Genomic DNA, 111023 nt, shown 5'->3' with positions numbered 1-111023 from the left:
GTCGACAAGATGCAGGTCTGCCGCACGGCGCGCCGGCTCAACCCGCGGCTCGAGATCATCGGCGCGGCGCTCACCGATGCCGAGGCGGCCTGGCTGCGCGACTTCGGCGCCGAGTTCGTGTGCGATGCGCTGGACGAGCAGACCGAGCAGATCACGCGCGCCATCCGCGCGCGGCTGTGAGCCGCCGTCGCCCGCGATAATCGGCGCCCATGGAATTCGTCACCTACCTGATCGGCTTCATCCTGCACGTCGACGTGCACCTCGCGGCCTTCGTGCAGGACTATGGTGCCTGGGTCTATGCGCTGCTGTTCCTCATCATCTTCGTCGAGACGGGGGTGGTGGTGATGCCCTTCCTGCCGGGCGACTCGCTGCTGTTCGTGGTGGGGGCGCTGTGCGGCGTGGGCCTGATGAGCCTGCCGCTGGCGCTGGCGCTGCTGGTCACCGCGGCCATCCTCGGCAACCAGAGCAACTACACGATCGGCCGCTACTTCGGGCCCAAGGTGTTCCAGTGGGAGGACTCGCGCTACTTCAACAAGCGCGCCTTCGAGCAGGCGCACGCCTTCTACGAGAAATACGGCGGCGTGACCCTCATTGCGGCGCGCTTCATGCCCTTTGTACGGACCTTCGCGCCCTTCGTCGCCGGGGTGGCGCTGATGACCCGCAGCAAGTTCACGCTCTACGACGTGAGCGGCGCGCTGCTGTGGGTCGGCAGCGTCACGCTGGCGGGCTACTGGTTCGGCAACATCCCCTGGGTGCAGCGGCATCTGAGCCACATCATCTGGGCGATGATCCTGATCCCCGGCGTGCTGGCCTTGTTCGGCGCCTGGCGGGCCCGCCAGGGCCAGAAGCTGCCGGCGACCTGACCCTCGCCGGCACGGCCGCCGGGGCCGCATCGCCGGGCTACATCGAGCGGTTGCGCGCCAGCGGCGGGTTCTTCGCGAAGTAGCGGTTGATGCCGTTGAGCAGCGCCTCCACCAGCTGCGTCTGGTAGCCGGGGTCGCGCAGCCGGGTCTCTTCCTCCGGGTTGGAGATGAAGGCGGTTTCCACCAGGATCGAGGGCACGTCGGGCGCCTTCAGCACCGCGAAGCCGGCCTGTTCGACGCGCGCCGTGTGCAGCCGGCCGACCTGTCCGATGCGGCCCAGCACCTCGGAGCCGAGCTTCAGGCTGTCGCGGATCTGCGCGCTGGTGCTCATGTCGAGCAGGGCGCGCGTGACTGCGGCGTCCTTGCTCTTGATGTTGGTGCCGCCCACCAGGTCGGCGGCGTTCTCCTTCTGCGCCATCCAGCGCGCCTCGACGCTGGTGGCGCCCGACTCGCTGAGCGCGAACACCGAGGCGCCGCGCGCGTGCGGCTTGACGAAGGCGTCGGCGTGGATCGAGATGAACAGGTCCGCCTGCACCCGCCGCGCCTTGCGCACGCGCTCGTGCAGCGGCACGAAGAAATCGGCGTCGCGGGTCATCATCGCTCGCATGTTCGGCTGGGCGTTGATGCGCTCGCGCAGGCGCTGCGCGACCTGCAGCACCACGTCCTTCTCGCGCAGGCCGGTCGGGCCGACCGCGCCCGGGTCTTCGCCGCCGTGGCCGGGGTCGAGCGCCACGATCACCAGGCGCTCGGCGATGCGCTTGGCGGCCACGGCCCCCGGCGACGCCGGCTCGCTGCCCGCGACCGGCGGCACGGCCAGCGGCTCGGCCGGGCCCGCCGCGGGCTTGTGGCCCATCTGGCCGATGAAGTCGCCGAGCGCGTCGTTCACCGCCGACGCGGCCCGGTCCGAGGGTTCGGCCGCGCGGTCGGCATAGACCTTTTCCTGCACCAGCGCGAGCAGCGGGTCGCGCTCCGCGGTCGGGTAGAGGTCGAACACCAGGCGGTGCCGGTAGGCGGCGACCGGCGCGAGCGTGAACACCTGCGGTGCGGTCGGCTGCTTCAGATCGATCACCAGCCGCACCACGCGCGGCTGGTTCTGCCCGACGCGCACGCCGGCGATGAAAGGGTCGCCGGCCTTCACCTGGCCGACCAGTTCGCGCAGCTCGGGGCTGAGCTCGAGGCCCTCGACGTCGATCACCACGCGCTGCGGGTTCGCGGCCAGGAAGTGCCGCGCGGCGAGCGCCATGTCGGACTCGATGGTCACGCGGGTGTAGTCGGCCGCTGGCCAGACGCGCACCGCGACGATGCTGGCGCCGAAGGCCAGTTCGTGCGCGCCCAGCAACAGGACGAGCGAGCCGCCGCGCTGCAGCAGCTTGCGTCGACCGGCCTTCATGACCCGCCTCCCGCCGGGCCGCCCCAAGGGTCACGAAGGGGCCCATGCGGGGCCCGGGGGGCAGCGAGCGCGGGGAGCGTGGGGGCCAGTGGCTCCACCGCGCTTTGCGTGTGTGTGTGTGAGTGTGCCGGCATCGCGCGGGCAAGGCGGTGGGCGGGGCCGGCGGCGCTTGACTGCGGTGGTCGGCCCGTGGGGCCGACTTCCCTGCGCTGCTCGCTGCGCAGGGGCGGCTGCGATCGCTCCGCATCAACGCTGAACGCGTTGCTGCATAGAGCGTTCTCGCCGGTCCGCCGCCCGCGGCGGACTGCCCCCTGCTGCGCTGCGCTGCTCGGCACCGCAGACGCGCGCCGCCGGCCCCGCCCACCGCCTTGCCACGATCCACCGGGTTGTCGGACGACCGTCGAACACCCAAACCATCTCGCCGCCCTCGGGCCCGCCACGATGCCTGCCTGCCAAGAGCGCAAGGCGTCGAGTTCGCGCCAAGCGCCGCGCGGAGGCAGTGGCCCCGACCTCGCGTCATCGCAGGGCGCAGGGCGGTGGTTCATTTCAGCAGCTCCAGGCCGCGTTCGGTGTAGGCGATGAGTTTCACGGCCCGTTGGTCGCATTCGAGCGGCGTGAGTTCCACGCGCAGGTCCGGCGCGGGCAGGGTCTCGCCGGCGTTCTGCGCCCATTCGACCAGCTTCAGGCCCGGGCCGGCGAAGATGTCGCGAAAGCCCGCGTCCTCCCATTCGCGCTCGTCGCCGAAGCGGTAGAAGTCGAAGTGCCAGGCCGGCCCACTGTCGAGTTCATAGGGCTCGACCACCGCGTAGCTCGGGCTCTTGATGCGGCCGGTGACGCCGAGTGCGCGCAGCAGGTGGCGGGTGAAGGTCGTCTTGCCGGCGCCGAGCGGGCCCTGCAGCTCGATGAAGGCGTCGCGCAGTGCCGGGCGCGCCGCCAGTGCCGCCGCCCGTGCAGCGCACGCGGCTTCATCGGTCCAGTGTTCTTGTCGCGTTTCTAGAATCGGTGGATGCATCGAACGCCGGGCGCCCCAGACGAGCAAGCCGTGATGGCCGGGTTGCGCCGTGAAGCGCAGGAGCTCGGATTTTCACAGATCGGGGTGGCCGACGTGGACCTCGGCAGCGCCGAGCCCGGCCTGCTCGCGTGGCTGGCGCAGGGCTTCCACGGCAGCATGCACTACATGGCGGCGCACGGTCTGAAGCGGGCGCGGCCGAGCGAGCTGGTGCCCGGCACGGTGCGTGTGATCACCGCGCGCATGGACTATCTGCCGCGCTCGCTGCCGGAGGGCTGGCAGGCGATCGAGTTCGAGCGCCTGCGCCAGCCGGCCGCGGCCACCGTGTCGCTGTATGCCCGTGGCCGCGACTATCACAAGGTGCTGCGCGCGCGCTTGCAGACGCTGGCCGAGCGGCTCGCCGAGCAGTTGGGGCCGTTCGGGCACCGCGTGTTCACCGACTCGGCGCCGGTGCTGGAGGTCGAGCTGGCCTCGCGCAGCGGCATCGGCTGGCGCGGCAAGCACACGCTGGCGCTGTCGCGCGAGGCCGGGTCGATGTTCTTTCTCGGCGAGATCTATGTCGACCTCGCGCTGCCGCTCACCGCGCCGGTCGAGGCGCACTGCGGCAGCTGCCGCGCCTGCATCGACGTGTGCCCCACGCAGGCCATCGTCGGCGAGCGCCGGGTCGATGCGCGGCGCTGCATCTCCTACCTGACGATCGAGCATGACGGGCCGATCCCGGTCGAGCTGCGCGCGCCGATGGGCAACCGCATCTACGGCTGCGACGACTGCCAGCTGGTGTGCCCGTGGAACAAGTACGCCAGCCGCGCCGCGCTGCCCGACTTCGACACCCGCGAGCCGCTCGACGCGCCCACCCTGCTGGGCCTGTGGGCGTGGTCGGAGGCCGAGTTCCTGAAGCGCACCGAGGGCAGTGCGATCCGCCGCATCGGCCATGCGCGCTGGCGGCGCAATCTCGCGGTGGCGCTGGGCAATGCCTGGCGCGAGAGCGGCGAGGCGGCGTTCGCGCGGGCGCTGCAGTCGCAGCGGGCCGGCGCGAGCGAGTTGCTGCGCGAGCACATCGACTGGGCGCTGGCGCAGCGGCCCGCGCACGGCGCGCCGGAGCCTGCCGGTCCGATTGACCCCCTTCCCTAGGTCTAGGCTTGTACGCGCAGGCGCGGCCTGCCACATTGGCGTGGTTCGGCGACCATGAGGCCGCCACACGAGCGGCGAGGTGGCGATGGGTGCGATCTTCGGCAGTGTGGGTGTGGGCCTGTTGTGCGGCCTGCTGGTCTACGCCGCCGTGCGTTGGGCCTGGCCCGAGATCGACGCGCGCGAGTTCACCAACCTCATCGGCCTGGCCGCGGTGCTGGGTGCGGCAGCGGCCGGTCTGATCGCACGCCGCCGTGCGGCGCGCGGGCGCCAGGAGGGCAAGAACAATGGCAAGCGGTGAGGGGGCGCTGCGACGGCTCTCGTTCGCGTTGCTGCTGGCGGCGGCGTGCTTGCAGGGCTGCGGCACACCGCCGGGCGACAGCGCCGAGTTGCCTTCCACGGCGCCGCCGCCCACGGGGGGCGAACGCGCCGAAGTCCTGGTCCATGCCTGGCGCGCGCTCGACCGCGCGCCCGACGAAGCCTGGACCGGCCCGCGCACCGCGCTCTACACCTATGTGCTGGTGGGCGACGTGGGTGGCGCCGACGCGGCCAGCGGCAGCGCCGCGGTCGCCAACGCGCGGCGTGCGCTGGAGCTGCTGCTGCGGGAGGTGCAGGCCGGCCAAGCCGCCGCGACGATCGCGGACGCGGCCGTGCTGCGCCAGGCCAACCAGTTCTGCCTGCCGGCGCGCGACTACACCGGGGGGCTGTTCACGCTGAAACACTACGACTTCACGCTGGCCACCACCTACGTGAACCAGCTGCGCCTGGCGCTGCAGCCGGTGCCCGAACTCGCCGGGCGGCTGGCGGGCGTGGGGCCGTTCCTGGTCGGCACGCGCAGGCCGCTGGGCGAGATCGTCGCGCGTTCGCCGCAGGGCGCGCCGGTCATCGACACCGCCTCGCCGGTGCTGCTGGTCGACCTGAGCGGCCAGCACCCCAAGGCCATGCCGGCCTACGTCACCGCCTACAAGGAGGCGGTGCGCGACATCGATGCGCAGCGCACCGCCGTGCTCCAGCCGCTGCGGCCGGCATTCGCGTCGGCCGTGCTGAAGGTCAACGAGGCGCTGCCCTTCGTGGCCGAAGCCTATGCCGGTACGCGCAAGATGTTCGAAACGGCGGGTGGCACGCCCTGAGCCGCCCCGCGCCACGGCGGCGCCGCGGCGGCCGGGCCGCTGGCGTGCGTGGGCAGCGGTACTGTCGTGCGTGGTGGCGGGCACCGCCGCGGCGGGCGGCGCGGGAGCGCCCGACCCGCGCTCGCCGGCGCATTGCGAGATCGCACCCGACCCACGGGCGAGCGACCTGGGCGCGGCCCGCGGCCTGTACGAGGCCGGCGACTTCCGCGCGGCGGCGGCGCAACTGGCATGGCTGTCGCGGGCCGCCGACGGTGCCGCGCAGCGGCTGCAGGCCGGCTCGCTGCAGGCGCGCGCGCTCAAGGTGCTGGGCTGCAACCGCGAGGCGCTGGCAACCCAGCGCGCGCTCGTCGTCGAGCCCGCGGCCGGCCTGGCGCGCTGCCACGCCAGCAGCCGGCTGGCGCGCCTGAGCGTGCCCTTCGACCTGCGGGAGGCGCAGGGCCTGGCGGCGGAGGCACTGGGCTGCCTGGAGCCCTGGGCAGCGCCTGCCCCGGCTGCCTCCGGGTCGGGCGCCCGGCGGGACGACCCGAGTGTTTCGCTGCCCCGCGCGGGGCCTCGGCAGGCCGAAGCCGAAGGGTCCGGCCCCGGCGCTGCGCCGCAGGCCGGCGACATCGCCAGCGAGGCGCACACCACGCTGGCCATCGTCGCGGCCTCGCGCGCCGAGTTCACCGCAGCGCGCGAGCAGCTGCGCCTGGCCCTGCAGAGCGCCGCCTCGCCGCTGATGCGCGCCGAGGCCGAGCGCACGCTGGGCGACCTGGCGCTGTCGACGCGCGACGCACCGGCCGCGCGGCAGGCCTTCGAGCGCAGCCTGGCGGCCGCGCAGGACGCCCGTGACCGCGAGGCGCAGGCGCTAGCGGCCATCTACCTCGCCGATGCCGCTTTGTCGATCGCGGCGCCCGACGCTGCCGCCGCCGACGCGGCCCTGCAACGCGGCCTGGGCCTCGCGCGCAGCGGCGGCATGCGCCGCGTGCTCGCGTTCGCACGCTACCGCGAGGGGCTGCGGCTGGTGCGCGGCGAAAGCGGCGCGGCCCTGCAGGCGGCGGTCGCCGCCTTCGACGAAGCCGCCGGCCTCTATGCCGCGGCGGCCGACCCCACGCAGGAGCGCGCGGTCCGGCTCGACCTGGGCAGTGCCTTGTTCCGGCTCGGTGACTACGCTCGCGCCACCCAGGAAGTCGAGGTCGCCCGCGTGCTGGCGCTGCAGACGGGGCTGCCGCGCGAGGCGGCGAAGACCGAACACCTGCTGGGACTGATCGCGCGCTCCAGCGACCCGCCGGACTACCCGCGCGCACGCCGCCACCTGGAAGCCGCCCTCGCCGGCTTGCGCGGGCAGGGCGAGTCGGCGCTCGACGAAGCCCGGGTGCTCAACGACCTGGCCGGCACCGACCTCGCGATGGAACAACCGCTCACCGCCAGCGAGCGCCTGCTCGATGCCGCGCGCCGCAGCGCCGGCGACCCGGCGCTGCGCGGCTCGGTGCAGGCCTCGCTCGGCTGGGCCTACTGGATGCAGGGGCGTGCCGAGGAAGCGCACGCCGCGTGGCTGGCCGCCTTGCGCGACACCACGCCCGACACGGCCGCCATCGCCTGGTGGGGCCTGGCCCGGCTGATCGAGGCCCGCGCGCCGCAGACCGCACTGGCGCGCTATGCGCGTGCCGTGGGCGAGGTCGAACGCCTGCTCCCGCCGCAGCGCGGCCTGGACGAGGAGGCGCGCTCGGCCTTCGCGCGCCGCTACTCCGAGCTGTACCGCGAGTACGCCGGCTTGCTGGTGCGTCTGAAGCGCTTCGAGAGCGCACACCGCGTGGCGTTGCTCACGCAAAGCCGGGAACTGCTCGAACAGCAATGGCGCGGCACGCGGGGCGCCGAAGAGCCGGGGGCCACCGGCCTGCCCGGCAGCAGCATTCCGGCGCGCTGCGACCCTGCGATGGCGCCTCGCGAGGCCGAGTTCTGGCCGCTGCGGGAGCGCTGGCAGGCCGAGCGCACCAGCGCACGCGAAGCCTGCTGCCGCGATGACGGCGATGCACCGCTCGACAACGCGGCCTGCCGTGCCGACACCGGGCTGCCGGCCTACTGCGCCCTGCGCCGCGAGCTGCGGCGGCAGCAGACGGCGCTGCTGCGCCTGCAGGACGACTGCGTCGCGCAGATCGAGGCCGGGGCCGGCCGCGATCCGGCAGCCGACACGGCTTTCGCGCTGCCCGAAACCTTCCGCGACCAGTGGAGCAAGGCCACCGACACCGAGCCTGGTGTCTACCTGCTCGTCACCATCGTCGAAGAGCGGGAACTGCACCTGCTGCTGCGCGCACCGGGCCAGGACGGCTACCTCGCGCGCAGCCTGCCGGTGGGCCGCGCGCAACTGCAGGCACTGGCCGATGGCCTGCGCAGCGCGCTGGCGCAGGCCGCGCCGCTGAAGAACACCGCGCCCGCCGCCCAGCGTGATGCGCTGCTGGCCGAGCGCGCACGGCAGCTGCAGGCCGGCCCGCTGCGGGAGCTGCACCGCCTGCTGCTCGAAGGCTTCGGTCCGTCGGCGCTGCCGGTGCAGCCTGCGCCCGGCACGGTGCTCGCGTTCGTGCTCGACCGCGTGCTGCGCGAGCTGCCGATGGCGGCGCTCTTCGACGGCCAGCGCTACCTCGGCGAGCGCTACGCGACGGTGATCGTCACGCCGACCACCGTGGCCGCCACGGCCGCGGCGGCCGGTGCCGCCGCGGCCCTGGTGATGGGCGTGTCCAAGCCCGACCTGCCGCATGTCGAAGCCGAAGTGCGCCAGGTCGCGCAGGTCCTCGGCCAGCCGCCCTACCTGAACGAGGACAGCACCGAGCAGCGCTTGCGCGCCTGGCTGGGGCAGCTCGATGCGCAGCATCCCGCGCTCGTGCTGCACCTCGCCTCGCACGCCGTGATGAGCGCCAGCCGCGCCGGCAGCTTCGTGCGCCTGTGGGGCGGCGACGACCTGAGCGGCGACGACCTCGACGACCTGCGGCGCAGCCTGCGCCGCGTGCAGCTGGTCGCCTTCAGCGCCTGCGAAAGCGCACGCCAGGGCGACGGTGAGCTGGTGCTCGGCCTGGCTGGGCTGGCCGAGAAGGGCGCGCGCAGCGTGCTCGGCAGCCTGTGGAAGGTGGACGACGCGAGCACCGAGCGGCTGATGGTCGATTTCTACGCGGCCTGGCGTCGCGACCCACGTGCCGGGGTCGCGCAGGCCCTGGCGCTGGCGCAGCGGGCCATGCTGCGCGAACAGGCACATCCGTACTTTTGGGCGGCTTTCGAGCTGATAGGGAGGTGGGACTGATGAACACGCTGACATCCTCGCTTGCACGGGCTTTCGTGCGCACATTCGCACGGGCCGGCCTCGTCGCCACGGGCGGCGTCGGTCTGCTGCTGATGGTGGCTTGCGGCGCGCCCGCGGGCTCGCGGTCGGCGGGCGGTGGCTTGCCCGGCGGCAGCAGCGGCAGTGGCGGCACGGCGCCGTCGACCGTCACGCCGCCGTCGGCAACGCAGACCGCGCAACCTCAGATCCGCGGCCCCGAGAGACAGCCGCCGGTCCTGCAGATCGATCCGCCCTCGCGCAGCGTGGAGACGGTGGCCACGCCGCCGGCACCCTCCCGCCCGGCGAGCGCGCCCGGTACGATGACGCCGCCTCGGGCCCAGGGAACTCCGATGCCGATCCCCAGCCCCGACTCCTTCCTCCCGGTGCGGCCCGCGACCGCCGGGGTGGCGCCTGCGGCCCGGCTCGCCGTGCCCGCTGCGGCGGCAGCACCGGCCGCCGCCGTCAAGCCGGCTGCCGATCCGGCCAAGGCGAAAACCGTCAGGCAGCTGGACCTCAGGAAGCTGAAGACGCCGTCGGCCCAGTGAAGCCGGGCCGCTGCGCGGGCACGCTGCAGCTCACCCCGAGACCAGGGCGAACCGCAAGGCGATCCAGGCCGGCAGCAGGAACATGCCCAGCACCGTCGAGACCGTGACGAGCCCGGCGACGAAGGGCCCGTTGCCGCCCATGCGCACCGCGAGCACATAGGCGCTCGACGCCGTGGGCATCGCCGCAAAGGCGACCAGCACGGTCAGCTGGAGTTGGGGCAGGCCCAGCCAGACGCCGAACGCCATCGCGAAGGCCGGCAGCAGCGCGTGGCGGATCGTCAGCAGCGCGGCGGCCAGCTTCGGCGCGGCCGCCAGGCCGCCCAGCTGCAGGCCGGCGCCGACGGCCATCAGCCCCAGCGGCAGCGCCGCCTGGCCGATGCGCTGCAGCGTGGTGCCGACCGCGTCGGGGAACTGCAGGCCCAGCAGGTTGGCCGCCAGGCCGCCCAGCGTGCTGAGGATCAGCGGGTTGCGCATCAGCTCGCGGCCGAGGTGGTGGCCGCCGTGACGCGCCAGCGGCAGCACGGCCCCGGCATTGCACAGCGGCACGCACACGGCCACCAGCACGGCCATCTGGGCCACACCGGCCGCGCCGCCGAGCCGCTCGGCCATCGCCAGCGCGACGTAGGAGTTGAAGCGGAAGGCCGTCTGCGCACCTGATGCATGCAGCATCGGGTCGACCCCGGGCCAGCGCTTGAGCGCGAAGGCCAGCCCCATGCCGAGTGTGACGGTGACCACGCCGCCGAGCGCGAGCGAGGCCGCTTCGCCGGGGCTCAGCGGATTGCGCACGATCGAGGTGAACAGCAGCACGGGAAAGAGCAGGTGGTAGACCAGCTTCTCCATCGACTCCCAGACCGGGCGGTTCAGCGCCGTGTGGCGGCAGACCAGGAAGCCGACGACGATCAGCAGGAAGTCGGGCAGCAGGAGCAGGATGTCGCGCATGGCACGAGGGTAAGGGCTGCCGCTGTGAGGGGTTTCCACAATCCGCGGCGGCGATCCACCGGGGCACAGTCGTCGGCATCCCCATCACACGGTCCAGGAGCTCTCAATGGTTTCGAGTTCGCGTCGCATCGTGCTGGCCGCTTGCGGGCTGTTGGCAGCGCTCGCCCCGGCGTCGGCGGTGTTCGCCCAGGCCTACCCGGCCAAGCCGGTGCGGCTGATCGTGCCGTTCGCGCCCGGCGGCACCACCGACATCGTGGCCCGCGTGGTGGCCGAGAAGATGAACGGCCCGCTGGGCCAGACCGTGGTGGTCGAGAACAAGGCCGGCGGCGGCGGCATCATCGGCGCCAACGAGATCACCAAGGCCGCGCCGGACGGCTACACGATCGGCATGGCGACCGTCTCCACCACGGCGTCCAACCCGGCGATCAACCCCAAGACGCCGTACAACCCGCTGACCGACTTCACGTCGATCATCAACATCGCGGCCACGCCGAACGTCATCGCCGTGCACCCCAGCTTCCCGGCCAGGGACTACAAGGGCTTCCTGGCCGAGCTGAAGAAGAACCCGGGCAAGTACAGCTTCTCGAGCTCGGGCACCGGCGGCATCGGCCACCTGCAGATGGAGCTGTACAAGAGCCTGTCGGGCACCTTCGTCACCCACATCCCCTATCGCGGCGCCGGCCCGGCGCTCAACGACACGGTGGCCGGCCAGGTGCCGATGATCTTCGACAACCTGCCCTCGGCGCTGCCCTTCATCAAGGACGGCCGCCTGATCGCGATCGTGGTGGCCGCGCCCGAGCGGCTGGCGGTGCTGCCGAACGTGCCGACCTTCAAGGAAGTCGGCCTGGAGCCGGTCAACCGCATGGCCTACTACGGCATCCACGGGCCCAAGGGCATGCCCAGGGACGTGGTCGACAAGATCAGCAGCGCCGTCAGGAAGGCGCTCGACGACGCCTCGGTGCGCAAGCGCATCGAGGACACCGGCTCGCTGATCGTGGCCAACACGCCGGAGCAGTTCGCGGCGCAGACGCGGGCCGAGTTCGAGGTCTACAAGAAGGTCGTCGAACAGCAAAAGCTCAAGTTGGATTGAGGTTGTCCACCCCCGTTGCGGCTGCGCCGCTCCCCCTCCAGGGGGCGACGCTGGTGGCCCGGCGGAGCCGGAGCCACGGCGTCTACTCGGTTCGACCGAGTTTGCGCGTCCTGGGCGGCCTGGGGTTTTTGGGCACACTGCCCGTCTGATGCGACTCGATGAGCTGCCGCCCCTGCCCGCCGACAGTGCCGTCGCGATCGACGCCTTTCTCGAGGCGCTGTGGGTCGAGGACGGGCTGTCGGCCAACACGCTGTCGGCCTACCGGCGCGACCTGACGCTGTATGCGCGCTGGCTGGGGCAGGCGAGCGGCAAACCGCTGGACGCCAGCAGCGAGGCCGACCTGCGGGCCTACGCGATCTTGCGCCACGCCGGCACGCGCGCGACCAGCGCGAACCGGCGGCTCACCGTCTTCAAGCGCTACTTCCGCTGGGCGCTGCGCGAGCACCGGCTGCACGTCGACCCGACCCTGAAGCTGCTGGCGGCGAAGCAGCCGCTGCGGGTGCCCAAGACGCTCAGCGAGGCGCAGGTCGAAGCGCTGCTGGGCGCCCCCGACGTCGACACGCCGCTCGGCCTGCGCGACCGCGCGATGCTGGAGATCCTGTACGCCAGCGGCCTGCGGGTGAGCGAACTGGTCACGCTCAGGAGCGTCAACGTGGGCTACTCGGAATCGGCGCTGCGCGTCACCGGCAAGGGCAGCAAGGAGCGGCTGGTGCCGTTCGGTGAAGAGGCGCACGGCTGGCTGATGCGCTACCTCGCCGAGGCGCGCGCGGCCATCCTCGGCAGGCAGTCCAGCGACGCGCTGTTCGTCACCGCCCGCGGCGGCCCGATGACGCGCCAGGCCTTCTGGCAGCTGATCAAGCGGCACGCAAGTGCCGCCGGCATCGCCGTGCCGCTGTCGCCGCACACGCTGCGCCATGCCTTCGCGACCCACCTGCTCAACCACGGCGCCGACCTGCGCGCGGTGCAGATGCTGCTGGGGCACGCCGACATCTCGACCACGACCATCTACACGCACGTGGCGCGCGAGCGCCTGAAGCAGTTGCACGCGAAACACCACCCCCGGGGCTGAACGGGACGAGGGGTGGCCGAGGCCCTCGCACGAGCGGTCTACCATCGCAGACTTGAAGAACGCAGTCCTTCCCCACGCCGGCTGGCTGCGCGAGCTGCGCCAGCGCGCCTGCGTGCTGCGCGTGCAGAAGATGACCGGCACCACGCTGGGCATTTCCGCCTTCTTCTTCGCCTACTTCTGGGTGATGCGCCACCCGCAGGCACCGATCACGACCATGCCGCTGATCGCGCTCGACGGCTGGGTGGGCTTTCGGCCGGCCGCGCTGCCGCTCTACGCATCGCTCTGGGTCTATGTGTCGCTCGCGCCGGCGCTGCTGAAGAACGGCCGGGAACTGCTGTCCTACGGCCTGTCGGCGCTCTTGCTCAGCGTGGTCGGGCTCGCGATCTTCTGGCTCTGGCCGACCAGGGTGCCCGCGTTCGACATCGACTGGACGCGGCATGCCTCGGTGGCCTTCCTGAAGACGGCCGACGTCGCCGGCAATGCCTGCCCGTCGCTGCATGCCGCGTTCGCGGTGTTCACGGCGGTCGGGTTCGCTCGCCTGCTGAAGGAGACCGGGGCGGGCGTGCTGCTGCGCGGCCTGAACCTGCTGTGGTGCGCGGGCATCCTCTACGCCACGCTGGCGATCCGGCAGCACGTGGTGCTCGACATCCTGGCCGGCAGCGCCCTCGGCGGCCTGGTCGCAGGCCTGGGCCTGCTGGTGCAGCGGCAGGCGCCTTCGGATCAGAACGAACGGCACGCCAGCCCGGTCATGACAACGGCGCCCGCGCGCCCGGCCGACTGAGGGCGCCGAAGCCGCCTGAGACAATTCGGTCGATGGATCACAGCTTCGTCTCCGCCTTCGTGCTGCTGCTGCTCGTGCTCGACCCCTTCGGCAGCCTGCCGGTCTTCATCTCGGTGCTGAAGGGCGTGCCGCCGCAGCGGCGCACGCGGGTGGCGATTCGCGAGGTGGTGATCGCCTTCGGCGTGCTGCTGGCCTTCATGTTCGCGGGCCAGGGCTTTCTGAACCTGATGCACTTGTCGGAGCGTTCGCTCGAAGTGGCCGGTGGCGTGATCTTGCTGATCATCGCGATCCGCATGATCTTCACGTCGGGCTCGCAGATCTACGCGTCGGACGGCGGTGCCAGGGAGCCGTTCATCTTCCCGCTCGCGGTGCCGCTGCTGGCCGGGCCCTCGGCGATGGCCACGGTGCTGCTGCTGGCCTCGCGCCAGCCCCAGCAGCTGATGCAGTGGGTGGGGGCGGTGAGCGCGGCGATGCTGGTGTGCGGCGTGGTGCTGCTGGCGGCCGACCGCATCCGCAAGCTGCTGGGCCATTCGATGGTGTCGGCGATCGAGAAGCTGATGGGCCTGGTGCTGACGGCGGTGGCGGTCGAGATGATCCTGGCCGGCCTGAAGCGCTACTTCTTCGGCCTGTAAGCCCGTCGCTCCCGCTGGAGGCGGAGGCGGTATTCGGAATCTTTGTCAGGAAAGCCGACGGCCCAAGCACTCCACACAATCAGCCGTCGTTCAGATAGGCGAGCTCTTCCGCGGTGAAGCCGGCGGCTTCGCGGGCGGACAGGTTGAAGGGCGGCCGCGGCCGCGGCGCGTCGTGGCGTGCGGCCAGTTCGGGATAGAGCCGCACCGGGTCCAGACCGTCGCGTGCGCACAGCCAGCGGTACCAGCGGTTGCCGATGGCCACATGCCCGATCTCGTCGCGCAGGATCACGTCGAGGATCTCGACCGCGCGTGCGTCGCCGACCTTGGCAAACTTGCGTTGCAGCGGCGGCGTGGCATCGAGGCCGCGCGCCTCCAGCGTGCGCGGCACCAGGGCCATGCGGGCCACCGGATCGTGCGCGGTCCGCTCGGTCATGCTCCACAGGCCGTCATGGGCCGGGAAGTCGCCGTAGTCGCGACCGAGGCCGAGCAGGTGCTCGCGCAGCAGCGTGAAATGCAGGGCCTCTTCGCCGGCCACCTGCAGCCAGTCGCGGTAGTAGGCCGCGGGCAGGCCCGCGAAGCGCCAGATCGCGTCGAGTGCCAGGTTGATGGCGTTGAACTCGATGTGGGCGATGGCATGCAGCAGTGCGGCGCGGCCTTCGGGGCTCGCGATCGAGCGCTGCGGGACCCGCAGGGCCGGCATCAGCAGGGGCCGCTCGGGCCGGCCGGGCAGGGGGCCGGCGGGGTCGAGCACGGCGTCGGTGTCGAGGGTGAGTGCATCGCGACGCGCCAGCAGTTCGCGTGCCCCCCGGGCCTTGGCGAGCGGCTCGCATTCCTGCAGCAATGCCAGTGCACGGCGGCGCAGTTCAAGGTCTTGCTCGACAGCGCAGGGCGGGGCAGGGCACATCCGTAAAATTATCGCTTTGCCGGAGTTCCGCATGGCCCTGTACCAGCTCGATGACCGCGTGCCCCGGGTGCACGAGACGGCCTACGTGGCCGAGAGCGCGGAGCTGATCGGCACGGTGGTCATCGGCGAGGGGGCCAGCGTGTGGTCGCAGGTCACCATCCGCGGCGACAACGAGCCGATCGTGATCGGTCGGCATTCCAACGTGCAGGAGGGCAGCGTGCTGCACACCGACCCGGGCTGCCCGCTGGTGGTGGGCGAGGGTGTCACGGTCGGCCACCAAGCCATGCTGCACGGCTGCACCATCGGCGACGGTGCGCTGATCGGCATCCAGGCGGTGGTGCTCAACCGCGCGAAGATCGGCCGCAATTGCCTGGTCGGTGCCGGTGCGCTGGTGACCGAGGGCAAGGAGTTCGAGGACGGCATGCTGATCCTGGGCAGCCCGGCCAAGGCGGTGCGCCCGCTGAGCGAAGAGGACATTGCCCGCATGGGGCGTGGCACCCAGACCTACGTGGAGCGCGCGCAGCGCTTCAAGGCCACGTTGAAGCGTGTCGGCTGAGCCCCACCTGATATCAATGAGCGAACTCCACAAATTCATCTTCGAAGGCCTGCCGGTGCGGGGCATGCTGGTGCGGCTGACCGACGCCTGGACCGAGTTGCTGGCGCGGCGCGAGCCGGCGCAGGCCCATCCGGAGCCGGTGCGCGTGCTGCTCGGCGAGATGGCCGCGGCCGGCGTGCTGATGCAGGCCAACATCAAGTTCAACGGCGCCCTGGTGCTGCAGATCTCGGGCGATGGGCCGGTGAAGCTGGCCGTGGCCGAAGTGCAGCCCGACCTGGCGCTGCGGGCCACCGCCACCGTCATCGGCGAGGTGCCTGCCGGTGCCCGGCTGGAGGCGATGGTCAATGTCGGCGGGCAGGGGCGTTGCGCCATCACGCTCGATCCGAAAGACCGCTTTCCCGGCCAGCAGCCCTACCAGGGCGTCGTGCCGCTGCACGGCGACCGGCGCGAGCCGCTGCAGCAGCTCTCACAGGTGCTCGAACACTACATGCTGCAGTCGGAGCAGCTCGACACCAAGCTCATCCTGGCGGCGAACGACCGCATCGCCGCCGGCTTGCTGATCCAGCGCCTGCCGGTCGAGGGCGAGGGCAACCTCGGAGCGCGCAACGAGGACGAGATCGGGCTGAACGAGGCCTACAACCGCATCGCCCACCTGAGTGCGACGCTCACGCGCGAGGAGCTGCTGACGCTGGATGCCGACACCCTCCTGCGCCGGCTGTTCTGGGAGGAGACGGTGCGCCGCTTCGAGCCGCTGACCGGGGAGCGCGCACCGCGATTCGCCTGCAGTTGCTCGCGCGAGCGCGTGATCCGCATGCTGCAGGGCCTGGGGCGCGAGGAATTCGACGGCCTGATCGCCGAGCGGGGTCTGGCCGAGGTGGGCTGCGAGTTCTGCGGTATCCAGTACCGCTTCGATGCGGTCGACGGTGGCGAGGTCTTCACGGCGCCGCGCGACCAGCCGCCGGCGTCGCGCGCGGTGCAGTAGGGCCTCGGGGCCGCCAGCGCAGCGCGAGGAAACCCCGAGGAAGGCTTGGGAATCCGGGCCTGTTTGCGTACCCATCGGCGGGACAGTGCCGCTTCGCGGTGCTACAGTCCGGTGCGAAATTTGGTCCTTCCCGTCCCCTTTCCTGGTTCTGTTGAACAAGCAAAGGCGGGTCGCAATCCGCCAACCGGTGCAGCCGTGTCGCGGAAGGTTTTTCAACCAGCCAACGCCCTGGATACCAGGGTGAAAGGTGAGCGAAAATGATGCAGCAGTACCAGTCGAACTCGTACCTGTTCGGGGGCAACGCGCCCTATGTCGAAGAACTGTACGAGGCCTATCTCGACAACCCGGGCTCGGTGCCCGACAAGTGGCGCGCCTACTTCGACGCCCTCCAGCACGTACCGGCCACCGACGGCTCCGAATCGCGTGACGTCGCTCACGCGCCGATCGTCGAGTCCTTTGCGCAGCGGGCCAAGGCCAATGCCTTCGCGGTGAAGGCCAGCGCCGCCGAACTGGCGGTCGCGCGCAAGCAGGTCCATGTGCAGTCGCTGATCGCGGCCTACCGCTCGCTGGGCGCCCGCTGGGCCGATCTCGATCCGCTCAAGCGCACCGAGCGCCCCAAGATCCCCGAGCTGGAGTCGGCGTTCTACGACCTGAGCGAGTCCGACATGGACATCACGTTCAGCGCCACGAACACCTACTTCACGACCGCCGAACAGCAGACGCTGCGCGAAATCCTGCAGGCGCTGCGCGAGACCTACTGCGGCAGCATCGGCGCCGAGTTCATGCACATCACCGAGCCGGCTGAAAAGCGCTGGTGGCAGCAGCGGCTCGAGAGCGTGCGCGCCAAGCCCAGCTTCAGTGCGGCCCAGAAGACCCACCTTCTCGATCGCCTGACCGCGGCCGAAGGCCTGGAGCGCTATCTGCACACCAAGTACGTCGGCCAGAAGCGCTTCTCGCTGGAAGGCGGCGAGAGCTTCATCGCCTCGATGGACGAAGTGGTGCAGCGCGGCGGCGAACGCGGCGTGCAGGAGATCGTGATCGGCATGGCCCACCGCGGACGCCTCAACGTGCTGGTCAACACGCTGGGCAAGATGCCGGCGGACCTGTTCGCCGAGTTCGACCACACCGCCAAGGAAGAGCTGCCGGCCGGCGACGTGAAGTACCACCAGGGCTTCTCGAGCGACGTCACCACGGCCGGCGGACCGGTGCACCTGAGCCTGTCGTTCAACCCCTCGCACCTGGAGATCGTGAACCCGGTGGTCGAGGGCTCGGTCAAGGCGCGGCTCGACCGCCGTGGCGACGCCGAGGGCGACACGGTGCTGCCGGTGCTGGTGCACGGCGACGCGGCCTTTGCCGGCCAGGGCGTCGTGATGGAGACGCTGGCGCTGGCGCAGACACGCGGCTACTACACCGGCGGCACGGTGCACCTCGTCATCAACAACCAGATCGGCTTCACCACCAGCGACCCGCGCGACTCGCGCTCCACGCTGTACTGCACCGACGTGGTGAAGATGATCGAGGCGCCGGTCCTGCACGTGAACGGCGACGACCCCGAGGCGGTGGTGCTGTGCACCCAGCTCGCGCTCGACTACCGCCAGGAGTTCAACAAGGATGTCGTCGTCGACATCATCTGCTTCCGCAAGCTGGGCCACAACGAGCAGGACACGCCCTCGCTCACCCAGCCGCTGATGTACAAGAAGATCGCCGCCCACCCCGGTACCCGCAAGCTCTACGCCGACAAGCTGGTGGCCCAGGGCACGCTGAAGCCGGGCGAGCCCGACGCGATGGCCAAGGCCTTCCGCGCCGCGATGGATGCCGGCAAGCACACCGTCGACCCGGTGCTGACCAACTACAAGAGCAAGTACGCGGTCGACTGGAGCCCCTTCCTCGGCAAGAAATGGACCGACGCGGCCGACACCGCGCTGCCGCTGGCCGAGGTCAAGCGCCTGGCCGAGCGCATCACGACGCTGCCGAAGGGCTTCAAGGCCCACCCGCTGGTCGAGAAGGTGCTGGCCGATCGTGCGGCGATGGGCCGCGGCGAGATCAACGTCGACTGGGGCATGGGCGAGCACCTCGCCTACGCCTCGCTGGTGGCGAGCGGCTACCCGGTGCGGCTGTCCGGCGAGGACTGCGGGCGCGGCACCTTCACCCACCGCCATGCCGTGCTGCACGACCAGAACCGCGAGAAGTGGGACGAGGGCACCTGGACGCCGCTGCAGCACGTGGCCGACGGCCAGGCGCCGTTCGTGGTGATCGACTCCATCCTGTCGGAAGAGGCGGTGCTCGGCTTCGAGTACGGCTATGCCTCCGCCGATCCGAACACGCTGACGATCTGGGAGGCCCAGTTCGGCGACTTCGTGAACGGCGCGCAGGTCGTGATCGACCAGTTCATCGCCTCGGGCGAAGTGAAGTGGGGCCGCGCGAACGGCCTGACGATGCTGCTGCCGCACGGCTACGAGGGGCAGGGCCCGGAGCACAGCTCGGCGCGGCTGGAGCGCTTCATGCAACTGGGCGCCGACAACAACATGCAGGTCTGCCAGCCGACTTCGGCCAGCCAGATCTTCCACCTGCTGCGTCGCCAGCAGGTGCGCATGTTCCGCAAGCCGCTGGTCGTGATGACGCCGAAGTCGCTGCTGCGCAACAAGGATGCGGCCTCGCCGCTGTCGGAGTTCACCCGCGGCGAGTTTCGCACCGTGATCCCCGAGCAGAACGCCGAGATCGACGCGGCCAAGGTCAAGCGCGTGATCGCCTGTTCCGGCAAGATCTACTACGACCTCGTGAAGCGCCGCGCGGAGAAGAAGACGACCGACGCGGTGATCCTGCGCGTCGAGCAGCTCTATCCCTTCCCGCACAAGGCCTTCGCGGCCGAGCTGAAGAAGTACCCGAACGCGACGGAGATCGTGTGGTGTCAGGACGAGCCGCAGAACCAGGGCGCCTGGTTCTTCGTGCAGCACTATGTTCACGAGAACATGGGCGAGGGTCAGAAGCTGGGCTACGCCGGCCGTCCCGCCTCGGCCTCGCCGGCCGTGGGCTATGCGCACCTGCACCAGGAGCAGCTCAAGGCGCTGATGGACCAGGCCTACGGCAAGCTCAAGGGTTTCGTCCTGTCCAAGTGACGTCATTGCGACGCCTTGCGCCGCAACAGTCCGCGGCGTTCGACCGGCTTTTTGCCGGTCGGCGCCATGAGACGTGCGCGATGCGTCATCCGAACATCGAAGAAAGCATTCCATGCCCATCATTGAAGTCAAAGTTCCCCAGCTGAGCGAGTCCGTTGCCGAGGCGACGCTGCTGCAGTGGAAGAAGAAGCCTGGCGAAGCCGTCGCCATCGACGAGATCCTGGTCGAGATCGAAACCGACAAGGTCGTGCTCGAAGTTCCGGCGCCGGCGGCCGGCGTGCTCGTGCAGCTGGTCAAGAACGACGGCGAGAGCTGCCTCAGCGACGAGGTGATCGCCAAGATCGACACCGACGGCACGCAAGCCGTCAGTCCGCTCGAAGTCAAGCCGGTGCCCGAAGGCCAGCCGGCGCCCGGTGCGACGCCCGGGGTGTCGGCCACCCCGGCTCCTGCCGGCGCCAGGAGCGATGTGGCGATGCCGGCGGCCGCGAAGCTGCTGGCCGACAACCAGCTGGGGGCCGGCCAGGTGGCCGGGACCGGCAAGGACGGGCGCATCACCAAGGGCGATGTGCAGGCGGCACTGGACAGCGGTGCCAGGCCGCCGGTGCAAGCCGCAGCAACCCCGGTGCCCGCGCCGGCGGCGGCGAAAGCCGCCCCGGCCGCCGCCCGGGTGCTGCCTGCGGTCTCCGTGCCGGCGGCCCTGAACCTGGGTGATCGCCCCGAGCAGCGCGTGCCGATGAGCCGCCTGCGCGCGCGCGTGGCCGAGCGGCTGCTGCAGTCGCAGGCCACCAACGCCATCCTGACCACCTTCAACGAGGTCAACATGGCCCCGGTGATGGAGATGCGCAAGCGCTTCCAGGAGAAGTTCGAGAAGGAGCACGGCGTGAAGATCGGCTTCATGAGCTTCTTCGTGAAGGCCGCGGTCGCTGCGCTCAAGCGCTACCCGGTCATCAACGCCAGCGTCGATGGCAACGACATCGTCTACCACGGCTACTTCGACATCGGCATCGCGGTCGGCTCGCCGCGCGGCCTGGTGGTGCCCATCCTGCGCAACGCCGACCAGATGAGCTTTGCCGACATCGAGAAGAAGATCGCCGAGTTCGGCCAGAAGGCGCGCGACGGCAAGCTCTCACTCGACGACCTGACCGGCGGCACGTTCTCCATCTCCAACGGCGGCACTTTCGGCTCGATGCTGAGCACCCCCATCATCAACCCGCCGCAGAGCGCCATCCTGGGCGTGCATGCGACCAAGGACCGCGCGGTGGTCGAGAACGGCCAGATCGTGATCCGGCCGATGAACTACCTCGCGATGTCCTACGACCACCGCATCATCGATGGCCGCGAGGCAGTACTGGGCCTGGTGGCGATGAAGGAAGCACTGGAAGATCCGGCGCGCCTGCTGTTCGACATCTGAGTCTTCGCCGGGCCGCCGCATCGGCGTGGCGCTGATCGGCGGCGGCCCCAACATCCTCAAGCTCGCGCACTGGGTCGCGGGCACTTCGGAGCATTTCCATGAGCAAGACATTCGACGTCGTCGTCATCGGTGGGGGCCCGGGCGGCTACATCGCCGCGATCCGCGCGGCGCAACTGGGTTTCAACACCGCCTGCATCGACGAGTGGCAGAACGACAAGGGCGGGCCGGCACCGGGCGGCACCTGCACCAACGTCGGCTGCATCCCGTCGAAGGCGCTGCTGCAGTCGAGCGAGCACTTCGAGCACGCCGGGCACGCCTTCGCCGACCACGGCATCGGGCTCAAGGATCTGAGCATCGACGTCGCGAAGATGCTGGGGCGCAAGGACACGGTCGTGAAGCAGAACAACGACGGCATCCTCTACCTGTTCAAGAAGAACAAGATCACCTTCTTCCACGGTCGTGGCTCGTTCGTGAAGGCCGGTGACGCCGGCTACGAGGTCAAGGTCAGCGGCGCCACCGAGGACACGCTGGTCGGCAAGGACATCATCATCGCGACCGGCTCGAATGCGCGCGCCCTGCCGGGCGCGCCGTTCGACGAGGAGAGCATCCTCAGCAACGACGGCGCGCTGCGCATTCCGTCGGTGCCGGCGAAGCTGGGTGTCATCGGCTCGGGCGTGATCGGTCTCGAGATGGGCTCGGTGTGGCGCCGCCTGGGCGCCGAAGTGACGGTGCTCGAGGCGCTGCCGACCTTCCTGGGCGCGGTCGACGAGCAGATCGCCAAGGAGGCCCAGAAGGCCTTCATGAGGCAGCGCCTGAAGATCGAGCTCGGCGTGAAGATCAGCGAGGTCAAGAAGGACAAGAAGGGCGTCAGCGTCAGCTACACCAGCGCGAAGGGTGACGCGAAGACGCTGGAGGTCGACAAGTTGATCGTGTCGATCGGCCGGGTGCCCAACACCACCGGCCTGAACGCCGAAGCGGTGGGGCTGAAGCTCGACGAGCGCGGCGCGATCGTGGTCGACGACGACTGCCGCACCAACCTGCCGAAGGTGTGGGCCGTCGGCGACGTGGTGCGCGGCCCGATGCTCGCGCACAAGGCGGAAGAGGAGGGCGTGGCGGTCGCCGAGCGCATCGCCGGCCAGCACGGCCACGTCAACTTCAACACCATCCCCTGGGTGATCTACACCAGCCCGGAGATCGCCTGGGTCGGCCAGACCGAGCAGCAGCTCAAGGCGGCCGGCCGTGCCTACAAGGCTGGCACGTTCCCGTTCCTGGCCAACGGCCGTGCACGCGCGCTCGGCGACACGACCGGCATGGTGAAGTTCCTGGCGGATGCGGTGACCGACGAGATTCTCGGCGTGCACATCGTCGGGCCGATGGCCAGCGAACTGATCGCCGAGGCGGTGGTGGCGATGGAGTTCAAGGCCAGCGCCGAGGACATCGCCCGCATCTGCCACGCGCATCCGTCGCTGTCGGAAGCGACCAAGGAAGCGGCGCTGGCCGTCGACAAGCGCACGCTGAACTTCTAGTCATGTCAGCCCCCACGTCGCTTTGCTCCTGCTCCCCGAGGGGGCGCTCAGCCGCAAGGGCCACGAGGGGGCCCGTCCCTGGCCGCTGGCGGCCCGGCGCCGACCGAGACGCGACGCGTGGCGGTTCGTGAGCTGTATGCCGTCACGCTCGCCGAGCGTGGCTATGCGAGCGACGCGGCGCAGCTGCGCGCGCTCGATGCGCTGGAGCGCTGCGAGAACGAGTGGGCCGACTACAAGGCACGCCGCAGCAATGCGGTGAGCAAGCTGCTGCGCCGCCCGCCGATCCCGCGCGGCGTCTACATGTACGGCGGCGTCGGGCGTGGCAAGAGCTTCCTGATGGACTGCTTCTTCCAGTCGGTGCCGCTCGTGCGCAAGACACGGCTGCACTTCCACGAGTTCATGCGCGAGGTGCATCGCGAACTGCAGGAGCTCAAGGGCACGGCCGACCCGCTGGACGAACTGGGCCGCCGCATCGCGCGGCGCTTCCGGTTGATCTGCTTCGACGAGTTCCATGTCGCCGACGTGACCGACGCGTTGATCCTGCACCGCCTGCTGGCGGCGCTGTTCGCCAATCGCGTCAGCATCGTCACGACATCCAACTTCCATCCCGACGGGCTCTATCCCAACGGCCTGCACCGCGACCGCATCCTGCCGGCGATCGAGCTGCTCAAGGACAGGTTGGAGGTGATCAACGTCGACGCCGGCGTCGACTACCGGCAGCGCACGCTGGAAGGGGTGGCCCTCTATCACACGCCGCTCGGACTGGCGGCCGAAGCGGCCCTGACCGAGACCTTCGAGCGCCTCGCCGAGGCCAAGGACGAGGACCCGGTGCTGAACATCGAGCAGCGGACGATCCGTGCGCGGCGCCGCGCCGGCGGCGTGGTGTGGTTCGACTTCAAGACGCTGTGCGGCGGCCCGCGCTCGCAGAACGACTACCTCGAGCTCGCTGCGCAGTTCCACACGGTGCTGCTGTCGGAGGTGCCCGAGATGTCGCCGCGGCTGGCCTCCGAGGCGCGGCGTTTCACCTGGCTCGTCGACGTGCTCTACGATCGGCGCGTGAAACTCGTGATGTCCGCCGCCGTGCCGCCCGAACAGCTCTACACCGACGGGCCGCTGGCTCACGAGTTCCCGCGCACGGTGTCGCGACTGACCGAGATGCAGTCGGCCGAATTCCTGGCGCTGGCGCGGCGCGAGGTCGACACCAGTCTCACATGACGCGCATCGCCATGTTCCACAAGAAAGGCGCCGCCGTGTGGCTGATGGCCTGTGCCGCATCGACCGCCTGGGGCCAGGGCGCCTCGTCGGAGAAACTGCTGCGCGAGCGTCTGGCGGCAGAGCGTGGTCAGATCGAGTCTGCGTACGTGGTGCGCGAGCATGAATGTGCCCAGCGCTTTCTCGTGACGGCCTGTCTTGAGACGGCGCGGACCCAGCGTCGCGAGGCACTGGTCCGATTGAACGCCAGCGAGGCGGCACTCGACGATGCAGAGCGCACCCGCCGCGCCGTGGCGCGCCAGCAGAGCATCGATGCAAAGCAGGCGCAGCAGGCGCGCGATCTTCGAGAACGGGCTTCGGCCCCCGTGATGCCCTTCGCGCCAGCCAGCGCCGCGCTTCGCGTTCCGCGCGCTCCGGCACCGGTGGCGCCGCCCCCGGTCGACGCAGCACAGCGTCGCCTCGACGAGCAGCAGGCGCGCAGCGAGCACGAGGCCAGGCAGCAGCAGATCGAGACCCGACAACAGGCCGCGGCCAAGCGTCAGGCGCAGCGTGTGAGTTCAGGCAAGCGCCCGGCGGCGCCACTGCCGCCCGTCCAGGGCGCCTCGGCGCCCTGAGCGGAGCGCGTCGGGCAGTTTCGAGCCGGCCGGGCCCCTTTGGAGGCCGCGGTGCGCCGCCGGCCGGACAGCCTCGCTCAGGTCAAGGCTTCGACGCGCACCATCGCGAGCGACAGGTTGTCGCCGCCGCCGCGGGCCCGGTGCCGTGCCTTGCCCACCAGCATCTCGCTGGCCTCGCGCGGCGACAGCGTGTGCACGATCGCACCAATTTCCCGTGGCGTGAAGTAATGCCACAAGCCGTCGCTGCAGGCCAACAGCGTGTCGTCGATTTCGAGCGCGTCGATGTGGCTCAGGGTCAAGGGCGGGTCCTGCTGCGTGCCCAGGCAGCCGGTCAGCAGGTTCGACTGGGGATGCGTGTTCGCCTCGTCCTCGGTGATCTGACCTTCGTCGACCAGCCGCTGCACGAAGGAATGGTCCACGGTGCGGCTGACCATCTCGGCACCGCGGAAGTGATAGACGCGCGAGTCGCCGGCATGGATCACGTCGCAGGCGCGCGAGGGGCTGATCAGGAAGGCCGCCAGCGTGCTGTGCGGTTCTTCCTCGGCCGTGATCGCGGTCAGCTTGATCATGAGGTGCGACTCCAGCACCAGCTGCTTCAGCGTTTCGGAGGCGGTGTCACGGCTTGGGGTGTAGCGCTCGAACAGCTGCTGCGCGGTGAGCAGCACCTGATCGGCTGCCTTGCGCCCGCCGCTCTTGCCGCCCATACCGTCGGCGACGATGGCGAGCACGCAACCCGGCACCCGCGGGTGCGGTATTACGCCGACCTGGTCTTGCTGGTAGGCGCGGTCTCCGCGATGCAGGCCGGTGGCGGCGGCGAGTCGATAGCCTGGAGGCGCGGTGCTCATATCCGAAAACTATAATCGGATTGCCATGCGAACCAATGGCAGGCTTGCATCGGCATCAAGGCCTGTTGACATCCAGGCTTGCGCCTGTGCAACCCCCGATGGACGACAACCTGCATTCGCCGCAACGCCGACTCATCGAACTGCGCATCGAGCACGGCGACCTCGACAGCCTGATCGACCAGGCGTCCATCGAGCGGCCGCTCGACGAACTGACGCTGCGGCGCTTGAAGAAGCGCCGCCTCGCGCTGCGAGACCAGATCGCGACGCTGGAAATGCGCCTCAGTCCGCCCGAGCCGGCATGAGCACGCCGGGCCGCCCCCAAGTGCGAAGGCTCCCGCTCGGCGGGACAGCACGAAGTGCGCAGGGTGCACCCATGAGCACGCCGATGAGCACCGGCAGTGCGCTGCCCGGCTCCTTGCAGGAAGCGGTGATTTCGGCTTTTGCGTTCGGCGGACCGTTGCAGCGCGCCGATGCGCAATACCGCGAGCGCAGCGCCCAACTCGAGTTGGCGAGCGCCGTGGCCGACGCCATCGAGGCGCGCGAAGTGCTGGTGGCCGAGGCCGGCACCGGCGTCGGCAAGACCTTCGCCTATCTCGTTCCCGCATTGCTGGCCGGGCGACGCACGCTGATCAGCACGGCCACCAAGAGCCTGCAGGACCAGCTCTTCCTGCGCGACCTGCCGAGACTGCGCGAGCTGCTGCGACTGCCGGTCAGCGTGGCCTTGCTGAAGGGCCGCAGCAGCTACCTGTGTCTGCAGCGCTTGGCCCAGGCACGCCAGACGACCACGCTGCCCGACCGCTCTGCGGCGCGCACGCTGGCCAAGCTCGAACAGTGGGCGCAGCGCACGGTGAGCGGCGATCTGGCCGAACTCGAAGGTCTCGACGAGCGCTCGTCCCTGATCCCGCTCGTGACCTCGACGCGCGAGAACTGCCTGGGAAGCGAATGCCCCGAGTACCGCAGCTGCCACGTGATGAAGGCGCGCCGTGAAGCGATGGCAGCCGATCTGGTGGTCGTCAACCACCACTTGTTCTTTGCCGACCTGTCGCTGCGCGACACCGGCATGGCAGAGCTGCTGCCGTCGGTCGACGTGGCGGTGTTCGACGAGGCCCATCAGCTGGCGGAGGCCGGCGTGGCCTTTCTCGGCAGCACGCTGGGCAGTGCGCAGGTGATCGACTTCTCGCGCGACATGCTGGCGGTCGGGCTCGGCCAGGCGCGCGGCCTGCAGCCCTGGCAGGAGCTCGCGGGCGCCTGCGATCGCGGTGCCCGTGAGCTGCGCCTGACGGCGGCCGGGCCGCTGCGCGAGGTGCGCGGCAGCCTGAAACTGCGCTGGAGCGATCGCGCAGGCCGCGGCGACTTCATCGAAGCGCTGGCCGCCCTCGGACAAGCCTGCCGCCAGGCGGCCGATGCGCTCGAGGTGGTGCGCGAGATGGCGCCCGACTTCGCCAAGCTCGCGGAGCGGGCTGCCGCATTGGCCGCTCGGGCGGCCGCATTCGCCCTCGATGCCGAACCGGGGCGGGTGCGCTGGATCGACCTCACGCCGCAGGGGCTGCGGCTCGTCGAGTCGCCGCTCGACGTGCGCGACGCGATGCGCGAGCAGATCGCCGCCGCGCCCAAGGCATGGATCTTCACCTCGGCGACCCTCGGTGCCGACGAGCGGCTTGCGTGGTTCACCGAGCAGGCCGGTCTGGAGGAGGCGCGCACGCTGCGCGTCGACAGCCCGTTCGACTATGCGGCGCACGCGCGGCTCTATGTGCCGGCGCGCTTTCCGAAGCCGAACGAGCCCGGACACACGGCGGCGGTTGCGCGCCTCGCCGCGGCCTGCGCGCGCGCGGCCGGCGGGCGGACCTTCGTGCTGACCACGACCCTGCGCGCTCTCGCCGGCGTGGGAGACGCGCTGCAGACGGATTTCGAGCACGACGCGGAGCCCATCGCGGTGCTGATGCAGGGCAGCGTGCCCAAGCGCCAGCTGTTGCAGCGCTTTCTCGACGTGCCCCGTGCGGTGCTGGTCGGCTCGCAGAGTTTCTGGGAGGGTATCGACGTGCCCGGCGACGCGCTGCAATGCGTGATCATCGACAAGCTGCCGTTTCCCCCACCGAACGATCCGCTGGTCGAGGCGCGCGTGAAGCGGCTCGAGAGCGAGGGCCGCAACCCCTTCAACGACTACTTCGTGGCGGAGGCCGCCGTGTCGCTGAAGCAGGGCGCCGGCCGGCTGATCCGCAGCGAGAGCGATCGCGGGTTGCTGGTCGTGTGCGACCCGCGCATGGGCACGATGGGCTATGGCCGGCGCCTGCGTGCGGCCCTGCCACCGATGCAAGCGCTGCCCGATGAAGCGCAGGCGCTGGCCTGGCTGGACGAGATCTCGACGGTGCCGGCCTGGGGCTGAGGCCGGACGGAGAACGGGGCCCGCGAGCCCCGTTTCTGGTCGTGTTGCCGTGGTGGGCGGACTACCAGATCTGCCACCACGGCTTGCTGGTCACCGCGAAGCCGTCCGTCACGTAGCGCGAGTCCGGGAAGTTTTTCTGCAGGACGCGCTGCGCGTCGTCGCGCAGTTCGGTCAGGCCCAGCTTGTCGTAGCTGATGCCCAGGATGTAGAGCGCCTCTTCGGTGGCCGGCGAGTGCTGGAACTCCTGCACCGCCTGCTGCGCGCGGTTTGCGGCCGCGACATAGGCGCCGCGACGGAAGTAGTAGCGCGCCACGTGAACCTCGTAGGCTGCCAAGGTGTTGACGATGTAGTTCATGCGCAGCTGCGCATCCGGGGCGTACTTGGAATTCGGGAACTGCAGGGTCAGCTGGCGGAAGCTCTGGTAGGCATCTCGCGCAGCCTGCTGGTCGCGCTCGGAGAGATCCTGGCGGGCGAAGCCGCCCAGGAGCCCCAGGTTCTCGTTGAAATTGATCAGGCCTTGCAGGTAGTAGGCATAGTCGATCGCCGGGCTGCTGGGGTGCAGCTTGATGAACCGCTCGATCGTCGACAGCGCCTGGGCCTTTTCGCCGGTCTTGTAGTAGGCGTAGGCGAGATCGATCTGCGTTTGCTGCGCCTGCTGGGTGCCGGCGGTGCGCGCCTCGAGCTTCTCGTACAGCTTGGCGGCGCGCTCCCAGTTGCCGTTGGCGGCTTCGTCGCGCGCCTCTTCGTACAATTTGTCGGTTGTCATGCCGGCAAACTCGTCCTTCGGGCTGCTGCCGCATCCGAGCAGTCCGAAGGTCGATGCCATCAGCGTCACCGCCAGGGCCGCGCGCCAACCGGTGGCAGATCTCATACGCATCGCAGTCATCACCAGCAGGCGGCGCCAAAGCAGCCGCAGTTGAAGGAACTTCAAAATTATATGGGCGCTCCCTCGATCCAGGCCCCGCACGCAGAGCCTGTCGAGGCTGACGAGCTCGACGAGCCTGTGGCCGTCGAAGTGGAACGGCGCGAAGGACGTGTCGAGTCCGGGGCACACGGCGAGCGCCTCGACCGCTGGTTGAGTTCGCTGGCCGGCGAATTTTCGCGCAACCACCTGCAGACGCTGATCGAAGGGGGGCAGGTGCGCGTCGACGGGCAAGCGATCACCAGCTGTTCGCGCCGCGTCAGTGCCGGCCAGCGCATCGAGATGACGCTGCTTCCCACTCCCGAGAGCCAGGCCTTTCGTGCCGAGCCGGTGGCCTTGCCGGTGGTGTTCGAGGACGAGCACCTGCTGGTGATCGACAAGCCCGCCGGCTTGGTGGTGCACCCGGCGCCCGGCAACTGGTCGGGCACGGTGCTCAACGGCCTGCTTGCGTACCATGCGGGCGCGGCAGCGTTGCCGCGGGCGGGCATCGTGCACCGGCTCGACAAGGACACCAGCGGCCTGATGGTGGTGGCCAAGACCCTGTCTGCGATGACCGCTCTGACGCGTGCCATTGCCGCGCGCGAGGTCCACCGCGAGTACCTGGCGCTGGTGCATGGGGTGCTTCGCCGTGCGGCCTTCAGCATCGACGCTCCGATCGGGCGCGATCCGGTGTCGCGCATCAAGATGGCGGTGGTCCCCGGGGGGCGGGCCGCGCGCACCGACGTCGCCCTGCTGGCCGCGCGCGATGCGGTCAGCGCGGTGCGCTGCACGCTGCACACCGGGCGCACCCACCAGATCCGCGTCCACATGGCCTCGTGTGGCCATGCCCTGCTGGCCGACAGCCTCTACGGGGGCCGCGAGCTGCTCGGGCTGACCCGGCAGGCCCTCCATGCCCACCGGCTGGGCTTCGCTCACCCGGTGAGCCGGCAGGCGCTCGATTTCAATGCAATTTTGCCGGCCGATCTGCTGGCGGCCTGGCAACAGATCGTGGGCGCACAGCCGGGGGCCGGGTCCGATACAATGCGGTCGCAGGGCTGATGCAGCCCTCGCCGGTTGCCGATGACGGCCAGGCCGGCTCCGACCACCGCAGGTCCTCCCCGAGTTCAGCCACGCACCCGGCCCCGGTCGGCCTCCGTGGCCGAGACACTCGCCGCACCTGCAGTGCAGAAGGCACACAGTAGGCTCACAGTAGGCACAGCCCGGTTCCCTTGCATGCCGGCCCCAAGCCGGCCAAGACGACAGACGGATTCGATGAATACACAGGATGCGAAGCGCGTCCTCGAGACGGCGCTCATCTGCGCGCAGCAACCGCTGCCGCTGCGCGAGTTGCGCACGCTGTTCGACGACCAACTCGGCCCCGACACCCTTCGCGTTTTGCTCGATGAGCTGGCGCGCGACTGGGAGGATCGTGGCGTCGAACTCGTGGCGGTGGCGAACGGCTGGCGCTTTCAGAGCCGCCCCGAGCTGCGCGAGTACCTCGATCGGCTGCACCCCGAGAAGCCGCCGCGCTACACGCGGGCGACGCTCGAGACGCTGGCGATCATTGCCTACCGCCAGCCGGTGACGCGCGGCGACATCGAGGACATTCGCGGCGTGACGGTCAACAGCCAGTTGCTCAAGCAGCTCGAAGACCGCGGCTGGATCGAGGCCATCGGCCATCGGGAAACTCCGGGACGCCCGGCCCTGTTCGCGACCACGCGCCAGTTCCTCGATGACCTCGGGCTCGCCACGCTCGAGCAGCTGCCGGCCCTCGACGGCGTGCCCGCGGCGGCGATGCTGGCTGAAGCGATGCCCGGGCAGGTTTCCTTGCTCGACCCTGGTGCGACGCTGGAAGGCACCGGTAGCGACGAGTCCGCCGCAGCCGCCGACGAGCCAGACATTGCGATCCCGGACAGCCAGATCCACGCGGCCGACGCGACCAAGGACACGCTGACAGCCATCGACACGGCGGATGCAAGCGCACCGCCCGCAGACCTTGCCACGCCGCCGGCCGATGCCGGCACGGAACCCCAGACATGAATTCAAACGACACCCCGTCCAGCGAACCGCAGCCGGGCGTCGCACCGGTTTCCGTCGACGACAAGCCGTCGGCCGAGGCGACGGCGCCGGTCAAGCGGCGCACGCGCAAACCAGCTGCACCGGCGGCCGAAAGCGGTGTTGCGGCCGAGACGACGAGCGCTGAGGCCGAACCGGAGCCGCCCAAGGCGCCGCGGCGGCGCAAGCCCAAGGCCGACACTGCCGTTGCAGTCTCGGCAGACGGGGACATGCCCTTGCCCACGGCCGACAAGCCGCCAGCGCCGCACCCGGTCGACGTGACGCCCGCCGCCGCCGCCGGCCCGGCCCCGGATGCGACGGAGGGCGGCACGGCAAGCGAGGGCCCGGAAAGCGCAGAGGGCACCGGTGCTGCTGCCGAAGACTCCGGTGAACGCAGCCGTCGCAGCCGCAACCGGCGCCGCGGACGCAAGGACCGCGCAGGCCGCGATGGCGTCGAAGCGGTCGACGGCGAAGGCGGGGCCGAAGAGGGCGCCGAGCGTGCGCCGCGACCGGCGGTCGACCCGGCGTTGGCCGTCGAACGTTTCGCCGAAGTGCTGTCCGGCGCCTACGATGCGGAAGCTCCCGAACCGGACGACGAAGCCAGCGTCGAGCAGTCGACCAAGCGGGTGCTGCGACCCGAGCCCGAAGCGCCCAAGCTGCACAAGGTGCTGGCGCAGTCGGGCATCGGCTCGCGGCGCGACATGGAGCAGTTCATCCTCGACGGCAAGGTCACGGTCAACGACCACGTGGCGCATGTCGGCATGCGTATCTCCTTCGGCGATCGCATCGCGGTCGATGGCAAGCCGGTCAGGCTGCGCATCCAGCCGGGCCCGGCGCGCCTGCTGGCGTATCACAAGCCCACCGGCGAGGTGGTCACACTCAACGACCCCGAAGGGCGGCCGACGGTGTTCCGGCGCCTGCCGCGCTTGCAGCAAGGCAAGTGGCAATCGGTGGGGCGCCTCGACATCAACACCGAAGGCCTGCTGCTGTTCACGAACTCCGGTGAGCTGGCCAATCAGCTGATGCACCCGCGCTTCGGTGTCGAGCGCGAGTACGCGGTGCGTGTGCTGGGCAGCCTGGACGAGGAGCAGCGCGCGAAGCTGCTCGAGGGCGTCGAGATCGACGGCCAGACCGCCGGTTTCAAGAGCATCGAAGAGGGCGGCGGCGAAGGCGCGAACCGCTGGTACCGCGTGGTCATCACCGAAGGGCGCAACCGCGAGGTGCGCAAGCTGTTCGACAAGGTCGGCCTCGCCGTGAGCCGGCTGATCCGCATCCGCTACGGCACCGTGGTGCTGCCGCGCGGCCTCAAGCGCGGCGTGTGGGTCGAGCTCGATGACCAGGACCTGCGCGCGATCCGTCAGCTGGCCAGCGGGGGGCGTGCACCGGCGAGCGGCGAGGTTCGCGAGAACCAGGGCAACCGCGAACAGCGACGCAATGGCCGCAACGGCAAGCCCGATCGCGGTGGGCGCCCGCCGCAGCAGTCCGGCCCTTCGCGTCAGGGGCAGGGGGAGCGTGGACCTCGTCGGGAGCCGCGTGAGCCCCGTGAACCGCGCGCATTCGAGCCCGCACTCGATGCGGAGGGCCAGCCGGGCGAGGACTTCGCCCGCATCCCCAACCCGCTGGAGCAGACCTTCGACCGCCGCTTCGCCAAGGGGCCGCGGCGCGGAGGGGCCCAGGGGTTCGGCCAGGGCGGCTCGCAGCCGGACCCGGACATCGGCGGTCCGCCGGGAACCATTCCGAATCCTCTGGAGCAGACCTTCGACAAACGCTTCGTCAAGGGATCGCAGCGCATCAACGCCGGTTTCGGGCGTCACGATGCCCACCAGCCCGACCAGGGCGGCTCCAAAAAGGGCGGACCGAAGCAACCCGATCCGATGCAGACCTCGGTGGGATACATCGGCGCGGATGCCTATTTCAACAAGGCCGGCGGCAAGCGCGGCGGCGGGCGCGGAGGGCCCGGCGGGCGAGGCGGCAGTTCTGGTGGCGGCGGGGGCGGCGCAGGCCGGGGGCCGCGTCGTTGAGGCGGTTCGGGCCAGCGAGCTGTCGACCTCGAGCGCTACAATCCAAGGTTCTGCTAAATCATTGATTCCGGAGAATAAATATGGCGATCGAACGCACCTTGTCCATCATCAAGCCGGATGCCGTTGCCAAGAATGTGATCGGCCAGATCTATGCCCGTTTCGAGGCTGCCGGCCTGAAGATCGTGGCGGCCAAGCTGGTCCATCTGTCGCGCGGCGAGGCCGAGCAGTTCTACGGCGTGCACAAGGCCCGGCCCTTCTTCAAGGACCTGGTCGAGTTCATGATTTCCGGCCCGGTGATGATCCAGGTGCTCGAGGGCGAAGGTGCCATTGCCAAGAACCGCGAACTGATGGGCGCCACCGACCCGAAGAAGGCCGAGAAGGGCAGCATCCGTGCCGATTTCGCCGACAGCATCGACGCCAATGCGGTGCACGGATCGGACGCGCCGGAGACCGCCGCCGCTGAAGTGGCGTTCTTTTTCCCGGGCATGAACGTCTACGGGCGTTGAGCCGCAGCGAGGCGCCGACGCCTCGCCTTTCCTACCGGTGCAAGAGATGACAGCGGCCAATCTGCTCGAATTCGATCTCGACGCGCTGGCCGCTTTTTGCGAGCAGCTCGGCGAGAAGCGTTTTCGCGCCACGCAGTTGTTCCGCTGGATCCACCAGAAAGGCGCGCGCGAGTTCGCGCAGATGTCGGACCTCGCCAAGTCGCTGCGCGAGAAGCTCGCGAGCCGCGCCGCGATCGAGCCGCTGGTGGTGCTCGGCGAGCACGTGTCGGCCGACGGCACGGTCAAGTGGCTGTTCGACGTCGGCGGCGGCAATGCCGTCGAGACGGTGTTCATCCCGGAAGACGACCGCGGCACCTTGTGCATCTCGTCGCAGGCCGGCTGTGCGGTCGGCTGTCGTTTCTGTTCGACCGGGCATCAGGGCTTCAGCCGCAACCTGTCGACCGGCGAGATCGTCGCGCAACTCTGGCATGCGGAGCATCAGCTGCGCGCACGGCTCGGCACGACGGAGCGCGTCATCAGCAACGTGGTGATGATGGGCATGGGCGAGCCGCTGCAAAACTACGCCGCCCTGGTTCCCGCGCTGCGGGTCATGCTCGACGACCACGGCTACGGCCTGTCGCGCCGCCGCGTGACCGTGTCGACCTCCGGCGTGGTGCCGATGATCGACCGCCTGCGCGAGGACTGCCCGGTGGCATTGGCCGTGTCGCTGCATGCGCCGACCGATGCACTGCGCGACGACCTGGTCCCGCTCAACCGCAAGTATCCGGTCCAGGAACTGCTCCAGGCCTGCCAGCGCTACCTCGAGGCGGCGCCGCGTGACTTCATCACCTTCGAGTACTGCATGCTCGACGGCGTCAACGACAGCGAGACACAAGCGCGTGAGCTGTTGCGACTCGTCGGTGAGCGCGGCCCGGTCGGGCGCGTGCCCTGCAAGATCAACCTGATCCCCTTCAATCCGTTTCCCGCCTCGGGCCTGACGCGCTCGCCATCGGCGCGCGTGCAGGCCTTCGCGAAGCTGTTGATCGACGGGGGCCTGGTCACCACGGTGCGCAAGACGCGGGGTGAGGACATCGACGCGGCTTGTGGCCAGCTGGCCGGCGAAGTCCAGGATCGCACCAATGCGCAGTTGCGCATGCGGCGTGCGCCGATCGCCATCCAGCCGCTCGGCGCCAGCGGTCAGAATCTGCCGGTGACCCCGGTCCCGGGTTCAGCCACGGAGACGACACGATGAATCTGGACAGACGGGCAAGTGTGCTGCTGAGGTGGACCTTGGCCGCCGCGCTGCTGTGCGTCGGCGCCTGGGGCTCCGTCCATGCGCAGGGTCGCGCCGTCGATGGTGGCCGCGCCGCCAACTCGGATCAGGAACCGGAAGCCCAGAAGCGCGCGCGCATCCGCCTCGATCTCGCGGGCGCCTATTTCTCCGAAGGCCGCCTGGACAATGCGCTGGCGGAGGTGAAGCTCGCGCTCGCTGCCGACCCCGATCTGCCACAGGCCCTGAACCTGCGCGGCTTGATCCTCGCGGCGCTGGGTGAAGAGCGGCCGGCCGAGGAAAGCTTCAAGAGGGCGCTGCAGCTGGCCTCGATCGATGGCGACGTGATGCACAACTATGGCTGGTTCCTGTGCCAGCGCGGGCGCTATCCGGAGGCCGAGAAGCTGTTCGAGCGCGCCATCGCCACACCTCAGTACCGCACCCCCAACCGGACCTTGCTGGTGCAGGGCATTTGCGAGGCCCGTGCGGGGCAACTGGAGCAGGCGGAGCTGACCCTCAAGCGGGCCTACGAACTGGACGCCGCCAATCCCGCGACGGCCATGAACCTGGCCGACGTGCTGTACCGGCGCGGCGAGTACGAGCGTGCACGCTTTTACGTGCGCCGCGTGAACAACAACGTCGACCTGCGCAACGCCGAGTCGCTGTGGCTGGCGGCGCGCATCGAGAACCGCCTGATCAACCCCCAGGGGGTGCGCGACCTCGGCAATCAGCTGCGCGCGAGCTATCCGAACTCACGCGAGGCCGCCGCATTCGAGCGGGGAGTCTTCGATGAGTGAGACGTCCGGCGCCGCGGGCCCGTCGGCTCCGACGGCGGGTGGATTGCTGCGCGCGGCACGCGAGGCGCAGGGATTGCACCTCGCGGTGCTGGCGGCTTCGCTGAAGGTCACGCATCAGAAGCTCGAGGCGATCGAGAGCGACCGCTACGATGAGCTGCACGACGCGACTTTCGTGCGCGCTCTCGCGCTGAGCATGTGTCGTGCGCTCAAGATCGACGCGGAGCCGGTGCTGTCGCGCCTGCCGCAGGCACAGGCCATCGGCCGTGGCCTCGATCACGTGTCGATGGGTCTGAACCAACCTTTTCGTGATCACGGCGGGCAGCGGGACGCCATCGAGTGGCAGAGCTTTCTCAGCCCGCCGCTGATCGGCGCTGCGGTGCTGCTGTTGGCGGCCGTGGTGGTCTACCTGCTGCCGGCGGGATGGGTCGGACGCCTGCTGCCGGCGAGCGATGGTGCTTCGGCGCCTGCGGTCGCGGCGAGCGACCCGGGCCCGGGTCACACCGTGTCGTACGAGCAGCCTACGCCGACCGTGATGGCGCCGCCGGTCGAGCCCGGTGCGTCGGCTGCGGAACAGGCGGCCACGGCGCCCTCCGCACCCGCCTCCGCGGTGGTCGACACCGAGTCGCCGACGCCGGCCGGCACGGCCGCATCGGCGACTGCGGCAGGTGGTCTGCTGACGATGCGGGCGGCGGGGGAATCGTGGGTCGAGGTGCGTGACGCGAAAGGTCAGGTGCTGCTCTCGCGCACGCTGGCGCCGGGCGAGGCTGCCGGCCTGGACGGCGAGTTGCCGCTGCGCGTGACGGTCGGCAATGCCGAAGCCACCCAGCTCGTCTTTCGCGGGCAACCGGTCACGTTGGGTGCATCGACGCGCGACAACGTTGCGCGCCTGGAGTTGAAATGAACACGCGAGCGACCGAAGCATCCGGCATGGATTTGGCGGCGATCGAAGTGGCCCGGCCGGCGGCCCGCCGTTCGCTGCAGGCGCGCGTTGTTTGGGCAGACAACGTCGTCACGGTCGGCGGCGATGCGCCGGTGCGCGTGCAGTCGATGACGAACACCGACACGGTCGACGTGATCGGAACCGCGATCCAGGTCAAGGAGCTGGCGCTGGCCGGCTCGGAGCTGGTGCGCATCACGGTCAACACGCCCGAGGCGGCGCAGGCCGTGCCGCATGTGCGCGAGCAACTCGACCGCATGGGCATCGCGGTGCCGCTGATCGGCGACTTCCACTACAACGGCCACCGCCTGCTGACCGAATTCCCCGACTGCGCCGCGGCACTGTCGAAGTACCGCATCAACCCGGGCAACGTCGGCAAGGGCGACAAGCGCGATCGCCAGTTCGCGATGATGATCGAGGCGGCCTTGCGCCACGACAAGCCGGTGCGCATCGGCGTCAACTGGGGCAGTCTCGATCAGGAACTGCTGGCCTCGTTGATGGACGAGAACGCGGCCCGGGCGCAGCCCTGGGAGGCCCAGCAGGTGATGTACCACGCACTGATCAGTTCGGCGCTGCAGTCTGCGGCGTACGCGCGCGAGCTGGGCATGGACCCGGCGCAGATCCTCATCAGCTGCAAGGTCAGCGGTGTGCAGGATCTGGTCAGTGTCTACCGCGCGCTGGCGAAGCGCTGCGACTATCCGCTGCACCTCGGCCTCACCGAGGCCGGCATGGGCACGAAGGGCACGGTGGCCTCGACCGCGGCGCTGGCGATGCTGCTGCAGGACGGCATCGGCGACACCATCCGCGTCAGCCTCACGCCGCAGCCTGGTGAGGCGCGCACCCAGGAGGTGGTGGTGGCGCTCGAGATCCTGCAGTCGCTCGGCCTGCGCGCCTTCAACCCCAGCGTGACCGCCTGCCCGGGTTGTGGCCGCACCACCAGCACCACCTTCCAGGAGCTGGCCAAACAGATCGACGACTTCCTGCGCACGCAGATGCCGGTGTGGAAGGCGCGCTATCCGGGCGTCGAGAACATGAAGGTGGCGGTGATGGGCTGCATCGTCAACGGTCCCGGCGAGAGCAAGCATGCCGACATCGGCATCAGCCTGCCCGGCACCGGCGAGGCCCCGGCGGCGCCGGTGTTCATCGACGGCGAGAAGGCGATGACGCTGCGCGGCTCGGCGATAGCCCGCGAGTTCCAGGTCATCGTCGAGAACTACATCGAGCGCCGCTACGGCAGCGCGACCGCCGCGCATTGACGCGGTGGGCGGGCGCACGCGGCGCGTGCGCCCCGCGATCCGGCTGCGGCCGGCCTGAATCCTTGTGGGCGTGAAGCATGGCAGAACAACACAAAGCCGCCGGGGCGGACACTTCGCCGCTGCGAGCGGTCAAGGGCATGAACGACCTCCTGCCGCCGGAGTCGGCGCGCTGGGAGTGGTTCGAGGACGCGGTGCGCCGCGTGATGCAGCGCTACGGCTATGCCGCGATCCGCACGCCGATCGTCGAGCCGACGGCCCTGTTCGTGCGCGGCCTCGGCGAGGTGACGGACATCGTCGAGAAGGAGATGTATTCCTTCACCGACAGCATGAACGGCGACCAGCTCACACTGCGCCCGGAGGGCACCGCCGGTGTCGTGCGCGCCGTGACCGAGCATTCGATGCTCTACGAGGGCGGCAAGCGCCTGTACTACCTCGGGCCGATGTTCCGCCACGAGCGGCCGCAGAAGGGCCGCTACCGCCAGTTCCACCAGGCCGGCGCCGAGGCGCTGGGCTTCCACGGCCCCGATGTCGATGCCGAGCTGATCCTGATGTGCCGCGCGCTGTGGCGCGAACTCGGCCTGGTCGAAGGGCGCGACCTGTGGCTGGAGATCAACAGCCTGGGTGAGCCTGCGGAGCGGCGCGCCCACCGCGCAGCGTTGATCGCTCACCTGCAAGCGCACGCCGATGTGCTCGACGAGGACGCGAAGCGCCGGCTGCACAGCAACCCGCTGCGCATCCTCGACACCAAGAGTCCGGCGATGCAGGCGGTGGTCGAAGCCGCGCCGAAGCTGATCGACTTCCTCGGCGAGGCCTCGCTCGCGCATTTCAATGCCGTGCGGACCGTGCTGGATGCGGTGGGCCTGGCCTACCGCATCAACCCGCGCTTGGTGCGCGGCATGGACTACTACAACCTCACGGTGTTCGAGTGGGTCACCGACCGGCTCGGCGCGCCGCTCACCGTGGGCGGCGGCGGCCGCTACGACAGCCTGGTCGAGCAGCTCGGCGGCAAGCCGGCGCCGGGGGTCGGCTGGGGCCTGGGCATCGAGCGGCTGCTGCTGCTGCTCGAGGCGGTCGGGGCGGCGCCGCCGGCGCAGCTGCCGGACGCCTACGCGGTGCTGCCGAGCGCCGAGGCCCTGCCGGTGGCGATGGCGCTCATCGAAGCACTGCGTGCCGCCGGTGCCAGCGTGGTGCTGCACCCGGCCGGCAAGGACGGTCCGGCCAGCATGAAGTCGCAGTTCAAGAAGGCCGATGCGAGCGGGGCCCGCTACGCGCTGGTGTTCGGCGCCGACGAGCTGGCGCAGGGCATGGTGGCGGTCAAGCCGCTGCGCGCCGGTGAAGGCGTGGCAGCACAGGTGCTGCGGCCGCTGGCCGAGCCGGCCGGCTGGGCCGGTGAACTGCTCCGTTCATAATCCACGCTTCGCGCCCCGCACGCTGCGCAGCCCCTTACAAAGCATACGCATGGCCACCCATCTCGACCTCGAAGAACAAGAACAGCTCGACTCGATCAAGCACTTCTGGAAGCAGTACGGCAACCTCATCACCTGGGTCCTGATCATCGCGCTCGGTGGCTTTGCCGCCTTCAATGGCTGGCAATGGATGCAGCGTGATCGCGCGGCCAAGGCCAGCGTGCTGTTCGACGAACTCGAGAAAGCGGCGCAGGCCGGGGACGTCGACAAGGCGGCGCGCGCGTTCTCCGACATGAAGGAGCGTTACGCCTCGACCGCGTTCGCCGGGCAGGCCGGCCTGCTTGCAGCCAGGGCGCAGTTCGAGAAGGGGCAGAACGACGCAGCGCGCGCCAGTCTCGAGTGGGTGATCGGCAATGCCAGCGAGCAGGAATACCCGGTGATCGCGAAGCTGCGGCTCGCCGGCATCCTGCTCGACGAGAAGAAGTACGACGAAGCGCTGAAGGCCCTGCCGGTCGATTCGCCCCCGTCCTTTGCAGGCCTGGTGGCAGATCGCCGCGGCGATATCCTGTTGGCGCAAGGCAAGGCCGACGAGGCGCGTGTGGCGTACCGGGCGGCGTTCGACGCGATGGCGCCGACGCTGGACTACCGGCGTCTGGTCGACGCCAAGCTGACGGCGTTGGGCGCCGCGCCCGAGACACCGGCCGCCGTGGGCACTGCCCCGGCTGCGGTAGGAGCGTCGAAGTGACGCGCCGCCGCCTGAGCCACCTCGCCGGCCTGGTGCTGGCGGCCGGCCTGGCCGGCCTGAGCGCCTGTTCCAGCGGGCCCGAGAAGCCGAAGCCGACGCCGCTCGAGGCGCTCAAGCCGCAGATCGCCGGTCGGCAGGTCTGGACGCAGAGCCTGGGCAGCGTGGACTTTCCGCTGCGCATCGCCGCCAGCGCCAGCGCCGTCATCGTGGCGAGCTCCGATGGCCGTGTGGTCGCGCTGTCGGCCGACAACGGTCGCGAACTCTGGCGTGGCGACGCCAACGGCAAGCTCAGCGCCGGCGTCGGCAGCGACGGGCGCTACGCCAGCGTGGTGACGACCGGCAACGAGCTGGTCGTGCTCGACACCGGCAAACCGCTGTGGCGCGCACGCCTGACCACGCGCGTGGTGACGCCCCCGCTGGTGGCCGGTGAGCGCGTGTTCGTGCTCGGCGTCGACCGCAGCGTGCAGGCCTTCGACGTGCTCGACGGGCGCAAGCTCTGGATCCAGCAGCGCCCAGGCGATCCCTTGACCCTGTTGCAGCCGGGCGTGCTACTGCCCTGGAAGGACACGCTGGTCGTCGGCCAAGGTCCCCGCCTGGCCGGCCTTGATCCCTTGCGGGGCGCCGTGCGTTGGGAAACCACGGTCGCGTCGCCACGTGGCGCCAATGAAGTCGAACGCCTGGCCGACCTGGTCGGGCCGGCGGCGCGCGTCGGCGACGCCGTCTGCGTGCGTGGTTTCCAGGCGGCGGTCGGTTGTGTCAATGCCGAGCGCGGTGCGCTGGGCTGGGCCAAGAACACCGGCGGCACCAATGGCGTGGCGGCTGACGAACAGTTGGTGTTTGCCGCCGACGCCAGCGATCGCATCACGGCGTGGAAGCGCGAGGGCGGCGAGGTGGCCTGGACGTCCGAGCGCATGCTTCACCGCGGCCTGAGTTCACCGCTCGTGGTGGGCCCGACGCTGGTGTTCGGCGACTACGAGGGGCAGCTGCATTTCCTGGATCGCAGCAACGGCCAGCCGCTGCTGCGCCTGCCGACGGACGGCAAGCCCATCGTCGGGGCACCGGTGAAGGTCGGCACGACCGTCGTCGCGGTGACGCAGCGCGGCACGGTGTTCGCCTTCCGGCCCGAATGAGCGCGATCGGCAACTGAAATGAAACCCGTCCTGGCGCTCGTGGGGCGCCCCAACGTCGGCAAGTCGACACTGTTCAACCGATTGACGAAGGGCCGCGACGCGATCGTGGCCGACTTCGCCGGACTGACGCGCGACCGCCACTACGGCGACGGGCGCCTCGGCGAGCACGAGTTCATCGTCGTCGACACCGGCGGCTTCGAGCCGACGGCGGAGAGCGGCATCTACAAGGAGATGGCCAAGCAGACACGCCAGGCCGTGGCCGAAGCCGATGCGGTGCTCTTCATCGTCGACGTGCGTGCCGGCATCACGGGGCAGGACCACGACATCGCGCGCTACCTGCGCACGGTCGGCAAGAAGGTGCTGGTGGTCGCCAACAAGGCCGAGGGCATGCTCGAGGGCATCCAGCTCGCCGAGTTCTACGAGCTCGGCATGGGCGAGCCGATGGCGGTGTCGGCCGCGCACGGGCAGGGCATCCGCGGCCTGCTGACTGTGGCGCTCGAGGGCTTCGTGTTCGACGAGCCCGATCAGGCAGCGCTCGACGACCCCGATCGACCGATCCGTCTGGCGGTGGCCGGACGCCCCAATGTCGGCAAGTCGACGCTGATCAACACCTGGCTCGGCGAGGAGCGCCTGGTGGCCTTCGACCTGCCCGGCACGACGCGCGATGCGATCAGCGTTCCGTTCGAGCGCAACGGCCAGAAATTCGAGCTGATCGACACCGCCGGCTTGCGTCGCAAGGGCAAGGTGTTCGAGGCGATCGAGAAGTTCTCGGTCGTCAAGACGCTGCAGGCGATCGCCGATGCCAACGTCGTGCTGCTGTTGCTCGACGCGACCCAGGGCGTGACCGACCAGGACGCCCACATTGCCGGCTACATCCTCGATTCAGGCCGTGCCGTGGTGCTGGCGGTGAACAAGTGGGATGCGGTCGACAGCTACCAGCGCGAGATGCTGCAGCGCTCGATCGAGCAGCGGCTGGCTTTCCTGAAATTCGCGCCGGTGCTGCACATCTCCGCGATCAAGCGCCAGGGCCTGGGCCCGGTGTGGAAGGAGATCGCCGATGCCTGGGCCTCGGCGACCAAGAAGCTGCCGACGCCGGTGCTCACGCGCGTGCTGCTCGAGGCCGTGCAGTTCCAGCAGCCCAAGCGGGCCGGCGCATTCAGACCCAAGCTGCGCTACGCTCATCAGGGCGGTCAGAATCCGCCGGTCATCGTGATCCACGGCAACTCGCTGGACCACGTGACCGACGCCTACAAGCGCTTCCTCGAGGGGCGTTTTCGCAGCCACTTCAAGCTCAGCGGGACGCCGATGCGCATCGAGATGAGGTCGTCACGGAACCCCTTCGCAGAGAAGGACTCGTAGCTTGGGGGCGCTCGCGGGCCGGAGCCTGTGATACCTTCCATTCCTCCATAGCTTCAGAACACGGACCATATCGTGAGCAACAAAGGGCAACTCCTACAAGACCCGTTCCTGAACCTGCTGCGCAAGGAGCATGTTCCGGTCTCGATCTACCTCGTCAACGGCATCAAGCTGCAGGGGCACATCGAGTCCTTCGACCAGTATGTGGTCTTGTTGCGCAACACCGTGACCCAGATGGTCTACAAGCACGCGATCTCCACCGTCGTGCCGGGCCGGGCGGTGAATTTCCAGGCCAACGACGCGCCGGAATCGGCGGGCTGAACGGCTCGATGCACTCCCAGCTTCCGGTCCGCCGTCCGACCGTCTGCCGCCAGCACTTGGTGGTTCCGGTTTGAGCACGCCTTCCGTCGTCAACGAGGCCCGGGCGGTGCTGGTCGGGGTCGATCTGGGGGGCGGAGCGTCCTTCGATGCGACGCTCGATGAGCTGGCGCTGCTGGCCGAGTCGGCCGGCGACACACCGGTCGCGCGCCTGATCGCGCGCCGCAAGGCGCCCGATGCGGCCCTGTTCCTCGGGTCCGGCAAGGCTGACGAGCTCAAGGCGCTGGTCACTGAGAGCGGTGGTCATTGCGTGATCTTCGATCAGACGCTGTCGCCGACGCAGCAGCGCAATCTGGAGCGTCATCTCGGTGTCGAGGTGCTCGACCGCACCGGGTTGATCCTCGAGATCTTCGCCGCCCGCGCGCAGAGCTTCGAGGGCAAGCTGCAGGTCGAACTGGCGCAGCTTCAGTACCTCAGCAACCGCCTGGTGCGGCGCTGGACCCACCTGGAGCGCCAGCGCGGCGGCGTCGGCCATCGCGGCGGCCCGGGCGAGCGCCAGATCGAACTCGATCGGCGCATGATCGGCGAGCGCATCAAGGCCCTCAAGCTGCGGCTCGACAAGGTGAAGCGCCAGCGCGGCACGCAACGCCGTTCGCGCGAGCGTGCCGGCACCTTCCGGGTCTCGCTGATCGGCTACACCAATGCGGGCAAGTCGACCCTGTTCAATGCCCTGGTCAAGGCGCGCAGTTATGCTGCCGATCAGTTGTTCGCCACGCTCGACACGACCACGCGGCAGCTCTACCTCGAGGATGCTCGGCGCTCGGTCACCTTGTCCGATACCGTGGGCTTCATCCGGGATCTGCCCCATACCCTGGTGAAGGCCTTCGCGGCCACCCTGCAAGAGGCGGCCGAGGCCGACCTGCTGCTGCACGTGGTCGACGCCGCCAGCCCGGTGCTGGCCGAGCAGATGGTCGAGGTCGAGCGCGTGCTTGCCGAGATCGATGCTGCCGACATTGCGCAGATCCTTGTCTACAACAAGTTCGATCAGCTCGCAGAGTCACAGCGGCCGCGCGCGCTGGTCGATGTGCTGGAGCTCGACGGCGGGCGTCGCATCCCGCGCGTTTTTGTCAGCGCGCTGCATGGCAACGGTCTGGCCGAGCTGCGCGGCTTGTTGAGCGCGGCACTGCTCGGCGGCGGCGATTCGCGCATACCGGACACGGCGGCGCCGGACGCTTCCGTCGTTCCCTCCGATCACGATCTTTCCCCTGCATCCGCCTTGCTCCAACGACACGCATGAATACCTATAACGATGCTGCCGCAGCAGCGCGCCCGCGGACCGGTTCCGTGCTACTGGCCGGGGCCGCGGCCTCGCTGCTCCGCGGTCTCGCGCGGCGGGCGGCCTGGTGCGTGCGCAGCGGGGTGCTGCTGGCCACCGGCGGGCGCAACGATGGCCCCCCGGACCTCGACGAGCTCTGGCGCGACTTCAACCGCCGGCTCAGCGGGCTGTTCGGTGGCAAGGGAGGTGGCCAACGGCCCGAAGGCGCGGGCCCGGACGCACCGCCACCCGACATGCGCAGTGCCGGCATCGGGGCCGGCCTGATCGCCGGTGTGGTGGTGCTGATCTGGCTCGGCAGCGGCTTCTTCATCGTGCAGGAAGGACAGCAAGGCGTCGTGATGTCCTTCGGCCGCTACAGCCATACGGTCGAGGCGGGCTTCCAATGGCGTTTCCCCTACCCGTTCCAGTCGGCCGAAGTGGTCAACGTGACGCAGCTGCGCTCGGTCGAAGTGGGTCGCAATTCGGTGGTGCAGGCCACCGGACTGCGTGATTCGTCAATGCTGACCCAGGACGAGAACATCGTCGACATCCGCTTCACGGTGCAGTACCGCCTGAAGGATTCGAAGGACTACCTGTTCGAGAACCGCAACGCGGACGAGGCGGTGGTGCTGGCCTCCGAATCGGCGGTGCGCGAGATCGTCGGACGCAGCAACATGGACTCGGTGCTCTACGAGCAGCGCGATGCCATCGCGACCGACCTGGTCAAGTCGATCCAGGCGCAGCTCGACCGCCTGAAGACCGGCATCCTGATCTCGAACGTCAACGTGCAGAGCGTCGCGCCGCCGGAGCAGGTGCAGGCGGCGTTCGACGACGCGGTGAAGGCCGGCGCCGACCGCTCGCGCTTCAAGAACGAGGGCCAGGCCTACGCCAACGACGTGATCCCGAAGGCGCAGGGCACGGCCTCGCGGCTGCGCGAGGAGGCCGAGGGTTACAAGGCCCGCGTGATCGCGCAAGCCGACGGCGATGCTTCGCGCTTTCGCCAGGTGCTGACCGAGTACCAGAAGGCGCCGGGCGTCACGCGCGACCGGCTCTACGTCGACACGATGCGCGAGGTGTACTCGAACGTCAGCAAGATCATGATCGAGTCGCGCACCGGCTCCAACCTGCTCTATCTGCCGCTCGACAAGCTGATGCAGTCGGCCGGCGCAACCGCGGCCACTGCGGCACCGACGCCGGTGCTGCCGACCACCGAAAGCACTGGCACGTCGCAGAACGACGTGCGTTCGCGCGACAACCAGCGCTCGCGCGAGCGCGAAGGCCGCTGAGGAGAACAAGAAAAATGAATCGCATCGGCCTGATCGTGGCGAGCGCGCTGCTCGCCTTGATGATCGCTTCCAGCACGCTGTTCGTCGTCGACCAGCGTCAGTTCGCGGTGCTGTACGCCCTGGGCGAGATCAAGGAAGTCATCGCCCAGCCGGGGCTCAAGTTCAAGTTGCCCCCGCCGTTCCAGAACGTCGTCTTCCTCGACCGCCGCATCCAGAGTCTCGACAGTCCCGAGACGCGGCCGGTGTTCACGGCCGAGAAGACCAGCCTCGTGATCGATTGGCTGGTGAAATGGCGCATCAAGGACCCGCGCCAGTTCATCCGCAACAGCGGCGTGGATGCGCGCAACGTCGAAGCGCGCCTGGCGCCGATCGTGCAAGCCGCGCTGAACGAGGAAGTCACCAAGGTCAGCGTGCGCCAGGTGCTGTCGACCGAACGCGACAAGGTCATGCAGGGCGTTCTGCGTCGCTTGTCGGACGACGCCACCAGCTTCGGCATCGAGGTGGTCGACGTGCGGATCAAGCGGGTCGACTTCGTCGCCAACATCACCGAGGCGGTCTATCGCCGCATGGAGTCGGAGCGCAAGCGGGTGGCCAACGAGACCCGCTCGACCGGTCAGGCCGAAGGTGAGCAGGTGCGCGCCGATGCCGATCGACAGCGCGAGGTCATCGTCGCCGAGGCCTATCGCGCGGCGCAGAAGGTCAAGGGCGACGGCGACGCCAAGGCTTCGGCGCTGTATGCCGAGGCGTTTGGCCGCGACCCGCAGTTCGCCCAGTTCTACCGCAGTCTCGAAGCCTACCGCGCGACCTTCCGCAGCAAGTCCGACGTGATGGTGGTCGATCCCGAGAGCGAGTTCTTCCGTGCCATGCGGGGCGAGGCGCCACCGTCTCACCGCGCCAAGTGAGCGGCAGGCAGGACTCAGACTCGAAATCGGGAAGCATGCATGTGGGATACGCTGTTCAGCGCGCTGGCGCTGATGCTGGTGTTCGAGGGCTTGCTCCCGTTCCTGAGCCCGCAGCGGTGGCGCAAGGTGTTCGAACAGGCCACGCGGCTCAGTGACGGCCAGCTGCGCTTCCTGGGTCTGAGCAGCATGCTGGGCGGGCTCATCGTGCTGGCGATGCTGGCCGGCTGAGTGGCGTCTCGCGGCAGAGGCGTCACGGCGCCCGGTCCGGCCCTGCGCAGCGGGTCGTCCCGCAGAGGGGCGCCGGTACAATGCGGTTTTAACCCCGCAGGCTTTTCATGATCTCTGCTTGGCTGCTGCCCGAGCACATTGCCGACGTGCTGCCCTCCGAGGCGCGGCGCATCGAGGAGCTGCGGCGTACCGCGCTCGACACGGCTCGCAGCTACGGCTACGAACTGGTGATGCCGCCGCTGCTCGAACACCTCGAGTCGCTGTTGTCGGGCACCGGGCACGAACTGGACTTGCGAACTTTCAAGCTGGTCGATCAACTGAGCGGCCGCACGTTGGGTTTGCGGGCTGACACCACGCCGCAAGTGGCGCGCATCGATGCGCACTTGCTCAACCGCGACAGCATCACCCGCCTGTGCTACTGCGGCCCGGTGGCCCACACGCGGCCAGCCGGACTGCACGGCAGCCGTGAGCCGCTGCAGTTCGGCGCGGAGCTCTACGGGCACGCCGGGCTCGAAGCCGACCTCGAGGTGCAGGATCTGGCGCTCGACAGCCTGCGCGCGGCCGGCGTGTCGGGTCTGGTGCTCGACCTCGCCGACGCCCGCATCGTGCGGGGATTGCTGGCCGGTGTCGCCTGCGATCCGGCCCGGCTGAGCGAGGTGTATGCCGCGCTTGCCGCGAAAGACGGCACGGCGCTCCAGAAGCTGAGCGGCGGCTTTGCCGCAGAGGTGCGGCAGGGGTTGCTGGCCTTGACGTCCCTGTACGGCGATGTCGAGGTGCTCGGCGCCGCGGCCGCCAGGTTGCCGCAGCGTCCGCTGATCGTTGCGGCGCTGGCCGATTTGCAACGTCTTGCCGCACACGCGGCGATCGCGCATCCGGACGTCAGTGTCGGCTTCGACCTGGCCGACCTGAGTGGGTATGCCTACTACAGTGGCGCGCGCTTCGCCGTCTACGGCGCCGGCTCCAGCGACTCGCTGGTCCGGGGCGGCCGCTACGACGAGGTCGGTGCGGTGTTCGGCCGCAACCGGCCGGCGGTGGGCTTCAGCGCCGATCTCAAGGAGGTCGTGCAGCGTGCCCGCCTCGACGGGCGACGCGCGGCGGTGCGGGCGCCGTGGGGCGAAGACAACGGGCTGCGTGCGGCCGTGCGGGCGCTGCGTGCCCAGGGCGAGACAGTGGTGTGCGTTCTGCCAGGGCACGAGCATGAAGTGCAGGAATTCGACTGCGACCGAGAGATCGTGAGCGAGGGCGGTCGGTGGGTCGTGCGGGTGCTGTGAGTGTGGCGCCCGGGAGCTTTCAGATACAGGACAGGACAATGCGAGCAGTGAGCAAGGCAGGCCACAACGTCGTGGTGGTCGGCACCCAGTGGGGCGACGAGGGCAAGGGCAAGGTGGTCGACTGGTTGACCGACCATGCTGCCGCAGTGGTGCGTTTCCAGGGCGGCCACAATGCCGGCCACACGCTGGTGATCAAGGGCAAGAAGACCGCGTTGCAGCTGATCCCCTCGGGGGTGATGCGCGACGGCGTGGCCTGCTACATCGGCAACGGCGTGGTGGTCGACCCGACCCACCTGCTCGCGGAGATCGAGCGGCTGGAAGCCGCCGGCGTCGAAGTGCGTTCGCGGCTCTTCATCAGCGAGTCCTGCCCGCTGATCCTGCCGTTCCACGTCGAGCTCGACAAGGCCCGCGAGGCGCTGCGCGAGAGCTCGGGTGCCGGCAAGATCGGCACCACCGGCAAGGGCATCGGCCCGGCCTACGAGGACAAGGTCGCGCGCCGCGCGCTGCGGGTGCAGGACTTGAAGCACCCCGCGCGCTTTGCGAAGAAGCTGCGCGACCTGCTCGAGCTGCACAACTTCGTGCTGCAGGGTTTCCTGGGGGCCGAACCGCTGGAGTTCCAGCCGATCTTCGATCATGCGATGAAAGTGGCCGAGCAGCTCAGGCCGATGCTCGCCGATGTCGGCGTGCGCATCCACGAGACCAACCTGGCCGGCGGCAGCGTGCTGTTCGAAGGGGCGCAGGGAACGCTGCTCGACATCGACCACGGCACCTATCCGTACGTCACGTCGAGCAACTGCGTGGCCGGCAATGCGGCGGCAGGGTCCGGTGTGGGGCCGGACAAGCTGCACTACATCCTCGGCATCACCAAGGCGTACACCACGCGTGTCGGCTCGGGCCCGTTCCCCACCGAGCTCCCGATGGACGAGCCCGGCACGGTGGGCCACCACCTGTCGACCGTCGGTCAGGAGCGCGGCACCGTCACGGGCCGCCCGCGGCGCTGCGGTTGGCTGGATGCGGCAGCGATGAAACGCTCGATCCTGATCAACGGCCTGACGGGCCTGTGCATCACCAAGCTCGACGTGCTCGACGGCCTGGCCGAAATCAAGATGGGTGTGGGGTACGAACTCGACGGCCGGCGCATCGACATCCTGCCGCTCGATGCCGACGAGATCGTCGCCTGTCGGCCCGTGTACGAGACTTTCCAGGGCTGGACCGAGAGCACGGTCGGCACGACCCGCTGGGACGACTTGCCGCTCAACGCGCGCCGCTACCTCGAGCGCGTGCAGGAGATCATCGGCACGCCGATCGACATGGTCTCGACCGGTCCCGATCGCGAGCACACGATCCTCCTGCGCCATCCCTATCAAGGCTGAAGGGCCGGACCCGACACCACGGAACCACGCGACATGCTCACCGACGATGGCAAGCACCTCTACGTCTCCTGGGACGAGTACCACCTGCTGATCGAGCGCCTGGCGCTCAAGGTGCACAACTCGGGTTGGGAGTTCGACCAGATCCTGTGCCTTGCACGTGGCGGCCTGCGGCCCGGCGACATGCTGTCGCGCGTGTTCGACAAGCCGCTGGCCATCATGTCGACGAGTTCCTACCGTGCCGAGTCGGGCACGATCCAGGGTCGGCTGGACATGGCGACCTATGTCACCTTGCCCAAAGGCGAACTGGCCGGGCGCCTGCTGCTGGTCGACGATCTCGCCGATACCGGCGTGACGCTGAAGGCGGTGGTCGATCGGTTGCGAGGCATGCCCGCGATCAGCGAACTGCGCTCGTCGGTGATCTGGGTCAAGGGAATATCGACCTACACGCCGGACTACTACGTGGAGTCTTTGCCGACCAGCCCGTGGATCCATCAACCTTTCGAGGACTACGACAGCTTGCGGCCGGAAGGCCTTGCGAGAAAGCTGGCGGTCTGAGTGAGACGCAGCCGGTCGCGGGAAACAAAAAGGCCAGCGCATTGCGCTGGCCTTCTATGATTTGGTGCCCAGGAGAGGACTCGAACCTCCACGATGTTACTCGCTAGTACCTGAAACTAGTGCGTCTACCAATTCCGCCACCTGGGCTAGGTACCGAAGCCGGAGATTTTAGCATCAAGAACGAAGACAAGACAAGCAGCGCGCCGCTCGGCGCCGCACTGATGAGCGAGGTCGATGGCGTTGTCCAGGGCCACCGCGATGGCCACGGTTTCGTGCAACGCGACGACGGTGAATCCGACATCTACCTTTCGCCCCAGGAGATGCGCGCGGTGCTGCACCGCGACCGCATCCGGGTGAGGGTGGTCCGCTACGATCGCAAGGGCCGACCCGAAGGGCGCGTGCTCGAGATCCTCGAGCGCCGCAAGGCGCCGATCATCGGCCGGCTGCTGCACGAAAGCGGCATCTGGCTGGTCGCACCCGAGGACAAGCGCTACGGCCAGGACATCATGATCCCGAAGAACGGCATCGCGAATGCGATGGCGGGACAGGTGGTCGCCGTCGAGCTGACCGAGCCGCCGTCCATGCATTCACAGCCACTCGGGCGCGTGACCGAGGTGCTCGGCGAGATCGAAGATCCCGGCATGGAGATCGAGATCGCCGTGCGCAAGTACGAGGTGCCCCATCGCTTCTCGGCCGAGACCCTGGCGCAGACGGCCAAGCTGCCGGACAAGGTGCGCCCGGCCGACAAGAAGCAGCGCATCGATCTGACGGACGTGTCGCTGGTCACGATCGACGGCGAGGACGCTCGCGACTTCGACGACGCGGTCTATTGCGAGCCGGCGAAGATCGGCCGTGTCAAGCAGCCGAACGGCTGGCGGCTGGTCGTGGCGATCGCCGATGTGAGCCACTACGTGAAGCCCGGCGAATCGCTCGATGACGATGCCTACGAGCGCGCGACGTCGGTGTATTTTCCGCGCCGTGTGATCCCGATGCTGCCGGAGAAGCTCAGCAACGGCCTGTGCTCGCTGAACCCCAACGAGGACCGCCTCGCGATGGTGTGCGACATGGTGATCGATGAGGTGGGCGAGATCCATGCCTACCAGTTCTTCCCGGCGGTGATCAACTCGCACGCGCGCTTCACCTACACCGAGGTCGCCGCCATCCTGGCCAACACGCGGGGGCCGGAAGCGCAGAAACAACAGGCGCTGGTGCCGCACCTGCTGCACCTGCACGAGGTCTACCGCGCGCTGCTGAAGGCGCGTGCCGGCCGGGGTGCCGTCGACTTCGAAACCACCGAAACGCAGATCGTGTGCGACGACAACGGCCGCATCGAGAAGATCGTGCCACGCACGCGCAACGATGCGCACCGCCTGATCGAGGAGGCGATGCTCGCCGCGAATGTGTGCTCGGCCGACTTCATTGCGTCGCACAAGCACGCCTCGCTGTACCGGGTGCACGAGGGTCCGACGCCGGAGAAGCGGACCATCCTGCAGACCTATCTGCGCGCGCTCGGCCTGGGTTTGTCGATCGGCGACGACCCGCGGCCCAGTGAGTTCCAGGCCATTGCCCAGGCCACGAAGGACCGTCCCGACGCGACGCAGATCCACTCGATGCTGCTGCGTTCCATGCAGCAGGCCATCTACACGCCCACCAACAGCGGTCACTTCGGCCTGGCCTACCCGGCCTACACGCATTTCACCAGCCCGATCCGCCGCTACCCGGACTTGCTGGTGCACCGCGTGATCAAGGCCTTGCTCGGCAGCAAGAAGTACCACCTGCAGGTCACGGAGCTCGCGAGTTCGGCGGTGCACACGCGCAAGCTGCGTCCGACGGCGGCGTCCAAGGCGCAAGCCAAGCAGGTCGTCAAGCAGACCGCCGAGGCACTGGCCTGGGAGGCGGCCGGTGCGCACTGCAGCGCGAACGAGCGGCGTGCGGACGAAGCCTCGCGCGACGTCGAGGCCTGGCTCAAGTGCAAGTTCATGCGCGACCACCTCGGCGAGGAGTTCGGCGGTGCGGTCACGGCGGTCACGACCTTCGGTCTGTTCGTGACGCTCGACGAGCTCTACGTCGAAGGTCTGGTGCACATCACCGAACTGGGCGGGGAGTACTTCCGCTTCGACGAAGCACGACAGGAACTGCGCGGCGAGCGCACGGGCGTGCGCTATGTGGTCGGCAGCCGGGTGCGGGTGCAGGTCAGCCGTGTCGACCTCGATGGTCGCAAGATCGATTTCCGGCTCGTGCACGAGTCGGGCCTGAGCCCACGTGCCCCACGCGACAAGACGGCTTCCGCCGTCGAGGAGTTGCAGGCCGTGAAAGGCGCGGACCGCGAGCACAAGCGGGCAGCCAAGAAGGCCGTCAGCAAGCAGCCCCGCGCGCCGGCGCGCAACGCGGGTGCGGAGGCTGCGCCGCGCAAGGCCAAGCGGCCCCGGCGCTAGCGGTCCGCGGCCGCTGGCTCTAGCCTCCTGCCCGCAGCTGACTCAGCCGGGTGATCAGTGCGCTCGCTTCGAGCGGCGCTGCGCGTGACCGGCGGGCCTGCCATGCGTCGGCCGCCAGGCCGTGGCCGTGCGTCCCCAGCGTGGCAGCCTCCCAGGCTGTCAGGCCCTGCGCCCACAGGCCGCCGGTCCAGCCCGCCAACACGTCGCCGGTGCCGGCCGTGGCCAGCGATGCATTGCCGCTGGCGTTGATCAGCGGCAGCGTGCCGGGCGCCGCGATCACGCTGCCCGAGCCCTTGAGCACGACGGTTGCATGCTGCCGGTCCGCGAGCCGGCATGCCGCGGCCAGCCGGTCGGCCTGGACCGTGGCGGTGTCGATGCCGAGCAGGCGTGCCGCCTCGAGCGGATGCGGCGTCAGCAGCGTGGGCCGCCCACGGCCGGCGCGCAGCGCCAGCAGGCGCGTGAGCGCCGCGTCGGCGGCCACGGCGTTCAGCGCGTCGGCGTCGAGCAGCAGGCGGCCCGCGCGGGCGATCAGGCCCGGCAGGTGTTCGCGCACCGCGTCGGCGCCGCCGCAGCCGCACACCACCGTGGCGTCCTCGAGTGGCGTGCGGGTGTCGCGCAATGCGGCGAGCGGGCGGTACATCAGTTCGGGGTGAACCAGGTCCACCGTTGGCTGCTGCATGTCGAGCGGCACCACGTGAACCCGACCCGCCCCGGCGGCCAGTGCCGCGCGCGCTGCCAGCAATGCCGCACCGGCCATGCCGGGTGCGCCGCCCACCACCCACAGGTCGCCGAAGCTGCCCTTGTGCTGCTCATGCCGGCGTGCGGGCCACAGCGCTTGCGTGTCGACCAGCAAGCCGGCTACCGCTTTGGCAGCATCGGCCGGCGCGCCGAGCTCATCGAGCCAGACGTCCCCGGCGTGATCGCGTCCCGCCGCGGTGAACAGCCCCGGCTTCAAGGTCAGCAGGCTGAGTGTCCAGCGCGCCCGCACGGCGGCGCCCGCGCCGAGCACCGTGCCGCGCTCGGCATCCAGGCCGCTGGGCAGGTCGATCGCCAGCACCGGTGCAGCACCGCCGTTGAGCTGCGCCACCGCCTCGAGCGGCCAGCCGGTCGGTGCGCGCTTCAGGCCGATGCCGAACAGCGCATCGATGGCCAGGTCATCGGGGCCGAGCGGATCCGGCGGCGCGGCGCTGCCGACGATGGACACACCGGCGGCGCGCGCCCGGGCGAGGGCTGCGGATGCATCGGCCGGCAGACCCTCGGCCGAAGCAAGTCCCACCGTCACCGCCTTGCCTGCATCCCGCAGCCAGGCCGCGGCTTCGAGTCCGTCGCCGCCGTTGTTGCCGGGGCCGGCGGCGACCCAGATGCGATGCGCATGCGGTGCCAGCGCGAGCGCGAGGCGCGCCACCGACGCGCCCGCGCGCTGCATCAATGTGTGGGCCGGCAGTCCGCCGGCCGCAGCGCCTTCGTGGTCGCGCGTCGCGGCCACGCCGTGCAAGGGGCGACTTGAAATGCGGCCTGAGGCCGCGTCTCCCAGGACGCGGCGTGGCGGTGCAGCGAGTTTCGTGTCCACGTTCCTGTCAGGCCGGTACCGCGCCCGCGACGTAGCGGGTCGCGTCGAAGGCCTTCGGGTCGAAGGCGGGCACGCGGCCTGCGATCTGGTCGGCCAGCAAGCGGGCGCTGCCGCAAGCCAGCGTCCAGCCGCTGCCGCCATGGCCGAGATTCAGCCACACACCGGGCCGCGGACTCGGGCCCACGAGTGGCAGCTCGTCGGGCAGGGTCGGGCGCGCGCCTTTCCAGAGTTGCGGCCGGGCGATGTGGGCAGCGCCGGGAAACCAGTCGTTGAGCAGGCGGTACAGCGTTTCGATCGCAGCGCGGCGCTGGTGCTGCGCCGAGCCGCCGAGCTCGGCGCAGCCCGCCAGCCGCACGCGCTGGCCCAGGCGACTGATCGCGACGCGGTAGCGGTCGTCGATCAGCGCCGCCTTTGGCCCCCGCTCGGGCGAACGCAAGGGCGCGGTCAGCGAATAGCCGTAGACCGGCATCAGCGGCAGCTTCAAGCCCAGCGCCGGCAGCAGCGCGGCAGAGTCGACGCCGGCCGCGACGACCACGGCATCGAAGGCCTCTTCCGACACCGGGTCGAGGTAGCGTGCGGCCGCGCGCGCGCGGTGCGCCATCGCGGCGCTGGCCGCCGCGCCGTTGCCGCCGCCTGGCACCGCCGCGCGGCTCGAGGCAAAACCGGTTGTCAGTGCGAGATGCTCGAGCTGCAGCTGGGCGCCGTCGGAGCGGGGGCCTGTTTCCAGTGCTCGCACCACCGTGCCGAAGCGGAACTCGACACCGAGCCGCTCGGCCGCATCGCGCAGCAGGTGGGCAAACTGGCGGCAGTTTCCGACCTCGTCCTGCGGGAGCTGGATTCCACCCGCCAGCGGCTGCTCGCGGTTGAGACCCGGCTCGGTCGCGTGGCACGCCGCCGCATCCAGTTCGCGAACGCTCAGGCCCAGCTCGCGCAACAGCGTCAGGTCGGGCTGGGCCGCGGCGACATCACGTTCGTCCCGCAGCAGCAGCAGCAGGCCCTGCGAGCGCTCGAAGTCGAGCTGCAGCCGGGCGTCGAGCAGCGCGAGGCGCTCACGGCTGTACTGCGCCAGCCGCAGCAGCTCGATGCGATGCTGCCGGTAGGTGGCCGCATTGCAGGCGCGCCACCAGCGCCACAGCCAGCGCCATTGCGTCGCGTCGAACGAGGGGCGCACGCGCATCATCGGGTGGCGGCTGAACAGTTCGCGCAGCAGCCGGCCCGGCATGCCCGGCGCTGCCCACGGCGCGACGCAGCCCGAGGCCAGCACACTCGCATGCGCGAAGCTCGCCTCGGAGGCCACGCTGCTGTGGCGCTCGAAGACCGTGACGTCATGGCCGTCCTCGGCCAGTTCGTAGGCGGTGGTCACGCCGATGATGCCGGCCCCGATCACGCCGACTCTCATGCGAACTCCTGCGGGCCCGGGCCCGGGCGCAGCGCTGACTCGACCGCGGCAGCTGTCGCGCGCGCAACGCCGGCATTGATCTTCAGGAACGCCGGGGCCACCGTCGCGCAGGTGGCGTGGCGCAACGACTGCTCGATTTCCGCGCTGGCGCTGCCCGTCCCGGCGAGCACCCCGGCACGCCGGGTGGGCAAGTCGTCGGTCATCGGCGTGCTAAACTCTCAGGGTTTTTCTGGAACACGTCGCTGCCTGCAGTTGTCTGATCTTCGATCGCATTGATTGTCGGGTCGTGGGCGTGAACCGGTGAAGCATTTGCAAATCCGCAAACCCGGTCGCCAAAAGGTGTTGCAAGTTTCCGAAGGGGCCCGAAAGGGCTACTGAAGAAAGCCGGTTGCATGTCGCCACAAAGCGCTGCAATCGCTTGCAATTCTGGCCGGATTTTAGACCCAACCTTTGGAGCTCCCATGTCCTTCACCATGCGTGAAATGCTGGAAGCGGGCGTCCATTTCGGACACCAGACCCGCTTCTGGAACCCGAAAATGGCCCCGTTCATCTTCGGCCATCGCAACAAGATCCACATCATCAACCTCGAGAAGACGCTGCCGCTCTTCAACGAGGCCATGAAGTTCAGCCGTTCGCTGGCTGCCAAGCGCGGCACCATCCTGATGGTCGGCACCAAGCGCCAGGCGCGCGAAGTGGTGGCTCAGGAGGCCCAGCGCGCCGGCATGCCCTACGTCGACCAGCGCTGGCTCGGCGGCATGCTGACCAATTTCAAGACCGTCAAGGGGTCGCTCAAGAAGCTCAAGGAAATGCAGGCCCAGCAGGAAGCCGGCCTGGAAGCCATGAGCAAGAAGGAGGGACTGCTGTTCGCCCGCGAGCTGAACAAGCTCGAGAAGGACATCGGCGGCATCCAGGACATGAACGCCTTGCCCGACGCGATGTTCGTCATCGACGTCGGCTACCACAAGATCGCGATCGCCGAGGCCAAGAAGCTGGGCATCCCGGTGATCGGCGTGGTGGACTCGAACCACTCGCCCGAGGGCATCGACTACGTGATCCCGGGCAACGACGACTCCGCCAAGGCCGTGGCGCTCTATGCCCGTGCCGTGGCCGATGCCGTCATCGAAGGCAAGGCCAATGCGGTCAACGAAGTGGTGACGGCGGCCCAGAGTTCCGACGAGTTTGTGGAAGTCAGCGACGCGGCCTGAGTTTGCCGCTAGGCGCCCCGCGCACTCAATCAAGGGGCTGGTTCAGCCCCTTTTTTTCAAAGCTTTCGAAGCGGTCGGTCGCCCAGGGCGGCCACCGCTTCACCGAACGGAGAACGCAATGCCCGCAATCACCGCCAGCATGGTCGCCGAACTGCGCGCCAAGACCGACGCCCCGATGATGGAGTGCAAGAGGGCACTCACCGAAGCCAATGGCGACATGAACAAGGCCGACGAGCTGCTGCGCGTCAAGCTCGGCAGCAAGGCCAGCAAGGCCGCTTCGCGCGTCACCGCCGAAGGCATCGTCGTGGCGTCCATCGACGGCACGACCGGCGCGCTGATGGAGCTGAACTGCGAGACCGACTTCGTCTCGAAGAACGACGACTTCCTCGCATTCGGCAAGGCGCTGGCCGAACTCGTGGCGCAGAAGGCCCCGGCCGATGTGGCGGCGCTGTCGGCGCTCGAGGTCAACGGCGCGACGGTGGACGCCACGCGGACCGCGCTGATCGGCAAGATCGGCGAGAACATCGCGATCCGCCGTTTCAAGCGCTTCAGCGGCGACAGCAAGCTGGTCAGCTACCTGCACGGCACGCGCATCGGCGTGATGATCGAGTACACCGGTGACGATGTGGCGGCGAAGGACGTCGCGATGCACGTTGCCGCGATGAAGCCCGTGGCGCTGTCGTCGGCCGATGTGCCGGCCGAACTGATCGAGAAGGAGCGCAGTGTCGCGGCCGGCAAGGCCGCCGAGGACGCGAAAACCGCCGAGGCCGCAGGCAAGGCGCCGCAATCGGCCGAGATCGTCGCGAAGCGTATCGAAGGCTCGGTGCAGAAGTACCTGAAGGAGGTCTCGCTGTTCAATCAGACCTTCGTCAAGAACGACAAGCAGACCGTCGAGCAGATGCTCAAGGCCGCCAACACGACGATCAAGGGCTTCACGATGTACATCGTGGGCGAAGGCATCGAGAAGAAGACCGACGATTTCGCCGCGGAAGTCGCGGCCCAGGTCGCTGCCGCGAAGGGGCAGTAAGGTCCTGCTCCGGCCCGGCGCGCCCATCCGGTGTGCCGGGCCTTCCCCTAAACTGCATTCCCCCGACCGCTCACGAAGCGCTCACCCAAGGAGACCCACGCATGCCGGCGTTCAAGCGCATCCTGCTCAAGCTTTCCGGCGAGGCCTTGATGGGCGACGACGCCTACGGCATCAACCGCGCGACCATCGTGCGCATGGTGCAGGAGGTGCGCGAGATCACCGAGATGGGTTGCGAGGTCGCCGTGGTCATCGGTGGCGGCAACATCTTTCGCGGTGTGGCCGGCGGCTCCGTCGGCATGGACCGTGCGACGGCCGACTACATGGGCATGCTCGCCACCGTGATGAACGCCCTGGCGCTGGCCGACACCATGCGCCAGGAGGGCATGACCGCGCGCGTGATGTCGGCCATCGGCATCGAGCAGGTCGTCGAGCCTTACGTACGGCCGAAGGCGCTCCAGTACCTCGAAGAGGGCAAGGTGGTGATCTTCGCGGCCGGCACCGGCAACCCCTTCTTCACCACCGATACGGCAGCCGCGCTGCGGGGTGCCGAGATGGGCGCGCAGATCGTGCTGAAGGCCACCAAGGTCGACGGCGTGTACACGGCCGACCCGAAGAAGGACCCGAACGCCACGCGCTACGCCAAGATCACCTTCGACGAGGCGATCAGCAAGAACCTGCAGGTGATGGACGCGACCGCGTTCGCACTCTGCCGCGACCAGAAGCTGCCGATCAAGGTGTTCTCGATCTTCAAGCCCGGTGCGCTCAGGCGCGTGGTGATGGGTGAGGACGAGGGCACCCTGGTCCACGTGTGAATCCGTCCGAGGACGACAACATGAGCATCGCAGACATCAAGAAAACCCTGGAGCAGAAGGCCGCCCGGTCGATCGAGGCCTTCAAGAGCGATCTGCAGAAGATCCGCACGGGTCGCGCGCATCCCGGCCTTCTCGACCAGGTGCAGGTCGAGTACTACGGCGCCATGGTGCCGATCAGCCAGGTGGCCAACGTGTCGCTGCTCGACGCACGCACCATCAGCGTACAACCCTGGGAAAAGGGCCTCGGGCCGAAGATCGAGAAGGCGATCCGCGACTCCGGTCTCGGCTTGAACCCCGCGGCCCAGGGCGATCTGCTGCGCGTGCCGATGCCCGCGCTGACCGAAGAGCGCCGCAAAGACCTGACCAAGATCGTGCGCAGCACCGGCGAGGACGCCAAAGTGGCCGTGCGCAACCTGCGCCGCGACGCCAATGAGCAGGCGAAGAAGCTGCTGAAGGACAAGGAAATCACCGAGGACGACGAGCGCCGCTCGCTGGACGAGGTGCAGAAGCTCACCGACCGCACGATCGCCGAGATCGACCATCTGGTGCAGGGCAAGGAAGCCGAGATCCTCGCGGTTTGAGAACCTCCGGTGTGCGAACCGCGTCCGCTGTGAGCCAGGTCCCCGCTGCGATCCCGCGCCACGTTGCCATCGTGATGGATGGCAACGGCCGTTGGGCCAGCAAGCGCTTCATGCCGCGCTTCGTGGGCCACAAGCAGGGCGTCGATGCGCTGGTGCGCACGGTCAAGGCCTGCGCCGATCGCGGCATCGAGTTCCTGACGGTGTTCGCGTTTTCCAGCGAGAACTGGAAACGACCCGAAGAAGAAGTCTCGGGCCTGATGGGCCTGGTGCTGGTGGCGGTGTCGAAGTACCTTGCCAAGCTGGCCAAGGAAGGCGTGCGCATCCGCATCGTCGGCGACCGTGACGCGGTTTCCGAGAAGGTGCGTGAAGCCTGGGCCGAGGCTGAACGCAGCACGGCGCACAACACGCGCATCACGCTGTCGGTGGCCTTCAACTACGGCGGGCGCTGGGACGTGCTGCAGGCCTGCCGCCAGGCGATCGCCGACGGCGTGCCGGCCGATCAGCTGACCGAGGCGCGGCTGGGGCAGTACATGGCGCTCAGCCATGCGCCCGATCCCGATCTCTTCATCCGCACCGGCGGTGAAGTGCGGATCTCCAACTTCCTGCTGTGGCAAGCCGCCTATTCGGAGTTGTATTTCACCGACTGCCTGTGGCCCGACTTCAACGAGGTCGAGCTCGACGCGGCCCTCGCGACCTACGCCGCGCGCGACCGTCGTTTCGGTGGTGTCAGGCCGGCGGCGCTCGCGCCGGCCGAACCGCAGGCCGCGGTCTGAGGACCGCCACGACGATGCTCAGGCAACGCATCATCACCGCGCTGCTGCTGCTCGTGGTGCTCCTGCCGGCGCTGTTCGCGCCGGCCCTGTGGCCCTTCGCGCTGCTGGTGCTGCTGATGATCGCTGCCGGAGGCTGGGAATGGGGCCGGCTGAACGGTCTCGGCTCCGGCACCGCGCTGGCGCTGGGGGGGCTGGTGGCGGCCGGCGCGCTGGCGGCCTGGGCGCTGGGGTGGATCGACGCCGCGCCGGCCGCGGCGTGGTGGTTCGCGACGACGGTCTGGGTGCTTGGCGGCGCCTGGGTCCTCGGGCGCGGCGTCGCAGGGTGGTCCTTGCTGGGTGCGCCGCTGCGCTGGGGGATCGGCGCGGCCTTGCTGTGGCTGGTGTGGCTGGCGATGGTTGCCGCCAAGGCGCGGGGCGTGAACTTCCTGCTGTCGGTGTTCGCACTGGTCTGGGCCGCCGACATCGCGGCCTACTTCGGTGGGCGCGCCTTTGGCCGACGCAAGCTGGCCCCGGCCATCAGCCCCGGCAAGAGCTGGGAGGGTGTGTGGAGCGGCATGCTGGGCGTGCTGCTGCTGGCGGCCTCGTGGATCGCCTTCGACCGTGCCAGCGGCCAGGGCGTGCCCAGCGTGTACAGCCAGCTGCACGGGCGGCTCGGGCCGGTCGGGCTGGTGGTGGCGCTGGTCTTCCTCACCGCGATGAGCGTGACGGGTGATCTGTTCGAATCGCTGGTCAAGCGCAGCGCCGGGGCCAAGGACAGCAGTGCGCTGCTGCCGGGACATGGCGGCGTGCTGGACCGTATCGATGCCTTGCTGCCGGTGTTCCCGCTGGCGCTGGCGCTGTGTTCGCTGGGATGACGACGTGACGATGCAACGCGTGTGCCTGCTCGGTGCCACCGGCTCGATCGGTGTCAGCACGCTCGACGTGATCGCGCGCCATCCGGGGCGCTATGAGCTGTTCGCGCTCAGCGCGCACAGCCGCATCGACGAGCTGACGAGCCAGTGCCTGCGCTGGCGGCCGCGCTATGCGGTGATGCCGGATGCCGCGGCGGCGCAGTCGCTGCGCGAGCGTCTCGCAGGCACGGGCGTCGAGGTGCTGTCCGGCGAGGCGGCGCTGGTCGAGATCGCTTCGCACCCCGACGTGGACACGGTGATGGCCGCGATCGTCGGGGCGGCCGGGCTGGCGCCCTGCCTGGCCGCGGCGCGTGCCGGTAAACGGCTGCTGCTGGCGAACAAGGAAGCGCTGGTGGTCGGCGGCGCGCTGTTCATGCAGGCAGTGAAGGAGGGCGGTGCGACGCTGCTGCCCGTCGACAGTGAGCACTCGGCGATCTTCCAGTGCCTGCCGGAAGACCGCAGCACCTGGGCACGGCGCATCGAACACATCGTGCTGACGGCCTCGGGCGGGCCGTTCCGCGCCCGCGATCCGGCCACGCTGCGCGACGTGACGCCCGACCAGGCCTGCGCCCATCCGAACTGGGTCATGGGACGCAAGATCTCGGTCGACTCGGCCACGATGATGAACAAGGCCCTCGAGGTGATCGAGGCCCGCTGGCTGTTCGACCTGCGGCCCGAGCAGATCGAGGTCGTGCTGCATCCGCAGAGCATCATCCACTCGATGGTGGTGTGCCGCGACCACTCCGTGCTCGCGCAGCTCGGCACGCCCGACATGCGCGTGCCGATCGCCTACGGGCTGGCCTGGCCGGAGCGCATCGAATCGGGCGCCGAACAGCTCGACTTCACGCGCCTGGCGTCTCTGAGCTTCGAGCCGGCGGACGAGCGGCGCTATCCCGGCCTGCCGCTCGCGTGGGCGGCGCTGCGCGGGCCCGACGGCAGCACGGCGGTCCTGAACGCCGCCAACGAGGTCGCGGTGGCGGCCTTCCTGGCGGGAACGATCCGCTTCGACCAGATTCACAGCATCAATGTCCACACCATCGAACGCACGCCACTGGGCGCCGGCGCGGCCGCCTCGCTCGAGGGCCTGCTCTCGCTCGACGCCGAAGCGCGGGCGGTGGCCCGCCAGCAACTGAGGACGCTCGCATGACCACCTTGCTGGCCTTCTTGCTGACCCTCGCGGTGCTGATCGTGGTGCACGAATATGGCCACTACCGCGTGGCGGTTGCCTGCGGCGTGAAGGTGCTGCGCTTCTCGGTCGGTTTCGGCCGTGTGATCTGGCGCCGCCAGCAGGGCGAAACCGAGTTCGTGGTGTCGATGCTGCCGCTGGGGGGCTACGTGAAGATGCTCGATGAGCGCGAGGGTTCGGTCCCCGCCGCCGAGCGCGAGCGCGCCTTCAACAACCGCCCGCTGTGGCAGCGCTCCGCGGTCGTCGTCGCAGGGCCGGCGGCGAACCTGCTGCTTGCGGTGCTGCTGTACGCGGCAGCGAACTGGATCGGGCTCGAGGAGCCCAAGGCCGTGCTCGGCGCTCCGGTGGCGGGCAGCATTGCCGAGCGGGCCGGGCTGGCCGCCGGCGACTGGGTGCAGGCCGTCGTCGCGGACGATGGCGGCGCGGAGCCGGTGCGCTCGATGACCGATCTGCGCTGGCAGCTCACCGATGCCGCCTTGCGCGGCGAGCGCATCGCGCTGAGCGTCAGCGACGCGCAAGGGCATGGCGCACGCACCGTCCGGCTGGCGCTCGACGGCGTCGACGCCCGCGAGGTGGACGCCGAGTTGATGCACCGCATCGGCATCGGCGGCCCGTTCAGCGAGCCGGTCCTCGGCAAGCTGGTCAGCGGCGGCCCCGCCGATCGCGCCGGACTGCGCGAGGGCGACCGCGTGCTCGGCGTCGACGGCGCGCGCATCGATGACGCCGGCCGCTTGCGCGACACGATCCGCAGTGCCGTGCACGATGGCGCGCCGCGCATCATGGAGTGGGACGTGCGGCGCGGCAGCGAACGCCTGTCGCTGACCGTGACGCCGGCGCTGCTCGCCGAGGGGGACAAGACCATCGGCCGGATCGAGGCCTACGTGGGGCAGGCACCCGAGATGGTCACGGTGCGCTATGGCCTGGTCGACGGGCTGGTGCGCGGCGCGCAGCGCACCTGGGAGGTGGCGGCGCTGAGCCTGCGGATGCTGGGCAAGATGCTGATCGGCGAAGCGTCGCTGAAGAATCTGAGCGGGCCGCTGACCATCGCCGACTACGCGGGCCAGTCGGCCCAGCTCGGCCTGGCGTACTACCTCGGCTTCCTGGCGCTGGTCAGTGTCAGCCTCGGCGTGCTCAATCTGCTGCCGCTGCCGATGCTCGACGGCGGGCACCTCATGTATCATCTTTTCGAAGGAGTGACGGGGCGGCCGGTCTCTGAGGTGTGGCTGGATCGGCTGCAGCGCGGGGGGCTGGCGATCATGCTCGTGATGATGTCACTCGCCCTCTACAACGACGTGGCCCGCCTGCTGGGCCTGCATTGACCGCATGGCCTTCTCCCGCGCGCTTCCTCCTTTGACGGCTCGTCCGTTCCTGTCCTTGTCCACTCCTTCCGCTCTGCGCCCCTCGATCCTTGCCGTTGCCCTCGCCGCCGCGCTTCATGCGGCGCCGGTGTGGGCCGTCGAACCCTTCGTGCTCAAGGACATCCGGGTCGAGGGACTGCAGCGCGCCGACGCCGGCACCATCTTCGGTGCACTGCCGTTTCGCATCGGCGACACCTACAGCGACGAGAAGGGCGCCGCGGCGCTGCGAGCCCTGTTCGCCACCGGACTGTTCAAGGACGTGCGGCTCGACGTCGACAACGACGTCGTGGTCGTCATCGTCGAGGAGCGGCCGATCATCTCCTCGGTGACCTTCGTGGGGCTCAAGGAGTTCGACAAGGATGCGCTGACCAAGTCCCTCAAGGACGTCGGCATCGGCGAGGGACAGCCCTTCGACCGCGCGCAGGCCGACCGCGCCGAGCAGGAGCTCAAGCGCCAATACCTGACCCGCAGTCTCTACGGCGCGGAAGTCGTCACGACCATCACGCCGGCCGAGCGCAACCGCGTCAACGTCACCTTCACGGTCAGCGAAGGCGATGTCGCGAAGATCAGCGAGATCCACATCACGGGCAACAAGGTGTTCTCCGAGGGCACGCTGGTCGGCCAGTTCGAGCTGACCACCGGCGGTTGGCTGACCTGGTACACGAAGACCGACCGTTACTCGCGCACCAAGCTCAATGCCGACCTCGAGACGCTGCGCGCGTACTACCTGAACCGCGGCTATCTCGAGTTCAACGTCGACTCCACCCAGGTGGCGATCTCGCCCGACAAGCAGAACATCTCGATCACGATCAACGTGACCGAAGGCCAGCCCTACACCGTGACGGGGGTGCGCCTCGAAGGCGAGTACCTGGGCAAGGAAGACGATTTCAAGGCACTGGTGGCGATCAAGCCCGGCGAGGCCTACCGGGCGGAAACCGTTGCCGAGACGACGCGCCGCTTCACCGAGTTGTTCGGTGCCTTCGGCTACGCCTTTGCGCGGGTCGAGCCGCGCACCGAGATCGACCGGGCGACCGGGCGTGTCGAGGTGGTGCTGGTCGGTGAGCCGAGTCGCCGCGTCTACGTCCGTCGCGTGAACGTCGCCGGCAACACCCGCACGCGCGACGAGGTGGTGCGCCGCGAGTTCCGCCAGTTCGAGTCGTCCTGGTACGACGGTCGGCGCATCAAGCTGTCGCGCGATCGCGTGGACCGCCTCGGCTACTTCAGCGAAGTCACCGTCGACACCGCCGAAGTACCCGGCGCGCAGGACCAGGTGGACATCACCGCCGAGGTCAAGGAAAAGCCGACCGGCAACCTGCAACTCGGCGCCGGCTTCTCCAGCGCGGAAAAGGTGTCGCTGACCTTCGGCATCCGGCAGGACAACATCTTCGGCAGCGGCAACTACCTCGGCCTCGAGGTGAACACCAGCAAGTACAACCGCAACCTGGTGGTCAGCACGGTCGATCCCTACTTCACGGTCGACGGCATCTCGCGCGCGATCGATGTGTACTACCGCACTTCCAAGCCGATCAACAGCCAGGGCGAGCAATACAAGCTGGTGACCGAAGGCACATCGATCCGCTTCGGTGTTCCCTTCAGCGAGTTCGACACCGTGTTCTTCGGTGTCGGCTGGGAACGCACCGAGATCAAGGCGGGCGCTTCGATCCCGAACAACTACTTTCTCTACCGCGAGGCCTTCGGCGATACCACCGACAGCATTCCGCTGACGCTCGGCTGGCAGCGCGACGGCCGTGACAGCGCGCTCGTGCCCAATTCGGGTCTGTACCAGCGCCTGAACGCCGAATGGAGCGTCGCGCTCGACACCCGCTACCTGCGCACGAACTACCAGATCCAGCAGTGGATTCCGCTGTCCAAGCGTTTCACGCTGGGCCTGAATGCCGAGGCCGGCTATGGCAAGGGTTTCGGCGGGCGTCCTTATCCGATCTTCAAGAACTTCTACGGCGGTGGTCTCGGTTCGGTGCGGGGCTTCGACCAGAGTTCGCTGGGCCCGATCGACGTGACCGGCGCGTACATCGGCGGCAATCGCAAGCTCAACCTGAATGCCGAGTTCTACGTGCCGGTGCCGGGCTCGGGCAACGACCGCACGCTGCGCTTGTTCGGCTATCTCGACGCCGGCAACGTGTGGGGCGAAAACGAGAAGCTCAGCCTCGACGATCTGCGCGCGGCCGCGGGCATCGGCCTGAGCTGGGTCTCCCCGGTGGGGCCGCTCAAGATCAGCTACGGCCAGCCTATCCGCAAGTTTGCGCAGGATAGAATTCAAAAGTTGCAATTCCAGATCGGGACCGCGTTCTGATGAAGACCTTGTCATTGATGCCGATGCTCGCCGCGGCGGTGTTCGCCGCGGGGGTGACTGCGGCGCAGGCCCAGGAACTGAAGATCGGCTACGTGAACAGCGAGCGCGTGCTGCGCGAAGCGAGTCCCGCGAAGGCGGCCCAGGCGAAGCTGGAGTCGGAGTTCTCCAAGCGCGAGAAGGAGTTGGCCGACACCGCGGCCAAGCTCAAGGCAGCTTCGGAGAAGCTGGAGAAGGACGCGCCGACGCTGGCCGAAGGCGACCGCAGCCGCCGCCAGCGCGACCTGGTCGAGCAGGACCGCGAGTTCCAGCGCAAGCGCCGCGAGTTCCAGGAAGACCTGAACCAGCGCAAGAACGAAGAACTGTCGGGCGTGGTCGAACGCGCCAACAAGGTGATCAAGCAGATCTTCGAGACCGAGAAGTACGACGTCATCCTCCAGGAAGCCGTGTTCGCCGGTCCGCGCGTCGACATCACCGAAAAGGTGATCAAGGCGCTGAACAGCGCCAAGTGAGGCGCGTGGCCGCGCGGTGATCGACTCGGCGGAAGAGGTCACGCTCGGCGACATCGCCGCGGCACTCGGCGGCGAACTGATCGGCCCGGCCGATCTCGGCATCGCCCGCATCGGCCCGCTCGAGGGCGCCACGCCGTCGACCATCGCCTTTCTTGCCAACCCACGTTACCGTGCGCAGCTTGCCGGCAGCGCCGCGGGCTGCGTGATCGTGGCGCCCGCCCTGCGCGACGAAGCGGTGGCGCGTGGCGCCGCGATCGTCTCGCCCGACCCCTATCTTTACTTTGCGCGGCTGACGCAGTGGTGGGCGCGCCGGGTGCGCCCACCGGCGGCGGCGGGCGTGCACCCGAGTGCCGTGGTCGACGCGAGCGCGCGGCTCGGTGCCGGGGCGAGCATCGGTGCGCTCGCAGTGATCGAGGCCGGGGCGCAGATCGGCGACGGCGCCGTGATCGGTGCGCAGTGCTTCATCGGGCGTGATGCCCGCGTCGGTGCCGGGACCTTGCTGCATCCGCGGGTGACGCTGGCTTTCGAGTGCGTGATCGGTGCACGCTGCATCGTCCACAGCGGCGCCGTCATCGGTGCCGATGGCTTCGGTTTTGCGCCGACCAAGGACCAGGGCTACGTGAAGATCGAGCAGCTGGGCGCCGTGCGCATCGGCGACGACGTCGAGATCGGTGCCAACACCTGCATCGACCGTGGCGCGCTCAGCGACACCGTGATCGAAGACGGCGTCAAGCTCGACAACCTGATCCAGATTGCCCACAACGTGCATGTCGGTTGCGGCACGGCGATGGCGGCCTTCACCGGCATCGCCGGCAGCACGCGCATCGGCGCGCGCTGCACCTTCGGCGGGGGGGCGGGTGTCGTCGGCCATGTGGACATTGCCGACGACGTGCATGTCTCGGCGCACACCGCGGTGCTGCGCTCGATCGACAAGCCGGGCGTGTACACCGGCATCTTCCCGCTCGCCGAGAATCGCATCTGGGAGAAGAACGCGGTCACGCTGCGCCAGCTGCACAAGCTGCGTGACCGGCTGAGGGCGCTGGAACGCGCCGCCCGCGACGACGCCGGCCTCCCGACGAACGACGAACAAGATTGAGCCGGCGCCTCCCGCCGGCGCCGAGAGCCGCCATGATGGACATTCACCAGATCCTCGCCAAACTGCCGCACCGCTACCCCTTCCTGCTGGTGGACCGGGTGCTGGAGGTCGAATTCGGCAAGCGCATCAAGGCACTGAAGAACGTGTCGATCAACGAGCCGTTCTTCGTCGGGCATTTCCCGCACCGCCCGGTGATGCCGGGGGTGCTGGTGCTGGAGGCCCTGGCCCAGGCCGCCGCGCTGCTGAGCTTTGCCGACGACAACCTGCAGTCGGACAAGAACTCGGTGATCTATTTCGTCGGCATCGACGGTGCCCGCTTCAAGCGGCCGGTCGAGCCGGGCGACCAGCTGATCCTCGAGGTCGAGGCCGACCGCGTGCGCGGCGGCATCCACAAGTTCAAGGCGCGCGCCAGTGTCGCAGGGGAGCTGGCTTGCGGGGCCGAGCTGATGTGCACGATGCGCACCGTCGCTTGAAAGCCTCCGGCATGAGTGCGATCCACCCCACCGCGGTCGTCGATCCGCAGGCGCAGCTCGCCGCCGATGTGCAGGTCGGCCCCTACACGGTCATCGGCCCGCATGTGCGCATCGGTGCCGGCACCAGCCTCGGCGCGCACTGCGTGATCGAGGGCCACACCACGATCGGCGCCGACAACCGCATCTGGCAGTTCTGCTCCATCGGTGCGGCGCCGCAGGACAAGAAGTACGCCGGCGAGCCCACCCGGCTCGAGATCGGCGACCGCAACACCATCCGCGAGTTCTGCACCTTCAATTGCGGCACGGCCCAGGACAGCGGCGTCACCCGGGTCGGCAACGACAACTGGGTGATGGCCTACGTGCACCTCGCGCACGACGTGCAGCTCGGCAGCCAGTGCATCCTGGCCAACAACGCCACGCTGGCCGGGCATGTGCACCTGGGGGACTGGGCCATCGTCGGCGGGCTCACCGGCGTGCACCAGTTCGTGAAGATCGGCGCGCACGCGATGGTGGGCTTCCAGACCGCGCTGTCGCAGGATGTGCCGCCGTTCATGATGGTCGACGGCAACCCGGCGGAAGTCCGCGGCTTCAACATCGAAGGTCTGCGGCGGCGCGGTTTCGGGCCCGAGCGCATTGCGCAGGTCAAGCAGATGCACCGGCTGCTGTACCGCAACGGACTGACCCTCGAGGAATCGAAGGCGGCCATCGCGGCCCTCAAGGGCAGCGTCGGCGGCGGCGACACGGATGTCGAGCTGATGCTCGGCTTCCTCGGCGCCTCCAAGCGCGGCATCGTCAGATAACGCGTCCCATGCAGTTCGGCATGGTCGCTGGCGAAGCTTCTGGCGACTTGCTCGCCGGGCTGCTGCTGGGGGGGCTGAAGTCGCACTGGCCGTCGCTGCGCGCGGCGGGCATCGGCGGGCCGGACATGGCTGCGCAGGGTTTCGAGGCCTGGTGGCCGAGCGAGCGGCTCGCGGTGCATGGCTACGCCGAGGCGCTGAAGGTCTACCGCTCGCTCGTCGCGCTGCGCACCGAACTCGGCGACCGTCTGCTCGCGCAGCACCCGGCGGCCTTCATCGGCATCGATGCACCGGATTTCAACCTCGGCCTGGAGGCGCGCCTCAAGACTGCAGGCCTGAAGACCGTCCACTTCGTCTGCCCGTCGATCTGGGCCTGGCGCGGCGGTCGCGTGCACCAGCTGGCGGCATCGGCCGACCATGTGCTGTGCCTGTTTCCGTTCGAGCCTGCGTTGCTGGCCCGGGCCGGCGTGCCGGCCAGCTACGTCGGCCATCCGCTGGCCGATGCCATTCCACTCGATGTGCCGCGGGCCGCGGCCCGCGCCGCGCTCGGATTGAACGAGCGCGACAGCGTGGTCGCGGTGATGCCCGGCAGCCGCCGCGGCGAGATCCGGCACATCGCTCCCGACTTCGTGCGCGCCGCGCAGCGCCTGCATGCGGCGCGTCCGGAGCTGCGCTGTCTGCTGCCGATCGCCCCCGGCCTGCGTCCGATGGTCGAGGCCGCGGTGGCCGAGGCCGGCGCACAAGACGCGATCGAGCTGGTCGACGGCCGATCGCACGAGGTGATGGCCGCCAGCGATGTGGTCATGGTCGCCAGCGGTACCGCCACGCTGGAGGCCGCGCTGTTCAAGCGGCCGATGGTGATCGGCTACCGGGTGCACTGGCTCAACTGGCAGGTGATGCGCCACATGCGCTACCAGCCCTGGGTCGGCCTGCCCAATGTGCTGAGCGAGGACTTCGTCGTGCCCGAACTGCTGCAGCATGCGATGACGCCGCAGGCGCTGGCCGCCGCGGTGCTGGGCTGGCTCGACGATCCGCAGGCCTGCGAGCGCGTCGCGCAGCGTTTCACCGAACTCCACCACCTTCTGAGGCGCGACACCGCGCGCGCCGCCACCGATGCGATCGCGCAAATCATCGAAGCTTGAGGCGCCGGGCCTGCCGACCGACCGGCAGCTCGGCCTGTCGTGGGACACGCCCGGGCTGCTGGCCGGTGTCGACGAGGCGGGCCGCGGCCCGCTCGCCGGGCCGGTGGTGGCCGCGGCGGTGATCCTCGACGATGTGCAGACCATCCGCGGTCTCGGCGACTCCAAGGTCCTGAGCGCGCGGGTGCGCGAGCGGCTGTTCGACGAAATCCGTGCCAAGGCCCTGTGCTGCTGCATCGCCGAAGCCAGCGTCGAGGAGATCGACACGCTCAACATCCTGCAGGCCACACTGCTGGCGATGCGGCGCGCCGTCGAGGGACTGCGGCTGAAACCGCACAAGGTGCTGGTCGACGGCAACCGCCTGCCGGTGCTGATGGTGCCGGCCGAGGCGATCGTCAGGGGCGATGCCACCGTGGCTGCGATCTCGGCGGCGTCGATCCTCGCCAAGGTGCACCGCGACCGGCTGTGTCTGGCGCTGCACGAGGCCCACCCGCAGTACGGCTTTGCCGGCCACAAGGGCTACCCGACGCCCGATCATCTGGCGGCGCTGCGCGCGCATGGCGCCTGCGGCGCGCACCGGCGCAGCTTCGCACCGGTGCGCGAGGTGCTGGGGCTGCACCCGTGACCAGCGGTCCGACGCTCATCAGCTCGCGCGACAACGCGCTGCTCGTGCGGCTGCGCAAGCTGGCGCACGACCCGGGCGCCTACCGCAAGCTCGGGGCGGTGTGGCTCGAGGGCGATCACCTGTGCGAGGCCTGCGTTTCACGTGGCCACATGCCGGCCCAGGCCGTGGTCAGCGAAGCCGGCTGGGCCGATTCGCGGCTGCAGCAGCTGGCGCGCGCCGCACCGCGCATCGCGATCGTCGCCGACGCGCTGTTCGCGCAGCTCAGCAGCCTCGAGTCGCCGGCACGGCTGGGCTTCGTGCTCGACCATGCGGTCGATGCGGTGGCGGTGCAGGCGGGCGTTGCCACCGTCGTGCTCGATCGGTTGCAGGACGCCGGCAACGTCGGCAGCGTCTTGCGCAGCGCGGCGGCACTCGGCGTGGCGCAGGTCGTCGCGCTCACGGGGACCGCGGCGCTGTGGTCGCCGAAGGTGCTGCGCGCCGGGATGGGGGCGCATTTCGCGCTGCGGCTGGTCGAATCGGCCGCGGTCGAGGACCTGGATGCGTTGGCCGTGCCGCTGCTGGCCACCAGTTCACATGCCGGCTTCTCGCTCGCTGAGGGTCGTCTCCCCAGTCCTTGCGGCTGGGTATTCGGACACGAAGGCCAGGGCGTCGGCGAGGAGCTGTTGGCGCGCTGCGCCGAGACACGGCGCATCCCGCAACCGGGCGGGGAGGAGTCGTTGAACGTGGCCGCCGCCGCCGCGATCTGCCTCTACGAGTCGCTGCGCCAGCGCCGCAGCGTGTAGCGCGCGGGATCGAGCGCGTCGCGCAGGTCGGCTTCGAGCGGGCAGGGCGTGCCGCTGATCCACGAAGCCAGCAGCTGCCCGCCGAGCGCCGCCCAGGTGATGCCGCGCGAGCCGAGGCCGGTGAAGACGTAAAGCCCGCCCTGCGCATCGCGCTGGCGCGGCACGAAGCGCGGCTGGTCGGCCCGCGAGGCCTGTGCCAGCGCGTCGGCGTCGGGCACGGCGCCGATCAGCGGCAGCCGGTCGTTCGTCACGGCACGCCAGCCGACACGGCCCTGCCAGGGCAGCGCGGCCCAGGCGTCGGCATCGCCACCCGACAGACCGGCGAGCTGGGTCAGGTTGAGTCGGTGATCGGCTTCACGCAGCGCAGGCTCGTCGTCCGCGGGCTGGCTCGTCGCGCCGAAGATCAGCTGCCCGTCGATCGGCGGCAGCACATAGCCACCCCCGGCGACCGGCAGGCGCGGACGGGGCAGGCCCGGCGTGTTCGCGCACAGGCTGCTGATCTGGCCACGCACGGCCGACAGCGAGGCGAGCGCGTCGCCGCCCGCGGGCCCCAGCAGGCGCTTCGTCCCGAGACCGTTCGCCAGCACCAGCACCGGCGCCGCGGCGATCACGCGGTCGTGCGCATCGAGGGCCCGCCACACGCCTAGGATGCGCTCGATCCGGGCGACGTCGACGCCGCCGGTGAAAAGCGCGCCGCTGCGCGCCAGCAGCTCGTTCGCATAGCGGCGCGGCGCAAGCCAGCCGCCGCCCGGGTAGTGCCAGGCGCCGCTCGGCAGCGCCAGGCCGGCGCAGGCGCTGGCCGCCTCACGGTCCAGCCAGTCCACGTAGCCGCGCGCCATCTGCTGGCGCGCGAGCGCCGCACGCGCGGCCGCGTCGGCCAGCCGCGATTCGAGACGCAGGCAGCCGGCGAGTTGACCCGTGACCCGGCCGAGTTCGATCCACTCGCCCGCCACGCGCTGAGTCAGCAGGGCTGCGGCGCGGTGCGCGCGCGCATGCGGACCATCATCGCGGTGGAAGCTGCCATGGAACAGGCCGGCGGGGTTGCCCGAGGTGGCCGCAGCCGGATGGGCCTCGCGATCGAGCACCCGGCAGTGCCAACCCTGCAGCGACAAGGCCCAGGCGGCGGCGCAACCGGCCAGCCCGGCGCCGATGACGAGCGCCTCGCGGGGCCCGCCGTGCGCATGCCAGCCGCCGGGCGGCGCGGTGGCCGTGTGTCGGGGCGTGAAGCGCGCCACCGTGATGTCGCGCTTGCCGCCGGTGCCGGCGGCGGCTTCGACCGTGAAGCCCGCCGCCGAGAGCCCGTCACGCACCGTGCGTGCCGCACTCCAGGTCGCCGCGGTCGCGCCCGGCGCGGCGAGGCGGCCGAGGCGCTGCAGCCGCCGCGGCTCCCACATGTCGGGGTTGCGCGCCGGGGCGAAGCCATCGAGGAAGAAGGCGTCGACAGCGCCCACCAGCTGCGGCAGCAGCCGTGCCACGTCGCCGAAGCCGAGCAGCAACTGCACGCGCCCTGCTTCGAAGGCGAGCGGGTGCAGGTTCGGCGTCGCCAGCGGCCAGGCGGCGAGCAGCGCGGCCGCCAGGGCCGGCAGTGGCGAAGCGGCATGTGCGCGAGACAGGTCCTCGTGCGTCAACGGGTGTTTCTCGATCGCGACGAACACCAGCCGTTCACAGCGCTGGGGATCCTCGCGCCAGGCGTTCCAGGTGGCGAGGAAGTTGTTGCCGAGGCCGAAGCCGGTCTCGAGGATGACGAAGCGCTCGCGGCCGGCCCACCGGCCGGGCAGCCGGTTGCCGCCCAGGAAGACGTGGCGCGCCTGCACCAGCGCGCCGGCGGCCGGGTGGTAGACATCGCCGAAATCCGGCGCCAGCGGCACCCCATCGGGCGTGAAGGCCAGCCGGCCCGGTGTGATCGGTTCGGTCCTCATGCGCTCGAGCGTGCCGCCAGCCAGTCGAGCAGCGGCTGGCGCGCCGTGGTGAGCCCGCGGTAGGCCAGCACCGCTTCGCTCATCGTCGACAGCGCGGCATGCAGCGCGGCCGCTCGTTGCGGCGTGGCGATGGCCAGCGCCATCGGCTGCACATCGACGTGGATCGTGAACACCGCTTGCTGCAGCGCCGGCAGCGGGATGAAGGTCTGGTGCTCGGTGCGCCAGTGGGCGCGCGCGGCCGCGGGGCCGGGCTCGTCGGGCCAGGGCTGGCGCGCATGGCGCGCCGGGTGCTGGTCGTGCGACGGGTGGGTCGTCAGGTTCCACACGAAGCGCTCCCAGCGCTGCGGCTGGCACACCAGCCGCGTCAGGTGCTGGTTCGCGGCGATCAACGTCGCGTTGTCGGCCACCGGTCCGTGCACGGTGGCGAAGGAGCGGCCGACCTTCTCGGCCGGTGCCCAATGCGAAGGCAGGCAGACCGCCATCCACGGCAGCGTGGCGGTGGCGCCGTCGACGACCGCGAAGTCCTCGTGCAGCGACAAACTCAGCAGACCCGCCAGGCGTTGCGGCGCGGGCAGGGCTTCGAGGCAGGCGCCGCTGGCGGCGTGGGCATCCGGCCCGGCCTCACCGAGGCTGCCGTCCCAGCGCACGCGCCAGCCGAGGACGACGCTGGCGACGCCGCCGGCGTCGACCGCCAGCGCCGTGCTGCATTGCCGGGTCGCCTCATGCGCCAGCGCCTGCAGCGCTGGCAGCGGATCGAAGCCCGGCGCACAGAGCAGCGTTTCGCCGGCGTGGTGCGACAGCACCGCGAGCTTCTCGGCGAAGGCGGGTGCCGTGGGGTTCAGCGCCGTGAGCTGCCGGGCGCCGGGCGCCAGCTTGCGCAGGCCCGGCTGCATGCGAAACGGTGCGCTGACGGCCGCTTCGAAATCGAACGAGGGGCTCATGGGCCGGATGGTGCCTACAAACACCTGGCGCCGGCAGAAAGAGAAAGGGCACCCGCAGGTGCCCAGGTCCGTGGCGGCGCAGCCCGGTTCACACGCGCTTGCGGTACTCGTGGGTGCGGGTGTCGATTTCGACCTTGTCGCCGGTCTGCACGAAGAGCGGCACCGAGATCTCGAAGCCGGTGGCGAGCTTGGCGATCTTCAGCACCTTGCCCGAGGTGTCGCCCTTGACGGCGGGTTCGGTTTCGGTGATCTCGCGCACCAGGCTGGTCGGCAGTTCGACCGAGATCGCCTTGCCGTCGTAGAACACCACCTCGACCGGCATGCCGTCTTCGAGGTACTGGATCGCGTCGCCCATGTTCTCGGACTCGACCTCGAACTGGTTGTACTCGGCATCCATGAAGGCGTACATCGGATCGGCGAAATAGGAGTAGGTGCACTCCTTCTTCTCGAGCACGATCTGGTCCATCTTGTCGTCGGCCTTGAACACCACTTCGGCGCCGGAACCGTTGAGCAGGCTCTTCATCTTCATGCGCACCGTGGCGGAGTTGCGGCCGCCGCGGCTGTATTCGGTCTTGAGCACGACCATCGGGTCCTTGCCCTGCATGATCACGTTGCCGGCGCGGATTTCCTGTGCGAGTTTCATAGCGTGTCCTGTCGTTGCTGGCCTGTCGTGGCGTGGGCCGCTCCAGGTTCTCGGTTTCCTGGCGCGCCTGCAGCGGCCCGAGGCCGTTGGCATGCCGGGGTATCCGGGCGCGCAAAGCCTTGGATTTTAGCCTGTCGAGATCGCGAAGCGGTAGAGGCGGCTGGCGAGGTCGCCGTCGCGGGTGGCCGCGTCTTCCATCGCACCGCAGCGGGTCTGGGCATGAAGACGCCAGGCGGCCCGGTCGGGCTCGTCCGCAGGAGCGTCGGCGCGGCCGTTCGGTACACCGTTCCACTGGTGGAACCGACTGCGCAGCGCTTGCACCAGGGCAGGGGGGGCGCCCTGCAGGTAGACGCCGAGGAACGCGTCGAGCTTGGCCTGGTGCGCGCCATCGTGTTGCGGGTAGAGCTGCCAGACGAAGGGCCGCGCGGCCCAGAGAGCGCGCACCAGGGAGTCCTCGCCACGCACATGGTTCAGGTCGCAGGACCACAGCAGGCGGTCGTAGTCGTCCTGTGTCAGCCACGGCAGGAAATGCACCTGCAGCGCGCCCTGCCGCACGCTGCTGCCCGGCTCGCCGGAGCAGGCCAGCAGCGCTGCGACCTGTCGCGCCGCCGGCCCGGGCGTGACCAGCAACTGTGTCGGCATCGTTTGCCAGCGCGTGAGGCAGTGAGCCAACGCCGGCTGCTGGTAGCAGAACAGGCTCAGGAGCCGGTCCGCTGGGGCGGCGGCGATCCCCAGCGTGGCCAGCCAGGCGGCCGGCTCGAAGCGTTCGCGCTCTTCGGCCAGGCCGTCCTCGCGCAGCAGGCCGCCGGTGGCCGGCGTGAAGCCGGGATAGAAAAACCACTTGTCCAGGCCCGCCGCCGGCCCCTGGAGCTGGGGTGAGCGCATGGCGTGGCTGCGCGCGGCATAGGCTTCGGCGCTGAGGTATTCGAGGTTGATCCACACCGGTGCGCGCGGCGCGCCGGCCATGCGCTCCACGAACCCGATGGGCGGGTCGCAACCGAAGGTTTCGACCACCACCTCGCCGGGCCGCTCATCCGCCGTCGGCTCGCGCCATGGCAGCACGCGCACACCGCGGGCGCCGTTCGGCGCCATCCAGGCCAAGGCCGAAGCATCGTCGACCCACAGGCGCACCTGCTGGCCGAGCGCGGCCAGTCGTCGGGCGAGGCGCCAGCACACGCCGAGATCGCCATGGTTGTCGACGACGTGGCAAAAGACGTCCCAGTGCAGTGCCTCGCCGGTTTGCATGCGGGGCATTATCGAAGCCCTGCCCGCAACGGGCGCCGGGCGCGAAAATGCAGCCCTTGCACCCTGCCGGCGCCCCACCGGGGCCCGGCACACAATCCGCCGCGATGCACGACGCCATCCCCTCACCGCAGACCGAGACGCCGGACGCGCCAGCCGATCCGGCCCGCCGGCAACTGCTCGACGACGTCGCGGCGCTGCCCGGTTTGCCTGGCGTCTACCGCTACTTCGACGCCCAGGGTGCGCTGCTCTACGTGGGCAAGGCGGGCAACCTGAAGAAGCGCGTGTCGAGCTACTTCCAGAAGACCCAGGGCGACACCCGCATCGGTCACATGGTCGGCAAGATCGTGCGCCTGGAGACGACGGTGGTGCGCTCCGAGGCCGAGGCGCTGCTGCTCGAGAACAACCTGATCAAGACGTTGAACCCGAAGTTCAACATCCTGTTCCGCGACGACAAGAGCTATCCCTACCTGAAGATCACGGGAGTGTCCGCGCCGAGCGGGCCTGGAGCGCCGAAGGCCGGCCAGTACCCGCGCATGGCCTACTACCGTGGCGCGGTCGACAAGCGGCACCGCTACTTCGGCCCCTACCCGAGCGCCTGGGCGGTCAAGGAGTCGATCCAGCTGCTGCAGAAGGTGTTCCGGCTGCGCACCTGCGAGGACACGGTCTTCAACCACCGCACCCGGCCTTGCCTGCTGTACCAGATCAAGCGCTGCTCGGGGCCCTGCGTGCAGGCCGTCGCGGCGGACGACTATGGGCGCGACGTTCGCAATGCCGAACGCTTCCTGCTCGGCGAGCAGCAGGAGGTCATGGACGCGCTGCAGGCGCAGATGATGGCGCACGCCGACGCGCTGGCGTTCGAGAAGGCCGCCGAGATCCGCAATCAACTGGGCGCGCTGTCGCGCGTGCTGCACCAGCAATCGGTCGAGAACACCGCCGACGGCGCTTTCGACAAGGACGCCGACATCCTGGCCGCGGTGGTGCAGGGCGGCCGGGCGTGCGTGAACCTCGCGATGGTGCGCGGCGGCCGCCATCTGGGCGACCGACCGCATTTCCCGACGCACGTCGAGGAGGCCAGTGTGCTGATCGATGTGGGCGCCGACGCGGTCGAGCCGGGCGAGGGCGCCGCGGCCGTGCCCACCCAGGTGCGCGTCGAAGTCCGGGTGCTGGAAGCTTTCATCTCGCAGCACTACCTCGACGGTGCGCCGCCGCCGCTGTTGATCACCAGCCACGCGATCGACAAGGCGCTGGTCGAGACTCTGACGCAGGCCAGCGGTGTGCGCATCACGGCCTTGCACCAGCCGCGCGACCAGCGCCGGCAGTGGCTGGAGATGGCGCTGACGAATGCCCGGATCAAGCTGGCGCAGCTGCTGGGCGAAGAGGGCTCGCAGCAGGCCCGCACGCGCGCGCTCGTCGACGCGCTCGATCTGGCGCCCGACCAGCTCGAGCGCCTGCGCATCGAGTGCTTCGACATCAGCCACACGGCCGGCGAGGCGACGCAGGCTTCGTGCGTGGTGTTCGAGGACCACAGGATGCAGCCGGCCCAGTACCGCCGCTACAACATCACCGGCATCACGCCCGGCGACGACTATGCTGCGATGCGTCAGGTGCTGACGCGCCGCTATGCCAAGCTCGCCGAAGCCGCGGCCAAGGGCGGGGCGAAGCTGCCCGACCTGGTGCTGGTCGATGGCGGCAGGGGCCAGGTCGCGATGGCGCGCGACGTGTTCGAGGAGCTCGGTCTCGACCTGTCGCTGATCGTCGGCGTCGAGAAAGGCGAGGGGCGCAAGGTCGGGCTCGAGGAACTGGTGTTCGCGAACGGCCGGGCCAAGGTCTACCTCGGCAAGGACTCGGCCGCGCTGATGCTGGTGGCACAGATTCGCGACGAAGCGCACCGCTTTGCGATCACCGGCATGCGTGCCAAACGTGCCAGTGTGCGCACTGGCAGCAGCCGGCTGGAAGACATCGCCGGCATCGGCCCGAAGAAACGTGCGAAGCTCTTGCAACGCTTCGGTGGCGCACGCGGCGTCGCCAGCGCGAGCGTCGATGACCTCTCGGCCGTCGACGGCATTTCCAGAGAACTGGCGGAGGAAATCTACCGTGTCCTGCACTGAATCACCGGTGCGCCGCGCGCCCTGGAACGCAGCCCGACTGGCGGGTGCCCTCGCGTTGACACTGAGTGCCTGCTCGACCGCGCCGCCGCCCGCGCCAGCGCCCGCCCGGCCCGGCGCGCCCGCACCCGCATCAAGGCCGTCCGGCGCATTGCCGGCCGCCGAAGCGCCGCGAACGCTGGCCGCGCTGAGACTGCATGCGGCGAGGCGGTTGGTGGCGGCCAATCCGGGCATGACCTACACCGGCGAGGTGCCCGACCCGCTGCTGGCGATTCCCGTGCTGGAGGTCGAGCTCAACGCCGACGGCAGCGTGCGCCGCATCGAGGTGCTGCGTGAACCGCGCCAGGCGAAGGACACGACCCAGCTCGCGATCGACGCGGTGCGCCGTGCGGCCCCGTTCGGCGATGTATCGCGGCTGCCCCGGCCGTGGAAGTTCACCGAGACTTTCCTGTTCCGGGACGATCGCAAGTTCAAGCCGCGCACGCTCGATTCCTGATCCGCGCGGGGGACTGGCGCGGCCGGCGGTCCTTCTTGGGCACAATGGCCCCATGTTCTTCACGCTGCCGACACTGCTGACCTGGGCGCGCATCGTCGCGATTCCGCTGATCGTCGGTGTGTTCTATCTGCAGGTCCAGCCTTCGCTGCAGAACCTGATCGCGACGGTGCTGTTCATCGTGGTCGCGCTCACCGACTGGGCCGACGGCTACCTGGCGCGCAGGCTGAACCAGACCTCGTCCTTCGGTGCCTTCCTCGACCCGGTGGCCGACAAGTTCCTGGTCTGCGCCGCCTTGCTGATCCTCGTGCAGCTCGACCGCGTGAACGCACTGATCGCGCTGGTGATCATCGGCCGCGAGATCGCGATCTCGGCGCTGCGCGAGTGGATGGCGCAGATCGGCGCCTCGCGCAGTGTCGCGGTGCACATGTTGGGCAAGCTCAAGACCACGGTGCAGATGGTCGCGATTCCCTTCCTGCTGTTCGACGGCCGGCTGTTCGACCTGATCGACACCCACCTCTGGGGCACGGTGCTGATCCTCGTCGCCGCCGCGCTGACCATCTGGTCGATGGTGTACTACCTGCAGAAGGCGCTGCCCGAGATCCGGGCCAAGGCGCGCTGATGTCACCGGCCCAACGGCGCGCGCTGTTGATCGGCGCGATGCTTGCTGGTGGTCGGACCGCGCTCACGGCGATGGGTGTGGCTGTTGTGCTCCGTTCGTCGCGCAGGGCGTCGGCGCTCGATGCATGAGCGGCTCGACCTGTTCCGTCGGCTTCACAGGCTGTCATGTTCGCTGTGCCGTCGCAGCCTGCAACCAGCGTGTCAAGTGCCAGGGCGACGCTGCGGCTGCATGGGGGAATACGCATAGAATCGCCTTCCGCGCTTGACACCCCGCAGGCTCACCGCTGTAATGATCCGCAGTCCAAGCGGTCTTTCGCAGCGCGTCCCACCGGGCTTGGTCCCGCACCTTCCACCATAGACTGAGACACCTTTCAGAGGGGGTACCTTTCGTGAACAAGACTGAACTGATCGAACACATCGCCAAGCAGGCCGACATCTCGAAGGCCGCTGCCACGCGCGCACTCGAGGCGCTGATCGGCGGTGTGCGCACGACGCTCAAGAAGGGCGGAAGCGTGTCGCTCGTCGGGTTTGGCACATTTGCCGTGACCAAGCGTGCAGCGCGCAGCGGACGCAATCCGCGCACCGGCGACACGATCAAGATCAAGGCAGCCAAGGTTCCGAAGTTCCGCCCGGGCAAGGCTCTGAAGGACGCGCTCAACTGAGCCGTGTCGACTCGGGTGCTTAGCTCAGTTGGTAGAGCGGCGCCCTTACAAGGCGTAGGTCGGGGGTTCGAGCCCCTCAGCACCCACCATCCCGGAGTCAGCAGTCGCAGGCGGTCCCGATCGCTTCGATAGAATCCCGAAGTGGCACGTTTCGCGAGACGTGCACGAGAGCCAGTCCCCCAAAGGCGAACCGCGGTTCGCCTTTGTCGCATGTGGACTGCAACAGATCACTCGAGGCCATCGATGTTTGAATTCGTTCGTTCGCACACCCGCTTGTTCCAGTTCGTGCTGGTACTGCTTGTCTTCCCGGCCTTCGTGTTCTTCGGTGTCCAGGGTTACACCGGCTTCAGTGGCGGCAACGCCTCCGTTGCGAAAGTGGCGGGGCACTCGATCACGCAGGCCGAATGGGATGCGGCGCACCGCAAGCAGGTCGAGCGTTTGCGCGCTCAGTCGCCGGGCGTCGACTTGAAGGTGTTCGACACGCCCGAGGCGAAGCAGAACACGCTCGATGCACTGGTGCGTGAGCGCGTGATGCTGGTGGCTGCCGACAAGCTGCACCTGACTGCCAGTGACGAGCACCTGCAGCGGGTCTTTGCCAGCGATCCGCAACTCGCTTTCCTGCGCAAGCCCGACGGCAGCCTGAACGCCGAACTGCTGGCGGCCCAGGGCCTGAATGCGCGGCAGTTCGAGCAGCAACTTCGCCAGGATCTGGCGATGCGCCAGGTCCTGCTCGGCATCAGCGGTACGGCATTGGCACCGAGCCGCAGCACCGCGGAGGCGCTCGATGCGGTGCTGCAGCAACGAGAAGTCCGCATTGCGCGCTTCGAAGCGAAGAACTTCGTGGTCAAGGTGCATCCGAGCGACGCCGACATCGAGGCCTACTACAAGGATGCCCGGCACGCATCGGAGTTCGAAACGCCCGAACAGGCGTCGCTCGAGTACCTCGTGCTCGACCTGGACGCGATCAAGTCCGGCCTGACGGTCAGTGAGGAAGACCTGCGCAAGTACTACGCGGAGAACGAAGGCCGCTACACCACCCCGCAGGAGCGACGGGCCAGCCACATCCTGATCAAGGCCGAGCGCAGCGCGTCCGCCGAGCAGCGCGAGAAGGCGAAGGCCAAGGCGACGGCCCTGCTCGCCCAGGCGAAGCAGGATCCGGGCAAGTTTGCGGAATTGGCGAAGAAGAACTCGGAGGATCCCGGCTCCGCGGTGCAGGGAGGCGATCTCGATTTCTTCGCGCGTGGCGCGATGGTCAAGCCTTTCGAGGACGCGGCCTTTGCCTTGAAGCCCGGGCAGCTCGGCGACGTGGTGGAAAGCGACTTCGGTTACCACGTGATCCTGCTCACCGCCGTGCGCGGCGGCGAGAAAAAGCCCTTCGACGCGGTCAAGGCCGAGATCGAGAACGAGGTCAAGCAGCAGCTGGCTCAGCGCCGCTTTGCCGAAGCGGCCGAGACCTTCAGCAACACCGTGTACGAACAGGCCGACAGCCTCAAGCCGGCGGCCGAAAAACTCAAGCTGACCGTGCGCACCGCCACCGGCGTGACGCGCGCGCCGGCCCAGGGTGCAACCGGGGCTCTTGCAAACCCGAAATTCCTCGAGGCACTGTTTGCCACCGACACCCTGCGCAACAAGCGCAACACCGAAGCAGTGGACCTCGGCGGCAACCAGCTCGCTGCGGGCCGCGTCGTCGAATACGCCCCGTCGCGCAAGCTGCCGCTGACCGAGGTCAAAGAGCGGGTTCGCGAGCGCGTAGTCGCAGAACAGTCGGCCACACTGGCGCGCACGGAAGGCTTGGCCCGGCTCGCGGCATGGAAGGGGGGCGCCGAGCCCGAAGGCCTGGAGCCCGCATTGAAGGTCTCGCGCAACCAGCAGCAGGCGCTCCCGCCTGCGCTGATCGACGCGGTGATGAAGGCGCCGCCCGCGCCCTTGCCGTCCTGGACCGGCGTCGATTTCGGCGAGGAAGGCTATGCAGTGGTGCGCATCGACAAGCTGCTGCCGCGCGACACGACAGCAGCCGATGAGAAGCGGCTGCAGCAGCAGTACGCGCAGATCTGGGGCGCGGCCGAGGACGAGGCCTACTACGCCGCGCTGAAGGAGCGCTACAAGGTCAAGATCACCGGCGTGGCCAAGGGGGGCGAGAACGAATCGACGGGCGTCTCGCGCTGAGCGGCTCCGCTATAATTCAGGGCTCTGCGGTGGCTGTAGCTCAGTTGGTAGAGTCCAGGATTGTGATTCCTGTTGTCGTGGGTTCGAGTCCCATCAGCCACCCCACGGATTTCCCCTCTGTCGACGGCCCTTCGGGGCCGTTTGCATTGGTGGGTGCCGGGATCGTTGCTGCGAGGCTGCACATCAGCCTCTTCGTGCATGTTCTTTCGATCGCGGGTGCTGCTGCCTTTGCCAAAGTCTTGCAGATGCTTGCCGCGTGCCGCCGCATCGTTCGCAGCGGGGCAGGGAAGGCAGCAGCCAATTCCCCCCGAAGCGGGATAGGTACCGACCGGAGCGAGGAATACCCTGCCGACCATGCCTTCTTACGCCTCCTACCAATCCTTCAACAACCGAGCCGCGCTGGCGCGATCGAGTATCGCGGGCTGTTATTCCTGCCTGGGCACCTTCAAGCCGGAGGAGGTGAGTTCCTGGGTGCATGACGACACGACCGCCGTGTGTCCGCTCTGTGATGCGGACACCGTGCTTCCGAACGTCAGCGATCTGGCGGCACTGCGAGCTGCGCACGCCGGCCAGTTCGACGATGCGGAGACGGTGCCTGCCGTCCTGTCGTTGACCCCAGAGCGCGAATAGCGGGCTGCACGCGGCTGGCGAGTCCGGAGGGGCCGTATCGCGCGCACCGTGCGTGCACACCGTCTGGATTCACCACGGCCTTCGCAGTGGCCACCCCCTGGCCATGGGCGTGTCGGGGTTGGTCCTGAGAGATCGGGCACGGCATGAGAGTTTGCGCTGACGCAAGCCATGACCGGGGAGGCCGCCTCATCATCAGCGCGTCGCATTTCGCCGCTCATTCATGCCCAGACGCATCCTGATCCTGCAGGGTCATCCCGACCCGAGCGCGCAGCATCTTGGCCATGCGCTGGCCCAGTCCTATGTCGACGGCGCACGCGCGGCCGGGCACGAAGTGCGCACCGTGACCGTGGCTGAACTCGACTTCCCCTTGCTGCGCAGCAAGGGGGCCTGGGAGGCCGGGCTGCTACCGCCAGTCCTGCAGGCAGCACAGCAGGACATCGGCTGGTCCGAGCACCTGGTGCTGTTCTTTCCACTCTGGCTCGGTGGGATGCCGGCGTTGCTGAAGGGCTTTCTCGAGCAGGTCGCATGCCCTGGATTCGCGCTGTCGAAGCCCGATGAACGGGGCCGATTCCGCAAGCTGCTGCAGGGCCGCTCGGCGCGGATCGTCGTCACGATGGGCATGCCGGCGCTGCTGTACCGATGGTACTTTCGCGCACACAGCCTGAAGGCGCTGGAGCGCAACATCCTGGGTTTCGTCGGCATCTCGCCGGTTCGCGAGACCCTGGTGGGCAGTGTCGAGAGTCTGAATGAAGCGCAGCGCTCCCGTTGGCTCGACAAGCTGCGGAGCCTGGGCCGCGAGGCCGGCTAGCGTTGTCGGTACTGCTCGCTGCCGAACAGCATCTTGCGCGATTCCTCGTCGACCAGCGGCTTGCGCTGCCGGGCCAGCACCTCGACGCCCCGCTGCACCGCGGGGCGCGCGGCCATCTCATCGAACCAGCCTTTCAGATGCGGGTAGTCGTTCCAGTCGATGCCCTGGTTCTTCCACGAGCGCAGCCAGGGAAAGATCGCGATATCGGCAATGCTGTAGTCGGCCCCGGCGATGTATTTCGACTTGGCCAACTGGCGGTTCATCACACCATACAGACGCTTCGCCTCGTTGGTGTAGCGGTCGATCGCATAGTCGATCTTCTCGGGGGCATAGATGCGGAAGTGGTGCGTCTGGCCGAGCATCGGGCCGACCGCCCCCATCTGGAACATCAGCCACTCGAGGACCGCGTACTTGCCGCGCACGCTGGCCGGCAGCAGCCGGCCGGTCTTGTCGGCAAGGTAGAGCAGGATCGCGCCGGACTCGAACAGCGAGATCGGCTTGCCGTCCGGACCGTCCGGATCGACGATGGCGGGGATCTTGTTGTTCGGGCTGATCGCCAGGAATTCCGGCTTGAACTGATCGCCGGCGCCAATATCGACGGGAAATGCACGGTATGGCAGCCCGCACTCCTCCAGCATGATGTGCACCTTGTGTCCATTGGGCGTGGCCCAGGAATACACTTCAATCATCTTGAGAGTCCTCGGTGCGTGAAGCGGTGATCCGTCGGATCGCTCGAGGTCACTCTATTCGATCGCAAGAACCCATGCTCGACTCCTTCAAGCGCTGGATCGACGGCAGGCACGGCAGCCCAGACGGGCGCTGTCTGCATGCTTGGGCCAAGCAGCGTGGGCTGGTGGTCAAGCGGGTGCGCGGTGGCGAGGGCATCGTGGTCGAGGGCGAGATGCACGGCACGCCCTGGCGCATGGAGTGGGGCACGCCCCAGCGCGCCTATCTGCTCGATCGCGAACTGCGCTTGCGCATGGATCTCGGCCTGCCGCAGAACCTGCAGATGATGGTGATCTCGCGCGTGTTGGCCGAAGAGTTGGAACAGGCCGCTTATGCGCTCTTCACGCAGGACATGCAGACGCAGATCGATTCCGGCATGCCCGAGGAGATGCGCTGGCTGGCGATGTTCCCCAAGACCCAGCTGGCGTCGCTGAAGGCGCTGCGTTCGCGCTTTTCGACCGCGGCGAATGCCGTGGGGCCGCTGGCCCACTGGCTGGACAAGGAACTGGTGGCGCAACTCCGGGCCGCCTGGCAAGGCTGGCTGGGCGACGAGGGGCCGCTGGTGCTGATGGTTCTGCGCGGCCGGCTCTACCTGCGCCTGGAATCCACGCAGCCGGACGTGGCCTTGCTCGATGGTGCGATGGCGCTGTTCGAGGCGGCGGCGCGCAGCGCGCTCTGCGCCGCCGAGGGAAGCTCTTCCCAGCCGCAGTGGCCGACGACCAGCACGACGGCCTGGCAAAGCCAGCTGCCGTCGAACTGACCGGACGCCGGCACTGAGGCAGCGTCAGGCCGCCGCGTACTTGCCGAGTTCGAGCTTGGCGATCGCGTTGCGGTGTACCTCGTCCGGCCCGTCGGCAAAGCGCAGCGTGCGAGCCGCCGTGTAGAAGTAAGCCAGTGGGAAGTCCTCGCACAGGCCCGCGGCGCCGTAGGCCTGGATCGCCCAGTCGATCACCTGGCAGGCCATGTTCGGCGCCACGACCTTGATCATCGCGATCTCGGCCTTGGCCGCCTTGTTGCCGGCCCGGTCCATCATCCAGGCCGCCTTCAGCGTCAGCAGCCGCGCCATGTCGATCCTGCAGCGGGCCTCGGCGATGCGCTCGCGCGTCACGCCTTGGTCGGCCACCGGGCGACCGAAGGCCACCCGTGCGCCGGTGCGCCGGCACATCAACTCGAGCGCACGCTCGGCCAGCCCGATCAGCCGCATGCAGTGGTGGATCCGACCCGGACCGAGCCGGCCCTGGGCAATCTCGAAGCCGCGGCCCTCGCCGAGCAGGATGCTGCTCGCGGGCACACGCACGTTGTCGAAGCTGATCTCGCAGTGGCCGTGCGGCGCGTCGTCGTAGCCGAAGACCGACAGTGGGCGCAGCACCTCGATGCCCGGGGCGTCGCTCGGGATCAGGATCATCGACTGCTGGCCGTGACGCGGCGCATCGGGGTCGGTCTTGCCCATGAAGATGTAGACCGCGCAGCGCGGATCGCCGGCGCCCGAGATCCACCACTTGCGACCGTTGATCACGTAGTCGTCGCCCTGGCGCTCGATGCGCGCGGCGATGTTGGTCGCGTCCGACGACGCCACGTCGGGTTCGGTCATCGCGAAGGCGCTGCGGATCTCGCCGCGCAGCAGCGGCTCGAGCCAGCGCTGCTTCTGCTCGGCGCTGCCGTAGCGCACGATGGTCTCCATGTTGCCGGTGTCGGGCGCGGAGCAGTTGAACACCTCGCTGGCCCAGGGCACGCGGCCCATGATCTCGGCCAGCGGCGCGTACTCCTGGTTCGACAGGCCGGCGCCGTAGTCCCCCGAGGTGTCCTGTTTGCCGTCGGCACTGGCGGGCAGGAACAGGTTCCACAGTCCTTCGGCACGCGCCTTGGGCTTGAGCCGCTCGATCACCTGCAGCGGCGTCCAGCGCTTGCCGGCCCGGGTGTTGGCTTCGATCTCGCTCCAGTAGCCCGCTTCGGCCGGGTAGATGTGCCGGTCCATGAAGGCCGAGAGGCGCGCCTGCAGGTCCTGGGTGCGCGGTGAGTAGTCGAAGTCCATGCGTGTCTCCTGATGTTCTGCCGGGTGCGCGCCGCAGGCGCTGACAGCGGGGCCGGCGGATGCCGGGATCGTGGCGTCAGCGCTGCCGCTGTGCGATGGCCCACCCCAGTTCGGCGAGCGGTCGTGCGCCCGCTGCAGCTTGCCGTGCCTGCTCGCTCGCTGCCGTGCCATCGAGCACCCGCTTGGCGATGCCCTGCAGGATGCCGGCCATGCGGAACAGGTTGTACGCGAGGTAGAAGTTCCAGTCTGTCGCCAGCGCGTCGGTGCTGCCGCGGCCGGTGCGTTCGCAATAGCGCCGCATGTACTCGGCCTCGGTCGGGATGCCGAGCGCCGCGACATCGAGCCCGCCGATGCCTCGAAAGCTGCCCGGCGGGATGTGCCAGCTCATGCAGTGGTAGCTGAAGTCGGCCAGGGGATGGCCCAGCGTCGAGAGTTCCCAGTCGAGCACCGCGACGATGCGCGACTCGTTCGGATGAAAGATCAGGTTGTCGAGCCGGTAGTCGCCGTGGACGATGCGGGTCTGTGATTCATCGCGCGCGCTGGCCGGGATGTGGGCTGGCAGCCAGTCGATCAGACGCTCCATCGCGTCGATCGGCTCGGGGCCGCCGGCGCCCAGTGAGCCCTGGTACTGGCGGCTCCAGCGTCCGATCTGGCGCTCGAAGTAGTTGCCGGGCTTGCCGTAGCCTGCCAGGCCGCAGGCCGCGAAGTCGACGCGGTGCAGCGCCGCGATCACGCGGTTCATCTCGTCGTAGATCTCGCTGCGCTGCGCGTTCGTCATGCCGGGCAGCGCCTGGTTCCACAGCACGCGGCCCTCGACGAACTCCATCACGTAGAAGGCGCGGCCGATCACCGACTCGTCTTCGCACAGCAGGTGCATCCGTGCGACCGGCACCTCGCTGCCGGCGAGCGCGCGCATCACCGTGAACTCGCGCTCGATCGCATGCGCCGACGGCAGCAGCCTGGCCACCGGCCCCGGCTTGCTGCGCATGACGTAGCTGCGCTGCGGCGTGACGAGCTTGAAGGTCGGGTTGGACTGACCGCCCTTGAATTGCTCCACGACCAGCGGGCCGCGAAAGCCATCGAGCGCGTTCTCGAGATAGGCCTGCAGAGCGCCGATGTCGAAAGTGTGCTGCGAGGTGACGGGCTTCGTTCCGGTCTGGGCGTCCATGGTCTCTCGGAGTCAGTTCATCGTTCGGCGATCGCGAGCAGCCGGTCGCGCGACAGCACCACCAGGCGCGAGGGCTCGATGCGCACCGCGCCCTCCCGCTCGAAGCCCTTGAGCTCCTGGTTCACGCGCTGGCGCGAGGCCCCCAGCAACTGCGCCAGGTCTTCCTGCGCGAGTTGCAGTCCGATGCGGATCTCCTCGCCCTGCGCAATGCCGTAGCTGCGGGCCAGCAGCAGGATCTGCTTGGCGAGCCGCGCCGACAGCGGTCGCGTGTTGAGGTCTTCCACCAGGTCGTAGGCCAGCCGCAGCCGGCGGCAGTTGAGGCGCAGCAGGGCTTCGTACAGCTCCACGTGCCGGGTCAGCAGTTCCTTGAAGTCGGCCTTGCGCACCACCAGCAGCGTGGTGTCGCCATGGGCGTTGGCGTCGTGCGTGCGAGGCAGGCCGTCGAACAGCGCCGTGTCGCCGAACCAGATGCCCGGTTCCACATAGGTCAGCGTGATCTGCTTGCCCGACAGCGACACTGAACTGATGCGCACCGCACCCCGGGCCACGCCGCACCACTCGTCGGCCTGCGCGCCGCGTGAGGTGAGCATCAGCCCGTCGGGCACCCGGCGCACGGCGGCTCGCGCAAGGATCGCCCGGCGCAACGGGGGGGACAGTTTGCTGAACCACGGGCCCGAGTCGATGTGCTGTTGTTCGTCGAGTGTAAGAACGGGGTCGTGCATGGCTTGTCCCGGACGTGACAGCATCGTGGAAGCTGCGCGGTCGATTGTCCACATGGCAATCCATGGGTTCGAGGCGATCCGGCGCGGCGGCCGGCAGCGTCTCGACGGTGAGGAGGGGAAGCGCGGCGCGCTACAGGATGTCTGCGCTGGCGGCCGGCGCCGTCTCTAGCCCGGAGGGCCTCTCAAGTCGACAGGCGCAGGTACTGCGCCAGCACTTTCTCCATCGTGGTGTGTCGCTCGTGCTCGTGCAGCCACTGCGTGGGCGCGAGGTTGACCGCCCGCACGACCGACTCGTCACCGCTGCCGACATCGAGCACGTTGATGCAGGCGGGCTGCTGCTCCAGGCGGCCGAAGAAGGCACGCTGTCCGGCCAGCGCAGTGGACAGCAGCGCGCGGTTGACCCCGCCGTGGAGCACCAGCAGCAGGCATTGCCAGTCGCTGCGGGCGCGCCAGGCATCGAACGCGGGCAGCACGCGATCGAGCAACTCGCCGATCGTTTCGCCGCCGAGGAAGCGCTGTTGCTCGGTGTCGGCACCTGCCGCGGCCTGGAAGGCCCCGAGAAAGGCCTGCTCGATCTGATCGGGCGGGATGTCGGCGAGCCGGCCACCGCGGATTTCCTGCAATGCCGGCTCCTGCTCGAGCGGCAGCACTTGGGCCGAGGCCGACAGCACCCGTTGCGCCGTCTGCACCGTGCGAGGCAGCCCGCTCACCAGCACGCGATCGAAGCGCACGCCGCATTGCGCGAACAGGGCGCCAGCCGCATCGGCCTGCCGCTCGCCCTCGGCGTTGAGCGGCACGGTGTCCGGCGCCACGGGTGTGCCGTCCGGCAAGAAGTAGTCGACCGAGCCATGTCGCATCAGGTAGATGCGGCGGCGTGCCGCCGGGGCCTTCACCGGGCGGGCCCGCTAGCGGAAGCGGGGCTCACGTTTCTCGAGGAAGGCCTGCAGGCCTTCGGCGCCGTTGGCATGGGACAAGGTGTCGGCAAAGTGGGTGCTTTCGGAGTTCAGGTGCTCGTTCAGCGGCCGCAAGCGAGCCTGGTTCACGAGTTCTTTGGCACTGGCCAGCACGTTCGGCGCGCAGGCCGAGAGCTGGTGAGCCCATCGCAGAGCTTCCACGAATGCCTGGCCGCTGTCTGTCACGCGATTGACAAGTCCCCGGGCCTGCAACTCGCGTGCAGTCACCGGTTCGCCCTGCCAGATCAGCTGCAGCGCCAGTGCGCGCGGCAGGGCCCGGGCCAGGTGCCAGCTGCCGCCACCGTCGGGTGACAGGCCAACGTGTCCCTGCGCCATGGCGAAGCGGGCGTCCTCGGCCGCGACGATCAGGTCGCAGGCGAGGGCCAGCGAGAAGCCGCCGGCGGCAGCGGTGCCTTCGACGGCTGCGATGACCGGTTTCGGGTGCGTGCGCAGCGCCTCGATGAACTGGTTGAACATCTGCCCTTGCTGCATCGCTGCGCCTGGGTCTTTGCGGTCGGCAGCCAGGCGCTGGAGATCGCTGCCGGCGCAGAAATGTGCTCCGTCGCCGACCAGCACCACGGTGTGGACCGACGGGTCCGCCTCGGCGACGCTGAGCGCTTCGATGCCCGCGGCCAAGACCTGGGGAGTCAGGGCATTGCGGCTGCCCGGATCGCTGATCGTCAGCACCAAGGTCGTGTCGCGTCGCTCGGTGCGCAATTCTGCGGTCATCGTCGGTCTGCAGCAGGGTATCGGGGCAGGCGAGAATTGTGTCACGCGCAGCAGCAGCAGCCGTGTCGGCGGTACACCCGAGTCGGTGTGTCCGCGCCGGTCGGCGCGGCCTTGGCGGGTCGGCTCCATGCTAGAGTCCATCGCGGTTGACAAAAGAAGAGCTATGCATCTCAGCACGCGAAAACTACTGATCGGTTTGAGCCTGTGGACGTTGGCACAGGGCGTATCGGCCGTCGGTTTCGGGCGGCTGCCGGACACCACGACGCTCGGTCAACCACTGGAGCTGAGGATCCCGCTGCGGGTCGAGTCCGGCGAGGACTTGCGCCCCGAGTGTCTGAACGGCGAGGTTCATTTCGCAGAGAACCCGCAGCAGCCGGGTACCACGTCGCTGCGACTCGATCCCGCCGAGCCCAGCGCGACCGAGCGCGTGCTGCGTCTCGCCACCACAACGCGGGTCGACGAGCCGATCGTCACGGTCGAGATCACCGTCGGCTGCGCCGCGAAGGTCACGCGCCGATTCACGCTGTTTGCAGATCCACCGCTGCTGGCGCCTGTCGAGGCGGCAGCTCCGGCGGCCCCGGCTGTTGCAAGCGAGGCCGCTGTGCCCGCTGCTGCGGCAAGCCGGCCGGCCGCGCAGGAGCGTGCCGCACCTGTGCCGCGCGAAGCCGCGACCCCGGCCGCCCCCGCGCGCAGCCGGGCGGCCACCGCCAAGCGCAAGCCTGCAACGGCCAACACGGTAGCCCCCCCCCGGCCCGCGCCCCAACGCAGCGCGCGTGCAGCTCGCCCGGCCGACGGCAGCAGTGCTCGCCTGAAGCTCGCGCCGCTCGAGGCCGGCGCGATGGTGGCGGCGACGCCGACGCCGGCCGAAGTGGCGGCCAGTGCGGCAGCCGCGGAGCAGGCGGCCAGTGCGGCCAGTGCCGCAGCCATGGCCGAGGCGGCGCGGGTGCGCGTCGCAGAACTCGAAGCCGCGATGAACCGGCTGCGTCTCGAAACCGCCACCACGCAGCAAGCGATTTCCGGCCTGCAGACCCGACTCCAGCGTGCCGAGGGCGACCGCTACAGCAACCCGCTGGTCTATGGCCTGGCGGCTGTGCTGGCGATCCTGCTCGGTGTGGTCCTCTGGCTCTGGCGCCAGCGCAGCCAGGAACGCCAGTCGCATGCCTGGCTGGTGCAGGCGGCCACGCCGCAGGACACCGCGACCGCGGTACCGCCGGCGGCCACCGCGGCGGCCGCAGCTTTCGCACCGGTGCCGACGCTCAAGGCCTGGGTCAGCAAACCCAACGAGATCGACGGTTTCGATGACACGCTCGCAGCCACCCGCGCCGGGACGATGTCGATGGCCGGTGCCTTGTCGGAACCCGGGCCGCTGAACGCCGTCCGGCCACTGAGTGCGGCACAGAAGCGCGAGGTCTCGGTCGAGGAACTGATCGACCTGGAGCAGCAGGCCGAGTTCTTCGTCGTGCTGGGGCAGGACGCCGCCGCGATCGAACTGCTGATGGGGCACCTGCGCAGCACCTCCGGTGCCAGTCCGCTGCCTTACCTGAAGCTGCTGGAGATCTACAAGCGCCGCGGCGACCGGACCGACTACGAGCGCCTGCGGGATCGCTTCAACAGCCGCTTCAATGCCTACGCACCGGTGTGGGAGACCGATCTGCAGGGCGGACGCACTCTGGAGGACTACCCGGCGGTCATCACGCAGCTCCAAGCCCTCTGGTCCACGCCGACGCGGGCGATGGACGTGCTGCAAGCCAGCCTGTTGCGCGCCGATGATGCCGGTGCCGACCCGGAAGGCAGCGACAGCTTCGACCTCCCGGCCTATCGCGAGCTGATGCTGCTGTACTCCGTCGCGCGCGATCGCTCCGAAATCGAAGCCGGCGGGGCGGTGGACCTGTTGCTGCCCCTCGGGGCCGGTGAGCAGAAGGACGAGGCCGGCTCCAGCAGCGTCTTCGAACGCCTGCTGGCGACCACCTCGCTCGAGGCCCAGCCTGGGGCCCAGAAACCCCTGGAGGTCGATCTGTCGCTCGAGGAACTCGAGCCCAAGCCGGCGCCCGGTGAGCCGGGCAACGACTCCGGCTCGCGCGGCTGAGCCCCCGCGCGGCCGCGGACTGCCTCAGTCAGCTCGTTGCTGCAAGGCCTCACGCAGACGTTGCAGCGCCGCATCCAGCGTCGCCTCCCGCTTGGCAAAGCAGAAGCGCACGACGCACTGCTCGAAACCCGCTTCGTAGAACGCTGACAAGGGGATGGCCGCCACGCCGACCTCGGTCGTCAGCCAGCGGCAGAATGCGGCCTCGGTGCGTTCGCGGTGTGCCGGCAACTTGGCGTAATCGACGCACTGGAAATAGCTGCCCTCGCTGGGCAGCAGTGTCAGCCCGGTACCGGCCAGTCCCGCGCGGAATCGGTCTCGCTTGCGGGCGTAGAAGTCCGGCAGGTCGAGGTAGGGCCGTGGGTCGGCGAGATAGGCGGCGAGGGCATGCTGCACCGGCGTGTTGACGGTGAACACGTTGAACTGGTGCACCTTGCGGAACTCCGCCATCAGCGCGGCGGGTGCCGCGGCGTAGCCGACTTTCCAGCCGGTCACGTGGAAGGTCTTGCCGAAGCTCGAGACGACGACGCTGCGCGCCGCCAGTTCCGGGTGGCGTGAGACGCTCTGGTGCAACCGGCCGTCGAAGACCATGTGCTCGTAGACCTCGTCGGCGATCACGATCACATCGGTTGGCCGCAGCAGCGCCGCCAGGCGCTGCATTTCGTCGGCAGTCCAGACGGTGGCGCTCGGATTGTGCGGCGTGTTGACGAGGATCGCCCGGGTGCGCGGTCCGAGCGCGGCGCCGATGCGTTCGAAGTCGGGGCGAAAGCTGCCGGGTGTCAGCGGCACCCGCACCACCGTGGCGCCGGTCAGTTCGATGTTCGGCGCATAGCTGTCGTAGCAGGGCTCGAGCACGATCACCTCGTCGCCCGGATGCACCAGCGCGAGGATGGCGGTGAGGAGGGCCTGGGTGGCGCCGGCGGTGATGGTGATCTCGCGGTCCGGGTCGTAGCGATGCCCGTACAGCGCCTCGGTCTTCGCGGCGACGGCATCGCGCAACGCCGGCACGCCAGCCATCGGCGGGTACTGGTTGTGACCGGCACGCATGGCCCGTGTCACGGCGTCGATCAAAAGGGGGTCGCATTCGAAGTCCGGGAAGCCCTGTCCCAGGTTGACCGCGCCGTGCTCCTGGGCCAGCGCGGACATCACGCTGAAGATCGTGGTCCCCACGCGCGGCAGGCGGCTTTGCGGTTGCGGCGTGCGTGCCACGGGGTCGGTGTTCACGGGATCAGAGTTCGTAGTTTTCGGCGTCGCCTTGCAGCGCACGCGCGATCAAGGCGCGCGTCAGCCGGTCCGACAGCAGCTCGGTGAAGGTGTAGACGAAATTGCGCAGATAGACGCCGCGCTTGAAGGCCAGCCGGGCGACGTTGTTGCCGAACAGCTGGCCGGCCGGCCGCGTGACGAGGTCGCCGCCGGGCGCACAGGTCGGGTCGTCACGCACCGCCATCTCGGCCACGATGCCCACACCCAGTCCGAGCCGCACGTAGGTCTTGATGACGTCGGAGTCGATCGCTTCGAGCACGATGCTGGGCTTGAGGCCGCGTGCCGCGAAGGCCTGGTCGATGCGGGTGCGGCCGGTGAACGAGGGGTGGTAGGAAATCAGCGGCTCCTGGGCCAGTTGTTCCAGGTTCAGCCGCTCGTGCGCCGTCAGCGGATGGTTCACCGGCAACACGATCACATGCTGCCAGTCGTAGCAGGGCAGGGTGACGAGCGCTTCGAAGTCGCTCAGCGATTCGGTCGCGAGGCCGACCTCCGCGGTCTCGTCGATGAGCATCTGCGCCACCTGCTCGGGCGTGCCCTGGTGCAGGCTGATCGCCACCTTGGGGTGGCGCTTGCGCAGTGCAGCCACCGGCCCCGGCAGCACATAGCGCGCCTGGGTGTGGGTGGTGGCGATCGACAGCGTGCCGGCGTCCTGCTGGCTGTACTCCTCGCCGATGCGCTTGAGGTTGCCGACCTCGCGCATGATGACCTCGATGGCCGCGAGCACCTGCTGTCCCGGCTCGGTGACGCGCTTGAGGCGCTTGCCGTGACGCGCGAAGATGTCGATGCCGAGTTCACCCTCGAGCTCCAGGATGGCCTTGGAGATCCCGGGTTGCGAGGTGTGCAGGGCCTTCGCGGTCTCGGTGAGGTTGAGATTGCGACGCACGGCTTCCTGGACGAAACGGAACTGATGCAGGTTCATCGGGAGGTGCGCGCGGCAGCGCGAGACGGGTGAAGCGAAATTATCTCAGTGCATCCCTTGCGCCGCGCGGCGTCAGCGCGTGGGCGGCTGCACCAGCGCCCAGGCGGCGTCGGCCATCGCGTCGACCACCCTGTCGATTTCGCCGATCGCCGGCGCGAGCTGCCAGGCAACCTGCGGCAGCTCGCGGCGCAGCCTGTCCAGCAACGCCGGCAGGTCCTTGCGCACGTGGCCGCCGGCGCCCAGGAACAGCGGCAGCACGCTCACGGTCGTGCAGCCCTGCGCCGCGAGCATGTGGCCGGCGCTGTGCAGGTCGGGTGTCATGAATTCCAGGAAAGCCAGTGCCACCGGCGTGTCCGGCGCGCGGTCTCTCAGGCGCCGTGCCACCGCTTCGAAGGGGCTCGACCACAAGGGGTCGCGGGCGCCATGGGCCAACAAGAGGATGCCGTGCTGCATGGCGGCCTTCGTCAGCGGTAGCGCACCAGCCAGCTGAAGGCGGCCATCGACAACAGCAGGTAGAAGGCACCCGGCGCGGCGGCGGCGATCCACGGGGTCCAGTCGCGCAGCAGGCCCAGATGGGTCGACACGTTGTTCAGCAGCACGAAGCTGATGCCCAGCAGGATGCCTCCGAACACCTTGACGCTGACTCCACCGGAGCGTGCATGCAGGTAGGCGAAGGGCAGTGCCAGGCCGACCATCACCAGGCAGGCCAGCGGATACAGCGCCTTCTTCCAGAACTGGATCTCCTGGCGCTGCGCGGCCTGCTCGTTCTGAGACAGGTGGCTCATGTAGCGGTAGAGGTCGGCGGTGGACATGCTCTTCAGCGGCGAGACCGCGGCACCGACGACCGAGGGCGTCAGCCGGGTCGGCCAGCGCAACTCGGCAAGCTGCTCATCGGCGGGCAGGCCCTCGCCGCCCGCCGCATGCCAGCGCGTGAGGCGCACCTTTTCCAGGCGCCAGGCACCGTCTTCGACCACGGCACTCTCGGCGGCGACGCGCACCAGCAGCTCGCCGTCTTCGCCGAACTCGTAGATGCGCACGTTGTCGAGCCGCCCGTCCACGCCGACGTCGCCGACGTTGATCGAGTCGCTGCGCTCGCCGGGCGGCAGTTCGCCCGGCTGTGCGGCGCGCCGGTCCTTCAGCCACGCGCTGCCGCCGCCGAGAGCGGAGCCCCGCAGCGTGGCGCGCAAGGTCTGCGCCTTGGCATCGAAGTAGGGCCCGATGTAGTCGCCGACCACGAAAGTCAGCACGGCGAACGCGAGGCCGAGCTTGGCGAGCAGCGACAGCGCGCGCCCCGGCCCCAGGCCGCCGGTGCGCAGGATGGTGAACTCCGACGATTGCGCCAGCCGTGCCATCGCATAGATGGTGCCGATCAGCACGGCGATCGGCAGCAACTCGTACAGCCGCCCCGGCAGCTCGAGCAGACAGTACAACGCCGCATGGTGGACGCGGTAGGCGCCGCGGCCGACGTCATCGAGTTCCTCCACGAAATCGATGAAGAAGAACAACGACAGGAAGGACACGGCGACGAAAGTCACCGCACCCACCACGTCGGTGTACAGCAGGCGGTGAACCGTGCGCACGGGGCTCGCCTCAGGAGGCCGCGCGCCGTCGGCGCAGCGAGAACGAGGCGCCGCGCTCGCGCCACCACAACAGCGTCACGGCGAGCACGAAGCCCCCGCCATGCACCAGCATCAGCACCGGGCCGATGTCGAGCTTGCCGCTGGCGACCCAGGCCTGGCTCAGGTTCAGCAGGTTGAAATAGACGACGAAGGCCAGCAGCGCGAACAGCAGGTTCCAGCTGCCGACCCGCCGTGGATTGCCCGCCGACAGGCCGATGCCCAGCAGGACCAGGTTGATGCCGCCGACCGCGAGGCCGATGCGCCAGGCCAGCTCGCCGAAGTGCCGGTTGCTCGGTTGCGTGAGCAGCTCCCAGGTGCTGCGGGCCTTGGGCGGCAGATCGTCCGTGCCGCTCGCGACCGCCTCGCCGGCGAGTACGCGGTAGCTGTCGAACTGGGCCAGCTTGCGCTCGCCGGTGACGAGGTTCAGGTCGTTGCGCTGGCCGCTTTCGAGCACCACGAAACGCTGGTCGCCCTCCATCTCGACGCGGCCGGTGCGCGCCGAGGTCACGCTCTCGCTGCCCGGCTTGCGTTCGAGCACGAACACATTGCGCGCGGTGTTGCCCTCGCCGGTGTCGCGCTCGATGAAGAACACCCGCTTGCCGTCGGCCGAACTCTGGAACTGGCCGGGGGCCACGCGCGAGACGTCGGAGCGCCGCTGGTAACGGTCCTTCAGCTCGGCGATCTGCCGGTTGCCCCAGGGCCAGACGAACAGCGCCAGCAGCGCCACCAGCAGCAGCACCGGTGCGGACAATCGCAGGATCGGCGGCACGAAGCGCAACAGGCCCACGCCGCTGGCGAACCAGATCACCATCTCGCTGTCACGGTACATGCGGGTGAGCGTGGTCACCACCGCGATGAACAGCGACAGGCTCAGTATCGTCGGCAGGTTCTCGAGCGCAACGTAGCCGAGCAGCAGCGCCACGTCCTGCGCGGCCACCGAGCCGCCCGCAGCCTGGCCGAGCGTGCGGATCAGGAACATCGTGATCACGATGGTCATGATGACGATCAGCGTCGCGCCAAAGCTCCTGGCGAGGTCTCGGCGCAAAGTGGAATCGAATAACATCAATTGGATTTCAAACGGACTGCATTATGGACTTTCGAACTCTCGCCACGACGACCTCGAACCTTTCGAAGGCCAGCGCCGATGCGTTGCTGATCGTGGTGGCGGGAGACCCGAAGCAGCAAGGACTGGACGCCGCGCTCGGTGCCGCGCTGGCTGATGCGGTCGCGGCCGGCGACCTGGCTTTCAAGGCCGGTCGCACGCTCTACCTGCACCGCCCGGCCGGCGTGAAGGCGGCGCGCGTGGTGTTCACGGTGGCGGGCGACGCGAGCGCCAAGGCCTTCAAGGCCGCGGTGGCGGCAGGACTGGCCCTGGTCAAACCGCTGGGCGTCAAGCACCTCGCGGTGGCATCTGCCGGCGCTGTCGAGGCGGCACATGCCGAGGCCGTGGCCGCTGCCGTTGCGGACGCAACCTACAGCTACCGCCACACCAAGCCCGGCGCCAGCCCGGCGCCCGTGCTGCAGAAGCTGACGCTGCTGGTCGACAAGGCCTCGGCCAAGGCCGTGCAAGCCGGCCTGGCGCGTGGCGCCGCGATCGCCGCCGGGGTGACCTTGGCGCGCGAATGCGCCAACCGGCCTGCCAATCACTGCACACCGAGCTTCCTGGCCGCAGAGGCGCGCAAGCTCGCCAAGCTGCCGCGCATCAAGGTCGACGTGCTCGACCGCAAGGACTGCGAGAAGCTCGGCATGGGCGCTTTCCTCGCGGTGGCGCAGGGGTCCGAGGAGCCGCCGAAGTTCATCGTGCTGCGCTATGACGGTGCGGCCAAGAGTGAAGCACCGGTGGTACTGGTGGGCAAAGGCATCACCTTCGACACCGGTGGTATCTCGATCAAGCCCGCGGCCGAGATGGACGAGATGAAGTACGACATGGGGGGCGCCGCCAGCGTGCTCGGCAGCTTCCGTGCGCTGGCCGAGCTGCAGCCGTGGGTCAACGTGGTCGGCCTCATTCCCAGCTGCGAGAACATGCCGAGCGGCCGCGCGGTCAAGCCGGGCGACGTTGTCACGTCGATGTCGGGGCAGACCATCGAGGTGCTCAACACCGACGCCGAAGGTCGGCTGATCCTGTGCGATGCGCTCACCTACGCCGAGCGCTTCAAGCCGGCGGCGGTGGTCGATATCGCCACGCTGACCGGCGCCTGCGTCATCGCCCTCGGCCACCACCGCAGCGGTCTCTTCAGCGCCGACGATGCGCTGGCCGATGCGCTGCTCGCCGCGGGCAGCGCCGGGCTCGACCCGGCGTGGCGCATGCCGCTCGACGATGAATACGAGGAGGCGCTGCGCAGCAACTTCGCCGACATGGGCAATGTCGGAGGCCGCGCCGGCGGCGCGATCACCGCGGCCATGTTCTTGAAGAAGTTCACCGCCCAATACCGCTGGGCCCACCTCGACATCGCCGGAACCGCCTGGAAATCCGGCACCGCCAAGGGCGCGACGGGCCGTCCGGTGCCGTTGCTCACGCACTTCGTGCTCTCACGCGCGCGCTGAGCTCGGGCGATGGCGGGCGCCAGATGACCGAGGTCAACTTCCACCACGGCGCTGCCGATCCGCTCGCCCACGCCTGCCGGCTGCTGGCGAAAGCCTGCCAACGTGGCGCCAGGGTCGCGGTCACGGCATCGGCCGAGAGGCTCGCCCAGCTCGACGTGATGCTGTGGACCTACGATCCGCTGGCCTTTGTGCCCCACGCTCGCCTGCGCCAGGGTGAAACCATGCCGGCCCGGCTGACCCCGACACCGATCTGGCTGCTCGACCGGGCAGGCGACGCGCCGCACCACGAAGTGCTGGTGAACCTCGGCCCCGATGTCACCGCGGGCTTCGAAAGCTTCGAGCGCCTGTTCGAGATCGTCGGCAACGGTGACGACGAGCGGCGTTGCGGACGGCAGCGCTGGCGCTATCTCGAAAGCCGTGGCTACGAGATCCGGCCGCACGAAGTGCGCGGCTGAGCACTCCCGAGAGCCAGCGTGTGACGCTGCGCCAGCGCCTGCCGCCACGCCGTTCGAAGCGGTGCACGGCGGGTGGTCTGCGGCTTGCTACTGTCCGTGCTTCAGATGCGGGTCGTCGCGTTGACGCTGACGGTGTTTTCCCGGGGCGCTTCACGCGCGGTGCAGCATCTGTTTTGGAGTATGGTTTCGGCCGTTGAGAACGACCCGTTTTCTTCAATTTTCTTCCAACCCGGAGGTTCTTCATGCAACTCAAACTCAAAGCCATCGCCCTTGCAACGGCCATGCTCGCGGCCGGCGCCGTTTCGGCGCAGGACGTGCAAATCGTCAAGATCGGCCACGTCGCCCCCGTCTCCGGTGCCCAGGCCCACTACGGTAAGGACAACGAAAACGGCGCCCGGATGGCGATCGAGGAGCTCAATACACAGAACATCACGCTCGGTGGCAAGAAGGTCAAGTTCGAACTCGTTGCGGAAGACGATGCCGCCGATCCGAAGCAGGGTACGGCCGCCGCGACCAAGCTGTGCGATGCCAAGGTCAACGGCGTGGTCGGGCATCTGAATTCCGGCACCACCATCCCGGCCTCGAAGATCTACAACGACTGCGGCATTCCGGAGATCACCCCGTCGGCCACCAACCCCAAGTATTCGCAGCAAGGCTTCAAGACGGCCTTCCGGATCCTGGCCAATGACAATGCGCTCGGCGCCGGCCTGGCACTGCACGCAGCCAACAACCTGAAGCTCAAGAAGATCGCCATCATCGACGACCGCACCGCCTACGGCCAGGGCGTCGCGGAAGTCTTCAAGAAGACCGCGCAGGCCAAGGGCATCCAGATCGTCGACGAGCAGTACACGACCGACAAGGCCACCGATTTCATGGCCATCCTGACCTCGATCAAGTCGAAGGGACCGGACGGCGTGTTCTATGGCGGCATGGACCCCCAGGCCGGCCCGATGCTGCGCCAGATGGAGCAGCTCGGCCTCTCGAACGTCAAGTTCTTCGGCGGGGACGGCGTGTGCACCGCCAAGCTGGCCGACCTGTCGGCGGGCGCCAAGACCTTGGGCAACGTGGTGTGCGCCGAGGGTGGCGCTTCGCTCGACAAGATGCCTGGTGGCAAGGCCTGGAAGGCCAAGTACGACGCCAAGTATCCGGGGCAGTTCCAGGTTTACTCGCCCTATGTCTACGACGCGGTGTTCGTGCTGGTCGACGCGATGAAGCGCGCCAATTCCGCCGACCCGAAGGTCTATGCGCCCAAGCTCTTCGAAACCAACTACACCGGCGTCACCGCCAAGGTCGGGTTCGAGAGCGACGGCGAGCTGAAGAGCCCGGCGATGACCCTCTACGTCTACAAGGACGGCAAGAAGGTCCCGCTGAACTGAGCTGTTTGATCAGACCCCGCCCCGACGGGGTTCTGCCCGTACCACTTGCATGACGGGTGGTGCGCTGCCAGGTGGAGAAAGAGGAAAGCGCCCCTCGAGGCGCCTTCCTCTTGGCGGGCATGGCTACAATCCGCGGCTCCGGAGAGATGGATGAGCGGTTTAAGTCGCACGCCTGGAAAGCGTGTGTGGGTTAACAGCCCACCGCGGGTTCGAATCCCGCTCTCTCCGCCAGAGATCAATCCAGGCTGGTCCAGGTCAGACCGAACAAAGCCCCGCCCTCCCAGTGAGCCGGGGCTTTTTCCATCTGATGCCGTCCAGGGGTGTCGTTTGACGGCCCAAGGTGGGGGCACATTCGGGGGCATAAGCTCGAAATTGGCGGGGGCACACGGATTTCTGCCCCCTGCAAGGAGCACCCCCATGCCGCTGACCGATCCAGCCTGCCACAACGCGACGCGCCCTGCTGACCCTACACGCGATGGCGGCCGGCGTGCTGGGCCTGCCGATGGTCACGACCCTGCTCGCCGCGGCGTCGAGGGCCGGTGGAGACGATGACAATCCTTGGGACGCCCAAACCGCGCTGCAGAACATGCTGGCCGACGCCCTTGGACAGAAGCAGGCCGAGGTGCTTGCAGAATAGTTGCCTTGTCCGCGGTAGTGAGAGCCAGATCGTTGCGCCCTACAGCGACTCGAGTGCAGCTTCGCAGTGACCTAGACCTCTATGGAGGTAGGAGTTGCGGGTTCGGCCGAGGTTGAATCGGTGATCAGTTCGGCTTCACTTCTTCGCAGGGTACTTCACCAGGGCGTCGGACGCCGCATCGAGCGAACTTGCAGCGGAGCCCGCTAGTGCGCCGCCCGCCGCAAGGAGTGGGATTGATATCCCCGAGAACGCGGCGATGCTGCCGAGTCCAATGCCAGCAATGGCACCTTGGATGGCTCCCGCGAAGTCCTTCATCACGATCCGCTTCTTTTCTTCCGAAGGCAGGCGAGCCGCAAACTCCATGCACCACAGGATGCTCTTCGAAACGATGCTGGCGATAGCGTCGATCAGTTCGCCTCCGACTCGCTTCGCGTTCTGCATCTGTACCTCTAGGAACTGCCGCGCGTCTTGAAGATCCTTCTCGACCTTGTCGACGGTCTCGTGGAGGAACTTGGCTTGCTCTTCGCTCAGTGCGGACTTCTTGCGAAGCTCGTTGACCAGGATGTGCAGACCCTTCCCGGAGCTGGCTTCATGCGAGCTCAGCGCAACCACAGAAGACTGAACAAGTTCCAGGTGTCGCTGTCCGAACGTCGTGGTGTCGACAGACGCGATCCCTTCTGACCGAGCAGAGGGGTGATGCGCCAAGCCGAGGCCTGACACAGCAACCGTAAGGCCGAGTTGCCGACGGTTCATGCTGGCTTCGTTCATGCGTCCCTCCGCTTGGCAATACGGCGTATCTGACCACGACTCGAATTGCTATGGAAGCCATCTCGCTGGTGACATGGGATCGGGAGGCGCCCTTCGCCTCGTGGCGCACCGATGCGCGGACGCCGTCGCACGATTCACCCCCCGACACACCCCCTCTGGTGGGATGTCGGGCCGGGCGCTGCCCGCCTACCGTGGCCCAATGAGCTACATCGCCCTCCAGTCCTTCAACAACCGCGCCGCCCTGGCACGCGCCAGCGTCGCTGGTTGCTACACCTGCCTGAGTGCGTTCAAGCCCGAGGACGTGACCTCCTGGACCCACGACGACAGCACCGCCGTGTGCCCGCTCTGCGACGCGGAAACCGTGCTGCCGGGCGTTGGTGATCTGACTGCATTGCGTGCGGCACATGCCAGCCTCCATGAGACCGCGGAGACCGTGCCGGCCGCCCTGTCGATCAGGCCCGAGTGGCTGTAGGACCGGTGCATGCATTTCGAAGAGCGCGACTGCGGTGACTTCCGCATCTATGGCGGTGCGCTCGACGCGCCGGGCAGCGGCTTCCTGGCCGCGGTGGTCGTCATGCAGGTGCGCGGGGTCAGGGGTGAGCCGGTGACGGTGTTTCGGGACGAGAGCCTGTCCGCGGGCCACCGCTTCAAGGACGCCCGGTCAGCCCTGCGCTTTGCGATGGAGGCCGGGCGCCACGCGGTGCCGGAGCACACCGTGCCGGTCGCGGCAGACTCCTAGCGAGCCAACTCGAGCGCGAGGGTGTGCGGGGTGTCACTGTCGACCAACACCACCGCGCACAGGCAGGCCAGCGTGACGATGGCAGCCGCCATCACCATGTTGCACCACCCCAGTTCCTTGAAGAATCGCATGCAGCCATGATGCCGCGTCATGGCCAAAGCGCCATCCCTCGGTTGCCGTCACCCTTGTGGCAGTCAGGGTGCTGCGATCGCCGGAGGGCGTGGCATCTCTCGGTGTTCACTGCGCCGCCATGCCCGTACGCAGGCCCTCTTCGTGTGGTGCGCTGCAACCCGTGCCGCCAGGCACACGGCCCGTACCCCCTACCTCGATCAGGGGCTTGAGCGTCCCGCGGCGACACGGTCACATAGCGCTGCCATATTTACCCGCACCGACACGATCCACAGGAGGTCATCGCCATGGATCAGGACTGGACTCTGATGTTTGCAAGGGAGTACCTTCGTCAGGCCGGAGGGAGGGGCGATCTTCATGACCTGATCGACTTCGCGCCCTTCGTCGTTCTATTCGGGGGATCGCTGGTTGCCTCATCCCCGAAGATGACGGGGCCATGAACCGCCGTTTTCGGGAGCGTCGCGAACCGCGTGACGTGGTGTCCCAGTGCGCCCCCCGCACCACGACCTTGTTCCTCTGAGGGGTTTTCCCTCGGCTACCGGACTGGAGCCGGTTCGAGCTGCGGGAGGGCGGCTCACGGGCCGATGGCGTCGCCGAGCTGGAGCAGGACCACGGCGCGCACGCCGGCAACTTGCCTGCGCACCCGCCAGGAGCTTGGTCACAGCGTTCCAGCCTTGGCTGATTCATCCGAGGTGTCCGCCGGCACGTTGCGCGGCGCGTACCCGCCGGCCCTCGCGACGCTCGGCCACTGTTTCAGGATGTCCTCCTCGCTGAGCCGGTGTTCGGTCAGGTCAGTGTGTTTCGGATTCAGGCTGTTCGGCACGCGCCAGAACCACGCCTCAACGGTCTTCATGGGGGCATCGTAGTCCCACTGGCACAGACCCGGACCAGCCACCGCCGTCGGGCGGTCTCCCCGGCCACTGTCAGCGGTGACAGTTGGGTTGAGCCCGCAATGGGACTATCCTGCCCCCGCCTTGCGCACCACATCGTTCGATGGTGATGGCAACGCCCGGTGTTGAAACCGGTTTGCTTCGTTGGCGGAAGAGGATGCACGGATGAAGATGCCGTTGCGGTTCGCAGACTGGCCACTGCGCGCAAAGATGGTGGCGCTGCTGATGGCTGCGTCGCTGCTTCCACTTGCGCTCTGGGCCTACGTCGACTTGCGCCAGGACCAGGCTCGGCTGCTGGACGGTGTCAAGGGCCTCCTCGAAGCCCGCGGCGACCAGATCGTGCATGAACTCGACAGCTTCCACCGCAGCTACCGGCGCTCGGTCGACCGGGTGGCGCGATTTCCCGACTCCGCAGCCTATTGCGCTGCAACGCCGGAGCGCCGCGCGGCACTCCATGCCGCGATGCTGGGCATCCTTTCGGCCTATCCCGCCAGCGACGCTGGCATCCGTGGTGCGGCCTTGCTCGATGGCGCCGGGCGCGTCGTCATCGCAACGGAGGCGCCGTTGACCGGGATGGATGTTTCCGACCGTCCCGTCGTGCACGCCGCGTTGCAGGGCCACGCGGTCATCTCCGATCTCTATATCTCGTCTCCCCGCAGCGGCTCGGTACCGACGATCGCCTACATGGCGCCGATGCTCGGTCCGGATCAGCGGGTGGTCTGCGTTGCCGTGCTGTGGGTGCGCGCGACCTTGTTGTGGGACACCGTCAAGGCCTCCAACGCCCTGGCCGGTCCTGGCAGCTTTGCGGTGCTGTTCGACCGCGAGGGCATTCGCGTCGCGCACACCTACAGCGATGAAATCGTCTTCCACCCCGGGGGGGCGCTGGATCCGGCGACAGTCGATCGGCTCGTTGCCGAACACCGGTTCGGTACGCGCACGCGGGCGCTGCTCGAAGACGTGCGGGCGTTTCCGGAGCAGTTCGAACGCGCGCGCGCAGCTTCGCCCGCCCTGGACGTATTTCGGGGCTTTGCGCCTGTCAATCAGACCTGGAACTACGGCGTCGCGCGTCGATTCGAGACCGTGCCCTGGACGGTGTTCTATATGGTCCCCGAGGCCGCCATCGTTGCCCAGATCGCGCAGGCGACGCGCGAGAGGGTGCTTCTGGCCGCGGGCATCATCGCCCTCGCAGGCATCGTCGGGCTGGCATTCGCTGCCGGCATTCTCCGACCCGTGCGCGCGCTGAGCAGGGCGGTCGCATCGATCGCCGGCGGTGACCTTGCGGCCCGTGTTCAGGATGTGCGCGGCGACGAGTTGGGACGCTTCGGCGGCAGTTTCAACGCCATGGCCGAGCGCCTCCAGGAACAGGACACGGCGCTGCGACGATCGCGCGACCAGCTCGATCAGCAGGTGCAGGTGCGCACCGCCGAACTGACGCAAACGACGCTCGACCTCCAGGCCGAGATTGCCGAGCGGGTGCGCATGGAACGCGTGCTGCGGGAGCGCGATGCCGCCTTGCACCGCGCCCACGTGATGGCGAGGCTCGCGCATGTGATCACGCTGCCCGACGGGTCGTTCGAGACCTGGTCCGAGACCTTGCCGCCCTTGATCGGGGTCGAACCCGCTGGAATGCCGCAAAGCACCCACGAGTGGGCGGGCCTCGTGCATCCGGACGACCGTTCGACGTTTCAGAGCGCCGGCATCGCAGCGGGCGTCACCGGCATGCGCGAGGACGTCGAGTACCGGTTGCGCCGCGCCGACGGCACGTGGCTCCACGTGCACCACGTGATCGAACCCATCCCAGGGCCGGCCGGCGCCAACGACAGGATGCGCTGGTTCGGCACGTTGCAGGACATCACCGAACAGAAGCGGGCCGAGGAAGAACTGCGAGCCAGCGAAGAGCGCACCCGCCTGATCGTCGACACCGCACTCGACGCGGTGATCACGATGGACGGTTCAGGCGCCATCACGGGCTGGAGTCCGCAGGCCGAAACCACGTTTGGCTGGACGCGTGCCGAAGCGCTGGGACGGTCGCTTGCCCGGACGATCATCCCCGAGCGCCACCGCGAGGACCACCGGCGGGGCCTCGAGCGCTACCTCGCGACCGGCGAGGCTGTGGTGCTGAACAAGCGCATCGAACTCACCGCCCTGCACCGCGACGGTCGGGAGTTCCCCATCGACTTGTCGATCACCCCGATTCGAGACGGCGCGGTGCCAAGTTTCAGTGCCTTCGTGCGGGACATCACCGATCGCAAGCTCGCGCAGGCGCGCCTGCAGGCCCAGTTGGAGCGCCTCATGCTGCTCGACCAGATCACCCGCGCCATCGGCACGCGGCAAGATCTGCAAAGCATCTACCAGGTGGCGATCCGTAGCCTGGAGGAGCGGCTGCCGGTGGACTTCGGTTGCGTGCTTCGCTACGAACCGGCGGGCACCAATGCGCTGACCGTCATCCGCGTGGGCGCACACAGCCAGGCGCTCGCGATGGAGCTCGCGATGGACGAGCAGTCTCACATCGACATCGATCAGAACGGACTGTCCCGCTGCGTGCTCGGCCAACTGGTGTACGAGCCGGACATCCTGGAGATCGCGTTCCCGTTCCCGCGGCGGCTGGCGCGCGGCGGCCTGCGCTCGCTGGTCGTGGCGCCGCTGCAGTCGGAGAGCCGCGTGTTCGGCATCCTCGTGGTTGCCCGCCGGTTGCCGCAGGCCTTCAGCAGCGGCGACTGCGAGTTCCTGCGCCAGCTGAGTGCCCATGTGGCGCTCGCCGCCCAGCAGGCCGAGCTGCACGGCGCGCTGCAGCAGGCCTACGACGATCTGCGCCAGACCCAGCAGACCGTGATGCAGCAGGAGCGCCTGCGCGCGCTCGGCCAGATGGCCAGCGGCATCGCCCACGACATCAACAATGCCATCTCGCCCGTGGCGCTGTACACCGAGAACCTGCTCGAGCGTGAACCCCATCTGAGCGAGCGCGGGCGCGGCCACCTGGTGACCATCGCACGCGCCATCGACGACGTGGCCGCGACGGTGGCTCGCATGCGCGAGTTCTACCGCCAGCGCGAGCCCCAGTTGCTGCTCACGCCGGTGCAGTTGAATCCGCTGGTGCAGCAGGTGGTGGACCTGACCCAGGCACGCTGGAGCGACATGCCGCAGCGGCGCGGCATGGTGATCCGCCTCGGGATCGAGCTGGCGCCGGACCTGCCCGCCGTGCTGGGCGTCGAGAGCGAGGTGCGCGAGGCGCTGATCAACCTGGTCTTCAACGCGGTGGACGCCATGCCCGACGGTGGCGTGCTGACGCTGCGCACGCACGAAGGCGGCACCGGTGCGGCCGCGCGCCACGCGGTAGTGGAAGTCACCGACACCGGCGTCGGCATGGACGAGGACACCCGGCGGCGCTGCCTGGAGCCCTTCTTCACGACCAAGGGCGAGCGCGGCACGGGCCTCGGCCTGGCGATGGTGTATGGCGTCGCTCAGCGGCACGGCGCCGATGTCGACATCGAAAGCACCGTTGGACACGGCACGACGGTGCGCCTGAGCTTCCCCATTCCAGCGACCGAGCCCGCCGCGTCGGCCGCGCCGGCGCCGCCGCAAGCGCCGGCATCGCGGCTGCGCATCCTGATCGTCGACGACGATCCGATGATGCTCAAGTCGCTGTGCGACACGCTGGAGCTCGACGGCCATGTCGTCGTCACCGCGAACGGCGGCCAGGCCGGCATCGACGCGTTCGGCGCGGCCCGCCAGCCGGACGAGGCTTTCGATATCGTCATCACCGACCTGGGCATGCCCTATGTCGACGGGCGCAAGGTGGCCAGCGCCGTGAAGGCGAGCTCGGAGGCGACGCCGGTGATTCTGCTCACCGGCTGGGGGCAGCGGCTGGTGGCCGATGGCGAGATCCCGCCGCACGTGGACCGGGTGCTGAGCAAGCCGCCCAAGCTGCGCGAGGTGCGCGCAGCGCTGGCCCAGCTGACGCTGCGCGCCAGCCAGGCTGCGGCGGCAGGCGCAACGAAGGAGACACCATGACCGAAGTCATCAAGGCGCGACTGCTCATCGTCGATGATGAAGTGGCACAGATGCAGGCGCTGTGCGACACCTTGGAGGACCATGGCTACCAGGTCCTCGGACGCACCAATGGGGAGGAGGCCCTGGTCGCGCTGCGGCATGCGCCGTTCGATCTGCTGCTGGCCGACCTGATGATGCCGGGCATGAACGGGATCGGGCTGCTGCGCGCGGCACTGGCGATCGACCCCATGCTGGTCGGCATCATCATGACCGGTGAGGGAACGATCGGCACCGCGGTCGAGGCCATGCAGTCGGGTGCGCTGGACTACATCCTCAAACCGTTCAAGCTGAGCGCCATCCTGCCGGTGCTCGGCCGCGGCCTGACGATGCGGCGGTTGCGGCTGGAGAACGCGGCGCTGGAGCAGCGCGTGCGGGAGCATGCGGCCGAACTCGAGGCGGCCAACCGCGAACTCGATGCCTTCACGCGGTCGGCCTCACACGATCTGCGCTCGCCGCTGAACGCCGTCTTGGGGTTTTCCACCCTGCTGGTGAATGAATTCGGCCCGCGGATACCGGTCGAGCAGCGCAACTGGCTGGTCCATATCGAGCGCTCGGCCCAGCACATGTCCCAATTGATCGACGCCCTGATGCGCCTGTCGCACGTTGGGCGGCAGGCCCTGAGCCTGCAGGCCGTGGACGTGGCCTCGCTGGTGCGCGGCGTCGTCGACGATCTGCGCCAGGAGCAGCCGCAGCGTCGCGTGACGCTGCAGTTCGGTGACCTGCCCGAGACCGTGGCCGATGCGTCGCTGCTGAGGCAGCTGTTCGTGAACTTGCTGTCGAATGCCTTCAAGTTCACGCGCAACACGGAGCAGGCCGTGATCGAGGTGGGCTGCGAACCCCAGGGTGAGGAGCGTGTCTTCTTTGTCCGGGACAACGGGCCGGGATTCGACATGACGCGTGCCAACCGCCTGTTCGACGCGTTCCAGCGCTTCCACCGCGCCGACCAGTTCGAGGGCAATGGTGTCGGCCTGTCCATCGTGCAGCGCATCGTGCAACGTCACGGCGGGCGCCTCTGGGCCGAGGCAGCCCCGGGCCGAGGTGCGAGCTTCTTCTTTACCCTCGCAAGGGCGGTCGAGCCCTTGTCGCCAGTGCCGCCGATTTCCGGGTGAACGGCAACCTACCTGCCGCAACGCAAGAAGACCGCACTGCGCCGCGCTTCGGCGTTACCGCTGGCGAAACAGTTCAGCGGTTCAGTGCGTGATGGTGACGACGATGGTGTCGCTGTACAGACCCGGCGCCAAGTACTGACCCGGCGGGATGGCGCCATACACGGTGTACTGCCGGTTCGTGGAAGTGCCGAGGATGGTCGCCAGGGCCTGAATACTGTCGGCCACCGTGTTCCAGACCGTGCTGCGGTTGCTGTCGGTGTAGAGGTTGTAGCTCAATGAGCCGCCGCTGCCCAGCAGCTTGCGGTCGGCCACTGTGCCGCCGGTGCCGGCACTCAGGCTGACCGTATACGACAGGGTGGTCAGCAATCCGACGCCGAAGACCGTGCCCGTGATGTCGATCGTGCTCGAGAGGTCGGACGCACCGGCCGGCGCGTTCGGGTTGTAGGTGCCGAAAGCCAGCGCGGTCGCCGTGACGGTCATGCTGCACGTCACCAAGCCGAGGGCGGTGCAACTGGCACGGGCCTCGTCGGCCAGCAGTGGACCTGCCAGCGCCAGCGCCGTGGCCAGCCAGCGCAGCCGGGGAATCAGCGGGCCGGGCGCGGTGCTGTCTCGGCGACGGGTGCGCATGTGTACGGCCCCCATGAAGGAAGCACCGACGCGGCGGTGACATCGTCCAGCGCGAAGCTGCAGTGGCCACCGCGCCAGCGCGCCTCGAATCGCTCACCGGCGCGCGGGCTTCTGATCATCACGGCGCCCTGGTAGCCGGACATCAGCGGAGCGGCCCGCGTCGCGCTGCGCAGGTCGATGCCGGGAGGCAGCGGGCTGCCGTCCGGGAGCAGCACGGTCAGGGTGGCAAGCGTGTCCCGGGAAATGTCGAACGCGGCCATGGCCACGCCCCGGTCGCGCGGCACGACGAAGATCACGTCGTTGCGCACCTCGATCTCGATCGGCAGGTCGCCGTTGTCGATGCTGATGCGGTTCGGTTCGTACGCACGCAGCCCCGAGACGATCACGCGGCCCTCGCTGTCGGTGATGGCCCAGGGCTGGTTTTCGCGATAGACCTGGACGCCCGCCGCTCCCGGCACGGTCACGAGTGCAAACGCATCGTTCGACTGACGGGTCGCGAAGGAAACTCCTCCGACATGGCCGAGCGCCCCGCTGGCGCGCAACCGCAGCCCGTTGTCGCCGAAGCGGTGAGCGACATCGGCGGCGACCATGCCGTACCGGCCGCGCCAGTCCAAGCTGGCTTCGGCGCGATCGGTGTCGCCTTGGGCGGCGCGCAGCCGGTAGCCGTAGCCCGAGTCGGCGGGTGGCGCCTGGCTGAACTCGGCGGTGTTGGTGGTGCGGCCGTTGTCACGCTGCGAGGAGAGGAATGCGCTCTGGCGTTCGCCGAGCGGCACGGTGAGCGTGGCACCGACGCTGGGGGTCGCGCGCTGCCCGTTCTGCGTCGTGCGCGCCACGTAGGTGCTGAGCCAGGCTCGATCGGCGATGGCGATCGACCAAACAGCCGACATCACACCGGCGCGCTCGCCCGAGTTGTAGCGCAGCAGCGTATAGCTGCCGCCGAGCGAGCCGAACTGCTTGAGAGAACGTCCGGCGAACATCTGGCTCTGAGCCGAGACGTGCATTGGACTGTCCTGCCAGCCGATCTGGGTAAAGTCGCGGCTCGCGACCTGGCGGCTCGCGGCGAAGTTCCAGTCACCGCTGCTGCGCGCATAGGCAGCGCGCGCGAGCAAGCCGCTCCCGTCGTCGGCCGATCGGCTCGCAGCGGCATGCAGGCCGAATTCGCCGAGTGTCGCCCACACCCATTGCAGTCCGGCGCCGGCGGTCTGGCTGCGCGCGCCGGCTTCGGCATGCAGCTCGAGCGTGGCCGCGTCGTTCAGACCCTTGCGCCAGTTGCCTGCGGCGAAGGGCCGTCCGTAGTCGAAACTGCGCTCTCCGTACTGCAGCCGGTTCCAACCGAACTCGACCGAGTAGTCGGAAAGGTCTTCGCGCAGCAGGCCCGGGCTCACGTAGTAAGGCATGGTCACGGTGCGCTGGACGCCGAAGGCGTCGGTCACCGCAAAGTGCATTTCGCCCGCGCCGGTGAGCACCGGCACGTCACTGATCGCGAACGGCCCTTGATCGACCTGGCCTTGGTAGCGCAGCGTGTCGTTGACATACACCTCGATCGCCGAAGGCACGGCCGACCCACCGTGCAGCGTGGGTGTCGGGTAGCTGATGTAGCCGGCCTGCAGTCCGAAGCGGGTACCGAACTGCAAGCCGCCGAAGCGCAACGGTGAGGACCAGGCCGCGCTGCGCGAAATGGCATCGCCGACTGTCAGGCGGGTCAGGCGATCCGGGGCGTCGATGCGCCACGCGGTATCGAGCCTCGTGGTACGCCGGTCGTTGCCGAAGGCGGTCTGACCAGCGATCAAGCTGCTCGCCAGCCCCCCCCAGTCGCCTGAAGCCGCCGCATCGAAGTAGCTCGACACCGTGTTGCCTCGCCGATCATTCTGCAGGGCCACGTCATAGTTCAGAAACAGGCCGAACGCCGCGTCGGACAGCGGTGCGCGCGGCCGTGCAGGCGCCTGAATCCTGCTGGGGACAAAGGCTTCGGACGGCGCGTAGATCAGCGCGGTCTGGCTGCTTTCTTCGAGCACGACACGGACGCCGGGCAGCTTGTTCAGGTCGTGGTACTCGATGCCGTCGCGCTGCAAGACAGGCGAGGCGGGCACCACCAGTCGCCAGGCTTCGAGATCGGGCCGCCCGAACAGCAACTGCGTTCCGCGCCGCAAAATGTGCCCCACCGCCTCCGGTGCCTGGCCATTGATGCGCACGTCAAGAATCACCGGTTGCGCCTCGTCGGCCGACAGGCCGGGTTCGCCCTGAGCCCATGCCGCCTGAAGCGTCAGCACCACCGAGCAGGCCCACCGGCTAATGCACCGCAGTGTCCGCACGGGGCACCCGCAGCAGCACCGCAGGCAAAGGCGACGGCGCATCGCTGGCAGGCTCCAGAAGCAGGGGAGTGTCCGGCGGGAATGCGGACAAGTCGAGCGCGATGCCGGCCGACTGGCCCGCCAGCACGTACCGGGAGAGATTCTTGCGCAGCTGTTCGTCGCCCTCTTCGCGCCGCAGCACGAGTCGCGTCAGCTGAAGATGCTGGGTGCCGCGGTTGTCGATCGACAGCAGGTGCGTGGCGCCGTCCGGCGCGGCCGGCGCGATGGACACGAGGCGCCACTGCAGGTCCTGGCGGGCGGTGATCGCCGGCACGAACACCGGCAAGCCGATGCGCAGCAACGTCTGCAACCGCGCACCACCACCGGCGTCCTGCGGCAGCGCCTGGTCGCCCGGCAGCTGCTGCAGGAACACGCGATAGCTGCGCTCCGTGTCGGTGGGCGGTACCTGCAACCCGAGCCGCACGATCTGCTGCCCTCGGCCCGGCACGCGGAAGATCGACGGATTGACCAGCACGTCTCTCGTGGGCTCGTACACATCTTCGCCGTTGCGTTGCGACCAGGCCAGCACTTCAACCTGCACGGCCACTTCAGTGTTGTCGCTGTTGCCGAGCGTGAGCGAAGCCACCCGGTGGTCAGACGTCAGCACCACCCGCAACGGCGCCACGTGCAGGCTGGCGGCTCGTGCGTCGCCGCAGGCCGCTGCGAGCAGGGGGAGCAACAAGGCCGCCATCCACCGCCGCGCACTCTGCTTCATGTCGTACCTCAGTAGGTGAGCAACAGCACGATGGTGTCGGCGTAGTCGGTCGCCGGCCCGGCCGCGTACTGGCCGGCGGGAATCGCACCATAGATGGTGAAGGGCTGGGTGCTGCCCGTGCCCGTGTAGTCGCTGGCGCTGACGCTGTTGTCCCAGTTGGTGGCGTAACCACTGTCCTTGAACAGCCCGTAGCCCAG

105 protein-coding genes and 4 tRNA genes (2 of these 109 only partly in view) are annotated in these 111023 nt (G+C 68.9%); 77 read left to right on the top strand and 32 right to left on the bottom strand.

Features of this window, described 5'->3' with window-relative positions:
• Together ACQY9S_RS07090 and ACQY9S_RS07085 are read left to right on the top strand one after the other, a co-directional pair.
• Window positions 1-180, top strand: the 3' end of a protein-coding gene (locus ACQY9S_RS07090) for a cation:proton antiporter (RefSeq protein ID WP_428424264.1). The gene continues 1452 nt to the left of window position 1, outside the view; only the last 180 of its 1632 coding nucleotides appear in the window; its start codon lies off the left edge, out of view; it ends in the stop codon at window positions 178-180.
• A gap of 29 nt (window positions 181-209) precedes the next feature.
• On the top strand, window positions 210-863 hold the full coding sequence (locus tag ACQY9S_RS07085) for a DedA family protein (RefSeq protein WP_428424262.1): 654 nt from the start codon (window positions 210-212) through the stop codon (window positions 861-863).
• 37 nt (window positions 864-900) lie between these two features.
• Here ACQY9S_RS07085 and ACQY9S_RS07080 read toward each other — a convergent pair whose 3' ends face one another.
• Together ACQY9S_RS07080 and tsaE are read right to left on the bottom strand one after the other, a co-directional pair.
• Window positions 901-2253 carry an N-acetylmuramoyl-L-alanine amidase gene (locus ACQY9S_RS07080; RefSeq protein ID WP_428424260.1) on the bottom strand — a complete coding sequence of 451 codons (1353 nt, stop codon included), beginning with the start codon at window positions 2251-2253 and terminating at the stop codon, window positions 901-903.
• A gap of 541 nt (window positions 2254-2794) precedes the next feature.
• On the bottom strand, window positions 2795-3265 hold the full coding sequence (gene tsaE, locus ACQY9S_RS07075) for a tRNA (adenosine(37)-N6)-threonylcarbamoyltransferase complex ATPase subunit type 1 TsaE (RefSeq protein ID WP_428424258.1): 471 nt from the start codon (window positions 3263-3265) through the stop codon (window positions 2795-2797).
• Between the two features lie 33 nt (window positions 3266-3298).
• Between tsaE and queG the strand changes: the two genes are divergently transcribed.
• The 5 genes from queG to ACQY9S_RS07050 all read left to right on the top strand — a co-directional run bounded on the left by queG (window position 3299) and on the right by ACQY9S_RS07050 (window position 9354).
• Window positions 3299-4393 (top strand): tRNA epoxyqueuosine(34) reductase QueG, encoded by a 1095-nt coding sequence (gene queG / locus ACQY9S_RS07070; RefSeq protein WP_428425626.1) that lies wholly within the window; start codon window positions 3299-3301, stop codon window positions 4391-4393.
• Window positions 4394-4478: 85 nt separating this feature from the next.
• The gene (locus ACQY9S_RS07065; protein ID WP_428424256.1) at window positions 4479-4691 is read left to right on the top strand and encodes a hypothetical protein; all 213 of its coding nucleotides are present in this window, start codon (window positions 4479-4481) and stop codon (window positions 4689-4691) included.
• Window positions 4678-5520, top strand: coding sequence for a hypothetical protein (locus ACQY9S_RS07060; RefSeq protein WP_428424254.1), 843 nt, complete (start codon window positions 4678-4680; stop codon window positions 5518-5520). Before ACQY9S_RS07065 ends, ACQY9S_RS07060 begins: the two co-directional genes overlap by 14 nt.
• Complete coding sequence (locus tag ACQY9S_RS07055; protein ID WP_428424252.1) at window positions 5507-8791, top strand: CHAT domain-containing protein; 3285 nt, start codon at window positions 5507-5509, stop codon at window positions 8789-8791. The genes ACQY9S_RS07060 and ACQY9S_RS07055 overlap by 14 nt, the downstream gene beginning before the upstream one ends.
• A complete protein-coding gene (locus tag ACQY9S_RS07050) occupies window positions 8791-9354 on the top strand; it encodes a hypothetical protein (RefSeq protein ID WP_428424250.1) in 564 nt (187 codons plus the stop codon). Before ACQY9S_RS07055 ends, ACQY9S_RS07050 begins: the two co-directional genes overlap by 1 nt.
• 30 nt (window positions 9355-9384) lie before the next feature.
• On the opposite strand, the gene ACQY9S_RS07045 is transcribed toward ACQY9S_RS07050, so the two are convergent.
• Complete coding sequence (locus ACQY9S_RS07045) at window positions 9385-10293, bottom strand: AEC family transporter (protein WP_428424248.1); 909 nt, start codon at window positions 10291-10293, stop codon at window positions 9385-9387.
• 106 nt (window positions 10294-10399) lie between these two features.
• Here ACQY9S_RS07045 and ACQY9S_RS07040 point away from each other — a divergent pair, with 106 nt between their 5' ends.
• The 4 genes from ACQY9S_RS07040 (at window position 10400) to ACQY9S_RS07025 (ending at window position 13865) form a co-directional block, all read left to right on the top strand.
• Entirely contained in the window at window positions 10400-11383 is a 984-nt protein-coding gene (locus tag ACQY9S_RS07040) for a tripartite tricarboxylate transporter substrate binding protein BugE (protein WP_428424246.1), read from the top strand.
• Window positions 11384-11531: 148 nt separating this feature from the next.
• On the top strand, window positions 11532-12452 hold the full coding sequence (xerD, locus tag ACQY9S_RS07035) for a site-specific tyrosine recombinase XerD (protein ID WP_428424244.1): 921 nt from the start codon (window positions 11532-11534) through the stop codon (window positions 12450-12452).
• A gap of 52 nt (window positions 12453-12504) precedes the next feature.
• Entirely contained in the window at window positions 12505-13233 is a 729-nt protein-coding gene (locus tag ACQY9S_RS07030) for a phosphatase PAP2 family protein (protein ID WP_428424242.1), read from the top strand.
• A gap of 32 nt (window positions 13234-13265) precedes the next feature.
• Window positions 13266-13865 carry a MarC family protein gene (locus ACQY9S_RS07025; RefSeq protein ID WP_428424240.1) on the top strand — a complete coding sequence of 200 codons (600 nt, stop codon included), beginning with the start codon at window positions 13266-13268 and terminating at the stop codon, window positions 13863-13865.
• 79 nt (window positions 13866-13944) lie between these two features.
• Here the strand turns inward: ACQY9S_RS07025 and ACQY9S_RS07020 are convergent, their stop codons facing one another.
• Window positions 13945-14769: a ferritin-like domain-containing protein gene (locus tag ACQY9S_RS07020; protein ID WP_428424238.1), complete on the bottom strand. Its 825-nt coding sequence runs from the start codon at window positions 14767-14769 to the stop codon at window positions 13945-13947.
• Window positions 14770-14800: 31 nt separating this feature from the next.
• Here ACQY9S_RS07020 and ACQY9S_RS07015 point away from each other — a divergent pair, with 31 nt between their 5' ends.
• From ACQY9S_RS07015 to ACQY9S_RS06985, 7 genes are all read left to right on the top strand, one after another.
• On the top strand, window positions 14801-15325 hold the full coding sequence (locus ACQY9S_RS07015; RefSeq protein WP_428424236.1) for a gamma carbonic anhydrase family protein: 525 nt from the start codon (window positions 14801-14803) through the stop codon (window positions 15323-15325).
• A gap of 16 nt (window positions 15326-15341) precedes the next feature.
• Window positions 15342-16307, top strand: coding sequence for an Hsp33 family molecular chaperone HslO (locus ACQY9S_RS07010; protein WP_428424234.1), 966 nt, complete (start codon window positions 15342-15344; stop codon window positions 16305-16307).
• A 257-nt stretch (window positions 16308-16564) separates the two neighbouring features.
• On the top strand, window positions 16565-19423 hold the full coding sequence (locus ACQY9S_RS07005) for a 2-oxoglutarate dehydrogenase E1 component (protein WP_428424232.1): 2859 nt from the start codon (window positions 16565-16567) through the stop codon (window positions 19421-19423).
• A gap of 112 nt (window positions 19424-19535) precedes the next feature.
• Window positions 19536-20834, top strand: a complete 1299-nt coding sequence (gene odhB / locus ACQY9S_RS07000; RefSeq protein WP_428424230.1) for a 2-oxoglutarate dehydrogenase complex dihydrolipoyllysine-residue succinyltransferase — start codon at window positions 19536-19538, stop codon at window positions 20832-20834.
• A gap of 98 nt (window positions 20835-20932) precedes the next feature.
• A complete protein-coding gene (gene lpdA / locus ACQY9S_RS06995; protein ID WP_428424228.1) occupies window positions 20933-22360 on the top strand; it encodes a dihydrolipoyl dehydrogenase in 1428 nt (475 codons plus the stop codon).
• A gap of 117 nt (window positions 22361-22477) precedes the next feature.
• A complete protein-coding gene (zapE, locus tag ACQY9S_RS06990; protein ID WP_428424226.1) occupies window positions 22478-23575 on the top strand; it encodes a cell division protein ZapE in 1098 nt (365 codons plus the stop codon).
• A complete protein-coding gene (locus tag ACQY9S_RS06985) occupies window positions 23572-24186 on the top strand; it encodes a hypothetical protein (protein ID WP_428424224.1) in 615 nt (204 codons plus the stop codon). The genes zapE and ACQY9S_RS06985 overlap by 4 nt, the downstream gene beginning before the upstream one ends.
• 77 nt (window positions 24187-24263) lie before the next feature.
• Here the strand turns inward: ACQY9S_RS06985 and ACQY9S_RS06980 are convergent, their stop codons facing one another.
• On the bottom strand, window positions 24264-25031 hold the full coding sequence (locus ACQY9S_RS06980) for a PP2C family protein-serine/threonine phosphatase (protein WP_428424222.1): 768 nt from the start codon (window positions 25029-25031) through the stop codon (window positions 24264-24266).
• Window positions 25032-25129: 98 nt separating this feature from the next.
• Between ACQY9S_RS06980 and ACQY9S_RS06975 the strand changes: the two genes are divergently transcribed.
• Together ACQY9S_RS06975 and ACQY9S_RS06970 are read left to right on the top strand one after the other, a co-directional pair.
• Window positions 25130-25333 (top strand): YdcH family protein, encoded by a 204-nt coding sequence (locus ACQY9S_RS06975; RefSeq protein ID WP_056314537.1) that lies wholly within the window; start codon window positions 25130-25132, stop codon window positions 25331-25333.
• A gap of 71 nt (window positions 25334-25404) precedes the next feature.
• Window positions 25405-27414 (top strand): ATP-dependent DNA helicase, encoded by a 2010-nt coding sequence (locus ACQY9S_RS06970; protein ID WP_428424220.1) that lies wholly within the window; start codon window positions 25405-25407, stop codon window positions 27412-27414.
• A gap of 61 nt (window positions 27415-27475) precedes the next feature.
• Here the strand turns inward: ACQY9S_RS06970 and ACQY9S_RS06965 are convergent, their stop codons facing one another.
• A complete protein-coding gene (locus tag ACQY9S_RS06965; protein WP_428424218.1) occupies window positions 27476-28285 on the bottom strand; it encodes an outer membrane protein assembly factor BamD in 810 nt (269 codons plus the stop codon).
• Between the two features lie 66 nt (window positions 28286-28351).
• Between ACQY9S_RS06965 and ACQY9S_RS06960 the strand changes: the two genes are divergently transcribed.
• The 20 genes from ACQY9S_RS06960 (at window position 28352) to ACQY9S_RS06865 (ending at window position 49021) form a co-directional block, all read left to right on the top strand.
• The gene (locus ACQY9S_RS06960) at window positions 28352-29374 is read left to right on the top strand and encodes an RluA family pseudouridine synthase (RefSeq protein ID WP_428424216.1); all 1023 of its coding nucleotides are present in this window, start codon (window positions 28352-28354) and stop codon (window positions 29372-29374) included.
• Between the two features lie 213 nt (window positions 29375-29587).
• A complete protein-coding gene (gene scpB / locus ACQY9S_RS06955) occupies window positions 29588-30355 on the top strand; it encodes an SMC-Scp complex subunit ScpB (RefSeq protein ID WP_428424214.1) in 768 nt (255 codons plus the stop codon).
• Window positions 30352-32391 (top strand): pseudouridine synthase, encoded by a 2040-nt coding sequence (locus ACQY9S_RS06950; RefSeq protein WP_428424212.1) that lies wholly within the window; start codon window positions 30352-30354, stop codon window positions 32389-32391. Before scpB ends, ACQY9S_RS06950 begins: the two co-directional genes overlap by 4 nt.
• An 80-nt stretch (window positions 32392-32471) precedes the next feature.
• Window positions 32472-32897 (top strand): nucleoside-diphosphate kinase, encoded by a 426-nt coding sequence (gene ndk, locus ACQY9S_RS06945; RefSeq protein WP_428424210.1) that lies wholly within the window; start codon window positions 32472-32474, stop codon window positions 32895-32897.
• Between the two features lie 46 nt (window positions 32898-32943).
• Entirely contained in the window at window positions 32944-34128 is a 1185-nt protein-coding gene (gene rlmN / locus ACQY9S_RS06940; protein WP_428424208.1) for a 23S rRNA (adenine(2503)-C(2))-methyltransferase RlmN, read from the top strand.
• Entirely contained in the window at window positions 34125-34943 is an 819-nt protein-coding gene (gene pilW, locus ACQY9S_RS06935; RefSeq protein WP_428424206.1) for a type IV pilus biogenesis/stability protein PilW, read from the top strand. The genes rlmN and pilW overlap by 4 nt, the downstream gene beginning before the upstream one ends.
• Entirely contained in the window at window positions 34936-35844 is a 909-nt protein-coding gene (locus ACQY9S_RS06930) for a helix-turn-helix domain-containing protein (RefSeq protein WP_428424204.1), read from the top strand. The genes pilW and ACQY9S_RS06930 overlap by 8 nt, the downstream gene beginning before the upstream one ends.
• Entirely contained in the window at window positions 35841-37136 is a 1296-nt protein-coding gene (ispG, locus tag ACQY9S_RS06925; RefSeq protein ID WP_428424202.1) for a flavodoxin-dependent (E)-4-hydroxy-3-methylbut-2-enyl-diphosphate synthase, read from the top strand. The genes ACQY9S_RS06930 and ispG overlap by 4 nt, the downstream gene beginning before the upstream one ends.
• A gap of 77 nt (window positions 37137-37213) precedes the next feature.
• Window positions 37214-38545 (top strand): histidine--tRNA ligase, encoded by a 1332-nt coding sequence (gene hisS, locus ACQY9S_RS06920; protein WP_428424201.1) that lies wholly within the window; start codon window positions 37214-37216, stop codon window positions 38543-38545.
• A gap of 49 nt (window positions 38546-38594) precedes the next feature.
• A complete protein-coding gene (locus ACQY9S_RS06915; RefSeq protein WP_428425624.1) occupies window positions 38595-39287 on the top strand; it encodes a YfgM family protein in 693 nt (230 codons plus the stop codon).
• Complete coding sequence (gene bamB, locus ACQY9S_RS06910) at window positions 39284-40417, top strand: outer membrane protein assembly factor BamB (protein WP_428424199.1); 1134 nt, start codon at window positions 39284-39286, stop codon at window positions 40415-40417. The genes ACQY9S_RS06915 and bamB overlap by 4 nt, the downstream gene beginning before the upstream one ends.
• An 18-nt stretch (window positions 40418-40435) precedes the next feature.
• Window positions 40436-41776, top strand: coding sequence for a ribosome biogenesis GTPase Der (gene der, locus ACQY9S_RS06905; protein WP_428424197.1), 1341 nt, complete (start codon window positions 40436-40438; stop codon window positions 41774-41776).
• A gap of 72 nt (window positions 41777-41848) precedes the next feature.
• Window positions 41849-42094: an RNA chaperone Hfq gene (gene hfq, locus ACQY9S_RS06900; RefSeq protein ID WP_036230128.1), complete on the top strand. Its 246-nt coding sequence runs from the start codon at window positions 41849-41851 to the stop codon at window positions 42092-42094.
• A 70-nt stretch (window positions 42095-42164) separates the two neighbouring features.
• Window positions 42165-43388 carry a GTPase HflX gene (gene hflX / locus ACQY9S_RS06895; RefSeq protein ID WP_428424195.1) on the top strand — a complete coding sequence of 408 codons (1224 nt, stop codon included), beginning with the start codon at window positions 42165-42167 and terminating at the stop codon, window positions 43386-43388.
• The gene (hflK, locus tag ACQY9S_RS06890; RefSeq protein WP_428424193.1) at window positions 43385-44692 is read left to right on the top strand and encodes an FtsH protease activity modulator HflK; all 1308 of its coding nucleotides are present in this window, start codon (window positions 43385-43387) and stop codon (window positions 44690-44692) included. Before hflX ends, hflK begins: the two co-directional genes overlap by 4 nt.
• 14 nt (window positions 44693-44706) lie before the next feature.
• A complete protein-coding gene (hflC, locus tag ACQY9S_RS06885; protein ID WP_428424191.1) occupies window positions 44707-45594 on the top strand; it encodes a protease modulator HflC in 888 nt (295 codons plus the stop codon).
• Between the two features lie 39 nt (window positions 45595-45633).
• Window positions 45634-45822 (top strand): DUF2065 domain-containing protein, encoded by a 189-nt coding sequence (locus ACQY9S_RS06880; protein WP_428424189.1) that lies wholly within the window; start codon window positions 45634-45636, stop codon window positions 45820-45822.
• A gap of 107 nt (window positions 45823-45929) precedes the next feature.
• Window positions 45930-47093, top strand: coding sequence for an ATP phosphoribosyltransferase regulatory subunit (locus ACQY9S_RS06875; protein WP_428424187.1), 1164 nt, complete (start codon window positions 45930-45932; stop codon window positions 47091-47093).
• A gap of 38 nt (window positions 47094-47131) precedes the next feature.
• Window positions 47132-48466 carry an adenylosuccinate synthase gene (locus ACQY9S_RS06870; protein ID WP_428424185.1) on the top strand — a complete coding sequence of 445 codons (1335 nt, stop codon included), beginning with the start codon at window positions 47132-47134 and terminating at the stop codon, window positions 48464-48466.
• Window positions 48467-48499: 33 nt separating this feature from the next.
• A complete protein-coding gene (locus ACQY9S_RS06865) occupies window positions 48500-49021 on the top strand; it encodes a phosphoribosyltransferase (RefSeq protein WP_428424183.1) in 522 nt (173 codons plus the stop codon).
• Between the two features lie 62 nt (window positions 49022-49083).
• Here the strand turns inward: ACQY9S_RS06865 and ACQY9S_RS06860 are convergent.
• A tRNA-Leu gene (locus tag ACQY9S_RS06860) sits at window positions 49084-49168 on the bottom strand.
• A 74-nt stretch (window positions 49169-49242) separates the two neighbouring features.
• Between ACQY9S_RS06860 and rnr the strand changes: the two genes are divergently transcribed.
• Complete coding sequence (gene rnr, locus ACQY9S_RS06855; protein WP_428424181.1) at window positions 49243-51456, top strand: ribonuclease R; 2214 nt, start codon at window positions 49243-49245, stop codon at window positions 51454-51456.
• Between the two features lie 19 nt (window positions 51457-51475).
• Here rnr and ACQY9S_RS06850 read toward each other — a convergent pair whose 3' ends face one another.
• The 3 genes from ACQY9S_RS06850 to ACQY9S_RS06840 all read right to left on the bottom strand — a co-directional run bounded on the left by ACQY9S_RS06850 (window position 51476) and on the right by ACQY9S_RS06840 (window position 54628).
• The gene (locus ACQY9S_RS06850) at window positions 51476-52942 is read right to left on the bottom strand and encodes an NAD(P)H-hydrate dehydratase (protein WP_428425622.1); all 1467 of its coding nucleotides are present in this window, start codon (window positions 52940-52942) and stop codon (window positions 51476-51478) included.
• A 91-nt stretch (window positions 52943-53033) separates the two neighbouring features.
• The gene (locus ACQY9S_RS06845; RefSeq protein WP_428424179.1) at window positions 53034-54425 is read right to left on the bottom strand and encodes an FAD-dependent oxidoreductase; all 1392 of its coding nucleotides are present in this window, start codon (window positions 54423-54425) and stop codon (window positions 53034-53036) included.
• The gene (locus tag ACQY9S_RS06840) at window positions 54422-54628 is read right to left on the bottom strand and encodes a hypothetical protein (RefSeq protein WP_428424177.1); all 207 of its coding nucleotides are present in this window, start codon (window positions 54626-54628) and stop codon (window positions 54422-54424) included. The genes ACQY9S_RS06845 and ACQY9S_RS06840 overlap by 4 nt, the downstream gene beginning before the upstream one ends.
• A gap of 258 nt (window positions 54629-54886) precedes the next feature.
• Here ACQY9S_RS06840 and rpsB point away from each other — a divergent pair, with 258 nt between their 5' ends.
• The 16 genes from rpsB to ACQY9S_RS06760 all read left to right on the top strand — a co-directional run bounded on the left by rpsB (window position 54887) and on the right by ACQY9S_RS06760 (window position 69989).
• On the top strand, window positions 54887-55630 hold the full coding sequence (rpsB, locus tag ACQY9S_RS06835) for a 30S ribosomal protein S2 (RefSeq protein ID WP_428424175.1): 744 nt from the start codon (window positions 54887-54889) through the stop codon (window positions 55628-55630).
• A gap of 118 nt (window positions 55631-55748) precedes the next feature.
• Window positions 55749-56657 (top strand): translation elongation factor Ts, encoded by a 909-nt coding sequence (tsf, locus tag ACQY9S_RS06830; RefSeq protein WP_428424173.1) that lies wholly within the window; start codon window positions 55749-55751, stop codon window positions 56655-56657.
• Between the two features lie 101 nt (window positions 56658-56758).
• Complete coding sequence (pyrH, locus tag ACQY9S_RS06825) at window positions 56759-57469, top strand: UMP kinase (protein WP_428424171.1); 711 nt, start codon at window positions 56759-56761, stop codon at window positions 57467-57469.
• Window positions 57470-57489: 20 nt separating this feature from the next.
• Complete coding sequence (frr, locus tag ACQY9S_RS06820; protein ID WP_428424169.1) at window positions 57490-58050, top strand: ribosome recycling factor; 561 nt, start codon at window positions 57490-57492, stop codon at window positions 58048-58050.
• A 74-nt stretch (window positions 58051-58124) separates the two neighbouring features.
• Window positions 58125-58823: a polyprenyl diphosphate synthase gene (uppS, locus tag ACQY9S_RS06815; protein ID WP_428425620.1), complete on the top strand. Its 699-nt coding sequence runs from the start codon at window positions 58125-58127 to the stop codon at window positions 58821-58823.
• Between the two features lie 14 nt (window positions 58824-58837).
• Entirely contained in the window at window positions 58838-59677 is an 840-nt protein-coding gene (locus tag ACQY9S_RS06810) for a phosphatidate cytidylyltransferase (RefSeq protein ID WP_428424167.1), read from the top strand.
• Between the two features lie 10 nt (window positions 59678-59687).
• A complete protein-coding gene (ispC, locus tag ACQY9S_RS06805) occupies window positions 59688-60860 on the top strand; it encodes a 1-deoxy-D-xylulose-5-phosphate reductoisomerase (RefSeq protein ID WP_428425618.1) in 1173 nt (390 codons plus the stop codon).
• Window positions 60857-62218, top strand: a complete 1362-nt coding sequence (gene rseP, locus ACQY9S_RS06800; RefSeq protein WP_428424165.1) for an RIP metalloprotease RseP — start codon at window positions 60857-60859, stop codon at window positions 62216-62218. The genes ispC and rseP overlap by 4 nt, the downstream gene beginning before the upstream one ends.
• A 4-nt stretch (window positions 62219-62222) precedes the next feature.
• Window positions 62223-64568: an outer membrane protein assembly factor BamA gene (gene bamA / locus ACQY9S_RS06795; protein WP_428424163.1), complete on the top strand. Its 2346-nt coding sequence runs from the start codon at window positions 62223-62225 to the stop codon at window positions 64566-64568.
• Window positions 64568-65077, top strand: a complete 510-nt coding sequence (locus ACQY9S_RS06790; protein ID WP_428424161.1) for an OmpH family outer membrane protein — start codon at window positions 64568-64570, stop codon at window positions 65075-65077. The genes bamA and ACQY9S_RS06790 overlap by 1 nt, the downstream gene beginning before the upstream one ends.
• A gap of 16 nt (window positions 65078-65093) precedes the next feature.
• On the top strand, window positions 65094-66173 hold the full coding sequence (gene lpxD, locus ACQY9S_RS06785) for a UDP-3-O-(3-hydroxymyristoyl)glucosamine N-acyltransferase (protein WP_428424159.1): 1080 nt from the start codon (window positions 65094-65096) through the stop codon (window positions 66171-66173).
• 32 nt (window positions 66174-66205) lie between these two features.
• Window positions 66206-66646: a 3-hydroxyacyl-ACP dehydratase FabZ gene (gene fabZ, locus ACQY9S_RS06780; protein WP_428424157.1), complete on the top strand. Its 441-nt coding sequence runs from the start codon at window positions 66206-66208 to the stop codon at window positions 66644-66646.
• An 11-nt stretch (window positions 66647-66657) separates the two neighbouring features.
• Window positions 66658-67446, top strand: a complete 789-nt coding sequence (lpxA, locus tag ACQY9S_RS06775; protein ID WP_428424155.1) for an acyl-ACP--UDP-N-acetylglucosamine O-acyltransferase — start codon at window positions 66658-66660, stop codon at window positions 67444-67446.
• Between the two features lie 20 nt (window positions 67447-67466).
• The gene (lpxB, locus tag ACQY9S_RS06770; RefSeq protein ID WP_428424153.1) at window positions 67467-68585 is read left to right on the top strand and encodes a lipid-A-disaccharide synthase; all 1119 of its coding nucleotides are present in this window, start codon (window positions 67467-67469) and stop codon (window positions 68583-68585) included.
• Window positions 68557-69207, top strand: coding sequence for a ribonuclease HII (gene rnhB / locus ACQY9S_RS06765; RefSeq protein WP_428424151.1), 651 nt, complete (start codon window positions 68557-68559; stop codon window positions 69205-69207). Before lpxB ends, rnhB begins: the two co-directional genes overlap by 29 nt.
• Window positions 69204-69989 carry a TrmH family RNA methyltransferase gene (locus ACQY9S_RS06760; RefSeq protein WP_428424149.1) on the top strand — a complete coding sequence of 262 codons (786 nt, stop codon included), beginning with the start codon at window positions 69204-69206 and terminating at the stop codon, window positions 69987-69989. The genes rnhB and ACQY9S_RS06760 overlap by 4 nt, the downstream gene beginning before the upstream one ends.
• Here the strand turns inward: ACQY9S_RS06760 and mnmC are convergent.
• From mnmC to earP, 4 genes are all read right to left on the bottom strand, one after another.
• On the bottom strand, window positions 69956-71908 hold the full coding sequence (gene mnmC, locus ACQY9S_RS06755) for an FAD-dependent 5-carboxymethylaminomethyl-2-thiouridine(34) oxidoreductase MnmC (RefSeq protein ID WP_428424147.1): 1953 nt from the start codon (window positions 71906-71908) through the stop codon (window positions 69956-69958). The two genes, ACQY9S_RS06760 and mnmC, sit on opposite strands and share 34 nt — an antisense overlap.
• On the bottom strand, window positions 71905-72849 hold the full coding sequence (locus tag ACQY9S_RS06750) for a heme-dependent oxidative N-demethylase subunit alpha family protein (RefSeq protein WP_428424145.1): 945 nt from the start codon (window positions 72847-72849) through the stop codon (window positions 71905-71907). Before ACQY9S_RS06750 ends, mnmC begins: the two co-directional genes overlap by 4 nt.
• An 88-nt stretch (window positions 72850-72937) precedes the next feature.
• Window positions 72938-73492, bottom strand: coding sequence for an elongation factor P (gene efp, locus ACQY9S_RS06745; RefSeq protein ID WP_428424143.1), 555 nt, complete (start codon window positions 73490-73492; stop codon window positions 72938-72940).
• Window positions 73493-73618: 126 nt separating this feature from the next.
• Complete coding sequence (gene earP, locus ACQY9S_RS06740) at window positions 73619-74737, bottom strand: elongation factor P maturation arginine rhamnosyltransferase EarP (RefSeq protein ID WP_428424141.1); 1119 nt, start codon at window positions 74735-74737, stop codon at window positions 73619-73621.
• A gap of 104 nt (window positions 74738-74841) precedes the next feature.
• Here earP and ACQY9S_RS06735 point away from each other — a divergent pair, with 104 nt between their 5' ends.
• From ACQY9S_RS06735 to ACQY9S_RS06695, 9 genes are all read left to right on the top strand, one after another.
• A complete protein-coding gene (locus ACQY9S_RS06735; RefSeq protein WP_428424139.1) occupies window positions 74842-76845 on the top strand; it encodes an excinuclease ABC subunit UvrC in 2004 nt (667 codons plus the stop codon).
• Window positions 76846-77074: 229 nt separating this feature from the next.
• A complete protein-coding gene (locus ACQY9S_RS06730; protein WP_428424137.1) occupies window positions 77075-77338 on the top strand; it encodes a hypothetical protein in 264 nt (87 codons plus the stop codon).
• A gap of 52 nt (window positions 77339-77390) precedes the next feature.
• The gene (pgsA, locus tag ACQY9S_RS06725; protein WP_428424135.1) at window positions 77391-77957 is read left to right on the top strand and encodes a CDP-diacylglycerol--glycerol-3-phosphate 3-phosphatidyltransferase; all 567 of its coding nucleotides are present in this window, start codon (window positions 77391-77393) and stop codon (window positions 77955-77957) included.
• 388 nt (window positions 77958-78345) lie between these two features.
• Complete coding sequence (locus ACQY9S_RS06720; RefSeq protein WP_011829551.1) at window positions 78346-78618, top strand: HU family DNA-binding protein; 273 nt, start codon at window positions 78346-78348, stop codon at window positions 78616-78618.
• Between the two features lie 13 nt (window positions 78619-78631).
• Window positions 78632-78707: transfer RNA gene (locus tag ACQY9S_RS06715), tRNA-Val, on the top strand.
• 154 nt (window positions 78708-78861) lie between these two features.
• Window positions 78862-80784, top strand: a complete 1923-nt coding sequence (locus tag ACQY9S_RS06710; protein ID WP_428424133.1) for a SurA N-terminal domain-containing protein — start codon at window positions 78862-78864, stop codon at window positions 80782-80784.
• Between the two features lie 29 nt (window positions 80785-80813).
• Window positions 80814-80889 (top strand) — tRNA-His (locus ACQY9S_RS06705).
• A 249-nt stretch (window positions 80890-81138) separates the two neighbouring features.
• Window positions 81139-81414, top strand: a complete 276-nt coding sequence (locus tag ACQY9S_RS06700) for a hypothetical protein (RefSeq protein WP_428424131.1) — start codon at window positions 81139-81141, stop codon at window positions 81412-81414.
• Window positions 81415-81634: 220 nt separating this feature from the next.
• Window positions 81635-82222 carry an NAD(P)H-dependent oxidoreductase gene (locus ACQY9S_RS06695; RefSeq protein ID WP_428424129.1) on the top strand — a complete coding sequence of 196 codons (588 nt, stop codon included), beginning with the start codon at window positions 81635-81637 and terminating at the stop codon, window positions 82220-82222.
• Here the strand turns inward: ACQY9S_RS06695 and ACQY9S_RS06690 are convergent.
• The gene (locus ACQY9S_RS06690) at window positions 82219-82911 is read right to left on the bottom strand and encodes a glutathione binding-like protein (protein ID WP_428424127.1); all 693 of its coding nucleotides are present in this window, start codon (window positions 82909-82911) and stop codon (window positions 82219-82221) included. The genes ACQY9S_RS06695 and ACQY9S_RS06690 overlap by 4 nt on opposite strands.
• Before the next feature lie 74 nt (window positions 82912-82985).
• Between ACQY9S_RS06690 and ACQY9S_RS06685 the strand changes: the two genes are divergently transcribed.
• On the top strand, window positions 82986-83708 hold the full coding sequence (locus ACQY9S_RS06685; protein ID WP_428424125.1) for a hypothetical protein: 723 nt from the start codon (window positions 82986-82988) through the stop codon (window positions 83706-83708).
• A gap of 24 nt (window positions 83709-83732) precedes the next feature.
• Here the strand turns inward: ACQY9S_RS06685 and ACQY9S_RS06680 are convergent, their stop codons facing one another.
• The 5 genes from ACQY9S_RS06680 to ACQY9S_RS06660 all read right to left on the bottom strand — a co-directional run bounded on the left by ACQY9S_RS06680 (window position 83733) and on the right by ACQY9S_RS06660 (window position 88552).
• Window positions 83733-84980, bottom strand: coding sequence for an acyl-CoA dehydrogenase family protein (locus ACQY9S_RS06680; protein ID WP_428424123.1), 1248 nt, complete (start codon window positions 84978-84980; stop codon window positions 83733-83735).
• Between the two features lie 76 nt (window positions 84981-85056).
• Window positions 85057-86148, bottom strand: coding sequence for a phosphotransferase (locus ACQY9S_RS06675; RefSeq protein WP_428424121.1), 1092 nt, complete (start codon window positions 86146-86148; stop codon window positions 85057-85059).
• 17 nt (window positions 86149-86165) lie between these two features.
• Window positions 86166-86870, bottom strand: coding sequence for a Crp/Fnr family transcriptional regulator (locus tag ACQY9S_RS06670; RefSeq protein WP_428424119.1), 705 nt, complete (start codon window positions 86868-86870; stop codon window positions 86166-86168).
• A gap of 182 nt (window positions 86871-87052) precedes the next feature.
• A complete protein-coding gene (locus tag ACQY9S_RS06665) occupies window positions 87053-87727 on the bottom strand; it encodes a histidine phosphatase family protein (RefSeq protein ID WP_428425616.1) in 675 nt (224 codons plus the stop codon).
• Window positions 87728-87775: 48 nt separating this feature from the next.
• A complete protein-coding gene (locus ACQY9S_RS06660; RefSeq protein ID WP_428425614.1) occupies window positions 87776-88552 on the bottom strand; it encodes an oxepin-CoA hydrolase, alternative type in 777 nt (258 codons plus the stop codon).
• On the opposite strand from ACQY9S_RS06660, the gene ACQY9S_RS06655 reads away from it, so the two are divergent.
• Window positions 88479-90638, top strand: a complete 2160-nt coding sequence (locus ACQY9S_RS06655; RefSeq protein ID WP_428425850.1) for a type IV pilus assembly protein FimV — start codon at window positions 88479-88481, stop codon at window positions 90636-90638. The genes ACQY9S_RS06660 and ACQY9S_RS06655 overlap by 74 nt on opposite strands.
• A 24-nt stretch (window positions 90639-90662) precedes the next feature.
• On the opposite strand, the gene ACQY9S_RS06650 is transcribed toward ACQY9S_RS06655, so the two are convergent.
• From ACQY9S_RS06650 to lptF, 5 genes are all read right to left on the bottom strand, one after another.
• Entirely contained in the window at window positions 90663-91859 is a 1197-nt protein-coding gene (locus ACQY9S_RS06650; protein ID WP_428424117.1) for a pyridoxal phosphate-dependent aminotransferase, read from the bottom strand.
• Between the two features lie 4 nt (window positions 91860-91863).
• Window positions 91864-92817: a CysB family HTH-type transcriptional regulator gene (locus ACQY9S_RS06645; RefSeq protein ID WP_428424115.1), complete on the bottom strand. Its 954-nt coding sequence runs from the start codon at window positions 92815-92817 to the stop codon at window positions 91864-91866.
• A 72-nt stretch (window positions 92818-92889) separates the two neighbouring features.
• A complete protein-coding gene (locus tag ACQY9S_RS06640; RefSeq protein ID WP_428424113.1) occupies window positions 92890-93270 on the bottom strand; it encodes a sirohydrochlorin chelatase in 381 nt (126 codons plus the stop codon).
• Between the two features lie 11 nt (window positions 93271-93281).
• The gene (gene lptG, locus ACQY9S_RS06635) at window positions 93282-94397 is read right to left on the bottom strand and encodes an LPS export ABC transporter permease LptG (protein ID WP_428424111.1); all 1116 of its coding nucleotides are present in this window, start codon (window positions 94395-94397) and stop codon (window positions 93282-93284) included.
• 10 nt (window positions 94398-94407) lie between these two features.
• Window positions 94408-95499, bottom strand: coding sequence for an LPS export ABC transporter permease LptF (lptF, locus tag ACQY9S_RS06630; RefSeq protein WP_428424109.1), 1092 nt, complete (start codon window positions 95497-95499; stop codon window positions 94408-94410).
• Between the two features lie 26 nt (window positions 95500-95525).
• Between lptF and ACQY9S_RS06625 the strand changes: the two genes are divergently transcribed.
• The 5 genes from ACQY9S_RS06625 to ACQY9S_RS06605 all read left to right on the top strand — a co-directional run bounded on the left by ACQY9S_RS06625 (window position 95526) and on the right by ACQY9S_RS06605 (window position 99448).
• Window positions 95526-96980 (top strand): leucyl aminopeptidase, encoded by a 1455-nt coding sequence (locus ACQY9S_RS06625; protein ID WP_428424107.1) that lies wholly within the window; start codon window positions 95526-95528, stop codon window positions 96978-96980.
• Between the two features lie 23 nt (window positions 96981-97003).
• Window positions 97004-97435 carry a DNA polymerase III subunit chi gene (locus ACQY9S_RS06620; RefSeq protein WP_428424105.1) on the top strand — a complete coding sequence of 144 codons (432 nt, stop codon included), beginning with the start codon at window positions 97004-97006 and terminating at the stop codon, window positions 97433-97435.
• A 242-nt stretch (window positions 97436-97677) separates the two neighbouring features.
• The gene (locus ACQY9S_RS06615; protein WP_428424103.1) at window positions 97678-98811 is read left to right on the top strand and encodes a branched-chain amino acid ABC transporter substrate-binding protein; all 1134 of its coding nucleotides are present in this window, start codon (window positions 97678-97680) and stop codon (window positions 98809-98811) included.
• Window positions 98812-98951: 140 nt separating this feature from the next.
• A tRNA-Ser gene (locus ACQY9S_RS06610) sits at window positions 98952-99042 on the top strand.
• A gap of 244 nt (window positions 99043-99286) precedes the next feature.
• Window positions 99287-99448 carry a hypothetical protein gene (locus tag ACQY9S_RS06605; RefSeq protein ID WP_428424101.1) on the top strand — a complete coding sequence of 54 codons (162 nt, stop codon included), beginning with the start codon at window positions 99287-99289 and terminating at the stop codon, window positions 99446-99448.
• A gap of 135 nt (window positions 99449-99583) precedes the next feature.
• On the opposite strand, the gene ACQY9S_RS06600 is transcribed toward ACQY9S_RS06605, so the two are convergent.
• Entirely contained in the window at window positions 99584-100216 is a 633-nt protein-coding gene (locus ACQY9S_RS06600; RefSeq protein ID WP_428424099.1) for a hypothetical protein, read from the bottom strand.
• Window positions 100217-100415: 199 nt separating this feature from the next.
• On the opposite strand from ACQY9S_RS06600, the gene ACQY9S_RS06595 reads away from it, so the two are divergent.
• Complete coding sequence (locus ACQY9S_RS06595) at window positions 100416-100688, top strand: hypothetical protein (RefSeq protein ID WP_428424097.1); 273 nt, start codon at window positions 100416-100418, stop codon at window positions 100686-100688.
• Window positions 100689-100697: 9 nt separating this feature from the next.
• Window positions 100698-100955, top strand: coding sequence for a hypothetical protein (locus ACQY9S_RS06590; protein WP_428424095.1), 258 nt, complete (start codon window positions 100698-100700; stop codon window positions 100953-100955).
• On the opposite strand, the gene ACQY9S_RS06585 is transcribed toward ACQY9S_RS06590, so the two are convergent.
• The gene (locus ACQY9S_RS06585) at window positions 100952-101086 is read right to left on the bottom strand and encodes a hypothetical protein (protein ID WP_428424093.1); all 135 of its coding nucleotides are present in this window, start codon (window positions 101084-101086) and stop codon (window positions 100952-100954) included. The two genes, ACQY9S_RS06590 and ACQY9S_RS06585, sit on opposite strands and share 4 nt — an antisense overlap.
• 656 nt (window positions 101087-101742) lie before the next feature.
• Window positions 101743-101937 (bottom strand): hypothetical protein, encoded by a 195-nt coding sequence (locus ACQY9S_RS06580; protein ID WP_428424091.1) that lies wholly within the window; start codon window positions 101935-101937, stop codon window positions 101743-101745.
• 202 nt (window positions 101938-102139) lie between these two features.
• Here ACQY9S_RS06580 and ACQY9S_RS06575 point away from each other — a divergent pair, with 202 nt between their 5' ends.
• The gene (locus ACQY9S_RS06575) at window positions 102140-105985 is read left to right on the top strand and encodes a PAS domain S-box protein (protein ID WP_428424089.1); all 3846 of its coding nucleotides are present in this window, start codon (window positions 102140-102142) and stop codon (window positions 105983-105985) included.
• Window positions 105982-107133 (top strand): sensor histidine kinase, encoded by a 1152-nt coding sequence (locus ACQY9S_RS06570; RefSeq protein ID WP_428424087.1) that lies wholly within the window; start codon window positions 105982-105984, stop codon window positions 107131-107133. The genes ACQY9S_RS06575 and ACQY9S_RS06570 overlap by 4 nt, the downstream gene beginning before the upstream one ends.
• 81 nt (window positions 107134-107214) lie before the next feature.
• Here ACQY9S_RS06570 and ACQY9S_RS06565 read toward each other — a convergent pair whose 3' ends face one another.
• The 4 genes in view from ACQY9S_RS06565 to ACQY9S_RS06550 are tightly spaced (at most 8 nt apart) and all read right to left on the bottom strand, a layout consistent with a single transcriptional unit that may run on beyond the window.
• Window positions 107215-107760 carry a Csu type fimbrial protein gene (locus ACQY9S_RS06565; RefSeq protein ID WP_428424085.1) on the bottom strand — a complete coding sequence of 182 codons (546 nt, stop codon included), beginning with the start codon at window positions 107758-107760 and terminating at the stop codon, window positions 107215-107217.
• Window positions 107718-110072: a fimbria/pilus outer membrane usher protein gene (locus ACQY9S_RS06560; RefSeq protein ID WP_428424083.1), complete on the bottom strand. Its 2355-nt coding sequence runs from the start codon at window positions 110070-110072 to the stop codon at window positions 107718-107720. Before ACQY9S_RS06560 ends, ACQY9S_RS06565 begins: the two co-directional genes overlap by 43 nt.
• Window positions 110050-110826, bottom strand: coding sequence for a fimbrial biogenesis chaperone (locus tag ACQY9S_RS06555; RefSeq protein WP_428424081.1), 777 nt, complete (start codon window positions 110824-110826; stop codon window positions 110050-110052). The genes ACQY9S_RS06560 and ACQY9S_RS06555 overlap by 23 nt, the downstream gene beginning before the upstream one ends.
• Window positions 110827-110834: 8 nt before the next feature.
• Window positions 110835-111023: the final stretch of a Csu type fimbrial protein gene (locus tag ACQY9S_RS06550; RefSeq protein ID WP_428424079.1), read on the bottom strand. 342 nt of this gene lie beyond the right edge of the window; 189 of the gene's 531 nt are visible here — the last part of the coding sequence; its start codon lies off the right edge, out of view; the stop codon is at window positions 110835-110837.

Source organism: Methylibium sp., assembly GCF_965279545.1.
Lineage (GTDB): Bacteria > Pseudomonadota > Gammaproteobacteria > Burkholderiales > Burkholderiaceae_C > Methylibium.
The sequence above is the reverse complement of the archived record's forward strand: the minus strand, read 5'-3'. Positions and strand labels throughout refer to the sequence as shown.

What these genes read in the sequence shown, in the direction of transcription:
- ACQY9S_RS06970 (WP_428424220.1), top strand. Translation starts at nt 25,405, where the DNA reads ATGAGCACGCCGATGAGCACCGGCAGTGCGCTGCCCGGCTCCTTGCAG.
- lptF (WP_428424109.1), bottom strand. Translation starts at nt 95,499, where the DNA reads ATGTTATTCGATTCCACTTTGCGCCGAGACCTCGCCAGGAGCTTTGGC.
- ACQY9S_RS07020 (WP_428424238.1), bottom strand. Translation starts at nt 14,769, where the DNA reads ATGTGCCCTGCCCCGCCCTGCGCTGTCGAGCAAGACCTTGAACTGCGC.
- ACQY9S_RS06735 (WP_428424139.1), top strand. Translation starts at nt 74,842, where the DNA reads ATGCACGACGCCATCCCCTCACCGCAGACCGAGACGCCGGACGCGCCA.
- ACQY9S_RS06930 (WP_428424204.1), top strand. Translation starts at nt 34,936, where the DNA reads ATGAGTGAGACGTCCGGCGCCGCGGGCCCGTCGGCTCCGACGGCGGGT.
- ACQY9S_RS06675 (WP_428424121.1), bottom strand. Translation starts at nt 86,148, where the DNA reads ATGGACGCCCAGACCGGAACGAAGCCCGTCACCTCGCAGCACACTTTC.
- der (WP_428424197.1), top strand. Translation starts at nt 40,436, where the DNA reads ATGAAACCCGTCCTGGCGCTCGTGGGGCGCCCCAACGTCGGCAAGTCG.
- efp (WP_428424143.1), bottom strand. Translation starts at nt 73,492, where the DNA reads ATGAAACTCGCACAGGAAATCCGCGCCGGCAACGTGATCATGCAGGGC.
- ACQY9S_RS07060 (WP_428424254.1), top strand. Translation starts at nt 4,678, where the DNA reads ATGGCAAGCGGTGAGGGGGCGCTGCGACGGCTCTCGTTCGCGTTGCTG.
- earP (WP_428424141.1), bottom strand. Translation starts at nt 74,737, where the DNA reads ATGCAAACCGGCGAGGCACTGCACTGGGACGTCTTTTGCCACGTCGTC.
- ACQY9S_RS06575 (WP_428424089.1), top strand. Translation starts at nt 102,140, where the DNA reads ATGAAGATGCCGTTGCGGTTCGCAGACTGGCCACTGCGCGCAAAGATG.
- ACQY9S_RS06730 (WP_428424137.1), top strand. Translation starts at nt 77,075, where the DNA reads ATGACCTACACCGGCGAGGTGCCCGACCCGCTGCTGGCGATTCCCGTG.
- ACQY9S_RS07045 (WP_428424248.1), bottom strand. Translation starts at nt 10,293, where the DNA reads ATGCGCGACATCCTGCTCCTGCTGCCCGACTTCCTGCTGATCGTCGTC.
- ACQY9S_RS07040 (WP_428424246.1), top strand. Translation starts at nt 10,400, where the DNA reads ATGGTTTCGAGTTCGCGTCGCATCGTGCTGGCCGCTTGCGGGCTGTTG.
- ACQY9S_RS06570 (WP_428424087.1), top strand. Translation starts at nt 105,982, where the DNA reads ATGACCGAAGTCATCAAGGCGCGACTGCTCATCGTCGATGATGAAGTG.
- ACQY9S_RS06870 (WP_428424185.1), top strand. Translation starts at nt 47,132, where the DNA reads ATGCGAGCAGTGAGCAAGGCAGGCCACAACGTCGTGGTGGTCGGCACC.
- ACQY9S_RS06840 (WP_428424177.1), bottom strand. Translation starts at nt 54,628, where the DNA reads ATGACCGACGACTTGCCCACCCGGCGTGCCGGGGTGCTCGCCGGGACG.
- rlmN (WP_428424208.1), top strand. Translation starts at nt 32,944, where the DNA reads ATGACAGCGGCCAATCTGCTCGAATTCGATCTCGACGCGCTGGCCGCT.
- ACQY9S_RS06985 (WP_428424224.1), top strand. Translation starts at nt 23,572, where the DNA reads ATGACGCGCATCGCCATGTTCCACAAGAAAGGCGCCGCCGTGTGGCTG.
- ACQY9S_RS06665 (WP_428425616.1), bottom strand. Translation starts at nt 87,727, where the DNA reads ATGCGACATGGCTCGGTCGACTACTTCTTGCCGGACGGCACACCCGTG.
- ACQY9S_RS06605 (WP_428424101.1), top strand. Translation starts at nt 99,287, where the DNA reads ATGGCGGCCGGCGTGCTGGGCCTGCCGATGGTCACGACCCTGCTCGCC.
- queG (WP_428425626.1), top strand. Translation starts at nt 3,299, where the DNA reads ATGGCCGGGTTGCGCCGTGAAGCGCAGGAGCTCGGATTTTCACAGATC.
- ACQY9S_RS06670 (WP_428424119.1), bottom strand. Translation starts at nt 86,870, where the DNA reads ATGCACGACCCCGTTCTTACACTCGACGAACAACAGCACATCGACTCG.
- ACQY9S_RS07050 (WP_428424250.1), top strand. Translation starts at nt 8,791, where the DNA reads ATGAACACGCTGACATCCTCGCTTGCACGGGCTTTCGTGCGCACATTC.
- ndk (WP_428424210.1), top strand. Translation starts at nt 32,472, where the DNA reads ATGGCGATCGAACGCACCTTGTCCATCATCAAGCCGGATGCCGTTGCC.
- hisS (WP_428424201.1), top strand. Translation starts at nt 37,214, where the DNA reads ATGGCAGAACAACACAAAGCCGCCGGGGCGGACACTTCGCCGCTGCGA.
- mnmC (WP_428424147.1), bottom strand. Translation starts at nt 71,908, where the DNA reads ATGAGGACCGAACCGATCACACCGGGCCGGCTGGCCTTCACGCCCGAT.
- ACQY9S_RS06565 (WP_428424085.1), bottom strand. Translation starts at nt 107,760, where the DNA reads ATGCGCACCCGTCGCCGAGACAGCACCGCGCCCGGCCCGCTGATTCCC.
- ACQY9S_RS06600 (WP_428424099.1), bottom strand. Translation starts at nt 100,216, where the DNA reads ATGAACGAAGCCAGCATGAACCGTCGGCAACTCGGCCTTACGGTTGCT.
- ACQY9S_RS06615 (WP_428424103.1), top strand. Translation starts at nt 97,678, where the DNA reads ATGCAACTCAAACTCAAAGCCATCGCCCTTGCAACGGCCATGCTCGCG.
- rnhB (WP_428424151.1), top strand. Translation starts at nt 68,557, where the DNA reads ATGCGATCGCGCAAATCATCGAAGCTTGAGGCGCCGGGCCTGCCGACC.
- ACQY9S_RS06960 (WP_428424216.1), top strand. Translation starts at nt 28,352, where the DNA reads ATGGGCGCTCCCTCGATCCAGGCCCCGCACGCAGAGCCTGTCGAGGCT.
- ACQY9S_RS07080 (WP_428424260.1), bottom strand. Translation starts at nt 2,253, where the DNA reads ATGAAGGCCGGTCGACGCAAGCTGCTGCAGCGCGGCGGCTCGCTCGTC.
- ACQY9S_RS06685 (WP_428424125.1), top strand. Translation starts at nt 82,986, where the DNA reads ATGCTCGACTCCTTCAAGCGCTGGATCGACGGCAGGCACGGCAGCCCA.
- hflK (WP_428424193.1), top strand. Translation starts at nt 43,385, where the DNA reads ATGAATACCTATAACGATGCTGCCGCAGCAGCGCGCCCGCGGACCGGT.
- ispG (WP_428424202.1), top strand. Translation starts at nt 35,841, where the DNA reads ATGAACACGCGAGCGACCGAAGCATCCGGCATGGATTTGGCGGCGATC.
- tsaE (WP_428424258.1), bottom strand. Translation starts at nt 3,265, where the DNA reads ATGCATCCACCGATTCTAGAAACGCGACAAGAACACTGGACCGATGAA.
- lpxB (WP_428424153.1), top strand. Translation starts at nt 67,467, where the DNA reads ATGGTCGCTGGCGAAGCTTCTGGCGACTTGCTCGCCGGGCTGCTGCTG.
- ACQY9S_RS06680 (WP_428424123.1), bottom strand. Translation starts at nt 84,980, where the DNA reads ATGGACTTCGACTACTCACCGCGCACCCAGGACCTGCAGGCGCGCCTC.
- ACQY9S_RS06965 (WP_428424218.1), bottom strand. Translation starts at nt 28,285, where the DNA reads ATGAGATCTGCCACCGGTTGGCGCGCGGCCCTGGCGGTGACGCTGATG.
- scpB (WP_428424214.1), top strand. Translation starts at nt 29,588, where the DNA reads ATGAATACACAGGATGCGAAGCGCGTCCTCGAGACGGCGCTCATCTGC.
- tsf (WP_428424173.1), top strand. Translation starts at nt 55,749, where the DNA reads ATGCCCGCAATCACCGCCAGCATGGTCGCCGAACTGCGCGCCAAGACC.
- ACQY9S_RS06950 (WP_428424212.1), top strand. Translation starts at nt 30,352, where the DNA reads ATGAATTCAAACGACACCCCGTCCAGCGAACCGCAGCCGGGCGTCGCA.
- ACQY9S_RS07065 (WP_428424256.1), top strand. Translation starts at nt 4,479, where the DNA reads ATGGGTGCGATCTTCGGCAGTGTGGGTGTGGGCCTGTTGTGCGGCCTG.
- ACQY9S_RS06620 (WP_428424105.1), top strand. Translation starts at nt 97,004, where the DNA reads ATGACCGAGGTCAACTTCCACCACGGCGCTGCCGATCCGCTCGCCCAC.
- ACQY9S_RS06790 (WP_428424161.1), top strand. Translation starts at nt 64,568, where the DNA reads ATGAAGACCTTGTCATTGATGCCGATGCTCGCCGCGGCGGTGTTCGCC.
- ACQY9S_RS06645 (WP_428424115.1), bottom strand. Translation starts at nt 92,817, where the DNA reads ATGAACCTGCATCAGTTCCGTTTCGTCCAGGAAGCCGTGCGTCGCAAT.
- ACQY9S_RS06625 (WP_428424107.1), top strand. Translation starts at nt 95,526, where the DNA reads ATGGACTTTCGAACTCTCGCCACGACGACCTCGAACCTTTCGAAGGCC.
- ACQY9S_RS06710 (WP_428424133.1), top strand. Translation starts at nt 78,862, where the DNA reads ATGTTTGAATTCGTTCGTTCGCACACCCGCTTGTTCCAGTTCGTGCTG.
- ACQY9S_RS07025 (WP_428424240.1), top strand. Translation starts at nt 13,266, where the DNA reads ATGGATCACAGCTTCGTCTCCGCCTTCGTGCTGCTGCTGCTCGTGCTC.
- lpxA (WP_428424155.1), top strand. Translation starts at nt 66,658, where the DNA reads ATGAGTGCGATCCACCCCACCGCGGTCGTCGATCCGCAGGCGCAGCTC.
- ACQY9S_RS06640 (WP_428424113.1), bottom strand. Translation starts at nt 93,270, where the DNA reads ATGCAGCACGGCATCCTCTTGTTGGCCCATGGCGCCCGCGACCCCTTG.
- ACQY9S_RS06915 (WP_428425624.1), top strand. Translation starts at nt 38,595, where the DNA reads ATGGCCACCCATCTCGACCTCGAAGAACAAGAACAGCTCGACTCGATC.
- rseP (WP_428424165.1), top strand. Translation starts at nt 60,857, where the DNA reads ATGACCACCTTGCTGGCCTTCTTGCTGACCCTCGCGGTGCTGATCGTG.
- pyrH (WP_428424171.1), top strand. Translation starts at nt 56,759, where the DNA reads ATGCCGGCGTTCAAGCGCATCCTGCTCAAGCTTTCCGGCGAGGCCTTG.
- ACQY9S_RS06590 (WP_428424095.1), top strand. Translation starts at nt 100,698, where the DNA reads ATGCATTTCGAAGAGCGCGACTGCGGTGACTTCCGCATCTATGGCGGT.
- ACQY9S_RS06875 (WP_428424187.1), top strand. Translation starts at nt 45,930, where the DNA reads ATGATCTCTGCTTGGCTGCTGCCCGAGCACATTGCCGACGTGCTGCCC.
- ACQY9S_RS06845 (WP_428424179.1), bottom strand. Translation starts at nt 54,425, where the DNA reads ATGAGAGTCGGCGTGATCGGGGCCGGCATCATCGGCGTGACCACCGCC.
- ACQY9S_RS07085 (WP_428424262.1), top strand. Translation starts at nt 210, where the DNA reads ATGGAATTCGTCACCTACCTGATCGGCTTCATCCTGCACGTCGACGTG.
- ACQY9S_RS06660 (WP_428425614.1), bottom strand. Translation starts at nt 88,552, where the DNA reads ATGACCGCAGAATTGCGCACCGAGCGACGCGACACGACCTTGGTGCTG.
- ACQY9S_RS07015 (WP_428424236.1), top strand. Translation starts at nt 14,801, where the DNA reads ATGGCCCTGTACCAGCTCGATGACCGCGTGCCCCGGGTGCACGAGACG.
- ACQY9S_RS06700 (WP_428424131.1), top strand. Translation starts at nt 81,139, where the DNA reads ATGCCTTCTTACGCCTCCTACCAATCCTTCAACAACCGAGCCGCGCTG.
- frr (WP_428424169.1), top strand. Translation starts at nt 57,490, where the DNA reads ATGAGCATCGCAGACATCAAGAAAACCCTGGAGCAGAAGGCCGCCCGG.
- fabZ (WP_428424157.1), top strand. Translation starts at nt 66,206, where the DNA reads ATGATGGACATTCACCAGATCCTCGCCAAACTGCCGCACCGCTACCCC.
- ACQY9S_RS06975 (WP_056314537.1), top strand. Translation starts at nt 25,130, where the DNA reads ATGGACGACAACCTGCATTCGCCGCAACGCCGACTCATCGAACTGCGC.
- pgsA (WP_428424135.1), top strand. Translation starts at nt 77,391, where the DNA reads ATGTTCTTCACGCTGCCGACACTGCTGACCTGGGCGCGCATCGTCGCG.
- ACQY9S_RS07010 (WP_428424234.1), top strand. Translation starts at nt 15,342, where the DNA reads ATGAGCGAACTCCACAAATTCATCTTCGAAGGCCTGCCGGTGCGGGGC.
- ACQY9S_RS06750 (WP_428424145.1), bottom strand. Translation starts at nt 72,849, where the DNA reads ATGAGCCCCTCGTTCGATTTCGAAGCGGCCGTCAGCGCACCGTTTCGC.
- lpdA (WP_428424228.1), top strand. Translation starts at nt 20,933, where the DNA reads ATGAGCAAGACATTCGACGTCGTCGTCATCGGTGGGGGCCCGGGCGGC.
- ACQY9S_RS06585 (WP_428424093.1), bottom strand. Translation starts at nt 101,086, where the DNA reads ATGCGATTCTTCAAGGAACTGGGGTGGTGCAACATGGTGATGGCGGCT.
- bamA (WP_428424163.1), top strand. Translation starts at nt 62,223, where the DNA reads ATGGCCTTCTCCCGCGCGCTTCCTCCTTTGACGGCTCGTCCGTTCCTG.
- ACQY9S_RS07005 (WP_428424232.1), top strand. Translation starts at nt 16,565, where the DNA reads ATGATGCAGCAGTACCAGTCGAACTCGTACCTGTTCGGGGGCAACGCG.
- ACQY9S_RS06695 (WP_428424129.1), top strand. Translation starts at nt 81,635, where the DNA reads ATGCCCAGACGCATCCTGATCCTGCAGGGTCATCCCGACCCGAGCGCG.
- ACQY9S_RS06810 (WP_428424167.1), top strand. Translation starts at nt 58,838, where the DNA reads ATGCTCAGGCAACGCATCATCACCGCGCTGCTGCTGCTCGTGGTGCTC.
- hflC (WP_428424191.1), top strand. Translation starts at nt 44,707, where the DNA reads ATGAATCGCATCGGCCTGATCGTGGCGAGCGCGCTGCTCGCCTTGATG.
- ACQY9S_RS06865 (WP_428424183.1), top strand. Translation starts at nt 48,500, where the DNA reads ATGCTCACCGACGATGGCAAGCACCTCTACGTCTCCTGGGACGAGTAC.
- ACQY9S_RS06880 (WP_428424189.1), top strand. Translation starts at nt 45,634, where the DNA reads ATGTGGGATACGCTGTTCAGCGCGCTGGCGCTGATGCTGGTGTTCGAG.
- pilW (WP_428424206.1), top strand. Translation starts at nt 34,125, where the DNA reads ATGAATCTGGACAGACGGGCAAGTGTGCTGCTGAGGTGGACCTTGGCC.
- uppS (WP_428425620.1), top strand. Translation starts at nt 58,125, where the DNA reads ATGGATGGCAACGGCCGTTGGGCCAGCAAGCGCTTCATGCCGCGCTTC.
- rpsB (WP_428424175.1), top strand. Translation starts at nt 54,887, where the DNA reads ATGTCCTTCACCATGCGTGAAATGCTGGAAGCGGGCGTCCATTTCGGA.
- rnr (WP_428424181.1), top strand. Translation starts at nt 49,243, where the DNA reads ATGAGCGAGGTCGATGGCGTTGTCCAGGGCCACCGCGATGGCCACGGT.
- odhB (WP_428424230.1), top strand. Translation starts at nt 19,536, where the DNA reads ATGCCCATCATTGAAGTCAAAGTTCCCCAGCTGAGCGAGTCCGTTGCC.
- ACQY9S_RS06595 (WP_428424097.1), top strand. Translation starts at nt 100,416, where the DNA reads ATGAGCTACATCGCCCTCCAGTCCTTCAACAACCGCGCCGCCCTGGCA.
- ispC (WP_428425618.1), top strand. Translation starts at nt 59,688, where the DNA reads ATGCAACGCGTGTGCCTGCTCGGTGCCACCGGCTCGATCGGTGTCAGC.
- xerD (WP_428424244.1), top strand. Translation starts at nt 11,532, where the DNA reads ATGCGACTCGATGAGCTGCCGCCCCTGCCCGCCGACAGTGCCGTCGCG.
- ACQY9S_RS06980 (WP_428424222.1), bottom strand. Translation starts at nt 25,031, where the DNA reads ATGAGCACCGCGCCTCCAGGCTATCGACTCGCCGCCGCCACCGGCCTG.
- ACQY9S_RS06580 (WP_428424091.1), bottom strand. Translation starts at nt 101,937, where the DNA reads ATGAAGACCGTTGAGGCGTGGTTCTGGCGCGTGCCGAACAGCCTGAAT.
- ACQY9S_RS06690 (WP_428424127.1), bottom strand. Translation starts at nt 82,911, where the DNA reads ATGATTGAAGTGTATTCCTGGGCCACGCCCAATGGACACAAGGTGCAC.
- ACQY9S_RS06555 (WP_428424081.1), bottom strand. Translation starts at nt 110,826, where the DNA reads ATGAAGCAGAGTGCGCGGCGGTGGATGGCGGCCTTGTTGCTCCCCCTG.